The following is a 113772-nucleotide window of genomic DNA, read 5'->3' as shown; positions in this document are numbered from 1 at the left end:
GAACAACAACAAGAACGTCGCCCGCGGGGGCGGGGGCGGCTCGCACGTTCAGTCCCTGCTGCCGTCCCCGGAGTTCACCTCCCCGGCGCAGGTGCGGAACTACTGCAACACCCTGCGCGCGGCCGGTGTGACGCTGTCGATCGAGGTGGCCATGGCTGCCGAGATCCTCAAGGGCGTGCTGGCGGCCGTGCCGGACCCCGACGGCCGCGCGTTCGGCTCCCGCATCCGCGCCGCGAAGGTGGCCCGCAAGATGCAGGGCGCCGCCAACGACCTGCGGGACGCGGCGAAGAAGGCCGCTGCCTGCTACTCGACCTTCCAGCAGGAGTTCGAGGAAGAGATCAACCGCGTCCGTCACCGTGCCCGCAAGCCGCAGCAGCCGGTCATCGACTGGGCCCAGCAGTAGTAAGGAGGTACGACCATGGGGCACAAGTGGACCGACCAGGACGGCCGGACCTACCCCCTTCGGGTCGACGCAGTGCACGAGGCGCAATCCAGCGGAGGCACGGTGCGGGCGTACCTGCTGAACCGGGCCAAGCCACACCTGCCGCCGTGGCTCGGCGTCGGCGGGCTCGGCCTGGCCGGCGGGGGAGCCAGCCTCATGTGGGCGGGCTCGGCGGGGGCGGCCGTGGGGCTCACCCTGTCGTCCGTCGCCCTGACGGCCGCGACCTGGTGGGCGGGCCGGTCCACGAGCACACAGCGGCGCCTGCACTCCGCCATCACCGTGGCGGCCGGTACCGCCTGGTTCACCGCCGCATCACTCGCCGGACCGCTCGCCGGGCCGCTGCCCGACCTGTACCTGATGGGCGGCGCCACCATCGCCCTGTCGTGGAACGTCCGCATGATGCTCCGAACCTCGGACGCGTCCGGCGAGAACAGCGACAAGGGCCTGCTGGCCAAGGTCGGGCTGGCGCGGGCGCAGATCGGCGCGGCGAAGGTGGAGCCGAACCGGGTCACCGCGCCCATCGCGCTGGAGGCGGGGGAACAGACCAACGAGGACGTCACCAAGGCTCTGGCGCGGATCGCGTCCGCGCTGGACCTGCCGACGTCCGCCGTGCGCTACACCCCGGACGCGGGCTCCGCGCGGCGCGGTGAGCTGGTGATCGTGCCCGAGGACATGCTGTCCGAGGTGGTGGAGTGGGAGGGCCCCTCGAACCTGGGTGGTTCGATCGCCGACCCGCTCAACCTCGGCCGCTACGACGACGGAGCCGATCTGCTGATCTGGCTTCCGGGTGATCCGGACGCCGGCCGCAACTCCACGCACCTTCTGATCGCGGGCGGGACCGGCTCCGGCAAGGGCGACACGGCGCTGAACCTCCTGACGGAGATCCTCTCCCGCCGGGACGTCATCGTGATGTTCTCCGACCCCAAGGCGTTCCAGGACTTCGCGCCGCTGCGCCCCGGCCTGGACTGGGGTGTTGAGGGCGGCACGGACACCGAGGTCATGGTGGAGGCCGTCAGCGCCGCCATCCCCGCGCGCACGCGCTGGCTCGGCGCGCACGGCTACCGCCAGTGGACCCCGGCAGCAGCGCAGCAGCAGAACGACCCCGAGCACACGTGCCGGTCGGACGGCCGGTCGTGCGGCTGTGAGGGCATGCCATTCATGGTGGCCTGGTTCGAGGAAGCCGCCAACACCCTGCGCGCGCTGGGAGACGACGCGTTCACTGGGATCGCTCAGGAGGCTCGCTCCGCCGGGATCTCCCTGATCGTCTCGCTGCAGCGCCCCTCCTACGACCAGATGTCCACCAGCACCCGCGCCTCCCTCCCGTCCGTGATCGCGCTCGGCTGCGACCCGCGCGATGAGGGGTTCTGCCTGCCGGACGAGGTACTGGCTGCGGGCGCCCACCCGGGCGCGTGGGGCAACCGGCGCCCCGGCTACTGCTACGTCGTGTCACCCGGTATCCCCGAGGACCGCTACCCCTCCCCGGCCCGCACCCGCCGCTTCACCCAGCACGCGGTGAAGGTCATGGAAGCCCTCGCCGCGTGGGCACAGCGCAACGGCGCAGCAGCCGATCCCGTCACCGCCGGCGCGGTCTCGTCCATCGCCGGACGCGCCTACACCGGCCGGTCCGGCGCGGACGACCCGGCCGCGCCTCAGCTCACGCTCGTGAACGGGGAGGACGCCATGGACCACGACGGGCTGATGGTGGACCCGGAGGACGCACACATCGACCCCGAGGCCGAACTCCCGGAGCCCGAAGAGGGCGACGACGTCCCACTGTTCGGGCAGGAGAGCGGCCACAAGCCCTCCCCGGAAGAGGCGCGGCAGTTGTTCGCCCGCGCGCTGGAGGAGTTCGAGAGCGACGGTCAGATGATTGTCGGCCCGAAGGACTTCACCGACTGGTGCGACCGCCACCACCTCTCCCGCTCCTGGGTCTCCCTGCGGCTCAAGGACGCCGCCCTGGAGGGCCGCCTGGAGGCGACGAACACCACCGGCCGGTGGCGCATCGTCCCCGCCCTCGCAGCCGCGTAACACCCCTAACGGTGTTACGCCGCCTAACACCCAAACCCCTAGGCAGACGCGGTGTTACGCGCCCTAACACCCAACGCGTAACACCCCCCTCACACCTGCCTGACACTCAACCGCGCGGGCCCGCGTCACACCCTGGCACGGGCCCGCGCGGCACACCCGAGGGAGCCCTCATGGTCCACCCCGAGCGACCCACGGCCGTCGAAGTCCACCACCCCCAACCCGTCACCACGCACCCGCCCGCGCCGCTCGTACCCGTCCAGCCGGGCACCGTCCCGGCCGTGGCGAGCGTCGTCCTGCCGGACGGCCGCGTCATCACCGGCTACGCCATCGAGCCCGCCAAGCCCGAACCGGTCGCGGCCAAGCCGCCTGTCTCCCGCGCGGCCGTGAACGTCGCCCTCGGAGGCGTCGGGTTCCTCGCCGTGTGCGGCGGACTACTCCTGCTGACCACGTTCATCACCGCACTCACCGCGCTAATCACTCAGCTCATCACCCTCGCCGCCGTGATCTTCGGCGGATGGATCGCGGTGCAGGTGTTCAGCGCGAGCGGCCACAAGGGCGGAACCACCGTCAACATCCGCAAGGCCGTCATCAAACGAAACAAGTTCTACGGCTGACAGAGGGAGATCAACACTCGTGATCCGACTGCGCATCTAGGTCGCCCACTGGCCTCGCCGGGCCCTGGTCTTGACCGACACGCCCCGCCCCAACTGCCGTGACTGTGACGGCGAGGGCGGGTTCGAGCACGATTACGGCGACTACGACACCGGCGAGTACGCCGGTACCGACTGGGAACCCTGCGGCTGCTGGAACGAGACCCGCCGGTGGTTCCTGCTCCCCCTGCCGCGCCGACCCCGATTGCTGCGTCGCCGTGGCAGCGGCCGTGACCCGTGGGGCCCGGTCGGCTACAGCGACGAACCGCCCTTCTAGCTACGCCAAGGGCGGCCCCCGCATCTCGCCAAAGAACCGGGGCCGCCCTTGTCCACCTGCCATCTACAGACCTGTGGAGGCCTCCCAGCATGACGCAACCCACCGACATCCGGCGAGCAGCCCGCACGCTGCGCCGCGATCTGACACACGTCGTGATGTGGTCCGGCGGCATCACCTCATGGGCCACCGCCCGCCACGTCATCGCCCAGCACGGCGCGGCCAACACCATCCTGCTGTTCGCCGACACCCTGGTCGAGGACGAGGACCTGTACACGTTCAACGAGCAGGCCAGCGCTCAGCTTCGCGTGCCGATCACCCGCGTCGCCGACGGTCGTGACCCGTGGCAGGTCTTCGAAGACAAGCGGTGGCTCGGCAACACGCAGCTCGCGCACTGCGCCCTTGAGCTGAAGCTGAAGATGTGCCGTGACTGGCTCGCCGCCAACCCGGAGCTGACGTTCACCAACACGGTGCTGCACATCGGTCTGGACTGGTCCGAGCCCGACCGTATCCCCGGCAACCGGGCCAGTTGGGAGCCGTGGCGGGCGGAATACCCCCTGGCCGAGCCTCCATACCGCGACAAGGACCAGCTCCGCGCGGAAGCCCGCGCGGCCGGGCTGATCGACCCGCGCCTGTATCGGCTCGGCTTCGCGCACAACAACTGCGGCGGCATGTGCGTCAAGGGCGGTCAGGCGCAGTGGGTGCGGCTGCTGGAGGTCTTCCCGGAGCGGTACGCCCGAGCCGAGGCCGCGGAGGAGAAGATGCGCCGCCTGCTCGGCAAAAACGTGTCGATCCTGCGTGACCGGCGGGGTGGCACAACGAAGCCGCTCACGCTGGCCGCGCTCCGCCGCCGCATCGAAGAGCAGCCGGAACAGCTCGACCTGTTCGATGAAGGCGGCTGTGGCTGCTTCACCTCCAGTGAACCGCAGGAGGCCGCGGCATGAGCGGATCCCTGCACACGGCCCTCTGCCTCGCGGCCAGCGGCCTGCCCGTGCTGCCCCTGCGCCAGGGCAAAGGGCCCTTCGGGAACTGCCCGGCATGCGCACAGAATGCGTGCGGTGGCCGGCCGAACATGAAGACCCCCGGCCCCTGCACCTGCCCGGCGCCCTGCCACGGCTGGGCCGCCGCAACCACCGACCCCCACATCATCAACTCGCCGACGTGGGCACGGTCGTGGCGCAAGGCCGCAGCGGTCGCCTACCACCCCGGCGGCGCCGGCCTCACCGTCGTGGATCTCGACAACGCGGACGCCATCGCCTGGGCGAGGCGGGCCCTGCCCTCCACCCGGACCGTGGCCACCACGCGCGGAGAGCACCGGATCTACCAGGGCGCCATGGGCTCCGTGAACGCTGTCCGTGACGGCGTGGACATCAAGTCCACGATGGCCTACGCCCGCTGGGTCGGTCCCGGCATTGGCACCCTGACGGCCTTGCCGGAGACGGTGCGTGCGCTGGCCGTGAAGGAGCCCGCCGTCGTCCGTCCGGTGCCGCAGGGTCTGAGCGTGCCCGCGTTGGCCGGGGGCGGGGAATGCCGACACCGCACGCCCATCTACCTAGCTCGCGGCATCGCCATGGCAGAACAGCAGATCACGGAAGCGTCCAGCGCGGTGCACACCACCGTGTACAGGACGTTCCTCGCCGTGCTGTCCGTCCACGGCAGGTGCGGCTGCCTCACCGACGCCCATATCGCGCGGCTGTTCACCGCCGCGCAGGCCAAGGGCGAATCGCCCCGGCACTGCACCGAAGCGTGGAACAACGCCCGTACCAGGTTGGGACTGTAGTCATGTCCGAGGATGAGAAGACTCCGGCCCGCCAGATCATCACCGACTACGCGCAAGCGCACTTCCGGTATTTCCGGACCATCGACGGGACCGTGTACGCGCAGAGGAGCGGTCACCCCGTCGCCCGGCCCATCCGCTCCCAGGGCACGACGGGGAGCCACCGGCAGGAACTCATGGTCGGCCTGTTCAAGGACGGGGTCGGCGTGTTCAACGGCACGGCACTCAAGGAGGCGTTGGACTTGATCGAAGCACTCGCGCTGACCGAGAACGTACAGCCCACCCACATCCGCGTGGCGCCCGGGTTCGACGGTGCAACCTGGCTGGACCTGGGCCGTGACGACGGCAAGTCCGTCCGCATCCACTCCACCGGCTGGGCTATCCTCACCCCCGACCCGCGCGAGGTGTGCTGGCGGCGCACCCAGCTCACCGGCGAACTCCCCCTGCCCGCCAAGGACACCAACGGCAAGGGCATCGACCTCCTGCTCCGCCTGTGCAACTTCGCCAGCGCCGAGACCGAGTGCCTGGCCATCGCCTGGCTGATCGGCTGCCTGGAGCCGTCCGTGCCCGTTCCCGCGCCGTTCCTCACCGGCCCCCAAGGCGCGGGCAAGTCCACCGGCGGCCGGATGCTGGTGCGGATCATCGAGGGCATGAGCGGCGATCTGCGCCGGGCGCCGAAAGACGAGGAGAACATGATCACGGCCGTCGCCGCCGGATGGGTCACCGCCCTGGACAACCTCTCCCACCTGCCCCCGGACCTGTCCGACCTCATGTGCTGCATCGTGACCGGCGCCGAGAGCATCAAGCGCGCCCTCTTCACCGACGGCGACGTCGTCCGCTCCCGCTACCGGCGCCCCATGTTGCTGACCGGCATCGACGTCGGCGTCATCCGCCCCGATCTCGCCGAACGCCTCCTCCCGCTCCGTCTCGTACGTCCCCGGGTGCGGCGGACCGAGGCAGAGCTGTGGACGGAGTACGCGGAGATCCTGCCGGTTGTTCTCGGCTCTCTGCTGGACCTGACAGTGAAGGTGCGGGCTGCGGAGGCGGAGACCCCCACCGACCTGCGGATGGCCGACTTTGCCCACCTATGCGCGCAGCTCGACGCGGCTACCGGCTTCGGCTCGCTGGCCGCATACCGGGCCAGCCTCGATGACCTCAACGACGACGTCATCGAAGGAGACCTGCTGGCGCAGACGGTTCTGAAGCACGCTGCCGGACTCGACTGGGGTGAGGAAGTCCGTATGACGTCATCGGAGTGGCTGCACTGCCTCACCAACCTGTACAGCGGTGAGGAGTGCCGTCCCCTGCCCAAAGGCTGGCCCACCACCGGCAAGGTCCTCTCCGACCGGCTCAAGCGGCTACAGCCGACCCTCGCCGCACGCGGCGTCCTCATCGACTGGGGCCGCACCAGCTCCGCCCGCTACATCGAGATGACCCGACCCCCGCTTCCGCCACCGAATGAGCAGGAAGCGGCGTTCTGACCCTCGCCACCAGGGCGCGCCGCACCGAACCAGCAAGAGGAGCACCCCGCGCCCGACCGGTGCTCCTCTTGCTGTTCCGGCGGCTTGCCGCCGCCCCCAACCGTCGCGCCGCGAAGCGGCTCCTTCTTCACGTCCTGAGCCGCTGGGCACCACCACAGACGCAACCCCTTCTCTTTTTCCTAACAGAAGAGGCCCTGCGTCACCCGCGTCACCAGCCACCCGAAAGCGGTTCCTGACCAGCGGCTACAGCGGTGACGCAGACGACCAAACCCGCGTCACCCCGCGTCACCCGCGTCACGGATGACAGAACACCAGCCCGCCCTATGACACGCCCCGAACTGCCCGCGTCACCGCATAACGGCAGGTCAGAAGCACAAATGACGTGCGTGACGCGATGACGCAGAAATCTGCACCTTGGACAGGTCCGGCTTCTGAGGAGACCCCGAAGCGAACTCCAGAGGAGACACGAGAGTGAGTCAGAACACCACTGCCCTGCCTCAGCTTCACTCTGCCGCAGATGTGGCCCAAGCCCTCGGCTGCTCCGAGTGGTGGGTGAAGGAACAGGCTCGCAGGGGACGCATCCCCTTCACCAAGCCCGGAGGCAGCTACCGGTTCACGGCCGAGCACTTCGCAGAGATCACGCGCATTTTTGAGAGCCGTCCTACCGAAAGCAGCGGCGCTGCCGTGCCTATCTCGCGAGCGGTCTCACCAGCACCGCGTCGCCGGGCGGCCACAACGGCGGTGACCGTCACCTCGCTGAAGGCAAGGACCCCGCGCAGGGCGCGACAGGATCAACCAAAGCCCACCGCAGCATGATTCCGGTTGCCGCCCGGCCCTCCAGCCGGGCGGCAACCCATCTACAAAGGAGAGCAAGTTGGGATATGCCGAGAACCTCGGCAGCTACTGGCGAGGCCGGTACAAGCTCGCGCCCGGCAAGTACGCCACGGTCCGCGATGCTGATGGTGGCGCTGTCCGCTTCCGGACCAAGACGGCCGCAAAGAAGGCAGCGGACGCCGAAGAAGCGAAGCTGCTGGCCGGGATGAAGAAGGCGCCTCCTGAGCGGATCACGTTCGGCGCCTACGTGAACCGCTGGTACGCCGCACAGGACTTGGCAGCGTCCACCATGCAGAACTACCGGCGGCACATCGAAGAACACTTGCTCCCTGCATTCGAGGGCTTCGCCATTGCGGACATCTTGAGCACCGACATCGCCGCTTGGGAAAAGCGCGAACGCGCTGTCCCTTACGCGCCAACCAGCGTCAAGACCTGGCGGGCGACGCTCCACCTGATCCTCGCTGACGCCGTTGACGAGGGGCTGCGCGATTCCAACCCGGCGACCAGGCGCCGTGGACGAGGCAAGCGCGCGGGTCGCTCACGCAACCGTGGACCGGAAAAGGCGGTTACGACCGCACTCGGCATCCTGCTGCTCGCCGAACGGATGGCCTTGTTGTCCGGCCGCGACGACGAATTCGTTGGCGGCATCGTCAAGGGCTACTCCGGCATGCGCTGGGGCGAGATCGTTGGCCTTGAGACCGAGTTCGTCCGGCCGAAGAGTATTCGCGTTGAGTGGCAGCTCTACGAACTGGACACCGGCGAACTGCACCGTTGCCCACCCAAGGACGACTCCTATCGCGACATCGACACCCCGGACTTCCTCGCCTCGCTGCTTGCCGGCCACATCGCCCGGACGAGACCGAAGCCTTGCGAGTGCCACGGACTGACCTACGTCTTCCGCGGCCACGGAAGCGCTAACAGGTCTGGGAGTCGCCCGGGGGCGAAGCTGGTCGACGTAGCTCGCCGCTCTGGCGTCTCGACCGGCACTGTTTCCAACGTCCTCAACCGCCCGGGCGCTGTGGCGGAGTCGACTCGCCTGAAAGTGCTGGAGGCCATCACCGATCTCGGGTACGTCCGTAACGCGGGATCGGGGGAGCCGGCCGCACATTGGCGGCGCTCTGGCTTCGCCACATGGTTGTTTCGACCGGCCGCCACAGGGCGGTATCCCGGGCGCGGCGATCAGGAAGAGCATCCGGTGCCCGTAGTAGCTGAGCCGTGGCCTGGCATCCCGGCACGCGGGCGAGGCGCCTCCAAGCGGGCTGAAGTGTGCTGGGTGCCGATCGCTCCAGGACTGACCCCGCACGGGTTGCGCCACACTCACAAGACCCTGATGAGGGAAGTAGGGACCCCGCCGAAGCTCATGGACGAACGCCTGGGCCATGAGGACGGCTCCGTTCAGTCGCGCTATGACCACATCACGGCCGGCATGCGGCAGACGCTGATGATCGCTCTCACCGAGATGTGGGAAGAGGCGTTGGATGCCCGGCGGGCGATGAGTCCTGGCTCGCCCGTGGCTGCTCTGGATGCGTTGCTGAAGCCTCGTCGGTAGGGCGTTGGTCTGGAAACAATTCCAAGATCTTCTCCAGGATTTCTCCAGAGGAGCCCCGAGGAACAGCTCAGGCCCGGTGCTGATCTCTCAGCACCGGGCCTGACCTGGTGTTTCGGCTGTCGGGGTGGCGGGATTTGAACCCACGACCTCTTCGTCCCGAACGAAGCGCGCTGCCAAGCTGCGCTACACCCCGATGTCACTGCTTGTCGCGGCGACGACGTTTACTTTAGCCCACCGGTGGCTGGAGACGAAATCCGGTTTTCGCGCGGGGGCGGAGGCGGCGGCGGATGGGGTTGGGGCGGGTGTGGTCGAGGATCACCAGGGCTATGGCCAGGGCGTAGATGGCGAGGCCGATGAGGAGGGCGTTGGCGAGGACGCTCTTGTAGCCGTGCCGGGCGACGTCGAGGAAGGGGTAGAGGTAGCGGGCCGGTGTGCCGGGGACGAGTAGTTCGCCTCGGGTGAGGGTGAAGGCCAGGTAGGTGAGGGGGTAGGCGAGCCAGGTCGCCGCCTGGCGCAGGTGCAGGGTGCCGGGGGAGGTGAGGAGCAGCCAGTCCAGGAGGGCGGCGATCGGGGTCGCCGTATGCAGGATCTGGTTGGTGAGTGCGTGCCAGCCCGTGGGGGCGGTGGCCTGGCCCGTGAGGACGCCGGGGAGGGCGTACGGGCTCACCGGGTCGGCCAGGAGGATGTGGTAGGCGAGGCCTGTGGCCAGGGCGTAGAGGAGTGTCGCGCCGGTCAGGGACGACGGGAGCGGGCGGCGGGCGGTCCAGGCGCGGCGGGCCGAGGCGAGGAGGACCAGGGTCAGCAGGATGTTGCTCTGGATGGTGAAGTGGCTCAGGGTGCGCAGGGGGCTGCCGAGGGCCAGTTCGACGGCGATCGCCGCTGCTGCGGACGCGGCTACCAGCAGGCGGAACACTGCGGCCGCGCGGCGGCGGCGAGGGGGTACCACCGCCGTGGCCGGAACGTGCGAGGGCAGCAGCGCGGGGATGCCCGGTATCGCGGGGAGGTCCGGGATGTCCCTGGGTATCGGGGCGGTCATGCGCCCACGCTAAGCAGCGTGGGCGAAATGGGCGATATGAGGGGGCTGTGTGGGTTACGGCGACGAGGGCGCCCCTCCCGGCCCTACTCCCGTCCCACCAGCGTCAGCAGCGTCGCCTCCGGCGGGCACGCGAAGCGGAACGGGGTGTAGCGGTTCGTGCCGCAGCCCGCCGAGACGTGGAGGTAGGACGTACGGCCCTCCGCCGTGTGCGTGGACAGGCCCCTCGCCCGGTCCGTGTCCAGGTCGCAGTTGGTGACCAGGGCGCCGTGGAAGGGGATGCGCAGCTGGCCGCCGTGGGTGTGGCCGGCCAGGATCAGGGGGTAGGCGTCGGCCGTGTACGAGTCCAGGACGCGCAGGTACGGCGCGTGGACCACGCCCATCGAGAAGTCGGCCGCGGACGACGGGCCGCCGGACACCTGCTCGTAGCGGTCCCTCTTGATGTGCGGGTCGTCCAGGCCGGTGAGCTCCACCGAGACGCCCTCGACCTTCAGCGTCCCGCGGGTGTTCGTCAGGTTGAGCCAGCCCGCGGCGTCGAAGCCGTCGCGCAGGTCCTCCCAGGGGTTGTGGATCGCGCTCACGGCGGGCGCGTTGCCGTTCAGGCCGTGGCGGCCCTGGGCCTTCTCCAGGAGGTAGAGGGCGGGGTTGCGCAGTTTCGGGCCGTAGTAGTCGTTCGAGCCGAAGACGTACGCGCCGGGGAACTCCATCAGCGGGCCCAGCGCGTCCAGCACCTCCGGCACGCCCTCGGGGTCCGACAGGTTGTCGCCCGTGTTGATCACGAAGTCGGGGCGCAGGCCCGCCAGCGAGCGCAGCCAGCGCTGCTTCTTGCGCTGGCCGCCGACCATGTGGATGTCGGAGACCTGGAGGACGCGCAGCGGGCGCATACCGGCCGGCAGGGCCGGGACCGTCACCCGTCGCAGGCGGAAGGAACGGGCCTCGAAACCCGCCGAGTAGAGCAGTCCGGCGGCGCCAACCGCCGTGATTCCCAGGGGTACTCCGTATCGCGCGCGCATACGACCATCGTGTCAGATCTGAGCACCGCCCCTGACGGCTCCTCCCGGGCCCTCCTTGAAATCAAGGGGCGTATCCGTCCCCACACCTGCGACAATCAGCCCCATGACCACGCTCAAGTCGAAGCTGCAGGAAGACCTCAACGCCGCGATCAAGGAGCGCGACGAGCTCCGCTCCTCGACGCTCCGGCTGACGCTCGCCGCGATCACCAAGGAGGAGGTCGCGGGCAAGGAGAAGCGCGAGCTCTCCGACGACGAGGTCCAGAAGGTGATCACCCGCGAGGCGAAGAAGCGGCGCGAGGCCGCCGAGGCGTTCGCGCAGGGTGGTCGCGCCGAGCAGGCGGAGCGGGAGAAGGCGGAGGGGGTGGTGCTCGCCACCTATCTGCCGAAGCAGCTCAGTGATGACGAGTTGCACGCCATCGTCGCCCAGGCCGTCGAAGAGGCCAAGGCCGCCGGTGCCGAGGGGCCGCGGGCCATGGGCGCCGTCATGAAGATCGTGAACCCGAAGGTCGCGGGTCTTGCCGAGGGCGGCCGGGTGGCCGCGGTGGTGAAGAAGCTCCTCGCGGGCTGATCACACCCCAGCAGCCGACAGGGCGACGGCCCCCATCCCCTCGTACGAGGAGATGGGGGCCGTCGTTGTCCTACGGCGCCGGCGCCTCAGCGGCTTCAGTCACGCCCCCCGTTCCCATTCCCGTTCGACTGCCCCTGCCAGAAACCCTCAGGGATCGAGAACGACGGAGTCGGGAACGTACCGCCGTCCGCGCCACCGTCCGCGCCGCCGTTGTTACCGCCGTTGTCCCCGCCGCCGATCAGGCCGCCGATGAGGTTGTCGTCGCCGTTGTTGCCGTCGTCGTCATCGTCGTTGTCACCCCGGCCCTTGTCGCGGTCCTCGTCGTCCGGGATGTGGACCTTGTTGAACTCCTCGACGGGCTTGCCGTCGAGGGCGCCGAGCATCGCGTCGCGCCAGATCGGGCCCGGGACGCGGCCGCCGTAGACCAGGTCGTGGTACTCGCCGCCGATGTAGATCCGCTGCATCTTGACCTGCTGGGTGGCGCTGCCGACCCAGACGGCGCCGGAGAGGTTCGGGGTGTAGCCGACGAACCAGGCGTTGCGGCGCTCGTCCGTCGTACCCGTCTTACCGGCGCTCTGGCGGTCGGTGAGGCCGGCCTCCTTGCCGGTGCCGGAGTCGACCACGCCCTGCAGGAGGTTGTTGATGGTGTCCGCGGTCTGTTCGGACATCGCGCGCGAGCAGGTCGACTTCGGCACCTCAAGGGACTTCTGCTGGCCGCCGACCTTCTGCGAGATGGACTCGAAGGCGATCGGGGTGCAGTACATGCCGCGGGAGGCGAAGGCCGCGTACGCGCTCGCCATCGTCAGCGGCGAGAGGCCCACCGCGCCGAGGGTGATCGCGGGGCTCTCCGGGAGCTTGTCGCCGTTGCCCTGGCGGACCTGGAGCTTGTCGGTGACGTTGACCACCGGGCACAGGCCGATGTCGGCGACCATCTGCACGAAGTAGGTGTTGACCGACAGCTCCATCGCCTTCTTCAGGCGGTACGGGCCGTGCTCCGACTCGCTCTCGTTCTCCAGCTTCTCGCCGCGGAGGTTGGTCCACGGCTTGCTGTCGCACGTCTGGATCGGGCTCGGGTAGTCCATCTCGTACGGCGAGGGGTACTCCTGCGTCGGCGGGCGGCCCTCCTCCAGCGCGGCCGCCGCGACGAACGGCTTGAACGTCGAACCGGTCGGGAAGCCGAAGTTGGAGCCGCCGTACTTCGCGTCGACCGAGTAGTTGTACTCGGTCTCGTTCTTGCCGTAGCCGAACGGCTTCGACTGGCCCATGCCGAGGATCTTGCCGGTGCCGGGCTCGACGAGGGTGGCCGCCGCGGCGACCTTGTCGTCCTGGTTGACGTGGTCCTTGAGCGAGTCCTGGACCGACTCCTGGGCCTGCGGGTCCAGGGTCGTGGTGATGGTCAGGCCGCCCTGGTTCCAGATCTTGGCGCGGGCTTCCTGGGTCTTGCCGAAGACCGGGTCGCTCTTGAAGACCTTCTCGACGTACTTGCAGAAGAAACTGGCGCCCTTGACCGCGGTGATGCAGCCGTTCTTGGGCTTGCTGACCTTCAGCCCCAGCGGGCTCTCCTTGGCCTTGTCCGCCTCCGCCTGGGAGACGTCGCCCATGTCCGCCATGCGCTGCAGGACGATGTTGCGCCGCTTGGTGGCCTCGGCCTCGTCATTGACCGGGTCGTAGCGGCTCGGCGACTGGACGATGCCGGCGAGCAGCGCCGCTTCCTGGAGCTTGAGGTCCTTGGCGGACTTGGAGAAGTAGCGCTGGGCCGCGGCCTCGACGCCGTATGCCTGCTGGCCGAAGAACGTGATGTTCAGGTAGTTCTCGAGGATCTTCTTCTTGCCGAGCTCCTCCTCGACCTGGATCGCGTACTTCAGCTCCTTGATCTTGCGGCCGAGGGTCTGCTGGGTGGCCTGCGCGACCTTCGTCGGGTCGTCGCCGGCCTCCTCCACGAAGACGTTCTTCACATACTGCTGGGTCAGCGTGGACGCGCCCTCGCTGACGCCGCCGCTCTGGGCGTTGCGGTTGAGGGCGCGCAGGACGCCCTTCAGGTCGATCGCGCCGTGCTGGTAGAAGCGGGCGTCCTCGATCGCGACGATCGCCTTCTGCATGTACGGCGAGATGTCCTTGAGGTCGACCACCGTGCGGTCACGCGAGTAGACCGTGGCGATCGTGCCGCCCTTGGAGTCCAGGATCGTGGTGCGCTGGCTCAGCGGCGGCGTCTTGAGATTGACCGGGAGTTCGTCGAAGCTCTCCACGGATCCCTTGGCCGCGAGGCCCAGCGCACCTGCGGCGGGCAGCGCGATACCGGCCAGCACGGCTCCCGCGAGCACACTGACACCGAGGAACTTGGCGGCCTGCTGCGTCGGCGACAGACCACCGCCCGAGCGGTTCTTTGGCATGGAGGCAGCCTAAACCGTAGAGATGAGCGAACCGAGAGCCGCCCGCGCGCGAGCCCGGCACGGCGACGTGAGACATGCCATGCGCACGGAAGCGGCCCATTCGCCGGACAGGCGTACAGGCCTTGGCCTAAGCTGCTCTCAACTGTCACAGCAGTGCGGCCACGTATCAATACGTCCGGCGACCCCGAATCGTTCTGGCGATAGCCCACTTTTTTGGTGGGGGCGTGTCCGAATCCGCCTTGTGTGTCATCCGGCGTCCGTTGTGACTCAACAGAACTGTCCTGGTTTGCCGGGAAAGTCACGCATGTCGCCAGCTCACTCCCCCGGGTGATCTGCCGCTTACGCATAGTCCGTTCGGGCCATTCAAGATTGGGCCCGAAGGGGGTGTTGCGCTGTGCCCACCTTCCGTAACGTCCTCAACTGGCGGCGGTGAATATGCCGCTGCCGCCGTGGGGGAGCCTCGATTCGGGAGAGGACGGCGCCGGTATGGGCTGGGTAACCGACTGGAGTGCGCAGGCGGCCTGCCGCACTACCGATCCGGATGAACTGTTCGTTCAGGGAGCAGCGCAGAACAGGGCCAAGGCGGTGTGCACCGGATGCCCGGTGCGCACGGAGTGCCTGGCGGACGCGCTGGACAACCGCGTCGAGTTCGGCGTGTGGGGAGGAATGACGGAGCGGGAGCGCCGCGCGCTGCTGCGCAGGCGGCCGACGGTCACGTCGTGGCGCCGGCTGCTGGAGACGGCACGCACGGAGTACGAGCGCGGGGCGGGCATCCTGCCGCTCGACGACGACGAGGTGTACGAGAACTTCGCGGCGGTGGGCTGAGGGGGCTCACGCCGTCAGGCGCCCCGGGCAGCATCGTCAGGCCTTGGGCTCGGGCAGCTCGTGCCGATGCGCCGCGAGCCGGTCTCCGATGTCCCGCAGTCCCGTGAGGTCATGCACATCGCCGGGCAGCGCGGCCACTTCGGCCACCGCAACCTCGGGATGCAGCGCGGTGAAGCGATCACGCGTGCGCTGCTCGCGGGAGAGCAGCTGCATACGCTCGGCATGCAGCCTCAGCAGGCTTGCGGTGAGCTGGTCGACGGACCGCGATGTGACGGGCTGTGACTCGACCGCGGCGGGGGAGCCTGCGTCGGGAGCCGGTGCCGGTGCCTCAGGAACGTCCGGTTCTGAACTGTCGTACGGGTCGGGGGAGTTACGAAGTCCAGCTTTCCCGCCCTCCTGATCCACAATGCGGGGCTCTTCAAGATTTTCCGCGGCGGCGAGCGCCCGCTCGGCCGACAGCCGGTCGGCGCCGCTGCCGTGGACCCGGTTGAGCACCAGACCCGCCAGCGGCATGTCCTCGGCGGCCAGCCGCTCCACGAAGTACGCGGCCTCCCGCAGCGCGTCCCGCTCAGGCGCCGCCACCACCAGGAACGCCGTGCCGGGCGCCTGGAGCAGCTTGTACGTGGCGTCCGCGCGCGTGCGGAACCCGCCGAACATCGAGTCCATGGCCGCCACGAAGGTCTGTACGTCCTTCAGCAGCTGTCCGCCGAGGAGCTTGCCGAGCGCGCCCGTCATCATCGACATGCCGACGTTCAGAAACTTCATCCCCGCGCGCCCGCCGACCTTCGCCGGGGCCAGCAGGACACGGATCAGCTTGCCGTCGAGGAAGGACCCGAGGCGCTTGGGGGCGTCCAGGAAGTCCAGCGCGGAGCGGGACGGCGGGGTGTCCACGACGATGAGGTCCCACTCGTCCCTGGCCCGCAGCTGGCCCAGCTTCTCCATCGCCATGTACTCCTGCGTGCCCGCGAAGCCCGCCGAGAGCGACTGGTAGAAGGGGTTGCCCAGGATCGCGGCCGCCCGCTCCGGATCCGCGTGCGCCTCGACGATCTCGTCGAAGGTGCGCTTCATGTCGAGCATCATCGCGTGCAGCTCGCCGTCACCCTCGACGCCCTTCACCCGGCGCGGGGTGTTGTCCAGCGAGTCGATGCCCATCGACTGGGCGAGCCGACGGGCCGGGTCGATGGTCAGCACGACGACCTTGCGCCCGCGCTCGGCCGCCCGCAGCCCCAGCGCCGCCGCGGTGGTGGTCTTCCCCACGCCGCCCGAGCCGCAGCACACCACGATGCGGGTCGTCGGATCGTCAAGGAGCGGGTCGAGGTCGAGCACGCGCGCGGGGGAGAGGTGCTGGGGCTGGCGCGCCGTGTCCTGTGCCTGGGCCGGTTCCGGACGACTCATGACATCCCCTGCTTCCGACGTACCGCGTACGGCTCCCTACCTGTGAACGGACTCATGACAGTCCCTGTTCCCGCAGCTCGCGCGCGAGTTCGTACAGGCCTGCCAGGTCCATGCCCTCGGCGAGCAGCGGCAGTTCGTGCACCGGCAGCCCCAACTCGTCCAGGACCGCCCGCTGCTCGTGCTCCAGCGCATGCCGCTCGGCGTACTCGTCGGCCTGGACCAGCAGCGGGTCCACCAGCTTCTCGGCGTTCCCACCGCGCCGCGCTCCGCCGAGCCCGGCCGAGGACAGGGCCTTGGCCACGGCCGTGCGCGGGACGCTCCGTACGAGTTCCAGATCGGTCGCGTCCAACACCTCGGGCCGCACCATGTTCACGATGATCCGCCCGACCGGCAGCCGCGCCGCCCGCAGCTCGGCGATCCCGTCCGAGGTCTCCTGGACCGGCATCTCCTCCAGCAGCGTCACCAGATGGACGGCCGTCTCCGCCGACTTCAGCACCCGCATCACGGCCTGTGCCTGATTGTGTATCGGGCCGATCCTGGCGAGGCCCGCGACCTCGTCGTTCACGTTCAGGAAGCGGGTGATGCGCCCTGTGGGCGGTGCGTCCATGACGACACAGTCGTAGACGAACCGGCCGCTCTTGTCCTTCCGCCGCACGGCCTCACAGGCCTTGCCGGTGAGAAGTACGTCTCTGAGCCCCGGCGCGATGGTGGTGGCGAAGTCGATCGCGCCGAGCTTCTTCAGGGCCCGGCCCGCTCCGCCCATCTTGTAGAACATCTGGAGGTAGTCCAGAAGGGCCAGTTCGGGATCTATGGCGAGGGCATACACCTCCCCGCCCCCTGGAGCGACGGCGATCTTCCGCTCCTCGTAGGGCAGCGCCTCTGTCTCGAAGAGCTGCGCGATGCCCTGCCTGCCCTCGACCTCGACGAGAAGCGTCCGCTTCCCCTCGGTCGCGAGGGCGAGCGCGAGCGCGGCGGCGACCGTGGTCTTTCCGGTCCCGCCCTTGCCGCTGACGACCTGGAGCCTGCTCACGTCTTCGAGCCTAACCAGTCGGTGCGCCGACCACGCAGCAGCCTGTGGATAACTTGAGTGCGGTCGGCCGCGTGGCGGCTTGTGGCCAACGGATAAAGTCGGCCACATGACCAAGTGGGAATACGCAACCGTGCCTCTGCTCGTCCACGCAACGAAGCAGATTCTGGACACCTGGGGCGAGGACGGCTGGGAGCTCGTCCAGGTCGTGCCCGGGCCGAACAACCCCGAGCAGCTCGTGGCCTACCTGAAGCGGGAGAAGGCGTGAGCGCGGCCGAGGAGAAGCTCGCCGAGCTGGGCCTGAGGCTCCCGGAGGTCGTGCCGCCGCTGGCCGCGTACCAACCGGCGGTGCAGTCGGGCGTCTATGTCTACACCGCCGGCCAGCTCCCCATGGTGGAGGGCAAGCTTCCGGTCACCGGCAAGGTGGGAGCCGAGGTCACCGCCGAGGAGGCCAAGGACCTCGCGCGGATCTGCGCCCTGAACGCCCTCGCGGCCGTGAAGTCGGTCGCGGGTGACCTGGACCGGATCGCACGCGTGGTGAAGGTGGTGGGCTTCGTGGCGTCGGCGTCCGACTTCACGGGGCAGCCGGGCGTCATCAACGGCGCGAGCGAGCTCCTGGCGGAGGTCCTCGGCGACAAGGGCGTGCACGCGCGCAGTGCGGTCGGTGTGGCCGTGCTTCCGTTGGATGCGCCGGTCGAGGTCGAGGTTCAGGTGGAGCTGACGGAGGCGTAGGCCTTCGGCGGGGTCGTATGCCTGGTGTCGTGTGCTGGCAGCCTGTTCGGGAAGGTCCGGGCAGGCTGGCCATGGCTGTGCGGCGCCGGAAAATGAGCCGCTCCCGGGGCTTGCGGCAGGGCACAGTGACCCTATGGCCGAGACTGTTCCGCGCGGTGGGCTCGACGCTCAGGGGTACTTCGAGCGCGAAGGCTCCCTCGCGCGCGTGCCCCGCGCGTTCAAGCCCGTCGTCGCCGCCGCGCGGGACCGGGTGGCGGACCTGTTCGGGGCCCGGATGCACAGCGCGTATCTCTACGGGTCGATTCCGCGCGGCACCGCGCGCGTGGGGCGCAGCGACCTGGATCTGCTGGTCGTCCTGCGCGAGGAGCCGACCGAGGCCGACCGGGCGGACGCGCGAGCGCTCGACGAAGCGCTGGACGAGGAGTTCGCGCAGATCGACGGGGCGGGGACGTTGCTCGACAGCCGTGCGCGGCTGCTGAGCGAGCTGGAGAGGTACGACGGCGGATGGTTCGTCGCCTGTCTGTGCACGCCTCTGCTGGGCGAGGACCTCGCCGAGTATCTGCCGCGCTACCGGCCCGACACGCTGCTCGCGCGCGAGACCAACGGTGACCTGGGATTGCTGCTGCCCCGGTGGCGGGAGCGGATCGCCGGCGCCGACGACAGCGAGGCCGCGCGGCGGCCGCTCGTGCGGTTCATGTCGCGGCATCTGGTGCGGACCGGGTTCACCCTGGTGATGCCTCGGTGGGGTGGATGGACCAGCGATCTACGGGAGATGGCGGAGGCCTTCGGGACGTACTACCCCGCGCGGGTCGAGCAGATGCGGCGGGCGGCCGTGCTCGGGTACGAGCCGGTGGGTGACGCGGGTGTCCTGCGGTCGTACGTCGATGATCTCGGGCCGTGGCTCGCGGGGGAGTACGCGCGCGTGCACGGCGTCAAGGCGCCGCGGCCCGGGGGACCTGGATGAGGAGCGCGGGCTAGATGAGGCCGTGTTCCTCCAGGTAGTCCATCTGCGCCCGCACCGACAGCTCGGCCGCGGGCCACAGGGAGCGGTCCACGTCCGCGTACACATGGGCGACGACCTCGGACGGGGTGCGGTAGCCGTCCTCGACCGCCGTCTCGACCTGGGCGAGGCGGTGGGCGCGGTGGGCGAGGTAGAACTCGACGACGCCCTGGGCGTCCTCCAGGACGGGCCCGTGGCCCGGGAGGACCGTGTGCACGCCGTCGTCGACCGTGAGGGACCTCAGCCGCCGCAGCGAGTCCAGGTAGTCGCCGAGACGGCCGTCGGGGTGGGCCACGACCGTCGTGCCGCGGCCCAGGATCGTGTCGCCGGTCAGGACGGCGCGGTCGGCCGGGAGGTGGAAGGACAGGGAGTCGGCGGTGTGCCCGGGCGTCGGTACGACACGCAGCTCCAGGCCGCCGACGGTGACCACGTCGCCCGCGCCGAGCCCCTCGTCGCCGAGCCGTAGCGCCGGGTCGAGGGCACGCACGCGTGTGCCGGTCAGTTCGGCGAAGCGGGCGGCGCCCTCGGCGTGGTCCGGGTGGCCGTGGGTGAGCAGGGTGAGGGCGATGCGCTTGCCGGACTTCTCGGCCATGGCGACGACGTTGCGGAGGTGGCCGTCGTCGAGGGGGCCGGGGTCGATGACGACGGCCAGCTCGGAGTCGGGCTCGGAGACGATCCAGGTGTTGGTGCCGTCCAGGGTCATCGCGGAGGCGTTGGGGGCGAGGACGTTGACGGCTCGGGGGGTGGCGGGGCCGGTGAGGACCCCGCCTCGCGGCTGGCCGGGGAGGGCTGCTGCGTCCGTCATGCGTGGGGGCCTTCCGGGGCGGTGGGGGGTGCGGGGGCTTGGCCGGTCGGGATGTGCTTGGTGAACTCGTCGTGGCCGGGCCAGGCGAGCACGATCTCGCCGTCCTCCAGGCGGGCCTTGGCGAGGACGGGGGTGAGGTCGCGGTCGGGGGCGGCGGCGAGGGCCTCGGCGGCGGTGTCGTACGGCGTCAGTTGGCGCAGCGTCGCGATGGTCGGCGGCATCATCAGCAGCTCCCCCTTGTCGTACGCGGCGGCGGCGTCCGTGGGGTGGATCCACACCGTGCGGTCGGCCTCCGTGGAGGCGTTGCGCGTGCGCTGGCCGTGGGGGAGGGCGGCGACGAAGAACCAGGTGTCGTAGCGGCGGGGCTCGAACTCCGGGGTGATCCAGCGGGTCCAGGCGCCGAGGAGGTCGGAGCGGAGGGCGAGGCCTCGGCGGTCGAGGAACTCGGCGAAGGAGAGGTCGCGGGCGACGAGGGCGGCGCGGTCGGTCTCCCAGTCGTCGCCGGTGGTGTCGCCGACCACGGAGTCATCGGTGGGCCCGGCGAGCAGCACACCGGCCTCTTCGTACGTCTCCCGTACGGCGGCGCAGACGATCGCCTGGGCCGTGGCCTCCTCCACACCGAGCCGCGCCGCCCACCACGCACGCGTGGGGCCCGCCCAGCGGATCGGGTGCTCGTCGCGGGGGTCTACGCCGCCGCCGGGGTAGGCGTACGCGCCGCCGGCGAAGGCCATGGAGCTCCGGCGGCGCAGCATGTGCACGGCCGGGGCGGTGCCGGTGTCCTTGAGCAGCATGACGGTGGCCGCCCGTTTCGGGGTGACGGGGGTGAGGGTTCCGTCCGCGAGCGCTCGGATGCGGTCCGGCCACTCCGGTGGGTACCACTGCCCGTTTGCCATGGGCGGAGGCTATCTCTTGGTGCGTGGATGTTCGAGGGGTGGCCTTGGGGGGTGCCTGCGGCGGCCTGTTTGGCTGGTTGGGGGTGCGCGTAGCGCCCGTGCCTGTTTCGTGGGTCGGGGCCGTGCCGGGGGGTGTCCGTCCTCGGTCGGGCGGTTGCCGTACGGCAGGGAGGCTGGCGTTCGTTGACGCCCGCCGCTGCGGGCGGACACCCCCCGGCACGTCCCCTTGCCGCCGTGGGCGGGTGCGGGTGCGGGTGCGTGGGGGTGCGCCATCTCTGACCGCCGCCCGGTGGGGCGGCACACGCCGGTCGGCATCCTCCAGCCAGTCCGGCGTTTGAGGACAAGGCCCGTTCAGGGCCGGCAGCGGGGGTTCGGGGGCGGCAGCCCCGGGATGGGACGGGTAGGGGCGGCGGGGGCGAGGAAAACGTCGGCCGCGTACGCGACAGGGCCCCGCCTCACCGTGAGACGGGGCCCTGGGACGGCGTACGGGCTAGCGCGAGCGCTTCGCCAGGCGTTCCACGTCCAGCAGGATCACCGCGCGGGCCTCCAGCCGCAGCCAGCCACGCTGGGCGAAGTCGGCCAGCGCCTTGTTGACCGTCTCGCGCGACGCGCCGACCAGCTGGGCCAGCTCCTCCTGCGTGAGGTCGTGGACGACGTGGATGCCCTCCTCGGACTGCACGCCGAAGCGGCGGGAGAGGTCCAGGAGTGCGCGGGCGACCCGGCCGGGGACGTCCGAGAAGACCAGGTCGGACATCGCGTCGTTGGTGCGGCGCAGTCGGCGGGCGACGGCGCGCAGCAGGGCGGTGGCCACCTCGGGGCGGGCGTTCAGCCAGGGCTGGAGGTCGCCGTGGCCGAGGCCCAGCAGCTTGACCTCGGTCAGCGCGGTGGCGGTCGCCGTGCGCGGGCCCGGGTCGAAGAGGGACAGCTCACCGATGAGCTCTCCGGGGCCGACGACGGCGAGCATGTTCTCGCGGCCGTCGGGGGATGTGCGGTGAAGCTTGACCTTGCCCTCGGTGACGACATACAGCCGGTCGCCCGGGTCGCCCTCGTGGAACAGGGAGTCGCCACGCGCGAGGGTCACCTCACTCATGGAGGCGCGCAGCTCTGCGGACTGCTCGTCATCGAGCGCCGCGAAGAGCGGGTTGCGCCGCAGAACGTCGTCCACGAGTTCTCTCCTTGTCGACCTGCTCAGGGGATCTTGCTCCCCCACGTACCAGGGGACCGTGCTCCCCATTTTGCCGGACGGTCCAAACAGTGTGATCTGTCACAAGGATGCCGCACAGGTGTCCCGAGGTAAGCGGCAGGGGTCCAATTGGGGGCCGATCTTCAGGGTCCGGGGCGGATGTCAGTGCCGGGCTTTAGGCTGGCCGGGTGTCCAAATCGCCGGTGAGAGCACAGGCCAAGGGGGCTGGGCGGGTGGTTGTACGTCGCGATTCCGCTGTGGGCGAACAGGACCCCGGTGGCGGAAGGAAAACGGCAAAAGCGGCGAAAAAAGCGCCGGGTAGGGCGGTGGCTGATGGCGGGAAAACAGTGGTGAAGCAAACGGCTGCGAAGAAGGCCCCTGCTGCGAAGAAGGTCGCGAGTAAGGCCGTCGCCTCCAAGCCCCCCAAGACCGAATCCCGCACCGCCCTCGTCCGCCGTGCCCGCCGCATCAACCGCGAGCTCGCGGACGTCTACCCGTACGCCCACCCCGAGCTGGACTTCGACAACCCCTTCCAGCTCGTCGTCGCCACCGTCCTGTCCGCCCAGACCACCGACCTGCGCGTCAACCAGACGACCCCCGCGCTCTTCGCCAAGTACCCCACCCCGGAGGACCTGGCCGCGGCCAACCCGGAGGAGGTCGAGGAGATCCTGCGTCCCTGTGGGTTCTTCCGGGCCAAGACCAAGTCGGTCATGGGGCTCTCCAAGGCGCTGGTGGAGAACTACGGCGGTGAGGTCCCGGGGCGGCTGGAAGAGCTGGTCAAGTTGCCCGGCGTCGGTCGCAAGACGGCGTTCGTCGTGCTCGGGAACGCCTTCGGGCGGCCCGGGATCACCGTGGACACGCACTTCCAGCGGCTGGTGCGGCGCTGGCAGTGGACCGAGCAGACGGACCCGGACAAGATCGAGGCCGAGATCGCCGCCCTCTTCCCGAAGAGTGACTGGACGGATCTGTCGCACCATGTGATCTGGCACGGGCGCCGTATCTGCCACGCCCGCAAGCCCGCGTGCGGCGCCTGCCCCATCGCGCCGCTCTGCCCGGCGTACGGCGAGGGCGAGACCGACCCGGAGAAGGCGAAGAAGCTCCTCAAGTACGAGAAGGGCGGCTTCCCGGGGCAGCGCCTCCGGCCGCCGCAGGCCTATCTGGACGCGGGCGGGAAACCGGCCCCGCCGCTGGGGGCCGGATGACGGTGGTGGCGGGACGGGTTACGGCGGCGTCGGGTGGTCGTATGGCCGGGTCGGAACGATCTAGGGGCCCTCGGGCGTTGGACTCGGCAGGACGACGGGGGTGGCTATGACGAGGGCGAGCGATACGCAGGACGGGCCGGTGGTGATCAGCAAGGAAGGGCTGCCGGGCTGGCTGGACCCGGTGGTGCGGGTCGTGGAGACCGTGGAGCCGTTGCAGCTGAGCCGCTTCCTGCCGCCGGAGAGCGGCGCGGGACGCCAGTCCGCCGTACTGATCCTGTTCGGCGAGGGTGACGGCGAGCGCGGGCCCGAGCTGCTGCTCATGGAGCGGGCGAGTTCGCTGCGGTCCCATGCCGGACAGCCGTCCTTTCCCGGTGGCGCCCTCGACCCCGAGGACGGCGACCCGCAGACCGACGGACCGCTGCGGGCCGCTCTCCGCGAGGCCGAGGAGGAGACCGGGCTCGATCCTGGCGGTGTCCAGCTCTTCGGTGTCCTGCCCAAGCTGTACATCCCGGTCAGCGGCTTCGTCGTCACACCCGTGCTGGGCTGGTGGCGCGAGCCGAGCCCGGTGGATGTCGTCGATCCGAACGAGACCGCGCGCGTCTTCACCGTCCCCGTGGCGGATCTCACGAATCCGGACAACCGCGCCACCACTGTCCATCCCAGCGGCCACAGAGGCCCGGCATTTCTGGTCGAATCGGCACTGGTGTGGGGGTTCACCGCCGGGATCATCGACCGGCTGCTGCATTTCTCGGGCTGGGAGCTGCCCTGGGACAGGGGTAAGCAGGTCCCGCTCGACTGGCGGTCATGACAGGGTGTCTGCCGTGCTGTGTATTTCCGGGGGACTCCCTGTCCTGGTGCCGTTTCGCGGTGGGCCGTGCCCCCGGCCGGGCGGGTGGGACCGGAGAGTGACGAGGCGAGGCCTGAATCAGTGAACGTGCTGGACATCCTGTTGCTGGTCGCCGCCGTCTGGTTCGCGATCGTGGGCTATCGCCAGGGCTTCGTCGTCGGCATCCTGTCGGTGATCGGCTTCCTCGGCGGCGGCCTCGTCGCCGTCTACCTCCTGCCGGTCATCTGGGACGCGCTGACCGACAACGCCGAGGTGAACACGACGGCCGCCGTCGTCGCGGTCGTCGTCGTGATCGTCTGCGCCTCCGTCGGCCAGGCCCTGACCACCCACCTCGGCAACAAGCTGCGCCGGTACATCACATGGTCCCCGGCTCGCGCCCTGGACGCGACCGGCGGCGCCCTCGTCAACGTCGTGGCGATGCTGCTTGTCGCCTGGCTGATCGGTTCCGCCCTCGCCGGGACGACGCTGCCGACGCTCGGCAAGGAGGTCCGCAGCTCCAAGGTGCTGCTCGGCGTCGCGCGGGCGCTGCCCGACCAGGCCGACACCTGGTTCGCGGACTTCTCCTCCGTACTCGCGCAGAACGGCTTCCCGCAGGTCTTCAGCCCGTTCTCGAACGAGCCGATCAACGAGGTCCAGCCGCCCGACCCGGCGCTCGCCAACAGCCCGGTGGCCACCCGCGCGCAGCGCTCCATCGTCAAGGTCATGGGCACGGCGACGAGTTGCGGCAAGGTCCTGGAGGGCACCGGCTTCGTCTTCGCCGACCGCCGCGTCATGACCAACGCGCATGTCGTCGGCGGCGTCGACGAACCCACCGTCCAGATCGGCGGCGAGGGCAGGCGGTACGACGCCAAGGTCGTCCTCTACGACTGGGAGCGCGACATCGCCGTACTGGACGTACCGGACCTGGACGCGCCCGTACTGCGGTTCACGGCCACCGACGCCGAGAGCGACGACGGCGCGATCATCGCGGGCTTCCCGGAGAACGGCGCGTACGACGTGCGGGCCGCGCGCGTGCGCGGGCGGCTGCCGGCCAACGGGCCTGACATCTACCACCGCGGCACCGTGCGCCGTGATGTCTACTCGCTGTACGCGACCGTCCGGCAGGGCAACTCCGGCGGCCCGCTGCTCACTCCCGACGGCAAGGTGTACGGCGTGGTCTTCGCCAAGTCCCTGGACGACGCCGACACCGGCTACGCGCTCACCGCGGACGAGATCCAGGAGGACATCGTCAAGGGGCGTACCGCCAGCCAGCAGGTGGACAGCGACAGCTGTGCCCTGTAAAGGCCCGGTGGGAAGTGCGAGGTCAGCCGCGCGGATGGCGCAGGCGTACCGAGACCCAGCGCGCTCGGCGGCGCAGGATGCGCGGAATGCCCACCCGGAGGTCCGAGCCCGGCATCTGCGGGGCGCTGCCCCGCTGGTGGGAGCTCAGCCCATTGGCCGAGCGGCGATTGCGTGCTGCGTCACTGTAGTCGTGCGTCCAGCCCATACCCCGACGTCTGCCCCTGCCCCAAGGTCGATAACCGCCCCCAGGGCCCCCAATTGGCCTATGCGCCAGGCAATTGGCTGTTCGTCGGACAGGTGTTCAGTTCCGGATACCGGGCGCATCGAACCGGTCACCGATCGGGTTCGGGGTCTTTCAGCCAGTTGATGAGTTCGGTGGAGAAAGCGACCGGGTCCTCCTCGTGCGGGAAGTGCCCGAGGCCGTCGAACAGGCGCCAGCGGTACGGCGCTTCGACGTACTCGCCGGAGCCGGCCGCGCTGCGGGTGCGCATCACCGGGTCGAGTGAGCCGTGCAGGTGGAGGGTCGGTACGCGCACGGGCCGCTTCATCCGGCGGTTGAACTGGATGCCGTCGGGGCGGGCGAGCGAGCGCACCATCCAGCGGTACGGCTCGATGGAGCAGTGCGCCGTCGACGGGATGCGGATCGCGCGACGGTACGTCTCCACCGCGTCGTCGTCCGGCAGGCGCGGGCCGGACCAGTCCCGGATCAGCCGGCCGACGAGCGCCCCGTCGTCGGCCGTCAGCTGCCGTTCGGGGATCCAGGGCCGCTGAAACCCCCAGATGTAGGAACTCGCACTCGTCTGCTTGACGTCCGAGAGCATCGCCGAGCGCCAACGCCGGGGGTGCGGCATGGACGCCACCGCGAGCCGGCGTACCAGCTTGGGGCGCATCACGGCCGCCGTCCACGCCAGATACCCGCCCAGATCATGGCCGACCAGCGCGGCGTCGGGCTCGCCGAGGGAGCGGACCACGCCGGTGATGTCGAGGGCGAGGTTGGCCGGGTCGTAGCCGCGCGGGGTGCGGTCGCTGCCGCCGACGCCGCGCAGGTCCATCGCCACCGCCCGGAACCCCGCGTCGGCGAGCGCGACGAGCTGGTGCCGCCAGGTCCACCAGAACTGCGGGAAGCCGTGCAGCAGCAGCACCAGCGGGCCGTCGCCGACCTCGGCGATATGGAAGCGGGCGCCGTTCGCCGCGACGTCCCGGTGCGTCCAGGGGCCGTCCGGCCGTACGACCGACGAGGGGGTGGCGGGATCCGTCATGACGACGAGCGTGCCACAGCCTCGATGGCCGCCGGCGCCCGGTCCTCCAGCTCCGGCTTCGGGGCCGGACGCGGGTGCGGCTTGGCGTTCTGCAGGACGCCGGCCGTCTCCTTCACCGAGGCGGCGACCTTCTGCGGGCCCTTGCTCTTCTTGGCCTTCTTCGCGAAGGCGACGCCGATCAGCGCGAGCACGACGGCGATGAGGACGTTCGCCGCGAAGGACAGCAGGAAGCAGAGCGCGAGGTTCCAGTCGCTCCAGGTCCGAATGCCGTACGCGAGGGCGAAGTTCAGCATCGGCAGCGAGAACACCAGCACGGCGACCGCCGCAATGAACGCGCCGCCGCTCGTCGCGCCGCGCTTGACGTCCTGCTTGAGCTGCGCTTTCGCCAGTGCGATCTCGTCATGCACCAGCGCCGACATCTCGGTCGTCGCCGAGGCGAACAGCTGGCCGATGCTGCGTTCGGCGCCGACCGGGCTGCCGTCGGGTGCGCTCATCGCGGTCTCCCTCGTCATGTACGGATCCGTCTTCCGTATAAGTGCGTACGGTTCCGTCTTTTGTACCGTCCCGTCAGATCATGCCCGACGGTGCTCCTCCTCGCCTGCCCTGCCCGCCACTTCGGCAAGCGCGTGGCGTGCGGCGAGCTTCTCCTCGGCGAGACGGCGGTGTTCGGCGGCCTTGCGTTCGAAGATGGCGGCCATCCGGAGGTGGTACTCCGGCTCGTCCTGTTCGTAGATGTCCGGAATGCCGTCGGCGTCGTCGTCGCGCTCCTCGGCCTCGACCATCCCGCGGTACTTGGCGTTACGTATCTTCAGCAGCACCGTCGCCAGGATCGCCGCGGTGAGGGACCCGAGCAGTACGGCGGCCTTGACCTCGTCGGTCAGCGTGGCGTCGCCCGCGAAGGCGAGCTCGCCGATGAGCAGCGAGACGGTGAAGCCGATGCCGGCGAGGGTCGCGACGGCGAACACGTCCGCCCACTCCAGGTCGTCGCTGAGCGAGGCCCTGGTGAAACGTGCCGTCAGCCAGGTGCCGCCGAAGATGCCGACCGTCTTGCCGACCACAAGCCCGAGGACCACGCCGAGCGTCTCCGGCTGGCGCACCACATCGCCGAGCGCGCCGCCGGAGACCACCACACCGGCGCTGAACAGCGCGAACAGAGGGACGGCGAGCCCAGCGGACACCGGGCGCACGAGGTGCTCGATGTGCTCGCCGGGGGAGTGCTCCTCGTCCTCGTGCCTGGTGCAGCGCATCATCAGGCCCATCGCGACGCCCGCGATGGTGGCGTGGACGCCGCTGTTGTACATCAGCCCCCAGATCACCAGGGCGAGCGGGACGTACACGTACCACCCGCGTACGCCCTTCCTCAGCAGCAGCCAGAACACGCCGAGGCCCACGACGGCCCCGCCGAGCGCGGCGAAGTTGAGGTCCGCGGTGAAGAAGATCGCGATGATCAGGATGGCGAAGAGGTCGTCGACGACGGCGAGGGTGAGCAGGAACGCGCGCAGGGCGCTGGGCAGGGAGGTGCCGATGACGGCGAGCACGGCGAGCGCGAAGGCGATGTCCGTGGCGGTCGGGACCGCCCAGCCCACCGAGGAACCGTGTCCGGTGATGTTGGTCAGCGTGTAGACGAGCGCGGGCACCGCCATCCCGCACAGCGCGGCGACGACCGGCAGTACGGCCGCCTTGGGGTCCCTGAGATCGCCGGCCACCAGCTCACGCTTGAGTTCGATGCCGGCGACGAAGAAGAAGATCGCGAGCAGGCCGTCGGCGGCCCAGTGCTCGATGGACAGATTCAGACCGAGGGCCTCGGGGCCGAGGTGGAAGTGGCCGACACTCTCGTAGCTGTCGCGCAGCGCGGGGACGTTCGCCCAGATCAGCGCGGTGATCGCGGCGAGGAGCAGCAGGACACCGCCGACGGTCTCGGTGCGCAGCGCGTCCCCGACGAAGTTCCGCTCGGGGAGGGACAGCCGTCCGAAGACCTTGCGGACGGGAGCGGGGGTGCGGGGCGCGGTCACGGGGAGGACCTCCGGTCGGTGGGCAGGACGGAGCACATTGCCGACCAGACTTCCCGGCACACCTATGGGTCATATCGCTTTGTTTAGTTTACCTAAGGGTGCGGGGGAACGCATCCGCCGTCTTCCACAATCTTCTCCCACCGTATGTATGCGAAGGGCACCCGGCGTGGTCACCGGGTGCCCTTCGCATGTGTACGGTGCTCAGTCCTCGCTCGGCGCCGCCGGGAGCTTGGCCTGGATGAGGTCCATGACGGTCGAGTCGGTCAGCGTCGTCACATCACCGAGCTGACGGTTCTCGGCGACGTCCCGCAGCAGCCGGCGCATGATCTTGCCGGAGCGGGTCTTCGGCAGCTCGGCCACCGGCAGGATCCGCTTCGGCTTGGCGATCGGGCCGAGGGTGGCGCCGACATGGTTGCGCAGGTCCGCGATGAGGTTCTCGTCCTCGGCGTTCGCCGTGCCGCGCAGGATCACAAAGGCGACGATGGCCTGCCCGGTCGTCTCGTCGGCGGCACCGACGACGGCCGCCTCGGCGACGGACGGGTGGGAGACCAGGGCGGACTCGACCTCGGTGGTGGAGATGTTGTGGCCCGAGACGAGCATGACGTCGTCGACGCGCCCGAGGAGCCAGATGTCGCCGTCATCGTCCTTCTTCGCCCCGTCACCGGCGAAGTACTTGCCCTCGAACCGCGACCAGTACGTGTCGAGGAACCGCTGGTCGTCGCCCCAGATGGTGCGCAGCATCGACGGCCACGGCTCGGTGAGGACCAGGTAGCCGCCACCGCCGTCGGGCACCTCGTTGGCCTCGTCGTCGACGACGGTCGCGGAGATGCCGGGCAGCGGGGTCTGCGCGGAACCCGGCTTGGTCTCGGTGACGCCGGGCAGCGGCGAGATCATCATCGCGCCGGTCTCGGTCTGCCACCAGGTGTCCACGACGGGCGTCTTGTCGGCGCCGATGTGCTTGCGGTACCAGACCCAGGCCTCGGGGTTGATCGGCTCACCGACCGACCCGAGGACGCGCAGGGAGGAGAGGTCGAACTTCGCGGGGATGTCGTCGCCCCACTTCATGAAGGTCCGGATGGCGGTCGGGGCGGTGTAGAGGATCGTCACCCCGTACTTCTGCACGATCTCCCAGAAGCGGCCCTGGTGCGGCGTGTCCGGAGTGCCCTCGTACATCACCTGCGTCGCGCCGTTCGCCAGCGGCCCGTACACGATGTACGAGTGCCCGGTGACCCAGCCGACGTCGGCCGTGCACCAGTACACGTCCGTCTCCGGCTTGAGGTCGAAGACGGCGTGGTGGGTGTACGACGTCTGGGTGAGGTAGCCGCCGGAGGTGTGCAGGATGCCCTTGGGCTTACCCGTAGTACCGGACGTGTACAGGATGAACAGCGGGTGCTCCGCGCCGAAGGCCTCGGGGGTGTGCTCGGCGGACTGCCGCTCGACGATCTCGTGCCACCACACGTCACGGCTGTCGTCCCAGGCGACGTCCTGGCCGGTGCGGCGTACGACCAGCACATGCTCGACGTTGTCGACCTTGCCGATCGCCTCGTCCACGGCCGGCTTGAGGGCGGACGGCTTGCCGCGCCGGTACCCGCCGTCGGAGGTGATGACGACCTTGGCGTCCGCGTCCTGGATACGGGTCGCGAGCGCGTCCGCCGAGAAGCCGCCGAAGACGACCGAGTGGGCGGCGCCGATACGGGCGCAGGCCAGCATCGCGATCGCCGTCTCCGGGATCATCGGCATATAGACGGCGACCCGGTCGCCCTTCTGAACTCCCAGCTCCAGCAGGGCGTTGGCGGCCTTGGAGACCTCGTCCTTGAGCTCGGCGTAGGTGACAGCGCGGCTGTCGCCGGGCTCACCCTCGAAGTGGATGGCGACACGGTCGCCGTGTCCGGCCTCGACATGCCGGTCCACGCAGTTGTACGCGACATTGAGCTCGCCGTCCTTGAACCACTTCGCGAACGGCGGGTTCGACCAGTCCAGCGTCTCCGTCGGCTCCTTGGCCCAGGTCAGCCGACGGGCCTGCTCGGCCCAGAAGCCGAGCCTGTCAGCCTTGGCCTGCTCATACGCCTCCGCCGTGACGTTGGCATGCGCGGCCAGGTCGGCGGGGGGTGCGAACCTGCGCTCTTCCTTCAGCAGGTTGGCCAGGCTTTCGTTGCTCACGACATCTCCCTTTCCCAGGGTGTCCGTTGTGTCCCAGGCCACAGCTCATCAGACCCGGGGGTCCGATGACAAGGGTCGCCGGAAAATTGGTTTAGACCTGTCATGGGGTGCGGCCCGAGCTGCTGCCGGTGCCGGGGTCATCCGTTCCCACGGACGCCGGACCGAGGCGGTTCATCGCTGTAATCCCTTTCACATTTCGGCCTTGGGCAGGCGAAACGTGGGGAGCGCGGGGAGTGAGCCTCATGGGGACGTGGATCCCACGGAGTCCCGAAGGAGTGCGGCCCCGTCCGGTGTCCGGTGCGGGGCCGCCATCGGGTCTCACCCGTCGGGTCTCACGCGTCAGGCCGACAGGTCCGCCACTCCCACGTGATCGAACACCTCGTCCTCGCCGCCCTCGGCCAGCAGATACGCCTGTGCCTCGCCCACGTGGAAGTACATCCCGTGCAACTCCAGCGCCCCCGCCCGCAGGGCCCGGGCCACCGACTCATGGGCGCGCAGATGCTCCAACTGCTGGACCACGTTCGTCAGGCACAGCTGCTCGACCGCATCGGCCGGCGCCCGCCCTGCGAGCCTGGCCCAGGGGCGGCGCTCGTCGGACAGTCGCTCCAGACTGGGCTGGCCGTGCCGCAGCCATCGCCTGAGGGGGGTTTGCGGGGGCGGGTCTGCGGGTGGGGCAGGTTGGGGGGTGGGGTCTGTGGGTGGGGTGGGTTCGGAGGTGGAGTCTGCGGGTGGGATGGGCTCGGACGTGAGCAGCGCCTGCATGGCCCCGCACCCCGAGTGTCCGCATACGGTGATCGACCGCACCTGGAGCACATCCACCGCGTACTCGATCGCGGCCGCCACCGAGTCGTCCCCGCTCTCCTGGCCGGGCAGCGGCACGAGGTTGCCCACGTTGCGCACCACGAACAGGTCGCCGGGACCACTGGAAGTGATCATCGACGTGACCAGCCGTGAGTCCGCGCAGGTGAGAAACAGCTGGGAGGGCTGCTGTCCCTCACGCGCCAGCCGCGCCAGCTCGCCCCGTACCAGGGGCGCGGTGTTGCGCTGGAACGCGCTGATGCCGCGGGCCAGTTGCCGGGCACTGGGGCGACTGGCGTCGGTACTTGTTCCTGTCCTTGGTCGTGCCCCCACCCCCGCTCCTGCTTCTGGTCCTGCTCCCGCTCCTGTGCCGACGGTGCGGCCCCCGGGCCGGCCGGGCTCGGCGAGGGTGCCGACGTGGCGGGAGGTGTCGGGACCGTCGGCGGTGTCGAGTTCGCCGGTGCTGTGGGTGGCGTCGGCGCCACGCGTGCCGTGAGAGCTGTGCGCGCCACGGGAGCCGTCGGTGGTACCGGGGGCGCCGGTGTTGGAGGGCGTGCCGGATCTGTCTGTGTCGCCGGTGTCCCCGGCGTTGCCTGCGGCATCCGTGGCGGTCTCCCGCGTCTTCCTGAGCCGGCCGTCGCGGGAGAGGGCGGCATCCGGGATCTCGCACTGGTGGTTGCGCCAGGCTGTCCAGGGGTGGCAGCGGCAGTCGGCGGACTCGGCTGCGTCCCTCTCGGCGGCGGTATGGAGGCCGGCCGGGCCCATCGGCTCGCCGATCCGGACCCCGGCCCTACGACCGACCAGCTCGACGGAGCCGCCGTGCGCGGTGTGTGTGTTCTGCCAGTCCTGCAGTGACTCGTACGCCGCGTGGTCCATGAACGAGCCGTCCAACTCCACGACGGCGTCGGCACCTTGGGGCACGAGATGCAGGGTCCGGCTGAGCCGGGGCACCGCGAGGAACGTCAACTGTCCTCGTACATGTACGTGATGGACTCCTTCCTTTTCGTCATGGGTGATACGGGTGCGGGTGAGGCGGTGCAGGGCGACGCCGACGGCCATGGCGATTCCGAGTGCCACGCCCTCCAGGACGCCGATGAACACCACGCCGAGGGTGGTGACTGCGTACACCAGCACCTCTCGGTGGCGGGTCACCGTGCGAATGTGGTGCAGGGACACCATCTGGATGCCGACGGCCATGACCAGGGCGGCGAGCGAGGCTAGCGGGATGAGCTCCAGGATCGGGACCATCAGCAGCGCGGCGACTACTACGAGAACGCCGTGCAGCATCGTGGAGTTCCGGCTGACGGCACCGGCTTGCACATTCGCGGAACTGCGTACGGCGACCCCGGCGATGGGCAGCCCGCCGAGCGCGCCGGAGACGACGTTGGCGGCGCCCTGACCGAGCAGTTCGCGGTCCAGGTGGGAGCGGCCGACGCGGGCGGACAGCTCGGGTCGGCCCGCGATCAGCTTGTCCACGGCGACCGCGCCGAGCAGCGACTGCACGCTGCACACCAGCGTGATGGTGAGCACGGCGGCGGCGAGGCCGAGCACCGGGCCCTCGGGCAGCGCGGCCAGCGCATGGCTGCTCCAGGACGGCAGGTCGACCTTGGGCAGGCGCAGTCCGGCGAGCGAGGCGGTCGTGGTGGCGACGGCGACGGCGACGAGCGGGGTCGGCACCATGCGCAGCCACCCGCCGATCCGGCCGGGCAGCCGGGGCCAGAGCACCAGCAGGGCGAGGGTCAGCGCGCTCACCGACAGGGCGGCGGAGTGCACACGGGCCAACTGGCCGGGCAGCTCACGCAGGTTGTCCAGGACCGAGCTGTGCGGGATGCCGCCGAGGACGATGTGCAGCTGGGCCACGGCGATGGTGACGCCGATGCCGGCGAGCATGCCGTGCACGATGGCGGGGCTGACGGCGAGCGCGCCTCGCGCCACGCGCAGGAGGCCGAGGCCGAGTTGGGCGAGTCCGGCGAGAACGGTGATGGCACAGGTCGTACGCCATCCGTATCGCTGGATGAGCTCGGCGGTGACGACGGTGAGGCCGGCGGCGGGGCCGCTGACTTGGAGCGGGGCACCTCCGAGCCGTCCGGCGACGAGTCCTCCGACGGCGGCGGCGACGAGGCCGGCCTGGAGGGGAGCGCCGGTGGCGAGGGCGATGCCGAGGGACAGGGGGAGTGCGATCAGGAAGACCGCGATGGAGGCCGATAGATCGGCGCCCGCGATGCGAGGGCGGCCGGGCCGGGTCGGGGGCGGGCTGTGGGCTTCGTGGATGTGCTCCTCTCGACGTGGTTCGTCGGCGCGGGTGGGAACGCAGGCTGACATGTTTCCCGTCTCCTCCGGGGCAGCGCGGTCGCGGATCTGGTGGTCCCCCGCTCGGGGCGAGGGGTCGGGTCGCGGCCGTGTGGGCACGGCGTGCAGCGGCGGGATGCAACAGTCGGTAAACGGATCGTAATGCAGAGTAAAGGGCGGGAATAGATTTTCCGAGCAAATGGACTAATAAATCCCCCTGAAGAGTGAAGTGGCCAATTAGTCGGCTTGTCGTACTAATTCCTTCTCGGTTCCATGCGATCTTGGCGGCGCTGTCGCCATCCGAGAGAAGGAAGTAGGTGGACCGAACATGGCCGCCAACCGCAGGTTCGCCGACCCCCGAAAAGCCGCCGCGACACACAGAATTGCCGCGGGTACCGCTGCCGCCGCGGTCTGTGCCGCGTCGCTCGCCGGTTGTGGGAGCGGCCATGAGGGGCCCGGGAATGCCGCGCCCGGTCCGGAGAAGGCGAAGCCGGCGGCGCCCGCGCCCGGCAGCGTGATCCATCTGATCGGCGACGGGTCGACCGCGTACACCGGCACGCAGCCGCATCTGCCCAGACCCGAGCGGATGAAGCCGGGCCAGAAACCCCCGCAGTTCGTGGTGTTCTCCTGGGACGGCGCGGGCGAGGACAGCCAGAAGCTGTTCTCCCACTTCCGCAAGGTCGCCAAGGCGAACAACGCGACGATGACGTACTTCCTCAGCGGCGTGTACATGCTGCCGGACCATGAACGCGACCTCTACCGGCCGCCGCAGCACTCCCCGGGCCGCTCCGACATCGGCTTCAACGACGAGGAGGGCATCGCCGACACAGTGAGGCAGCTGCGTCACGCGTGGCTGGAGGGCAATGAGATCGGGACGCACTTCAATGGCCACTTCTGCGGCAGCGATGGCGGAGTCGGTGAGTGGTCGGTGGAGGAGTGGAAGGACGAGATCACTCAGGCGAAACGATTCGTCAAGTCCTGGAAGACCACCACCGGGATGAAGAAGGCGTCTCCTCTGCCCTTCGACTACGACAAGGAGCTCATCGGCGCTCGCACGCCCTGCCTCGAGGGCCGCAAGAACTTCGTCAAGGCCGCCAGAGAGATGGGCTTCCGCTACGACTCCAGCGGCGTCAACAACCAGCTCTGGCCCACGAAGCGAGAGGGGCTGTGGGATCTGTCGATGCAGCTCGTGCCGTTCCCCGGGCACTCCTACGAGCAGCTCACCATGGACTACAACTTCATGGTCAACCAGTCGGGCACCACGAGCCAGGGCGACCCCGACAAGCACCAGTTCTGGGGCGACCAGATGCGTGACGGCCTGCTCATGGGCTTCCGCCGCGCCTACGACGGCAACCGTGCGCCCCTGATCATCGGCAACCACTTCGAGTCATGGAACGGCGGCACCTATATGCGCGCCGTCGAGGAGGTCGTCGAGGCCGTCTGCAACAAGCCCGATGTCCGCTGCGTCTCCTTCCGGCAACTCGCCGACTGGCTGGACGCCCAGGACCCGGCGATCCTGAAGAAGCTGCGCACGCTGGGCGTCGGTGAGGCCCCGAAGCAGGGCTGGGCGGCCTTCTTGGCGAGGCACCCGGCCCCGGCGCCGAAGGGGGTGCCTGGGGCGCCGGCGGTCAAGCAGGAGAAGTCGAGCGGTTCGAAGTCGAGCGATTAGAGGTCGAGCGGTTCGAGGTCAAGCGCTGGAAGCCAGGCGGGAGTTGTCCTCGGGAAGGCCGGCAGCGCTCTCGCCGAGCACGAACCCGGGGTCGATCTGTGCCGCCAGGTCGACCCCGGTGCGCTCGTTCCCCCAGGTCCGGGCGTTCTTGAGGTGGAAGTGTGCCATCTGGCGGGTGTAGCGCTCCCAGTTCCGAAGCTCGTACGTCGCGTCCACGGCGGTGCGCAGTCGGCGCAGGGCGAGGTGGTTGGCGTCCTCCAGGAGCTCGAACCGGGAGGGGCGGCCCTTCTCCATGGAGCGCACCCAGTCCGAGTGCCCGACGGTCACCAGCAGGTCGTCCCCGACCTCGGCGCGGAGGAAGTCGAGGTCGTCCTGACCCTGCACCTTGTTGCCGACGACCTTGAGGACGACGCCGAAGTCGCGGGCGTATTCCTGGTACTGGCGATAGACGGAGACCCCCTTCCGGGTCGGCTCGGCGACGAGGAACGTGATGTCGAAGCGGGTGAACATGCCGGAGGCGAAGGAGTCCGAACCCGCCGTCATGTCGACCACGACGTATTCGTCGGGGCCGTCCACCAGGTGGTTCAGGAACAGCTCCACCGCTCCCGTCTTGGAGTGGTAGCAGGCGACCCCCAGATCGGATTCCGTGAAGGAGCCGGTGACCATCAAACGGACGGTGTCGCCGTCGAGTTCCACCGGCCGGGCACAGGCGTCGTACACCGGGTTGTTCTCGCGCACCCGCAGCAGTCGCGAGCCCTCGCCGGGCGGTGTCGTCTTGATCATCGTCCGGGCGGAGGCGATCCGCGGATTCGTGCCGCGCAGACAGTCCTTGATCATCGGCAGTCGCTCGCCCATCGCGGGCAGGGCGGCGGCTTCCGCCTCGTCGAGACCGAGCGCGGCTCCCAGATGCTGGTTGATATCGGCGTCGACGGCCACGACGGGTGCGCTTGTGGCCGCGAGATGGCGAATGAAGAGGGAGGACAGGGTCGTCTTGCCGCTGCCGCCCTTCCCGACGAAAGCAATTTTCATGTTCACGAACGGTAGTCGTGCGATAGCTGTATGTGGCAGGTGTGCGTGAAGAAGGCCACTCGATCGAGCGGTGAGGGCATGGGGACGTAATGTCGTACTCATGAGTACGACAGGTGCGTCCGCCGATCCGCTCGCGGCCCTCGGGGCACTGCCCGGGGTGCCCGAGTCCGTGGAGTCCGTGCGCAAGGCGGTGGACCGGGTCTACGGGCACCGGATCATGCGGCGGCGCAGCAACGAGATCACAGCCGAGGCCGCCCTGCGCGGCGCCCGGGGCACCGGTGCGTTGTCCGGCGCGGACTGGGCACTCGAAGAGGTGCGCCGGCGTACCGACTTCAGCGGCGACGGCGAGGCGCGCGTCATGGGCGCGGCCCTGCGGCTGACCGCCGAGGCGGGCCAACTGCTGTCCATCTGGCGGCAGTCACCGCTACGGGTGCTGGCCCGGCTGCATCTGGTGGCGGCGGCCGGCAAGGAGGATCAGGTCGGGCGTCCGCGTCAGGAGGGCGAGCCGGTCGACGAGCCACTGGTGGAGCTGCCGCTGCCCCCCGCGGCGGAGGTGCATGGCCGCCTGGAGGGGCTGGCCGAGCTGATCATCGCCGGAGGGTCGGCGCCCGCCCTGGTGACGGCCGCCGTCGTGCACGGCGAGCTTCTCGCGCTGCGCCCCTTCACCTCCCACAACGGCCTGGTCGCGCGTACCGCCGAGCGCATCGTCCTGGTCGGCAGCGGCCTCGACCCGAAGTCGGTCTGCCCGGCCGAGGTCGGCCATGCCGAACTGGGCCGGGCGGCCTATCTGGCGGCGCTCGAAGGCTATGTCTCCGGCACTCCCGAGGGCGTGGCCGCGTGGATCGCCCACTGTGGCAAGGCGGTCGGGCTCGGGGCGCGCGAGTCGACGGCGGTGTGCGAGGCGTTGCAGCGCGGTGCGGCGTGAGAGGGCGTGACGCACGCGTGCGTGGCCGTGCCTGACGCACGTGCGCGTACCCATGCTTGACGTGAGGGCGGCTTGAAAGTCGTAAGCCACGAAAAAGCCCGCGCGCGGGCCCACAAGAGTTGCGGCGGTACGAGGATTCGTACCGCCGCTGGCATGTTCACCGGGTTACCAAGCGTCCTCGATATGTTGCCCATCAGGCCGGGAACTTTGCCCGTCACCTGGTGCGGCTGGCCCGTAATCGACGGGTCGACGTCGCGTGGGTGCCCAATGTTCATGCTCGGTCCGTGGGGCCAAATGCGTATTAAAGGTGATCCTCTCGGATGTCCTTGGTCTCGCGGGCCGTTGACTCCTTTGTACTCCAGGCCACAACCAAGCGGAAGGCCTGGCCGCAGTTCTTTACTTTTACTCGCAAATCGCTTCAAACGGGCATCGGTTTGTCGAGCGCGGTGTGGATAAAGCGGGCATGCAGGTCAGGCGGGTGCCGAACGACGCCGGTTCGCGTACCAGACGAGCCCCGCGGTGGCCGCCGCGGCTCCTATGGCGGCGGCCGCGACGAGGGCGGGACGCGGCGGTACGGACAGGGAGGGGATCCGCTGCTTGAGCCGGACCGGGCGATGGAAGTCGAGAATCGGCCACCCGCGCGCGAGTGCCTCGCGGCGCAGCGCGCGATCCGGGTTCACCGCGTGCGGATGCCCGACCGTCTCCAGCATCGGCAGATCGGTCGCGGAGTCGCTGTAGGCGTAACAGCGGGAGAGGTCGTAGCCCTCGGACTCGGCCAGCTCCCTGATCGCCTCGGCCTTCGTCGGGCCGTACGCGTAGTACTCCACCTCGCCGGTGAAGCAGCCGTCGTCGCCGACGACCATGCGTGTGGCCACCACGCGGTCGGCGCCGAGCAACTCGCCGATCGGCTCGACGACCTCGGCGCCCGATGTGGAGACGATCACCACATCGCGGCCGGCCGTGTGGTGCTCCTCGATGAGGGAGGCGGCCTCGTCGAAGATGATCGGGTCGATCAGGTCGTGGAGCGTCTCGGCGACGATCTCCTTGACCTGCTGGACGTTCCAGCCGCGGACGAGCGCGGAGAGGTACTCGCGCGTGCGCTCCATCTGGTCATGGTCCATACCGCCCAAGCGGAAGACGAACTGGGCATATGCGGTCCGCAAGGCGGCCCTGCGGTTGATCAGACCGCCTTGGTAGAACGACTTGCTGAACGTGAGCGTGCTCGACTTCGCAATGACCGTCTTGTCCAGGTCAAAGAAGGCCGCTGTGCGGGGCAAGGAGTGGTTTTCCACGACCCCGAGCATAGGCGCAGCCCATTCGGCGTAAGGTGGGCGCGTGGGTTTGCCTGAGAGGGCTCTCGGGTACACCATGGAAGTCACGGATCGTTCGCGACCGTGCTAACCCGGTCCGACTCCTCCCCCCCCCGAGTCGGCCGTGGAGACGACCCCCGCTCTCCCCCCCGGCGGGGGTCGTCGCATGTCCGGGTGGGTTTTCCTCTTTCATGCACGGCCTCGGGGCCGACGCGAGGCGGCTGCGGCCGCCTATTCGGCATGTTCATGATTCGTGACCGTGTGTAGTTGTCGCGCTGCTCTGCGGGAGTCGCACAGGGGTTGGTCGGAGGCCGGTACGAGCGTCACCGGTTTGGGTGACGGCGATATTCACAAGCGCCGAGTTGTCCACAGTTATCGACCAAGATCCACACGATTTCCGGGATCGCTGCACCGTGATTCCAACGCGTCCCGCTCGGGCCGACTTCATGGCCGGATCCGGTTAGTCGGGCGTGTTTGGCCGGTTCGTATCGGCCGTTCATATGGAGGCCGGTTGCCGGTTCTTCACACGTTTGGGAATCGCGGGGCCGCAGGGCTGCGCGAGTGATGCAGCGAAGGGGGACGAAAACCGTGACCGCAGCCGTCACACACGATCCGCAGCCCGCCGCCTCCGGGCAGCCGGGCAAGCCATTGATCGTCACGGAGGACGCAGGACTGCTCGACGACCTGCTGCGCCTGTGCGCCGCGGCCGGCGCCACACCCGAGGTCCACCACACAGTGCCCGAACCCAGGGGCCGATGGGAGTCCGCGCCGCTCGTCCTGGTCGGCGACGACGCCGCACACCGGGTGCGCGGGACCGCGCGCAGACGCGGAGTGGTGCTCGTCGGACGCGACCAGGACGACGCCGGGGTGTGGCGCCGGGCCGTCGAGATCGGCGCCGACCATGTCCTGATGCTGCCCGATGGCGAACAGTGGCTGGTCGACCGCATCGCTGACGTCGTCGAAGGCGTCGAACGACCCGCCCTCACCGTCGGCGTCATCGGCGGCCGCGGCGGAGCCGGCGCCTCCACGCTCGCCTGCGCCCTCGCCGTCACCGCCGCGCGTGAGGAACTGCGCACGCTGCTCGTGGACGCCGACCCCCTCGGTGGCGGACTCGATGTCCTCCTCGGCGGCGAGACGGCCGAGGGGCTTCGCTGGCCCTCGTTCGCCGGCTCGCGCGGGCGGCTCGGCAGCGGCGCGCTGGAGGAATCGCTGCCGAAACTGCACTCCCTGCGGGTGCTGAGCTGGGATCGCGGTGAATGCGTCGCCGTCCCGCCGCAGGCCATACGAGCGGTGCTCGCCGCGGCCCGACGCCGGGGCGGCGCTGTCGTCGTCGACCTGCCCCGCCGCATCGACGACGGAGTCGCGGAGGCCCTCGCCCAACTCGACGTCGGAATCCTCGTGGTCCCCGCCGAACTGCGCGCCGTCGCCGCTGCCCGGCAGGTGGCCTCCGCGGTTCGCCTGGTCCTCAGGGACCTGCGGGTCGCCGTACGCGGCCCGTATGGCCCCGGCCTCGACGACCGCGAGGTGGCCCGGCTCCTGGACCTGCCGCTGGTGGGTGAGGTGCCCGTCGAAGCCGGGCTCCTGGGGCCGCACGAGAGCAAGGAACCGCCGGGGGCGGTGGGACGCGGACCGCTGGCGCGGTTCTGCCGGGAGTTCTGGGAGCGGGCGTTGCTGGAAGCGAGGGTGGCATGAGTACGGGGTCCGGGCTCGACTGGGCAGCCGGCGCCGAGGCCGGTTCGGTACGGGCGGCGCCCGAGCGGTGGCGATCGGGCGGGGCGGGGGCGACGGGGCGGAGGCGGGCTCGTGTGCCGCGGTGGGCGGTGGGTGGCTCGTCCGGCGAGGCGGTGGTGAGTGGGGTCGGTGTGCGCGGTGAGCCTGCTGAGCTGGTTGGGGAGTTGGGGGTTCGGGAGGGGTCTGCTCCGCCGCGTGTTGGGGCGAGTGCTCACAGGGCTCCCGCTGGGCGGGCAGGTGCGTCGGGTGTTCGGGCGGAGTCTGCCGAGTGGGGCGGTGTGCTGGGTGATCGGAGGGAGTCGGTCGGTCGCGCCGGTTCGCCGGGGGCGCGGTGGGACCCCGGGGGAGCGGCGGCCGGGGCGGGCATGTCGTCGGAGTTGCTCGACGGGGTGCGGCAGTGGCTGGCCGAGAGTGGGGGTGAGCCGACGCCCGCGCGGGTGGCGCAGGCGCTGCGGGAGCAGGGCCGGGTGCTGGGGGACGCCGAAGTCCTCGGGGCGGCCGAGCAGTTGCGGTCCGAACTGGTGGGGAGCGGTCCACTGGAGCCGCTGCTGGCCGATCCATCGGTCACGGATGTGCTGGTGTCGGCGCCGGACCGGGTCTGGGTGGACCGCGGCGGCGGCCTGGAGCTGACGTCTGTGTCCTTCCCGGACGCGGCGGCGGTACGACGCCTGGCACAGCGCCTCGCCGCGGTGGCCGGACGGCGCCTGGACGACGCACGGCCCTGGGTGGACGCCCGTCTGCCCGACGGGACCCGGCTGCACGCGGTGCTGCCACCGGTCGCCGTCGGCAGTGCCTGCCTGTCCTTGCGGGTCGTACGGCCGAGGGCGTTCACGCTCGACGAACTGGTCGCGGCGGGCACGGTGCCGCCGGGCGGGGACCGGGTGCTGCGCGCGCTGATGGACGCACGGCTGTCCTTCCTCATCAGCGGCGGCACGGGCAGTGGCAAGACCACGCTGCTCAGTGGCCTGCTCGGACTGATCGGGCCGGGCGAGCGGATCGTGCTCGCCGAGGACTCCGCGGAGCTCAGGCCGGACCATCCGCATGTCGTACGGCTGGAGAGCAGACCCGCCAACCAGGAGGGTGCCGGGCTCGTCACCCTGGAGGACCTGGTGCGCCAGGCGCTGCGGATGCGGCCGGACCGGCTGGTCGTGGGTGAGGTGCGCGGGGCCGAAGTCGTCCATCTGCTGGCCGCGTTGAACACAGGTCATGAAGGCGGCTGCGGCACCGTTCACGCCAACGCGGCGGCGGATGTACCGGCTCGTCTGGAGGCACTCGGTACGGCGGCCGGGCTCGACCGGGCCGCGCTGCACAGCCAGTTGGCGGCTGCGCTGTCGGTCGTACTCCATCTCGTGCGCGATCGGACCGGGCGTCGGCGGATCGCCGAGGTGCATGTGCTGGAACGGGACCCGTCGGGGTTGGTGCGGACGGTGCCGGCGTTGCGGTGGGGCGCGGAGGCGTTCGTGCGCGAGCGGGGATGGGAGCGGCTGCGGGGGTTGCTTCGGGGCGCGGGCGATGAGGGGGACGTGCGCGATGCGAACTGCGGGGGCGTGAAGGGTGCGGGTGGACTCGATGGGTGAGATGGCGGTCGGGGCGGCCGTGCTGTGCCTCGGTGCGGCGGTCTGGCTGCTGAGTGGGCCGAGTTCAGGGGCGCGGCGGGCGCAGTTGTTGCTGGCGGGTGGTGGGGCGATGGGTGCCGGACCGGCTGACTGGCGGCGGTCGGCCGGGGAACTGCGGCGGTTATGGGCACGGATGCGTGCCGAATGGTGGGCGCTGGTCGTCGGGCTGGTCCTGGCCGTCCTGGGGGCGTCGGTGCTGCCGGTGGTCGCGGGGGCGGTCGGGGTGCCGTTGCTGCGGCGGATGCGGCTGGCCCGGGAGTCGCGGCGGGCGCGGGAACGCCGTGGGCGCGCGGTGATCGCGTTGTGCGCGTCGCTCGCCGGGGAGGTGCGGGCCGGGCGGCAGCCGGGTGAGGCGTTGCTGCGGGCGGCACGGGACTCCAGCGGCCTCGGTGAGGCGCAGTCCGCGGTGCTGGCGGCGGCGCGGTTCGGCGGGGACGTGCCCGGTGCGCTCGCCTCCGCGGCACGAGAACGGGGTGCGGAGGGCCTGCTGGGCCTCGCGGCGTGCTGGCGAGTCGCCGTGGATCAGGGTGCGGGGCTCGCGGCCGGACTCGACCGGCTGGAGGGGGCGTTGCGGGCCGAGCGAGATCAACGTGCCGACCTGCGCGCCCAGTTGGCCGGCGCGAGATCGACGGTGGTGATGCTCGCCGGGTTGCCGGTTCTGGGGCTGCTGCTCGGGGCGGCCATGGGGGCTGACCCGCTGTATGTGCTGCTGCACACGGGCGCGGGGTTCGGGTGCCTGGTCGTCGGTGGAGTGCTGGAGGGGCTGGGGATGTGGTGGGCGGCGCGGATTGTGCGGGGAGCGGAGGCGGGGTGAGGAGTTGAGTCGATCGAGGGTGAGGGCTGGATCGCGGGTGGGGCGGTGATGGGGGCTGGGAGGCCGATTGGGATCGGGGGTCGGTTGGGGTCGGAGCGATGACAGGGACCGGGCCGGTGATCGGGTTGCGAGGCACCAAAGGGTCGGGAAGCCAGCTGGTGCCGGGCGGCGGACCGGGGCGTGAGAGGAAGTGGCGATGTGAGCGCTGAGGTTGTCCACAGGCTGGGGACGGCGGTGGGGGCGGTGCTGGTGGTCGGGTGGCTGTTGCGATGGGCGGCGGAGATCCGGCGCGAGCGGCGAGTCCGGCGGCGGATGGCCGGGCTGATGGCCGGGGTGATGGCGGCGGGCGATGTGACGCCGGTGCGTAGACGGTACGACGTCCGGCAGGGCGTACGGCGATGGCTGCCCTTGGTGGCAGTCGTGAGCGGTGGTTGGGCCCTGGTCGGCGGGGTTGCCGGGCTGGTGGTGGGGCTGGTCGTCGCGGGCGGGCTGTGGCTGTGGCGGCGTCGGCAGGGAACCGATCGGGGTGGCCGGGAGGAACTCGACGCCGGTGAGGTGGCACGTCGGCTGCCGCTCGCAGCTGATCTCCTCGCGGCATGTATCGCGGCGGGGGCCGGCCCGGTGATCGCCGCGCAGGCCGTGGGCGAGGCGCTGGGCGGTCCCGTCGGGAACGGGCTGGCGCGAGGCGCGGCGGAGGTGCGGCTCGGTGGTGAACCGGGCGAGGCGTGGCAGCGGCTGGCGTCGATGCCCGGGGCGGGGGCGCTTGCGCGGTTGCTGGAGCGGGCCGATGTGACGGGGCTTCCGGCGGCGGGACCGGTCGCGCGGCTTGCGGCGGAGGCCCGCGCCGACTGGACACGGTCCGCGACGGAACGGGCCAGACGGGCGGCCGTCATGGTCAGCGCGCCGGTGGGGCTGTGCTTCCTGCCCGCCTTCATCGCGGTGGGCGTGGCGCCGGTCGTGATCGGACTTGCGGGCGGGGTGTTGGGAGGGGGTCGCAGCGGATGACGGGGTGAGGGCGGTGTGACGGCCGCGCGGCGCTGCCGGCTGCGCGCCTCAGCGGGCGCTCAGGCAGGCATTCAACGGCGGACGTCAGCAGCAGGGATTCAGCAGCAGAGATTCAACGGCCAAGAGCCAACGGCAGGCATTCACCTGCTGACTTCAACGGGACTGAACCTTACGGGGGTTGAGATGTACAAGGCGGTACGGGCGCGGATGCGCTTGCTCGTGTGCAGGGTGCGGGCGGTACGGAGTGACGCGGGGATGGTCACCTCCGAGTACGCGATGGGGATCGTCGCGGCGGTGGCGTTCGCGGTGGTGCTGTACAAGGTCGTGACGAGCGGGCAGGTCAGCGCGGAGTTGCAGGACATCGTGAAGCAGGCGCTCGATGCGCGGATGTGAGCGGGGTAGGAGGCCGGGCCTGGGCTCGGACCGGGGGTTCGTCACGGCGGAGTCGGCTGTCGTGCTGCCGGTGCTGGTCATGTTCTCGATGGCGCTGGTGTGGGGGCTGCTCGTGATGGCGGCGCAGATCCAGTGCGTCGACGCGGCCCGGACGGGCGCCCGCGCGGCGGCCCGGCAGGACCCGCCCGACGCGGTCATCGAGGTGACCCGCGACGCGGCGCCGCCCGATTCGACGATCACGGTCGGCCGGGAGGGGAACGAGGTCCGCGTGGTCGTCGTTGCCAAACCGCCGTTGCTCGGCGCGCTCCCCTTCGAGGTACAGGAGGAAGCCGTGGCGTCGGCGGAGGAGATGGTGGGGGCGGGAACATGAGCGGGGGTTCCTCGACGGGCCGTAGGTGCGTTGCGTGGCTAACTCGGCCGCCGCGGCACCGAGTTCACCGTGCCGCCGCGTCCGACGCACGCGGCGGCGAGGGTGCCGCAGCCGACGGACGCCACACAGGGCAGCCTGGGCAGCTTGCCGTCGACCTGCGTTCCGATCGCGGCTCCGCCACCGTGTGGAGCCTTGGCGTCATCGCCGTGCTCTGCGTCGTCTTCGGCGTCGTACTTGCCCTGGGCCAAGCCGTCGCGACTCGGCACCGTGCGGCCGGCGGCGCCGATCTCGCGGCGCTGGCCGCTGCCGACCACTGGGCGGATGGGTCTACGGCGGCCTGTGCCCGGGCGGAACGGGTTGCTCGGGCACAGGGTGTGCGGCTCGTGCGGTGCATTCTGGTGGGCGAGATCTCGGATGTGACGGCGGCGTCGGGCGGGGGGCCGTTCGAAGCGGAGGTGAGGGCACGGGCGGGGCCTGCGGGGCCGACGGGATCTGTGGGGCCTGCGGAGTCTGCGACAGAACCTCTGTCGGCGAGGCCTTAGCCACCCGACTCTGCGGGGTCTCGGGTCTGGAGTCTGGGTTCCGAGGAAGGCCCCCGCCCTCGAGCTCTCAACCCCCCGACCCCGCAGGGCTGACGGGCCCCTGCGAGGCCGCCCCCGCCGACGAAGCCTCCGAGCCCTCCTGCCCTCCCGGAACATGCTCTCCCGGAACATTCCCCCGCCGAACCGGCCCTTCCCCGACCGACGTCGGCACCGCACCTTCCCCCGGTTCAAGCCCGGGCTCCCCCTCCGGCGCCCCCTTCAACAGCACCCCGAGCAACCGCACAGCCCCCCTCTTGTGCAACGGATCGTTGCCGTTACCGCACTTGGGGGACTGGATGCAGGACGGGCAGCCGGCGTCGCACTCGCAGGAGGCGATGGCCTCGCGGGTGGCCGTGAGCCAGGTGCGGGCCGTGTGGAAGGCGCGTTCCGCGAAGCCCGCGCCGCCGGGGTGGCCGTCGTAGACGAAGACCGTGGGGAGGAGCGTGTCGGGGTGGAGCGGGATCGAGACGCCGCCGATGTCCCAGCGGTCGCAGGTGGCGAAGAGGGGGAGCAGGCCGATCGAGGCGTGTTCGGCGGCGTGCAGGGCGCCGCCGAGGATCTCCGGGTTGATCCGGGCCTCGTCCAGTTGGTCCTCGGTGACGGTCCACCACACCGCGCGGGTGCGCAGCGTACGAGGAGGGAGGTCGAGTTTTGTCTCGCCCAGTACTTCGCCGGTGATCAGCCGGCGGCGCAGGAAGGAGACCACTTGGTTGGTGACCTCGACGGAGCCGTAGCAGAGGCGTCCGTCGCCCCATGGGATCTCGATGTCCGTATCGAGGACGGAGATCGCCGTCGTGTCCCGGGCGACCGTCGAATACGGCGGGGCGGCCTCCTCGACCAGGGCCACCGAGTCCTCCAGGTCGAGGGAGCGCACCAGATACGTACGGCCCTGGTGCAGATGGACCGCGCCCTCGTGCACCGTGCCGTGCGCGGCGCCCGCGTCGACCGTGCCGAGCAGCCGGCCCGTCCCGGACTCGACGACCTGGACCGGGCGGCCGCCCTCGCCGCGGATGTCGGTGAGGTCGGCGGCGCGTTCCCGGCGTGTCCAGTGCCAGGCCTTCGTGCGGCGGCGCAGCAGCTTCGCGGCCTCCAACTGCGGCAGCAGCGCCTCGGTCTCGGGGCCGAACAGCTCAAGGTCGTCGTCCGTCAGAGGGATCTCCGCGGCGGCGGCGCACAGGTGGGGCGCGAGGACGTACGGGTTGTCGGGGTCGAGGACCGTCGACTCCACCGGACGGTCGAAGAGGGCCTCAGGGTGATGGACGAGATAGGTGTCCAGCGGGTCGTCGCGGGCGACCAGGACCGCCAGCGCCCCCTGCCCGGAGCGGCCCGCCCGGCCCGCCTGCTGCCACAGGGAGGCGCGGGTGCCCGGGTAGCCGGCGATCAGTACGGCGTCGAGTCCTGAGACGTCGATGCCGAGTTCCAGGGCTGTGGTGGCGGAGAGGCCGAGGAGTTCGCCGGAGTGGAGGGCCTGTTCCAGGGCGCGGCGTTCCTCGGGGAGGTAGCCGCCGCGGTACGCCGCGACACGCCGGGCGAGGGAGCGATCCACTTCGGCGAGGCGTTCCTGGGCGATGACCGAGATCAGCTCGGCGCCGCGCCGGGAGCGTACGAACGCGACCGAGCGCACGCCCTGCACGGCGAGGTCGGTCAGGAGGTCCGCCGTCTCCGCGGTGGCGGTACGCCGGACGGGGGCGCCCTTCTCGCCCTGCAACTCGGTGAGCGGGGGCTCCCAGAGGGCGAAGACCAGTTCGCCGCGCGGAGAGGCGTCGTCGGCGACCTCCACGACGGGCAGGCCGGTGAGGCGGCCGGCGGCCACCGCGGGCTCGGCAGCGGTCGCGGAGGCCAGCAGGAAGACGGGAGAGGCGCCGTAGCGGGCGCACAGGCGGCGAAGGCGGCGGAGCACCTGGGCGACGTGGGAGCCGAAGACGCCGCGATAGGTGTGGCACTCGTCGATGACGACGTACTTCAGCGCCTTCAGGAAGGAGGACCAGCGGGGGTGGGACGGGAGTATGCCGCGATGCAGCATGTCGGGGTTGGTGAGGACGTAGTTGGCGTACTGGCGGATCCACTCGCGTTCCTCGAACGGAGTATCGCCGTCGTACACGGCAGGTCGGACGGAATTGCCCAGCGGATGTGAAAGTTCCTTCACAGAACGGCACTGGTCCGCCGCAAGGGCCTTGGTCGGGGCGAGATAGAGGGCGGTGGCGCCACGGCCGTTCGGGGCCTCGGAGCCGTCCAGAAGCGTCGAGAGGACCGGTACGAGGTAGGCCAGGGACTTGCCGGACGCGGTGCCCGTGGCGACGACCACGGAGTCGCCGTCCAGGGCGTGCTCGGCGGCTAGTGCCTGGTGGGCCCAGGGATGTTCGATTCCGGCCGACTGTACGGCGGCGATGACCTCCGCGCGGATCCGATCGGGCCAGACGGCATGGCGGCCCTCCCGCGGGGGCACATGCTCCGTATGAGTGATGCGCGAAGCCCGGCTCGGCCCCGAGGCGAGTCGGCCCAGCACCGCGCCCGGGTCCACCCGGGAGACGGGGCCCGTCGGGGATCGATCGGATCGGTGATTCTTGGCCATCGGCACCGAGTGTGTCACTGGCGTGACGGACAATGGGACCAAGGCGTCGTGCACGCCTGCCGGTAAGTGATTGAATGCCATCGCGGCTGGCGAACCGTCCTTGGGGTTGCAAGCCGAGGTGTCCCGAGGGACGACCGCTCGATAGCAAGGTGCTGGAGGATCCGTGGACCTGTCCCTGTCGACCCGTACCGTCGGCGATCGTACGGTCGTCGAGGTCGGTGGCGAAATCGACGTATATACCGCGCCCAAGTTGCGCGAACAGTTGGTCGAGCTGGTGAACGACGGGAGTTTCCACCTCGTCGTCGACATGGAGGGCGTGGACTTCCTCGACTCCACCGGGCTCGGCGTACTGGTCGGCGGCTTGAAGCGGGTGCGTGCCCATGAGGGCTCTCTGCGCCTGGTGTGCAACCAGGAGCGCATTCTCAAGATCTTCCGCATCACCGGCCTCACCAAGGTGTTCCCGATCCACACCTCGGTCGAGGAAGCGGTAGCGGCGACCGACTGATCACCGGACCCGGGTCCGCCGTTGGGCGGGCCCGGGGCGGCGGAAGTTGAAAGAGAGGCGGGGGACCGGGCTTTCGGCGGCCCGGCGCCCCGGCATGGCACGCCCGTAGTTCCGAGGGGGATGCATGGCCACCGTTGAACTCCGCTTCAGCGCGCTGCCCGAACACGTCAGGACCGCCCGACTGGTGGCGGCAGCGGTGGCACGCAGGGCCGGAGTGGACGAGGCCGTCCTGGACGAGGTCAGGCTCGCTGTCGGCGAGGCCTGCACCCGGGCCGTCGGACTGCATCAGAGCGTCGGCATCACGGCGCCGGTGAAGGTGTCGCTGATCGAGGAGGAGAAGCAGTTCTCCATCGAGGTCGGCGACGAGGCGCCACGTGCCGCTCCCGGCGAGCGCGCACCCGGCGCCCCGGGTGACGACGGCGAGGTGGATGCCGAGGAGGACGAGATGGGCCTCGCGGTCATCAGCGGCCTCGTCGACGACGTGGAGGTCTCCGCAGGGGAGCATGGTGGGCTGATCCGTATGACTTGGCCGACCACACCGCCGGCCGCGGTGCTTCCCTGAACGACCCGCCACGACACAGCTCATCGCGAAAGGGCCCTGCTCAGCAGGGCCCTTTCGCATTTCCGCCGTCACCCCCGAGAATTCGTGAAGGAATTCACGATCATTCTCCCGATAATTTGATCAAGGGTCTATGCTCGCGTCAATGGTTTTGGGGCATTAGCACTTTCGGGTTGGATGGCGGGATGTCGATCATTTGCTGAACGGCATGTGAAGGCCAATTCCGCTTACCGCCATCTGTTTTGATCAGGTTCCGGTACCTAGAATCCGTCCACATCTTGAGCTCAGCCCAAGCGTCAAGGAGGACGAATGGCGGGGCTTTCTACCCCTCATCAGCTCGACCACCCCACAACCCTCGCAGCCGCAGTGCTGACGGACGACAACCGGATCATCATCACGATCATCGGAGTCGTCGCACTGGCAGCGCTCGTGGTCGCCGGCGTACTCGTACGCCAGGTGCTCGCGGCGGGCGAGGGCACCGACAGCATGAAGAAGATCGCGGCAGCGGTCCAGGAAGGCGCCAATGCCTATCTGGCCCGTCAACTGCGCACGCTCGGCGTATTCGCCGTCGTCGTGTTCTTCCTGCTCATGCTGCTGCCCGCGGACGACTGGAATCAGCGCATCGGCCGATCGGTCTTCTTCTTGATCGGTGCCGGGTTCTCGGCGGCCACCGGTTATATCGGCATGTGGCTCGCCGTGCGCAGCAATGTGCGCGTCGCCGCAGCCGCGCGGGAAGCGACCCCTGCGGAAGGTGAGCCGGAAAAGGATCTCACCGCCGTCTCGCACAAAGCCATGAAGATCGCTTTCCGTACGGGCGGCGTCGTCGGCATGTTCACGGTGGGGCTCGGTCTGCTCGGCGCCTCCTGTGTAGTGCTGGTGTACGCGGCCGACGCGCCGAAGGTGCTCGAAGGATTCGGTCTCGGTGCCGCACTGATCGCGATGTTCATGCGTGTCGGCGGCGGCATCTTCACCAAGGCCGCCGACGTCGGCGCCGACCTGGTCGGCAAGGTCGAACAGGGCATTCCGGAGGACGATCCGCGCAATGCCGCGACCATCGCCGACAACGTGGGCGACAACGTCGGCGACTGCGCGGGCATGGCGGCCGACCTCTTCGAGTCGTACGCCGTGACCCTGGTCGCCGCGCTGATCCTCGGGTCGGCGGCGTTCGGTGACTCCGGGCTCGCCTTCCCGCTGATCGTGCCCGCGATCGGTGTGATCACCGCGATGATCGGCATCTTCGCCGTGGCCCCGCGCCGTAGCGACCGCAGTGGCATGTCGGCGATCAACCGCGGGTTCTTCATCTCCGCGGTGATCTCGATCGTGCTGGTCGCCATCGCCGTGTTCGTCTACCTGCCGTCGTCATACGCCGATCTCGACGGCATCACCGACGCGGCGATCGCGGCCAAGGACGGCGATCCGCGGATCCTCGCGCTCGTCGCCGTGGGCATCGGCATTCTGCTCGCGGCCGTCATCCAGCAGTTGACCGGCTACTTCACCGAGACCAACCGGCGTCCCGTCATGGACATCGGCAAGACCTCGCTGACCGGTCCCGCGACCGTCGTCCTCGCCGGTATCTCCATCGGCCTGGAGTCGGCCGTCTACACCGCGCTGCTGATCGGCCTCGGTGTCTACGGGGCGTTCCTGCTCGGCGGCACGTCGATCATGCTGGCGCTGTTCGCGGTGGCGCTGGCCGGCACCGGCCTGCTCACCACGGTCGGTGTGATCGTCGCCATGGACACCTTCGGCCCGGTCTCCGACAACGCGCAGGGCATCGCCGAGATGTCCGGCGACGTCGAGGGTGCCGGCGCCCAGGTGCTCACCAACCTGGACGCGGTCGGCAACACCACCAAGGCCATCACCAAGGGCATCGCCATCGCCACCGCCGTCCTGGCGGCGGCGGCGCTCTTCGGGTCGTACCGCGACGCCATCACCAGCGGCGCGCGGGACGTCGGCGAGAAACTCAGCGGCGAAGGAGCGCCGATGAGCCTGATGATGGACATCTCGCAGCCCAACAACCTCGTCGGCCTGGTCGCGGGCGCGGCGGTCGTCTTCCTCTTCTCGGGGCTCGCCATCAACGCCGTGTCGCGGTCGGCGGGTGCCGTGGTCTACGAGGTGCGGCGGCAGTTCCGTGAGCGTCCCGGGATCATGGACTACACGGAGAAGCCGGAGTACGGCAAGGTCGTCGACATCTGCACCCGGGATGCCCTGCGCGAGCTCACCACGCCCGGTCTGCTCGCCGTGATGGCGCCCATCTTCATCGGGTTCACGCTCGGCGTGGGCGCCCTGGGCGCCTTCCTGGCGGGCGCGATCGGCACGGGCACCCTCATGGCGGTGTTCCTGGCCAACTCCGGTGGTGCCTGGGACAACGCCAAGAAGCTCGTCGAGGACGGCCACCACGGCGGCAAGGGCAGCGAGGCCCACGCCGCGACGGTGATCGGCGACACGGTCGGTGACCCCTTCAAGGACACCGCAGGACCGGCGATCAACCCGCTGCTGAAGGTGATGAACCTGGTCGCGCTGCTCATCGCGCCCGCGGTCATCCAGTTCAGCTACGGCGAGGACAAGAACGTCGGCGTACGGGTCCTGATCGCCGTCACCTCGCTCGTCGTGATCGTCGGCGCGGTCTACGTCTCCAAGCGGCGAGGCATCGCCATGGGTGACGAAGGCAACGCCGAGCGGGTGGCCAAGCCCGCCGATCCCGCGGTGGTTTCATAGGCGGTCTTACGACAGCCCAGTTCAAGAGGCGGGCGGGCGGCGCGCATTGATGCGCCGCCCGCCCGCCTCGTGCTGGTTCACGCCCTTGCCGTGACGCTTCTCTCGCATGACGCAAAGAGCGATAAACACGTACACATGTCGCATTCACCGCACTGTCGTGCGGCGTATGACGTGTAGGGTCCCGTGGCCGAGAGCCACGGAAGGGACCAAACCGGTGAACAAGAAGCTCGCGGTTGCACTGTCCGGCGGTGCGGTACTGGCACTGGCGCTGACGGGATGCACCAGCGACGAGGGCAACAAGGAGCTCGACGCCTGGGCCAAGAAGGTCTGCGACGCGGTGCCCGCGCAGAACGCGAAGATCTCGGCGGCCTACGTCGAGATCACCAAGGCGGCCAAGGACACCACGAGCACGCCCAAGGAGCTCCAGGAGGCCGACTCCAAGGCCTTCCAGGACCTCGCCGACGGCTACAAGGCCCGCGCGGCGCTCATCAGCACCGCCGGGGCGCCTCCGGGCATCGAGAACGGCGCGACGGTCCAGAAGGACGTCGTCAAGAAGCTCACCGCCCTCTCCGCGGCCTACGCCGACCTGAAGACGCGGGTCGACAAGCTGGACACGAAGGACCAGGCGAAGTTCGCCTCCGGTCTGAAGGACGTGTCGGCCGAGATGAAGCAGGTCGAGACCCAGCGCCAGAGCGCGGTCAAGGCGCTGAAGCAGCTGGAGTCGGGCGACACCAAGAAGGCCCTGACCTCGCAGGAGGGCTGCAAGCAGGCCGCGGCGGCGTCCGGGGCCGCCGGGACGACCGGCGGCTGAGCCGAACGCGGGCGGGCGGTACGCGGGTCACAATGAGGGCGTGAGTGACTCCACGCTGCCTGCCCTGCCCACCTCCGACCGCCCCGATGTCGCCGTCGGGCTGCGGGAGGCCCTGCTGAGGGCCTCCTTCACCGCCGACGGGCTGCTCGAACTGCTCGGCGCGCCCGCGTACGCGGCGCTCGCCCGGAGCGAGACCGTGCCCGCGCTCAGGGCGACCCGGGGAGACGCGCCGCTCGAAGCCCTCGTACGCCTGTTTCTGCTGCAGCAACCCGTGCCGTACGCGCGCGTGGCGGACGTTCTGCCCGTCGACGCGTGCCTGGAGAGCGGGTGGCTGGTCCGGGTCGGCGGCGCGTCCGGCGACGACGTGTCCGCGACCGTGGATGTACGGCCGTACGGCGGGCCCGGGGGCGAGGACTGGTTCATCGTGTCCGACCTGGGCTGCGCCGTCGGCGGAGCTGGCGGTATCGGCAGCAAGGACGAGGGCGTGGTCCTCGGTGTCGGCGGCGCCTCCACGACCCTCGCCGGCATCACCGTCCGTACGCCCGTCGCCTCCGCCCTCGACCTCGGCACCGGATCCGGCATCCAGGCGCTGCACGCCTCGCAGCACGCCACGCGCGTGACGGCGACCGACCTCAACCCGCGCGCGCTGCACATCACCGCCCTCACCCTCGCCCTGTCCGGCGCGGCGACGGCGGACCTGCGGGAAGGGTCGCTGTTCGAGCCGCTCAAGAACGGCGAGACGTACGACCTCATCGTCTCCAACCCGCCCTTCGTCATCTCGCCGGGCGCCCGGCTGACGTACCGCGACGGCGGGATGGGCGGGGACGATCTGTGCCGGTCGATCGTTCAAGGGGCGGGGGAGCGGCTGAACGAGGGCGGGTTCGCGCAGTTCCTCGCCAACTGGCAGCACGTGGAGGGGGAGGACTGGCAGGACAGACTCAGGTCATGGGTGCCGCGCGGGTGCGACGCGTGGATCGTGCAGCGCGAGGTCCAGGACATCACGCAGTACGCCGAGCTGTGGCTCAGGGACGCCGGCGACCACCGGGGTGACGCCGCCGAGTACCAGGCGCGGTACGACGCGTGGCTGGACGAGTTCGAGGCGCGCAAGGTGAAGGCCGTGGGCTTCGGTTGGATCACCCTGCGGAAGGCGTCGGCCGCCGTGCCCTCGATCACGGTGGAGGAGTGGCCGCACCCGGTCGAGCAGCCGCTCGGCGACACGGTCCGCGCGCACTTCGCCCGGCTCGACTACCTGCGTGCCCGGGACGACGCGGCCCTGCTGGAGGACCACTTCAGGCTCGTCGCCGAGGTCGTGCAGGAACAGGTCGGCCTGCCCGGCGCCGAGGACCCGGAGCACGTGGTGCTGCGCCAGCACCGCGGCATGCGCCGGGCCACTCAGGTGGACACGGTCGGCGCGGGCTTCGCCGGCGTCTGCGACGGCACGCTCAGCGCGGGCCGCATTCTGGACGCCATCGCCCAACTGATGGGCGAGGACCCGGTGTTGCTGCGCGACCGTACGCCCGCCCAGATCCGGCTGCTGGTGGAACAGGGGTTCCTCGAACCGGCGCGGTGATCGTGCCGGGGCCGCCTCCTCGCGGTCGTACGGAGTTCGGTGCCGAATCCCGGGCCGACCAGGTCATAGGCGTTGTTCGGACGCCCGGCGAATTGGCGTGCAAGGACGTACGAGAAGGAGATGTGCAACAAGGAGACGTGCAACAAGGGATCCGGCAACTCCACCAAGATCTACGAGAACGAATTCGGCCGGAAAGACACTTCCCCCGGCGCGGCCTGAGGCAGGCGAGTCGGACGAGGGTGGGGGATCCCGTGGAGCCGGCGTGGCGGACGTGACGGATGGGGTCGGAGAGCCGGCGGGAGTACACAGTCGCGTCGGCCCCGCGTTCACCTGAGGTTCGTCTGTGCGCCGTCCGCGCGTGTCAGCCTCGCCGGGCTGGGCACTCGCGGATCGGAGAAAAGGGGCAAGCGGAACCATGGAAAGGGGACCGGCGATCTTCGGTGGGGTGGTGTTCGCCCTGTTCGGAGGTGGGCTGCTGGTGTGGACCGCGGTCCGGGTGCGACAGCGCCGGCCCGTCGCCCACGGTGTGAACCGCGTCGCATCGGCGACCCTCGCGGGCCTTGCCTCGGTGATCGCGTTGGTCCTCGGCGTCTGGTGCATCTCCCGCCTCTGAGAACGGCCCACGAGCTGGGCCGCAGGTAATTGACAGGGCCTCTTCCGGAAAGGCTCGAAAAGACCTGTGGGCACTCCGGGCGGCAGGAATGGCGGAAGTCGGGTTACCGTTCGAGTGGCCGTTGCGGGCTTTTCCCGTTTGACAACGGGGCGGGATGTACCGTCACACTCCGCAGCGTCACCACCACCCGACCCCGGGACTACGGCCTGGGGAGGCCCCAGCGTCGACCGGAGAGAAGAGCGAAGTTGTCCCCGACCAGCGAGACCGCACAGGGCGGCCGCCGACTCGTCATCGTCGAGTCGCCTGCCAAGGCGAAGACGATCAAGGGCTACCTGGGCCCCGGCTACGTAGTCGAAGCGAGCGTCGGGCACATCCGCGACCTCCCGAACGGCGCCGCGGAGGTGCCCGAGAAGTACACCGGCGAGGTACGCCGCCTCGGCGTGGACGTCGAACACGACTTCGAGCCGATCTATGTGGTCAACGCCGACAAGCGGGCCCAGGTCAAGAAGCTCAAGGACCTGCTGAAGGATTCCGACGAGCTCTACCTCGCCACCGATGAGGACCGCGAGGGCGAGGCCATCGCCTGGCACCTCCAGGAGGTGCTCAAGCCCAAGGTCCCGGTCAAGCGGATGGTCTTCCACGAGATCACCAAGACCGCGATCCAGGCCGCCGTCGCCAACCCGCGCCAGCTCAACCAGAAGCTCGTCGACGCCCAGGAGACCCGCCGCATCCTCGACCGCCTCTACGGCTACGAGGTCTCGCCGGTCCTGTGGAAGAAGGTCATGCCGCGCCTGTCGGCCGGCCGTGTCCAGTCCGTCGCCACCCGACTCGTGGTCGAGCGGGAACGCGAGCGCATCGCGTTTCGTTCTGCTGAGTACTGGGACCTGACGGGCATCTTCGCGACCGGCCGCGCGGGGGACTCGTCGGACCCGTCGTCGCTGGTCGCCCGCCTTCAGACCGTCGACGGCAGGCGGGTCGCGCAGGGTCGCGACTTCGACTCCCTCGGACAACTCAAGAGCGCGAACACCCTCCACCTCGACGAGGCGAACGCCCGCGCCCTCGCCGCCGCCCTGGAGCAGACGCAGTTCGCCGTCCGGTCCGTCGAGTCCAAGCCCTACCGCCGCTCGCCGTACGCCCCGTTCCGTACGACGACGATGCAGCAGGAGGCCAGCCGCAAGCTCGGCTTCGGCGCGAAGGCCACCATGCAGGTCGCGCAGAAGCTGTACGAGAACGGCTACATCACCTACATGCGTACGGACTCCACGACGCTGAGCGACACCGCCGTCGCCGCGGCCCGAGCCCAGGTCACGCAGCTGTACGGCGCCGACTACCTGCCGTCCGCCCCGCGCACCTACGCCGGCAAGGTCAAGAACGCCCAGGAGGCGCACGAGGCGATCCGCCCCTCCGGCGACCGCTTCCGCACGCCTGCCGAGACCGGGCTGACCGGCGACCAGTTCAGGCTCTACGAGCTGATCTGGAAGCGGACCGTCGCCTCCCAGATGAAGGACGCGACGGGCAACAGCGTGACGGTGAAGATCGGTGGCACTGCCGCCGACGGCCGCGACGTCGAGTTCAGCGCCTCCGGCAAGACGATCACCTTCCACGGCTTCCTCAAGGCCTACGTCGAGGGCGCCGACGACCCGAACGCCGAGCTCGACGACCGCGAGCGCAGGCTGCCGCAGGTCGGCGAGGGCGACCGGCTCAGCGCCGAGGAGATCACGGTCGACGGGCACGCCACCAAGCCCCCGGCCCGCTACACCGAGGCCAGCCTCGTCAAGGAGCTCGAAGAGCGCGAGATCGGCCGACCGTCGACGTACGCGTCGATCATCGGCACGATCCTGGACCGCGGCTACGTCTTCAAGAAGGGCACGGCACTCGTCCCGTCCTTCCTGTCCTTCGCCGTGGTCAACCTCCTGGAGAAGCACTTCGGGCGGCTCGTCGACTACGACTTCACCGCCAAGATGGAGGACGACCTCGACCGCATCGCCCGCGGCGAGGCCCAGTCCGTGCCGTGGCTGAAGCGGTTCTACTTCGGCGAAGGCACTCACAACGGCAGCGCGGCGGACGCCGGCAACGGCGACGGGGACCACCTCGGCGGCCTCAAGGAACTCGTCACCGACCTGGGCGCGATCGACGCCCGCGAGGTGTCGTCGTTCCCGGTGGGCAACGACATCGTGCTGCGCGTCGGCCGCTACGGCCCCTACATCGAGCGCGGCGAGAAGGACACCGAGCAGCACCAGCGCGCCGACATCCCCGACGACCTCGCGCCCGACGAGCTGTCCGTCGAGATGGCCGAGGAACTGCTGGCCAAGCCCAGCGGCGACTTCGAGCTGGGTACCGACCCCAAGTCCGGCCACGAGATCGTCGCCAAGGACGGCCGCTACGGCCCGTACGTCACCGAGGTGCTCCCCGAGGGCACCCCGAAGACCGGCAAGAACGCCGTCAAGCCGCGCACGGCCTCCCTCTTCAAGTCCATGTCGCTCGACACGGTCACCCTTGAGGACGCGCTCAAGCTGATGTCCCTGCCGCGTGTCGTCGGGACCGACGCGGACGGCGTGGAGATCACCGCACAGAACGGCCGCTACGGCCCGTATCTGAAGAAGGGCACGGACTCGCGCTCGCTTCAGGCCGAGGAGCAGCTGTTCACGATCACGCTGGAGGAGGCGCAGGCGATCTACGCCCAGCCCAAGCAGCGTGGCCGGGCGGCCGCCAAGCCGCCGCTGAAGGAGCTGGGCACCGACCCGGTGAGCGAGAAGCCGGTCGTCGTCAAGGACGGTCGCTTCGGGCCGTATGTCACCGACGGGGAGACCAACGCGACCCTGCGCTCCGGCGACAGCGTCGAGACGATCACCCCGGAGCGCGGCTACGAGCTGCTCGCCGAGAAGCGTGCCAAGGGACCCGCCAAGAAGACGGCGAAGAAGGCCCCGGCGAAGAAGACGGCCGCGAAGAAGGCCGCCCCGGCCAAGAAGACGGCCGCCAAGAAGACCGCGGCGAAGAAGACGACCACGGCGGCGAAGAAGACGGCCGCGAAGAAGGCCACGGCCTCGAAGTCGTCCGGCGAGGACTGAGCGCGAGGGATCCGGGTCGCAACCGGGCCCGTTCCGGGGCCCGTTGAGGGCCGGGTCCTTCACTTCCGGTTCGCAAAACGAACGCCTCGGCATCAGTTTGGTGTCGAGGCGCGCGTACGTTCGGGCGTGCGCGTCTGGCTGTCAGTGCGTCCCGATAGGCTGAAAGCATGACGCGAGCCGAGCAGCCAACGGCCCCCCACACGGCCTCCGACGACGCACTCGCAGTGGACTCACGCGAGCGCGCTGTCCGCGCGCTGCTGCGCCGACCGCAGCTCAAGCGGCTGTGGAGCGCACAGTTGGTGGGGGGTGTCGGCGACATGCTCGCCCTCCTGGTGCTGGTCCTGCTGGCGCTGCAGGCGGCGATCACCGAGGGCTCGTTCGGGGGTGGCTACCGGGGCGTGGCGTTCGCAGTGGCGACCGTCTTCGGCGTACGCATCCTGGCCACGCTCCTCTTCGGGGCCATACTCCTCGGTCCGCTGACCTCGCTGACCTCCCAGGAAGGCGTGCTCGACCGGCGCTGGACCATGATCGGCGCCGACGGACTGCGGGTCGCCCTGCTGATCGTCGCGCCCCTGTGGATCGACTGGACCCCGGACAACGCGCTGGCACTTCTGCTCGTCACCGTCTTCGTGACCGGCGTCGCCGAGCGCTTCTGGACGGTGTGCCGGGAGAGCGCGGCGCCCGCGCTGCTGCCGCCCCCGCCACCGGAGGGCGCGACGGTACGACCGCTGCCCGACCACCTGGACGCCCTGCGCCGCCTGTCGCTGCGCACCAGCTTCGTGGCGGTCCCGCTGGCCGCGGCCGCGCTCGTCGGCGCCGGCCTGCTGAACAACCTGCTCGGCGCCGGGCTCGACTGGTTCGAGCAGCACCAGGCGGCCCTCGGGTCGTATGTCGCGGCCGGACTGTTCGCCGCGTCCCTGTCCGTGCTGACCTTCCTGGAGCTGCCCGACACACGCACCCCGCGGGCACGGTCCCCGCTCGAGGGCCTGCGCCGGCCGAAGACCGGCTCCGGCATCGACAAGGGCCGTACCGGCGCGATCGCGCTCCTGGTGACGGCCTGCGCGGCGGTCGCCGGAGCGGTGGCGGCGGCGGTCGCCGTGGCCGTGCTGCACGCCAAGGACCTGGGTGGCGGGCCGGTGCTGTACGGCCTGCTGGTGCTCGCGCTGACCGGCGCCGTGGTCGTCGGCATCCGTACGGCCCCCTCCGTGCTGCCCGCCCTGTCGCGGCGCCGCCTGCTCGCGCTGGCGATCGCCTTCACCGGCATCGCGCTGCTGGCCGCGGGACTCGTCCCCGATGTCACCACCGTCCTGCTGATCCTCGCGCTGGCCGGGATCGGCGCGGGCGTGGCCGCCAACACCGGGCACACCCTGCTCGACCAGGAGGCCGAGGAATTCCGCAAGGCACGCACGACGGAGCATCTGCACGCGGTCGTACGGGTCTGTGTGGCGCTCGGCGCGGTGATCGCACCCCTGGTGGCCGCGCTCATCGGGCCGCACCGGCTGGAGAGCGGCAAGTTCGTCTTCGCGCACGGCGGTGCGGCCTTCACGCTGATGCTGGTCGGCGCGCTGCTGCTGCCGGTGGCCGCACTGGTGCTGGCCAAGGTCGACGACCGTTCCGGCGTGCCGCTGCGCCAGGACCTGCGGGACGCGGTGCTCGGCGGGGACGACCCGGAGCAGGTGCCCGCGACGACCGGCTTCTTCATCGCCCTGGAGGGCGGCGACGGCGCCGGGAAGTCCACCCAGGCCGAGGCGCTCGCCGAGTGGATCCGGGGCAAGGGCCACGAGGTCGTCGTCACGCGCGAGCCGGGCGCGACACCCGTCGGCAAGCGGCTGCGGTCGATCCTGCTGGACGTGTCCAGCGCCGGACTTTCGCACCGCGCGGAGGCGCTGCTGTACGCGGCGGACCGCGCGGAGCACGTGGATACCGTGGTCCGCCCGGCCCTGGAGCGCGGCGCGGTCGTCATCTCGGACCGGTACGTCGACTCCTCGGTGGCCTACCAGGGGGCGGGCCGCGATCTGTCGCCCACGGAGATCGCCCGCATCAACCGCTGGGCCACCAACGGCCTGGCACCCCATCTGACCGTGCTGCTCGACGTCTCGCCGGAGATCGCCCGTGAGCGGTTCACCGAGGCGCCGGACCGGCTGGAGTCGGAGCCGGCGGAGTTCCACGCGCGCGTGCGCTCCGGCTTCCTGACGCTGGCCGCCGCCGACCCCGGCCGCTATCTGGTGGTCGACGCGGGCCAGGAGCCCGAGGCGGTCACGACGGTCGTCCGGCACCGGCTCGACCAGATGCTGCCGCTGTCCGAGGCCGAGGTCCAGGCGCAGGAGGAAGCGCGCCGCAAGGCCGAGGAGGAGGCCCGCCGCAAGGCCGAGGAAGAGGCCGCCCGCAAGGCCGAGGAGGAGCGCCTGGAGCGTGAGCGCCAGGAGCAGCTCGCCCGGCTGCGCGCCGAGGAGGAGGAGCGCAAGCGCCGCGAGCTGGAGGAGGCGCAGCGGCGCGAGGCCGAACGGCAGGCGGAGGAGGCCCGGCAGCGGGCCGAGGAAGCGCGTCGGCGTGCCGAGGAGGAGCGTCAGCGGCTCCTCGCGGAGGAGAAGGTGCGCGCCGAGGAGGAAGCGCGCCGCAAGGCTGACGAGGAGCGCCGCCGCAAGCAGGCCGAGGAAGAGGCCCGCATCCACGCCGAGGCCGAGGAGCGGCGCCTGGAGAAGCAGCGCAAGGCGGAGGAGGCCCTGCTGCGGGCCGAGGAGGCACGGCGCCTCGCCGAGCAGGCGGCTGCCGCTGCGGAGGCGGGTCCGAAGGCGGAGGGGCCGGGGGCCGGGACCGGCTTCAAGGACGCGGCGACGGTGCCCACGCCCGTCGTGACGCCGGAGCAGGCGCGAGGCGGGGCCTCTGCCTCCGACGAGACGACCGTGCTGCGCCCGGTGCGCGACGAGGAGCCGCCGGAGACGGAAGGCGAGCAGTCTGCTTCCCCCCGTCCCGCCAAGGAGTCCGAGTCGGAGGTGACGGCGAAGCTGCCGCAGCCGCCGGTGCCTGGCGGGGCGGCGGACGAGACGGCGGTGCTGCCGCCGGTTCCTTCGGGGGCCGCGGATGAGACGGCGGTGCTGCCGCCGGTTGTGCCAGGTGCCGCGGACGAGACGGCCGTACTGCCTCCCGTACCGGCCGACGAGCCCGGGGGCCGGGTTCCGCCCGGGTACTTCCGCGACGAGGAACGTACGCGTGAGATGCCCCAGGTCGACGAGGAGGGCGCCCCGCGGCGCAGGGCCCGGTCCGACTGGGCCGAGGAGACTCCGCTGGACGATCTGCCGACGCTGGCGGACGAGCTCCTCGGGCCGCATGAGGACGAGTACGACGAGGACGGGGGCCGAGGGAGGGGCCGGCGGCGCTGAGGTCGGCGGTCCGAGAGGAACGGCCGACGTGACTGCGCGCACCCGTTGTCAGTGCCGCCCCGCACAATGGATCTCACAAGGCGAGGTGTGACGAAAGGCGGGCGTGGCCCATGACCGTATGGGACGACCTGGTCGGCCAGGAGCGGATCAGTGAGCAGCTGACCGCTGCCGCTCGGGATGCCGACGCCCTCGTCACCGCCGCCGCCACCGACACTCCGCCCCCCGAGGCGTCCAAGATGACGCACGCCTGGCTGTTCACCGGGCCGCCCGGAGCGGGCCGGAACCAGGCGGCGCGGGCCTTCGCCGCCGCGCTGCAGTGCGTCAGCCCCGACCGGGCGCTCGGCGGCGCCCCCGGCTGCGGGTTCTGCGACGGATGCCATACGGCCCTGGTGGGGACGCATGCCGACGTCACCACCGTCGCCGCCGTCGGCAGCCAGATCCTCGCCGACGACATGCGGGACACCGTCCGCAAGTCGTTCACGTCCCCGGCGAACGGCCGCTGGCAGATCATCCTGGTCGAGGACGCCGAGCGGCTGAACGAGAAATCGGCCAACGCCGTGCTGAAGGCCGTGGAGGAGCCCGCCCCCCGCACCGTCTGGCTGCTCTGCGCGCCGTCCCTGGAAGACGTCCTGCCCACGATCCGCTCCCGCTGCCGCCACCTGAACCTGAGCACCCCCTCGGTCGACGCCATCGCCGACATGCTCGTACGCCGGGAGGGCATCGAACCCGCGGTCGCCGCCGCGGCGGCCCGCGCCACCCAGGGCCATGTCGACCGGGCCCGCCGCCTGGCCACCGACCCGGCCGCCCGCGAGCGCCGGGCCTCCGTCCTCAAGCTGCCGCTGCGCCTCGGCGAGGTCGGCGCCTGTCTCAAGGCCGCGCAGGAGCTGGTGGACGCCGCCGCCGAGGACGCCAAGCAGCTCGCGGAGGAGATCGACGCCAAGGAGACCGAGGAGCTGAAGGCGGCGCTGGGCGCGGCCCAGGGCGGCAGGATGCCGCGCGGCACGGCGGGCGTGATGAAGGAGCTGGAGGACAAGCAGAAGCGGCGCCGTACGCGCACGCAGCGCGACAGCCTCGACCTCGCGCTGACCGACCTCACCGCCTTCTACCGCGATGTCCTCGCCCTCCAGCTCGGGTCCCGTATCGCCCTCGCCAACACCGACGCCGAGGACGCGCTGGAGCGTCTGGCCCGCGACAGCTCTCCGGAGGCGACGCTCCGCCGTATCGAGGCGATCGCAGCCTGCCGCGACGCCCTCGACGGCAATGTGGCGCCGCTGCTGGCGGTGGAGGCGATGACGATGGCCCTCAGAGCGGGCTGAACCGACGACGGCCCCGGGCGTCGTTCCCCATTGATCAACAGGAGGTTGACCGTGTAACCCGTACGAGCCGTGCCGTGCACGCACGGCATCCAAGTCGCTGCACAGAGTTACGCTCGCCTGATGTACACCGTGCGCAGCTCTCCAGCCAGCCCAGCCCCGAGCCCGAGAGGGCCCGGCGCACGCGACCGCCGCTCCCACCGCGGGCGAGCGGGCACGCTCGGCGTCTTCCTCGCCGCCACCGCGCTGCTCGCCTCCGCCTGCACCTCCGGCGGGTCGACGCGCGCGGGGAGCCCGGCGGCCGAGGCCGCGCTGGCCGCGCTGCCGCAGTCGACACCGGCCGCGCTCACCACGTACTACGAGCAGAAGCTGACCTGGCGCAGCTGTGGGATGCCCGGCTTCCAGTGCGCCAGCATGCGGGCACCGCTCGACTACGCGAAGCCGGAGGCCGGGGACACCAGGCTCGCCGTCGCCCGCAAGAAGGCGACGGGCCCGGGCGAGCGGCTCGGGTCGCTGCTGGTGAACCCGGGCGGGCCGGGCGGTTCGGCGATCGGCTACCTCCAGCAGTACGCGGGGATCGGCTACCCGGCAGGTGTGCGCGCCCGGTACGACATGGTCGCGGTCGACCCGCGCGGTGTCGCCGGTAGTGAACCCGTCGAATGCCTCAGCGGCCGGGAGATGGATGCGTACACGCAAACGGACTTCACGCCCGACGACGGCGAGGAGACCGGTGAACTCGTCCAGGCGCACCAGAAGTTCGCGGAGGGCTGCGGTGCGGACGCGCCCGGTCTGCTCCGCCATGTCTCCACCGCCGAGGCCGCCCGGGACATGGACATCCTGCGGGCGGCGCTGGGCGACAAGAAGCTGACGTACGTGGGGGCGTCGTACGGCACCTTCCTCGGGGCGACGTACGCCGGGCTCTTCCCGGACCGGGTGGGCCGGCTCGTCCTGGACGGCGCGATGGATCCGTCCCTGCCCGCCCGCCGTCTCAACCTCGACCAGACGGCGGGATTCGAGACGGCGTTCCAGGCGTTCGCGCGCGACTGCGTACGCCAACGGGACTGCCCGCTCGGCAGCAAGGCGGCCGACGTGGGCCGCAACCTCAAGGCCTTCTTCGGGAAGCTCGACGCACGGCCCATCCCGACCGGTGACGCGGACGGCCGCAAGCTCGGCGAATCCCTCGCCACCACCGGAGTGATCGCGGCCATGTACGACGAGGGGGCCTGGCCGCAGCTGCGCGACGCGCTGAACTCGGCGATGCGGGAGAACGACGGAGCGGGCCTCCTCGCCCTCTCCGACAGCTACTACGAGCGCGACGCGGACGGCCGCTACACCAACCTGATGTTCGCCAACGCGGCAGTCAACTGCGTCGACCTCCCGCCGGCGTTCTCGACACCCGACGACGTCCGCAAATCCATCCCCGCCTTCGAAAAGGCGTCCCCCGTCTTCGGCGAGGGCCTCGCCTGGGCGACCCTGAACTGCGCCTACTGGCCCGTCGCCCCCACCGGCGAACCCCACCGCATCGAGGCCAAGGGCGCGTCCCCCATCGTCGTGGTCGGCACCACCCGCGACCCCGCCACCCCCTACCGCTGGGCCCGCGCCCTCTCCGGCCAGCTCTCCTCCTCCCGCCTCCTCACCTACGACGGCGACGGCCACACCGCGTACGGCCGAGGCAGCACCTGCATCGACAACACGATCAACGCATACCTCCTCCGAGGCACTCCTCCGACCGAGGGAAAGCGCTGCTCATAGCCTTGATCACGGGCCCAGAGGGTGCTGGTACGGAGCACCCTCTGAAACTGTGTAGACTTACCGGCGTTGCCGATCGCACCATAGTGCGGACGGCGTGCCGCCTTAGCTCAGATGGCCAGAGCAACGCACTCGTAATGCGTAGGTCTCGGGTTCGAATCCCGAAGGCGGCTCCATCAAACCCCAGGTCAGCGTGACTCTGACCTGGGGTTTTCTGTTGCTCGGGGCAAGGCGCGTCACACGGCCGGAGTGCCGTGGGATGGCTTGCGGAGCGATGCGTGAGCGGAGCGCCGCAGGACCTATTTCTCGGGCTTCCCGCGCTTGGCCTTCCTCTTGGCCTTGGCCTGGGCGTTCGCCTTGTCCTTCGGCTTGTCGTTGCCCTTGCCGTTCTTCTTGGCCCTGGCCTCCTTCGCGGCCTTGCGGGCCGCCTGTCGGGGGTTGTGCGGACTCCTGCAGATCGTGCGGTGGCCGCGGGCCATGGCGTAGACCCTGCCCGCTGGCGGGCGATGTTCGACCAGGTGATGGCCCACCCCGCGGGTCGGTTCGGGCGGGTCGAACTCCGGGCGACCGCCCGCGCCTATGTGCTGGGACTGCTGTCCGGCACCGAGCGGAAGAACTGCCGGCGGCTGGCCGAACGGGCCGGTCATGTCCGGCCGGGGCCGATGCAGCGCCTGCTGTGCTCCGCCCGCTGCACAGGTCCAACTGGCGCAGATACCACCAGGCCACAGCCCGACGCTGCCACTACCAACGACGATCCGCCGACGAACTCGCCAGATAGATCATGAAACCGCACTGGAGTACCGGGGGCCTGGCCATCTGCGGTGGAGCCAACACCACCTGACGCAACAGTCGGCCCACCGGCGGCCCTTCCTGCTCCCGCCTGGCCCATACGGTCCACCGAATGAACCGACGACCGTCATGGGGAGTCAGGGGCAGGCTCTGGTGGCGTCCGAAGCCCGCGACGGTGATCCGGATCAAGGACAAGGACTTACGCGTTCGCGTCGCGGAGCGTGCGCAGGATGCGCTCGAGGTGGCGGCGGTCCTCGGCTGAGAGTGGTCCGGCGAGGTGGTTGCGCAGGTGGGAGACGTGGGCGGTCAGTGCATGGTCGAGCGCCTGACCGCCCTTGTCGGTCAGTACGGCGAGTGCGGCTCGTCGGTCGGCAGGATCGGGGTCGCGGCGGATGAGTCCTTCCTTTTCCATGCGGTCGGCGAGCCGGGTGAAGCCGCCCGAGCTGAAGGACACGGCCTCTGCCAGGTCCGTCATGCGGAGCTGGTGGCCGGGGGTGCGGCCCAGTCGCAGCAGCACTTCGAACCAGGTGTGCGGTACTTCGAGATCGCGGTTCACCAGGGGCTTGATACGGCTGTAGGCCTCCACGAAGAGACCGAAGAGTGTCACGTCGTCGTCGTTCAGCAGTTGCTCGTTCACTCCTCAAGGATGACAGAAGGACATGATCGGCAGAAGCTGCCGTTGCAATATCTGCTTCTGCAGATATATTGTCTGCGTCGGCAGATACTTAGCCGTGTCCACCCCACAGATGTGGAGTCCGCCCCATGGGAAAGCGCATCCTGGCCGCCTTCGGCGTCGTAGCTCCCATGGAGGCCCAGTTGCGGGCGCCATACCGGCAGGCCGTGGCCGAAGACGGCCGGCTCGTCGTCTTCACCGGTGGTGACAGGTCTGGGCACGACGGCGACTACCTCAAGAACGCGTTCGAGAAGACGTTCCCCAAGACGAAGGTCGACATCGCCGGCGACCTCAGCAAGAACCATGACGCCCGCGTCGACCGTCAGGCCGCCGAGCACCACGTGGTCACCGACGTCGTCCACCTGCAGACCCTCGACGACTTCCCGCGCTGGAAGAAGGAAGGGTCACTGGCGAACTACAAGCTGGTCGGCTGGAACAAGGTCCACCCGCAGATCAAGGAGCAGGCCGACACTTACCGCTTCGACCACCTGAAGGAGCCGCTCGCCCAGCACCCGAGGTTCGTGGGCGGTGCATCCGGGACTCCGCCGACCTGGTGGGTACCGGCGACCACGTGGCGGACTTCGGCAGCGGCGGCAGCGGCGGCAGCGGCGGCAGCGCCAGCGGTCTCTCGACGGTCACCCCGCCCCGCAAGTCCCCCTGGGTGGCCTGGCCGCAGACCGGCGCCCCTCCTCAAGAACGCTCCGCACCAGGCCGCCGTCAAGCTGTACCTGGGCCGGCTGCTGTCCAAGGACGCGCAGGAGCACGCAATCGGCACCTGGAGCGCCCGCACGGACGTCGCCCCGCCCGCCGGCCGCAAGGGCATCTTCGACCACGCCACCATGAACCCGCTCGGCCTCGGCCAGTTCATGAGCGACCGCGCTGCCCTCGACCGTTACGAGGCCCGCCTCAGCCTCTACATCGGCGATGTACACGGCGCCAACTCGTCCGACCTCACGTCCTCAGCCTCCACCCGATCGGCCAGCAGGGCACCCAAGGCTGAACCCCTGCTCGACACGGGCTGCCCACCTCGACCCGGTTCACGCCGTACACCTCGCCGCGAGGCGATTTCCCCGACCATCACCCTTCACCCGAGGAAGCACGCATGAGCACTCTCTCCTTCAAAGTCCTCGATCTCGACTTCCCGGCCGGCAGCAAGAACAAGACGGCCACCCTCGTCACCGGTGAGAACGAAGCACTGCTGGTGGACGCCGCCTTCACCCGTGCCGACGGCCACCGCCTGGCCGCCGAGATCCTCGACTCCGGCAAGACGCTGACCACCGTCTTCGTCTCCCACGGCGACCCCGACTTCTACTTCGGCGCCGAGGTGATCGCCGACGCCTTCCCCGAGGCGAGGTTCGTCGCCACCCCGATCGTCATCGAGCACATCAAGCACTCCTACGAGGGCAAGCTGAAGGCCTGGGCGGCGCTCGGCCCGAACCTCCCCACCCGCCTGGTCGACCTGGAGCCGCTGACCGGCGACCTCACCCTGGAGGGCCACCGCTTCGAGCTCAGGGGCGGCCCGGTCGGCCTGCCCGACCGCCACTACCTGTGGCAGGCCGAGTCCCGCGCCCTGCTCGGCGGCGTCCTCCTCTTCCAGCAGGAGCACGTCTGGGTCGCCGACACCCCCACCCCCGGCGACCGCGCCGCCTGGATCGACCTGCTCGACGAGATGGCCGCCCTCGACCCGGAACTGGTCGTCCCCGGCCACCGCCTCCCCGGCACCGCGGCCGACGGCTCCGCGATCACCGCCACCCGTGACTACCTGATCGCCTTCGAGGAGGAGCTGGGCAGGGCCGCCGACGGTGCCGCGCTGAACGGCGCCCTCGTCAAGCGCTTCCCGGACAACGGCATGCTGATCGCCGCGCAGATCGGTTCGAAGGTCGCCAAGGGCGAGATGAAGTGGGGCTGACCATGAGCGGGTCCACCGCATTCACCACCTCTCCCGCGCCCGCCGACGTCGTACGCCGCCAGTACCTGGCCTCCGCGGCCGGTGACCTGGACGCCCTGCGGGCCACCCTCGCCCCGGACGTGGAGTGGACCGAGATGGCCGGCTTCCCCCTCGCCGGCACCTACCGCACCCCCGACGGCGTCACCTCCAACGTCATGGAACAGCTCGGCAAGGACTGGGACGGCTGGACCGCCCACGACGACACCTACGTCGTCGACGGCGAGAACGTCGTCGTCCTCGCCCGCTACACCGCCGTCAACAAGGCCACCGGCAAACCCATCGACGTCCGCGTCGCCCACCACTTCACCGTCCGCGGCGGCCTCATCGTCCGCTTCGAACAGTTCGTCGACACCGCCCTCGTCCGCGACGCCATGACCGGCTGAACACCCCGACCGAATCACCGCACGACAGGAGGGATCCGCATGTCCGCAGCCGACAACAAGGCACTTGTCGTCGCGTTCTACGAGCAGGCCTTCAACGACTACCAGCCCGAGCAGGCCGCCGCCGCGCACCTCGGCGAGACCTACACCCAGCACAACCCCGAGGCACAGGACGGCCCGCAGGCCTTCGTCGGCTACGTCCACTGGCTGCGCGGGCAGTTCCCCGACCTGCGCCTGGACATCAAGCGCACGATCGCCGAAGGGGACCTCGTGGTCACCCACAGCAACCTGCACCTCAAGCCCGGTGACCGCGGCATGGCCGTCGCCGACTTCTGGCGCGTCGCCGACGGCAAGATCGTCGAGCACTGGGACGTCATCCAGGAAGTACCCGAGAAAAGCGCCAACGACAACACCACGTTCTGAGTTCCGCGTCCGCATGCGTGCCGGGACGGGTCGTCGTCACGATCCGTGCGACCCACCGTCCGCTCCCTTGATGTGTCCGCCGAGGAACCCGCGCGTTGACGTCGGCCCTCCAGGCGGAGCGGACGGCTCGGGGCGCGCAACATGTGCGCCTCCTCTCCACTGATCATCCCCTCAGTCTCCGATGACCAGGTCGCGGCCGTCCTGAGCCGCGCTTCGCGTTGTCGGTACGGCGTCCCATCCGGGCGCCGCCACACCAGTTCCGTTTCCCGTCAGAAGGGCTATTCACCATGACCAGCCTTCCCAGCCGACGCCGTCTGCTCGTCACCGGCGCGGGCGCCGCGCTCGGTTTAAGCGCAGCCGCCGCAGTCTCTCCCGCAACGGCCTCTCCCGCCGCAGCGTCCGCCGACACCCGGAAGCCGGTGGGTGGCGAGGAGACCCGCACGCTCGACGAGCTGTACCAAGCCGCCCTCGCGGAGGGCGGAAAGCTCGTGATCTACGCGGGTGGTGACGTCTCGACGCAGGCGGACGGCCTGCGCACCGGCTTCAAGAACCGCTTTCCCGAAATCGATCTGACGGTTGTCGTCGACTACAGCAAGTACCACGACGTCCGGGTGGACAACCAGTTCGCCACCGACACCCTCGTGCCCGATGTCGTACAGCTGCAGACCGTCCAGGACTTCGTGCGCTGGAAGGCGCAAGGGCGTCTGCTCGCTTACAAGCCGGCCGGATTCTCGCAGGTGTACGCCCCCTTCAAGGACCCGCATGGTGCCTGGGTCGCCGTGCAGGTGAGTGCCTTCAGCTTCATGTACGGTCCGGCGGCGGTCGGTTCGGACGTGCCCACGAGCCCGCTCGACCTGGTCGACGCCAAGTGGAAGGGGCGGATCGCCTCCTCCTATCCGCACGACGACGACGCGGTCCTCTACCTCTACGCGCTCTATGTGCAGAAGTACGGATGGGACTGGCTGGCACGACTGGCCGCCCAGGACCTGCAGTTCGCCCGCGGCAGCTTCAGCCCCAGGGAGGCCGTCACCAATGGACAGAAGGCCATAGGCATCGGTGGCTCCGGCGCGCCCCTGGCCTCCGGGCCCGTCAAGTGGGTGCTCCCTGAAGGGGCGACGCCGTTCATGTCCTGGGGGCAGCGGGCCGCGATCCTGAAGCAGGCCAAGAACTCCACTGCTGCCAAGCTCTACCTCAACTGGCGGTTGTCCACCGGAGAACAGCAGGCCGCCACCAACGGCTGGTCGGTCCGCACGGACGTCACTCCGCCCACGGGCCTGAAGCCCGTCTGGCAGTACCCGAACAGGAACCTCGACGGGTTCCCCCGCTTCATGGCCGACCGCGCCGCGGTCGAGCGCTGGAAGCAGACGTTCGCTCTCTACTTCGGAGAGGTCAAGGGAGACCCGACGCCGGGCTCGCTCGGACTGCATCCGGGCGCCTGACCGCCGACCGATGCCGCCCGGCCCCGCACTCCCACGCGGGCCTTCGGCTCGGCCTGACCGACCCTGTCAGGGTGGCACCCTCGCGGCTGGTCGTCGAGGTGGAGACGTTCTCATTTACGGTGCAACTCGCCTCCGAGCAGGACAGGTTGCCGGTCGGGTCGAAGGAGAAGTCGACTCCGAGATCGACCGCGTCGCCCAGCGTCCTGGTCTGGTCGATCAGGGCGTCGTACGTCTGCGCGGTCTCGGCGGCCGAGGGCTGCTCGAAGTCGGTCTCGCCGAGCCCCTCCGGACCGCCCTCATCTCTCGCCGCGGCTGGGTGTACGTCCCGGCGGAACGCGGCTGCCGCGTAGGAGACCTTCGAGGCTGTAGCCGCCTTCGAGGGCGACGGCCCAGACGCAGCACCCGGTACGGGGCGGTCGCCGTCACGTACAGCGTGCCGTTCGGCGTGGTGGCCTTCAGGGCCGGCGTGTTCGGCCTGGTCTTCGGCGGTGCCAGGCTCACCTTTCACCTCCTCGACCTGCTGGAAACTCCCCTCGACATCCGGTCCGCGGTCAACCCTCGGCGCCTGCTGGCCGTGAACCGCCGTGCGGTCACCACCCAACTGCTGGTGGGGGCACCCGTATTCGGGGTGGTGGTCGGGGTCGGGGGCGAGATAGTGGTCGCCCTCCTGGAAGGGCCGCTGGGGCCGATCGTCTGGCTCCGCGCGGCCGGGCTCGTCAGCGGCATCGCCTGCGCGCTCGCCTACGCCCTCGCTGTGACCGCCTGGGGCCAGTGGCTCGTGTTCGCCCGGATCTGGCTGCCGTTGACCGGGCGCCTCCCCTGGGACGTGATGACATTCCTGGACGACGCCTACCGGCGCGGTGCTGCGCCAGGCCGGAGCGGTCTACCAGTTCCGCCACGCCCGCCTACGACACCACCTCGCCCAGGCCCACCTGAGCCGCTCCGAGGATCGGGGGCAGCGCCCCGAACGGCTTGGGCATCCTCCAGCAGGTGCTGGGAGTTGACCGAGCAGTCGTCGCAGAACTCATCGCTCTCCAACTGGTGTGAAGCCCAGGGGCATTGACCCGCCCCACACACCTCAGCACAATGAGCCCGCATCCTTGAGAGCGCTCTCAGAACCTGCCGAGGGAGACCCATGACCGGCATGATCGACAGGACCGACATGACCGACGGACAGGGCCCGCTGCTCAGCCGTCGCACACTCATCGGCGTCGGGATCGGTGCCGCCGTGTTCACGGCGGGTGGGGTGGGATCGGCCCACGCCGGTGAGGGATCCGAACCCCGGCGCCGGGCCCAGGCCTTCATCGCCGCTGCCATGGCCGCCTACCCCGACCACGGGCCCATCCGCCTCGCCCAGAGCTATACCGACCAGGCCGGGCTGTTCAGTACGGCGTTCACGTACGACAACGCCCTCGCGATCCTCGCCCTCCTCGCAGTACGCACCCCCGACGCACGGTCCCGGGCCGTCTCGCTCGGCGACGCGCTGCTGTACGCCCAGCAGCACGACCCCGCCCACGACGACGGTCGGCTTCGGCAGGGGTACAACGTCGGGCCCTACACCTTCTACGACGGGTCGCTGCAGCCGGACGGGTTCGTGCGGGCGGACGGGAGTGCCAACGTCGGGGCACAGTTCGGATTCACGGGTACGGCCGTGGGGGACATGGCCTGGGCCGGGATCGCGCTGGCCGCGCTCGCCGGGCGGACCGGGAAGCGGCGGTTCCTGGACGGTGCCGTGCGGATCGGGGAGTGGATCGAGCGGAACGGGCGTACCGATGAGCCGCTCGGGGGGTACAAGTTCGGCGTCGACGGGGGGAATCGGCCGCTGCCCTTCACCTCCACCGAGCACAACACCGACCTTGTGTGTCTGTTCGGGCGGCTCGCTCGGCTGACGGGGGACCGGGTGTGGCTTGAACGGCGGGCCTGTGCCCGGGAGTTCGTGGAGCGGATGTGGGAGGTGGACGGTGGGTTCTTCTACACCGGCACCAATGACGGGGTGACCGTCAATACGTCGCCGGTTCCCGAGGACACGCAGACCTGGACCCATCTCGCCCTCGGCTCCCGTGCCCACGCCTCCTCGCTGGACTGGGCCGCGCGGGAGCTGGCCGTCGTCGATCACGCCGGGCGGCGCAACAGCACGGTGCCGGCGGGGCAGTCGTATGAAGGGGTCACCTTCAGTTCGGCCAGTCTGCTCGCGGACGAGGACGTGCCGATCGCCGACTCCCAGCCCAAGCCGGACCGCAACGGCGTGTGGTTCGAGGGGACCGCTCATCTCGCGCTCGCTCTGCGGGAGCGGGGCGCGCGGGGCGACGAGGCGCGGGCGCGGCGGCTGATCGACTCCCTGGAGCGGGCCCAGGAGTTGCTCGGGGGCGGGCAGACCGTGGGCGGACGGGCGCTGCCCGAGCGTGCGGGGGTCGTATCTGCGAGCAGCCCGCTCGACACCGGGTTCGGGTTCGGCTACTACCCGTACCGTCACCTCGGGGCGACGGCCTGGTACGTGATGGCGGCCGTACGCTCCAACCCACTGCGGGCCTGAGCCGACGCGCAACATGCGCCTTCTCAGAGAGCGGTAGGGCCTGTCCCTGGCGGAGCTGGCCCGGCAGGCCGGGCTGGCCGGGCAGACGCTGTCCAAGCTGGAGGAGGGGACCGGCAATCCGGTACGAGTCGCGGTCCCTGGACCATGTGTACGGCTCCGGCGCGGCGCTCGACCGCCGGGTGCTGTTGCTGGCCTCCGGCGGCCTCTCCCATGACCCGCCGGTTCCAGTCCTGGACGGGGCGCCGCCCAGGGTCGCCGACGCCCTGATCGAGGGCTGCCCTCCGACTCCCGAACAACGGGCCAGGGGCACCTGGAGCGTGGAGTCGATGGCCCGCGAGGCCGGCCGCTCCGCCCGTGAGGTCCGCACCCCGATCGCGGGGTTCGCCGTGGCCGCCGCGCGGGAGCTGAGCACCCCGGGATGGTCACGGTGAGTCGCCGGAGGTGACGGGGAGGTTTCACGTGGAACATTCCCGGGAGGCCCCTCGACCCCGTCGAGCGGTCAGCCATGTGAGCGACATCACCGCAGTGCGCAGACCAGCGCCTGCCTGGCCCGGCACCGTCCCCGCCCGCCCCTCGATACGGCGAACTTGAGAAGTCCTTACCGTGAACCACTAGCATCGCGGCGGTAATCGCAGCCGGATCGAGGGTGAGGGCGGGTATGGCGGAACCGAGGATCGCGGTCGCCGTGGTGACGATGGGCAACCGTCCCGCCGAGGTCGACGCGCTGCTCGAGTCCGTGGCCAAGCAGGACGTCGCCCCCGACCGGATCGTCGTCGTCGGCAACGGCTGCCCGCTGCCCGAGTTCGCCGAACGGCTGGCGCTGCCCGGCGAGTTCACGCCGATCGAGCTCGACGAGAACCTGGGCTGCCCCGGCGGGCGCAACGTGGCCATCGAGCGGCTGCGCGAGTTCGGGGACGTCGACGTGGTGGTGGAGCTGGACGATGACGGGCTCCTCATCGACGCCGACGTACTGCGGGGCGTACGGGACCTGTTCGCCGCCGACGACCACCTCGGCATCGTCGGCTTCCGCATCGCCGACGAGCACGGGGAGACGCAGCAGCGCCATGTGCCCAGGATCGGCAAGTCCGATCCGCTCAGGGGCGGTTATGTCACCGGCTTCCTCGGCGGCGGGCACGCGCTGCGCATGGCGATGCTGGCCGAGACCGGGGACTGGCCCGCCGCGTTCTTCTTCGCCCATGAGGAGACCGATCTGGCGTGGCGGGCGGCCGACGCGGGCTGGCGCATCCTCTACGCCCCGGAGCTTCTCCTCCAGCATCCGAAGACCTCGCCCGCCCGGCACGCCATCTACTACCGCGTGACCGCCCGCAACCGTGTCTGGCTGACCCGGCGTCGGCTGCCGCTCCCGCTGATCCCGGTCCATCTGGGGCTGTGGATCCTGCTCACGCTCGCCCGCACCCGGTCGGCCGGCGGTCTGCGCGCCTGGTTCGGCGGCTTCCTGGAGGGGCTGCGGGAATCGGCCGGTGAGCGGCGGCCCATGCGCTGGCGCACGGTGTGGCGGCTGTGCCGACTGGGACGGCCACCGGTCATCTGACCGAGGGCGGGACGCGGGCCCCGGCCGGTCACCTCCACCGCCCGGGACCCACCTGCGTCCCCGGATCCGGCCGCGGCGGCGACGCTCCCCCGAGCTGCGTGTCGTACGCACGCGCCGTCGGGCCGAATCCGATGTAGTGATCAGATTAAGCCATGCCGACGGATGGCTGACATCTCACCAATTGTGTTCCGTGACACGCGTCGACCCGCGTTGACCCGCATCGACCCGCGTTCCGTGACGCGGTCCGTCACCGCGCGTGACGCGAATCGGTCACCGCGCGTCCGCATAGCACTCCACCACCGCCGTGGTGAACGGGAACCGCACCGGCGTCTCCCCGAACGTCAGCCGCCCGGCCAGCTCCGCCGCCTCCCGGATCGCCGTCACCACCGTCGCGGCCTCCTCCTCGGGACAGTGCACGATGACCTCGTCGTGCTGGAAGAACACCAGCTCGGCAGCCATGTCCGCACAGGCCTGCCGCAGCGCGGCGAGCAGCAGCAGGGTCCAGTCGGCGGCGCTGCCCTGCACCACGAAGTTGCGGGCGAAGCGGCCCCGCGCGCGGGCGTTGGTGGACGCGTAGCCCGGCACCCACTCCTGCGCGGCGGAGCCCTCGGCGGCGTCGTCCGGCGCGTCCGGGACCGGGATCCCCGCCTCGTCGCCCGCGCCGTCCGTCGCCCCGGCCGCCGGTGGGCAGGTCCGCCCGAGCCAGGTCCGCACGAGCCGACCCTCCTCACCCGCCCGCGCCGCGTCGTCGACGTAGGCCACCGCTCTGGGGAAACGGCGTCTGAGCGCGGCGAGGTTCTTCAGCCCGTCGCCGGAGGTCTGCCCGTAGACCGCGCCGAGCACGGCGAGCTTGGCCTGGGCCCGGTCACCGGAGAAGGCGCGGTCGGAGACGGACTGGTAGAGGTCGCTCTCCCTCCCCGCGACCTCCATCAGCCCCGGGTCCCGGGAGATCGCGGCGAGCACGCGCGGCTCCATCTGGTCGGCGTCGGCCACGACCAGCCGCCAGCCAGGGTCGGCCACCACCGCCCGCCGGATGACCTTCGGGATCTGCAGCCCGCCCCCGCCATTGGTCACCCATCTCCCGGTGACCGTCCCGCCCGCGAGGAACTCCGGTCTGAACCGCCCCTCGCGCACCCAGTCCTGGAGCCAGGACCAGCCGTGCGCCACCCAGATCCGATACAGCTTCTTGTACTCGACCAGCGGTTTCACGGCGGGATGGTCCAGGGACTCGATCTCCCAGCGACGGGTCGACTTGACCTTGATCCCGGCCTGCGCGAACGCCTTGATCACATCGGCCGGCAGATCCGGCCGCACCCGGCGCCCGAACGCCGCCGACACCTCGTCCGCCAGCTCGGCCAGCCGCCGCGGCTCCCCGCCGCCCGCGTACCGCTCGCCCAGCAGCTCGTGCAGCACCCGGCGATGCACCTCGGCGCTCCACGGCAGCCCCGCCCGGTTCATCTCGGCGGCGACGAGCATCCCCGCCGACTCGGCCGCCGTCAGCAGCCGCATGCGCTCCGGGGACGCGGTCCTGTCGTGCCGCCGCTGCTGCTCGGCGTACACCTCGACGAGGTCGGCGAGCGGCACATGGACCGCCTGCGGCTCGAAGAGCGAGGACTGCGAGCCCGGCTCGGCCGAGCGCTGGGGCGGATCGGCCGGTACGGGGCCGCCGTGCAGCCGGGCGAGGGCGGCGGCGGCCGATCTCGGCTCGCCGTAGCGCCCCTCGTGGCCCAGCAGGAGGAGCTCCGCGTCCTCGATGTCGTAGCACCGCTCGACCCGCACCCCCGTGGCGAGCAGCCGCGGATAGACCTCGGCGGTGGACCGCCACACCCACCGCGCGACCTCGGGCCGCCCCCGCACGGCCTCGGCCAGGTCCCCCTCCCTGCGCACCGGCCCGGCGAGCAGCCCGTCCGGACCGAGGGGGGCGACCTCCACGCCACCGTCCTCGGCCGGAGCGAGCGCCCAGCGGTCGGTCATGCTGCGAGTGTGGCACCCGGGTCTGACAACGGCCTCAGCCCTGGCCGTCGCCCTCCCCTCCGGCCTCCTTGACCGTCTGCACCCCGCTGTTGAGGAACTGGGAGAGCATCTCGACGATGTACCCCTCCACGCCCTCCTTGGTGAGGCCGAGTCCGTACAGCACACCGGTGCCGTTCTCGAACTCCAGCAGGGCCAGCAGGATGTGCTCGGTGCCGATGTAGTTGTGGCCGAGGCGCAGGGCCTCGCGGAAGGTGAGCTCCAGGACCTTCTTGGCGTCGGAGCCGTAAGGGATGAGCTCGGGGACCTCGTCGGCGGCCGGCGGCAGCGCTGCGGCGGCGGCCTGGCGCACCGAGTCCAGCAGGACGCCCTTGGCCGTGATCGCCTTCGCCGCGATGCCGTCCGGCTCGGCCAGCAGGCCGAGGACCAGGTGCTCGGGGCGGCCCTCGGGGTTGCGGGCGGCGACGGCCTCGTTGTGGGCGGCCAACACCACGTTGCGGGCACGCGGCGTGTAGCGGCCGAAGCCCTGCTGGGGGTCGAGGTCGGTGCCCTCCTTGGGCACGAACCGCTTCTGCGCGGCCTGCCGGGTGACGCCCATGCTCTTGCCGATGTCGGTCCAGGAAGCGCCCGACCGGCGGGCCTGGTCCACGAAGTGGCCGATCAGATGGTCGGCCACCTCACCGAGGTGATCGGCGGCGATCACCGCGTCCTGGAGCTGGTCGAGGGGCTCGTCGTGGACCTTCTTGATGGCCGAGATGAGTTCGTCGAGGCGTACGGATGACGTGGTGCTCGGGTTCGTCGACATGTGTCAACCTTAGGTTGACACCCTAGGGGTGTCAACCTTGAGTTGACAGTCTGGCCGATAAGGCCTACTTCGGCGACGCAGCCAACCGCACCGCCAACCCCGTGAACACCGTCCCGGACACGATGTTCATCCACCGGTTGATACGCGCACTGCGCCTCAGCGAGTTCGCCAGCCGCCCCGCGAGCAGCCCCACCCCGCCGTCCCACAGGAACCCCATGACCACGAGCGTGACGCCTAGCAGGAGGAGCTGGCCCGGGACATGGCCGAGGGTCGGATCCACGAACTGCGGCAGGAACGCCACGTTGAAGAGGATCACCTTGGGGTTGAGCAGATTGGTGACGGCCCCCTGCCAGAAGGCCCGCCGCATCCCCGCCCCACCGCCGACGGCGTCCGCCTCACCCGGCACCGACCGGTCCCGGAACGCCTTCACCGCCAGATAGAGCAGATACGCCGCCCCCACCCAGCGCAGCACGTGATACAGCGTCGGCAGCGTCGTGAACAGGGCCGAAAGCCCGAGCGCCGCGGCGACCGTGTGCACGAGCATGGCGCAGGCCACGCCGAAAGCGGCCATCACCCCGGCGGCCGGCCCGCCCCGGCCGCCCATCGCCACGATGAACATCATGTCGGGGCCGGGAGTGACACAGAGCGCGAATGCGGCGAGCAGGAACGCCGCGTACAAAGACATGTCCACCATGCGCGCCATGCTTCGAGCCCCGGCGTGCGCGAACCACCCAATTTCGGGGAGTGAGACGATCGCCGGGTGAGCAGCACGAACAGCGACGGCACCACCAGCGACAGCTCCGTCGACCGAGCCTTCGAGGCCGCCCTCTACGGCACCGGCCACACCGCCCTCGACACCGGCGCCTCCCTCCTCGCCGCCGACCCCGCGGTGGACGCCGAACTCGCCCGGCGCGGCCAGGAGTTCGTGGCGGCGGCCTGGCGGCGCGGCTGGCAGCCGGCGGATGTCGTACGGCTGGTGCGGCGCGACCTGGACGACGTACACATACGACTCCTCGCGGCACTGATCCGCGCCCAGGCACCGTACGACGGCCCGCGCGGCCCCCGCTGGCAGGCGCAGATCCACGACCTGCCGCCCGAAACCCCGCCCCGCGCGGACCGCTTCTCGCACGCGACCGCCGTCCTGGAGTTGTACCGCCTGTTGCTGCGCCTGCCCGCATTGGAGCCCCTGGAAGGGCCCACCGCGAAGCAGACAAGACCCGAGTCCCGCATGCTCACCCGCATCCGCGCGCTGCTGGCGAAGGCGGAGGCGACCGGGTTCCCCGAGGAGGCGGAGGCGCTCAGTGCCAAGGCGCAGGAGCTGATGGCCCGGCACAGCATCGACGAGGCCCTGCTCGCGTCCCGCACATCCGCGGCCAAGGACACACCCGGCGCCTGCCGGATCGGTGTCGAGCCGCCGTACGAGCAGGCGAAGGCCGTGCTGCTGGACGCGGTGGCGAGCGCCAACCACTGCCGTGCCGTGTGGAACGAGCCCTTCGACTTCTCCACGGTCGTCGGCTTCGAGGCCGATCTGGAGGTGGTCGAGCTGCTGTACACCTCGCTCCTGGTGCAGGCCCAGGCCGCGATGACGAAGGCGGAGGCGGCGCAGCGTGCGGGCGGCCGCAAGCGGACCAAGACCTTCCGGCAGTCGTTCCTCGCGGCCTACGCCCACCGCATCGGCACCCGGCTGACCGAGGCGGCGAAAGCCCCGGTCACCGAGGACCTGCTGCCGGTCCTCGCCTCCCGCGAGGTCGCGGTCACCGCCCGCCTGGACCGGATGTTCCCGGAGACCACCACGACCCGGCTGCGCGGTGTCAGCGACGAGGCGGGCTGGGTGGAGGGTGCGCAGGCGGCCGACCGGGCACAGGTGGCACCCCGCCGGCCGCTGCGCTGAGCGCCCGCGTCAGTCGCCGGCCTGCTGGAACCCGCTGAGCGAGGCGTCCGGGGTCTTCCCGTCGCTCTTCAGCGCGACCTCGCCGTACGACCACTTGAAGCTCTGCGCCTTGTCGGCCCCGGGCAGCCGCACCTTGGCCGTTTCCACGGCGAGGCCCTTGTCGCCCCGGACGTAGGTGAGCGTGAAGGAGGTGGTGGCGCCCTTGGTGAGCGTCGTCTTCTGCTTCGCGGCGGCGGCCCCGGCGGCCTCGTCGGCCGGGACGGCGGTCGCGGCGCCGCCCGCCTCGAACTCGACCCCGGGCAGCCCGGTCAGGGTGCAGTCGGCGTCGCCGCGGTTGGTGACGGTGACGGGCACATTGCCGGTGTCACCGGCGGCGGGCGCGGCGTTGCCGGGCCCGAACTCCACGGCCAGCTCGGCGACACAGCCGCCGGCGGCCTTGGCGTCCTTGCTCTTGCCGGTGTCTCCGTCGTCCCCGCCGCTGTCGCAGGCGGTCAGGAGGAGGGCCGCGGCGAGGGCGGCGACGGTGAGGGAAGTGGCGCGCATGGGGTCCTTCAGGGGAGAGGTGTCACACCGACGGTCACCGAATCAAACCTCACTGACCCAGACCGGCCGTGGGCAGCCCCGTCGGAAGCTTGCCGCCCTCCGCCTTGGTGAAGGTCTCCGCGCCGAGGCTGCCCTCCCAGGTCACCTTCAGCCGCTCCTTGCCGGCGGAGTCGACCATCCCGGCCGCCCGGTCCTTGTTGCCGTCGGTGCACTTGAGCCGGATCATGCGCATCCCGCTCTCCTCGGCGGCGGTGCCGTTGCACACGTTCCCGCCGGTCTCGAAGAGCGCGGCCTGCTTGCCGGTGACGACGAGGATGACCGCCTTGCCGCCGGTGGTGGCGAGCCAGCTGCCCTCCAGGGCACCGGACGCGGACCCCGACCCGCCACCCGTCGCGCCGCCTGTGTCGGCGCTGGCGGTCGCGGAGGGGCTCGGAGTGGCCGAGGGGGAGTCGTCGTCGGAACCGCCGTCGCCGCTGCAGGCGGTCAGCGCGAGCGCGCCCGCCAGGGACACGGCCACCGCCGCGGCCCGCGTCCGCCGGGCCGACATGGTGCGCGTACGGGAGAAAGTCGCCGAGGTCACTGGAAGCTCCCAAGCTGTAGCGGTCGGCATACGGCCGAATCGGCCCGCCTGGCCGAAACGACCGCAGCAAGTTACCAGGGAGTCCTCTTCCAGGACCCGTGGCCCGCCCGACCTACCAGGACGCCTTGCGCACCCCCGGCAGATATCCGGCATGTGCCTGCTCCCGCAGGCCGACCCGGGACAGCCCGAAGGCACGGAAGTAGCCGCGCGGCCGCCCGTCCACCTGGTCGCGATTGCGCACGCGCGTGGCGCTCGCGTCCCGCGGCTGCCTGCTCAACTCCCGCCGCGCGGCGAGCCGTTCGGCATCGCTGGACGACGGCCGCCGGATGATCTCCTTCAGCTCGGCCCGCCGGGCGGCGTACCGGGCGACGACATCCTGTCGCTGCTGATTCTTCGCAATCTTGCTCTTCTTGGCCATCAGACCTTCACTCCTCGCGCACGGATCCGGGCGACGGCCGCCTCGACACCGATGGCGTCGACCGTCTTGATCCCCTTGGCGCTCAGCCGCAGCCGTACGTAACGGCCCTCGCCGGGCAGCCAGTAGCGCTTGGTCTGGATGTTGGGGTCGAAGCGCCGGGAGCTGCGCCGATGCGAGTGGGAAATGGTGTTGCCGAACCCGGGCCGGGCACCGGTCAGCATGCAGTGGGCGGACATGGGTGATGCACCTCTCCTTCGACGTGACTGTTAATGGAATTCATTTTCAGTAAGATAGCAGCATGGCACGCAACGAACTCCGCCCGGTCATCAAGCTCCGGTCCACCGCCGGCACCGGCTTCACCTATGTGACCCGCAAGAACCGCCGCAACGACCCCGACCGCCTGACGCTGCGCAAGTACGACCCGGTCGTGGGCCGTCACGTCGACTTCCGAGAGGAGCGCTGATCAGCCATGCGTCAGGGAATCCACCCCGCCTACGGCCCCGTCGTCTTCCGTGACCGGGCCGCGAACCACGCCTTTCTGACCCGCTCGACGATGACCAGCGAGAAGACGATCGAGTGGGAGGACGGCAACACCTACCCGGTCGTCGACGTCGAGATCTCGAACGTCAGCCACCCCTTCTACACCGGCACGGCCCGCGTCCTGGACACCGCGGGGCGCGTGGAGCGCTTCGAGCGCCGGTACGGAAAGCAGGGCTGATGCTCTCCGTCGTCATCGTCGGCGGCCTGCACGCCGACGCACGCAGGGCGGCCGTCCAGCGGCTGCTCGCCGACGTCCCCGGCAGCGTCGTACTCCACCACGACCTGGCGACGGCGGCGGCCGGCACCGTCGTACGCACCATCCGCGACGCCACCGGCCTGGTCAGCGCCGGCGAGGCACCGCTGGTCAACGACTGCGCCTGCTGCGCCTTGCGCGAGGACCTGGTGCCGGAACTGCTGCAGATCCGGGACGCGGGCAGCACGCGCATGGCGGTCGTCGAACTCTGGGACTCGGTGGAACCGAAGGCGATGGCCGAGGTGGTCACGGCCGGCGGGCTCACCGTCACCGGCGTGATCACCGCGGTCGACCCGGCCCTGGTCCTGCCCTACCTGGGCAACGGCGACGACCTCGCCGAGCGGGGCCTCGCGGCGGCGACGACCGACCAGCGCACGGTCGCCGACACCTTCGCCCGCCAGCTGGAGTACGCCCCCGTCCTGGCCGTCGCCCCCTCCGCCGAGGCCGACGACGAGGACCGCGAGCTGCTCGCCCAGCTCCACCCGACGGCCCGCCAGGTCCCGATCGGCCAGAGCGATCTGACGGTCCCGGCGCCACGGAACAGCCCTCTGGCCCAGGCCGCCCTGGCCGGCTTCGACGTCGAGTCGGCCGCGGCGGCCCAGCACCCGGCGTGCGCCCTGCTCCCCGCCGAGGCCGACGCGCACGGTGTGGCCACCCTGGTCTGGCACCGGTGCCGCCCCTTCCATCCGGAGCGGCTGTACGAGGCCCTTGAGGACATCACCTGCGCGGCGGCCCGCAGCAGGGGCCGCTTCTGGCTCGCCGACAAGCCCGACGTACTGCTGCACTGGGACGCCGCGGGAGGCGCCCTCTGTGTGGAGAGCGCCGGCCCCTGGCTGGCCTCGCTGCCCGACGCGGCCTGGGACATGGTGCCGCCCGTGCGCCGGGCGGCCGCGGCCCTGGACTGGCACCCCGAGCACGGCGACTGCTGCCAGCACCTGGTCTTCACCTCGCCCGGCCTGGACCGCGACGGACTGGAGCGGCTCCTGGAGTCGTGCCTGCTCACCGACGCCGAATACGCCGCGGGCCGGGACGCCTGGAAGCAGCTCCCGCCCGCCTTCGACACCCTCCTGGAGGTCTGACCCATGCCCCGCAAGCCCGAGCGCAAGCCCGTGAAGAAGCCGAACCCCCTGGACCAGGCCGGCATCACCTACATCGACTACAAGGACACCGATCTCCTGCGGCGCTTCATCTCCGACCGGGGCAAGATCCGCAGCCGGCGCATCACCCGGGTGACGGCCCAGCAGCAACGCCAGTTGGCGAAGGCTGTGAAGAACGCCCGTGAGATGGCCCTTCTGCCGTACACAACCCGCTGAACCGGAAGGTTACTTGGCGTTTGGAACAAGATGGCCGCGGAACGCGTCTTTTCCTAAGACGCGAGGGATCGGCATGTGACGCAACCCGTGGGGCATGCGCTGGAACGCAAGCAGGGCCGCGTACGTCACAGGAGTAACCACAGGAACACCCCGCGTGCACGTGCATCTGCTCATGCAGTTGCACGTGAACAGAGCTATGATCCGGAAGCAGTTGACTGCCGCATCACTGCACCACCTCATGCCTCAATGGCCTCGAGCCACCGCACCACCGGGGAGCGACCTGTGGACCACGACGTGTACAACGGCATGGCAGCCACGGAGCTGAACGGGGTGGCCTGGCAGAAGAGCAGGCACAGCAATTCGCAGGGCTCGTGCGTGGAGTTTGCGCGCCTGCCCGGAGGGGACGTCGCGGTGCGCAACTCCCGCTTCCCGGACGGCCCGGCGCTCGTCTACACCCGCGCCGAGATCGAGGCGATGCTCCTGGGTGTCAAGGACGGCGAGTTCGACCACCTGGTCGTCAGCTGAGCCACCCCGACAACTCGGGGCGATCGACGCGTATCGCTCCGTAACGCGCGTAGAACCGCGGCGCTGTCATGCGCCGCGGTTCAGCAGTCCACCGGGCCGGACGCGACGCCCGCTCCCGGTTGCAGCCGGAACAGCGCCCAGACGACCTTCCCGCTGAGCGTGCCCGCCAGCGGATGCCACCCCCAGCCATCGCTGAAGGAGTCGACGAGGAACAGGCCGCGCCCGGACTCGGCCGAGAAGTCGTCGGTGTCGCGCGCGACCGGGCTGTCATGGCTGGGATCGCGCACCGCGCACACCAGCCGCTCGGTCCACCGCATCAGATGAAGCCGCACCGGCGGCGTCTGCTCGGGCAGCCGGGAGGCGCCGGCCGGCAGGGCGTGCCGCAGCGCGTTGGTCACCAGTTCCGACACCACGAGGCAGACGTCGTCGAAGCGATACTCCAGGTCCCACTGGTCGAGAGTGCGCCGGGTGAACTTCCGGGCCTCGCGCACCGCTTCGTAGCGGGCGGGCAGAGCGCAGGACGCGGCGTTGGAGACGGCTGCGGGATCCAGTGGCGGAAGGCCCTGCCGTAACGGCTCGAGCATGGTCGATCCATTCGTCCCCATGCGAGGCACTCCCGAGAGTTCGCGGTCGTTGCGATGCAGCGGTTGCGCGGGACCATGGTTTCTGATGCGAAGAGCAGATGCAAGGGCAGATGCACGTGCACGTGACCGAATTGGATGCTCCCGTACCGCTTGTTGGCCATTTTTTCCGCCAACTTCCGTCCCTCCGCTTGTCTTCGGATGTCTCCTTCCTAGGTGAAATCCTTGTCTTCTTTCCGTCTCTGTAATCGGGCGAGTACTGCTCGGAGTGATTTAGTGGCAGACTGCGGGCCCTGAAGACGGTTGGGGAGGCTGGCGAACGTGAGCGCGGGAGAGCCCGGATCGGTGGTGCGGCGCATGCTGCTCGGCTCGCAACTGAGGCGACTGCGGGAAGCGCGAGGGATCACGCGCGAGGCGGCGGGGTACTCCATTCGCGCCTCCGAGTCGAAGATCAGCCGTATGGAGCTGGGCCGGGTGAGCTTCAAGACGCGTGACGTCGAAGACCTGTTGACGCTGTACGGCATCACGGACGAGCACGAGCGCGCCTCGCTGCTCTCCCTCGCCCGCGAGGCCAACGTCGCGGGATGGTGGCACAGCTACTCGGACGTCCTGCCGAGCTGGTTCCCCACCTATGTCGGCCTGGAGGGCGCGGCCAGCCTCATCCGCGCCTACGAGGTGCAGTTCGTGCACGGCCTGCTGCAGACCGAGGCGTACGCCCGCGCGGTCGTCAGGCGCGGCATGAAGGGCGCGAGCGCCGCCGACATCGACAAGCGCGTGGCGCTGCGCCTGGAGCGGCAGAAATACCTTCTCTCCGACAGCGCCCCCGAGTTCCACATCGTCCTCGACGAGGCCGCGCTGCGCCGCCCCTACGGCGACCGCGAGGTGATGCGCGGTCAGCTCCAGCATCTGATCGAGATCTCCCAGCGGCCCAACGTACGGCTACAGATCATGCCGTTCGGCTTCGGCGGCCACTCCGGCGAGTCCGGTGCCTTCACCATCCTCAGCTTCCCCGAGTCCGACCTGTCGGACGTCGTCTATCTGGAGCAGCTCACCTCCGCGCTCTACCTCGACAAGCACGAGGACGTCACCCAGTACGAGAAGGCGCTCAAGGAGCTCCAGCAGGACAGCCCCGGTCCGGACGAGAGCCGGGATCTTCTGCGGGGACTCCTTCAACTGTCTTGAGACACAAGTACGATGACGTGTGATCAGACCGTGAAGACGAGCGCGATCGCGACCTTGCCGATCGCGGGTCTGCTAGGGATTGAGGGATCACATGTCGTCCTACTTCACCGACCTGGCTCAGCAGTACATCGACGGTGAGTGGCGCCCGGGCACCGGCTCCTGGGACATCATCGACTTCAACCCGTACGACGGTGAGAAGCTGGCGTCGATCACCATAGCCACGGTCGACGAGGTGGATGACGCCTACCAGGCCGCCGCCCGCGCCCAGAAGCAGTGGGCCACGACCAACCCCTATGCCCGCCGCGGTGTGTTCGAGAAGGCGCTGCGCCTGATCGAGGACCGTGAGCAGGAGATCGCCGAGGTGATCATCGCCGAGCTCGGCGGCACCCGGCTGAAGGCGGCCTTCGAGCTCCACCTCGCCAAGGAGTTCCTGCGCGAGGCGGTCCATCTGGCGCTGCGCCCCGAGGGCAGGATCATCCCCTCCCCGGTGGACGGCAAGGAGAACCGCGTCTACCGCGTGCCGGTCGGCGTCGTGGGTGTGATCAGCCCCTTCAACTTCCCCTTCCTGCTCTCCCTGAAGTCGGTCGCCCCGGCCCTCGCGCTCGGCAACGCCGTGGTGCTGAAGCCGCACCAGAACACCCCGATCTGCGGTGGCTCCCTGGTCGCGAAGATCTTCGAGGACGCGGGCCTGCCGGCCGGTCTGCTCAATGTCGTGATCACGGACATCGCCGAGATAGGCGACGCCTTCATCGAGCACCCGATCCCCAAGGTCATCTCCTTCACCGGCTCCGACAAGGTCGGCCGCCATGTCGCCACCGTCTGCGCCTCGCACTTCAAGCGCTCGGTCCTCGAACTGGGCGGCAACAGCGCGCTGGTGGTCCTCGACGACGCCGACATCGACTACGCGGTCGACGCGGCGGTCTTCAGCCGGTACGTCCACCAGGGCCAGGTCTGCATGGCCGCGAACCGTGTCCTGGTGGACCGTTCGATCGCGGACGAGTTCACCGAGAAGTTCGTCACCAAGGTGAAGTCCCTCAAGACCGGCGACCCGCGCGACCCCGAGACGGTCATCGGCCCGGTCATCAACTCCTCCCAGGCGGACGCCATCTCGGGCGTCGTCGAGCAGGCCATCGCCGAGGGTGCCACGGCCCTGGTGCACGGCACGACGAGGGACAACCTGGTCGAGCCTTCCGTGCTGACCGGCCTCCCGGCCGACTCGCCCCTGCTGCGCCAGGAGGTCTTCGGCCCGGTCGCCTTCCTGCTGACCTTCGACGGCGAGGAGGAGGCCGTACGCCTGGTCAACGACACCCCGTACGGCCTGAGCGGCGCCGTCCACACGGGTGACATCGAGCGCGGCGTCGCCTTCGCCAAGCAGATCGACACCGGCATGTTCCATGTGAACGACGGCACCGTCCATGACGAGCCGATCGTCCCCTTCGGCGGCGAGAAGCACTCCGGGCTCGGCCGGCTGAACGGCGAGACGATGCTGGACTCGTTCACGACCACCAAGTGGATCTCGGTGCAGCACGGCCGTAGCGGGTTCCCGTTCTGAGTGGTCGCACCTGCGGTACGTAATCTGGACCGCATGTCAGCGATCCGTCTCCTCGTGCTCGGCGCGGTCCGTATGCACGGCCGCGCCCACGGCTACCAGGTGCGCAACGACCTGGAGTACTGGGGCGCGCACGAGTGGTCCAACGCCAAGCCCGGCTCGATCTACCACGCGCTCAAGCAGATGGCCCGGCAGGGCCTGCTGCACGCGCACGAGATCGCGCCGTCCACGGCGGGCGGGCCACCGCGCGTGGAGTACGAGCTCACGGACGCCGGCATCGAGGAGTACTTCACGCTGCTGCGCGACGCGCTGGTCACCTACGACCAGCGCGGCGACGTGAAGACGGCGGCCCTCGGCTTCATGGTCGACCTGCCGAGGGCCGAGGCCGTGACGCTGCTGAAGGAGCGGACCCGGCGCATCGAGGAGTGGCGGGCGTCCGTCGTGGCCGAATACGTGCCCGAGGACGGGCCCGAGCAGCTCGGCCATATCGGCGAGATCATGAACATGTGGGTCCACACGGCGGACTCCGAACGGGACTGGACCACCGGGCTGATCGAGCGGCTCGAAGGGGGCTCCTACACGTTCGCCGACGAGGGCGACCCGTTCATCGGCGTACTGGCCGAGGACGAGGAGAACCCGTACGCGACGGGGGAGTCCCACCCCGGGGACGTCCGCTAATCAAGTTTGACTAACCCTGAGCGCTGGTTTACTTTCGAGCGTGTAGTCAAGTTTGACTAGCGAGGGAGAAGCAGTGGCCGACGCGGCGATCACCGTCGAAGGGGCACGCAAGAGGTACGGCGGCAAAGCCGGCAAGGACGCACTGGACGGGCTCGACCTCACGGTCGCGCGCGGCACCGTGCACGGAATGCTCGGCCCGAACGGCGCGGGCAAGACGACCCTGGTCCGGGTCCTGTCCACCCTGCTGCGGCCGGACGGCGGCCGGGTCAGGGTGGCGGGGTACGACGTGGTGCGCGAGGCGTACGAGGTGCGGCTGCGCATCGGTCTCCTCGGCCAGCACGCCGCCCTGGACGAGGAGTTGGGCGGCCATCAGAACCTGGAGATGTTCGGCCGCCTCTACCACCTGGGCGCACGCCGCGCGCGCGTGCGCGCCGGAGAGCTCCTGGAGCGCTTCGGTCTGGCCGACGCCGGCCGCAAGCCGGTCAAGCAGTACAGCGGCGGAATGCGCCGGCGGCTGGACCTGGCCGCCTCACTGATCACCGACCCGGAGGTGCTCTTCCTGGACGAACCCACCACCGGCCTCGACCCGCGCGGCCGCGCCGAGGTCTGGTCCGCGGTCCGCTCCCTGGTCGGCGGCGGCACCACGGTCCTGCTCACCACGCAGTACCTGGAGGAGGCCGACCAGCTCGCCCACCGCATCTCGGTCGTGGACGCCGGACGGGTCATCGCCGACGGCACGGCGGATGAGCTGAAGGCGCTGACCGGCGGCGCCCGCATCGACATCGTGCTGCGCGACGCCGGTCAACTGGGGGCGGCCGTCGCCCTGCTGCCCGTACCGAAGGAGTCCGTGTCCGTCGACCCCGACCGCAGGCTGCTCAGCGCCCCGGTCACCGACCGGATGGCGGCGCTCTCCGGCGTCGTACGGGCCCTGGAGGCGTCCGGGATCGAGGCGGAGGACGTCGCTCTGCGGCGGCCGACGCTGGACGAGGTGTTCCTGCACCTCACCGGGGACGAGAACCGAGTGAAGGAGCCCGCGTGAGCATGAACACCTACGCACTGACCGACTCCTGGACCATGACCCGCCGCGAACTCGCCCACTGGGCGCGGCAGCCCGTCCAGGTCGTCGTCGGCCTGATCTTCCCCGTCATGTTGCTGTTGATGTTCGGCTACCTCGTCGGCGGCGGCCGGGGCGTCGAGGGCTCCTACATCGACTATCTCCTCCCCGGGATGCTCGCGCTCACCATGGCCTTCGGGCTGGAGGCGACGATGATCGCGGTCACCCAGGACCTCAACAAGGGCGTGGTCGACCGCTTCCGCTCCATGCCGATGACCAACGGGGCGGTCCTGGTGGGCCGTTCCGTGGCCGACATGCTCCAGTCGGCGATCGTCCTGATCGTCCTCATGGGCGTCGGACTCGCCCTCGGCTGGCGCGCGGAGGGCGGCCCCGGGGCGGTGCTCGGCGCCCTGGGACTGCTCCTGCTCTTCCGCTTCGCCATGCTGTGGATCGGCATCCATCTGGCCCTGGTGGCCGGCAAGCCGGAGCTGGTGCAGGCGGTGCAGATCCTGATCTGGCCGGTCGGCTTCCTGTCCAACGCCCTCGCCCTGTCCGAGTCCATGCCCGGCTGGCTCGGCACGATCGTCGACTGGAACCCCATGTCCCATACGGCGACGGCGGTGCGGGACCTGTTCGCGGGCGGGGGCACCGAGCACTTGGCCGCGGCGGTCATCTGGCCGTTGGTGCTGCTGGGGGTGTTCTTCCCGTTGGCGGTACGGCGGTTCGCCCGCCTGAGCCGCTAGCGGCCCTCTAATGATGGAAGCCGGTGGCCGCCTCCTTGTCGCGGGTGAAGGGGTGCGGCTGCCGGCGCAGCTCCGGCAGGCAACGGCTCAGGTCCTCCACGAACAGCTCGGCCAGATCGGCCGAGAAGCCGTTGCGGCAGACCACCCGCAGTACGGAGAGGTCCTCGCGGTTCGGCGGGAAGGTGTACGCCGGGACCAGCCAGCCGTTCTCCCGCATGCGCCGGGAGACGTCGAAGACGTCGTACGCCTTGACGTCCGGAGCCGTGGTGAAGGCGAACACGGGCAGCTGGTCGCCCCGGGTCAGCAGCCGGAACTCGCCGAGCTTCTCCACGGCCTGGGCGAGCCTGCCCGCCACGTCCCGCGCGGTCTGCTGCACCGCCCGGTAACCCGCACGCCCCAGCCGCAGGAACGAGTAGTACTGCGCCACGACCTGGGCGCCCGGCCGGGAGAAGTTCAGCGCGAACGTCGGCATGTCGCCGCCCAGGTAGTTCACCCGGAACACCAGTTCCTCGGGCAGCGCCTCGGCGTCCCGCCACAGCGCCCAGCCGACGCCGGGGTAGACCAGCCCGTACTTGTGCCCCGAGGTGTTGATCGAGGCGACCCTCGGCAGCCGGAAGTCCCACTGAAGGTCCTCGTCGAGGAAGGGCGCGACCATGGCGCCGGACGCGCCGTCCACATGCACCGGGACATCGATCCCGGTCCGCTCCTGGAGGGCGTCGAGGGCCGCGCACAGGTCCGCGATCGGCTCGTAGGAACCGTCGAAGGTGGAGCCGAGGATCCCTACGACCCCGATGGTGTTCTCGTCGCACAGCTCGGCCGCGGCCTGCGGATCGAGATGGAACCGCTCGCCCTCCATCGGGACCAGCCGGGGCTCGACCTCCCAGAAGTTGCAGAACTTGTCCCAGCAGACCTGGACATTGACCCCCATCACCAGATTCGGCCGCGCGCCCGGATACCGGTCGGCGTTGCGCTTCGCCCAGCGCCGCTTCAGCGCCATGCCCGCGAGCATGCACGCCTCGCTGGAGCCGGTCGTCGAACAGCCCACGGCCGCCGACGGATCCGGCGCGTTCCACAGATCGGCGAGCATCGCCACACAGCGCCGCTCCAGCTCGGCGGTGCGCGGGTACTCGTCCTTGTCGATCATGTTCTTGTCGCGGCACTCCGCCATCAGCACATCGGCCTGCGGCTCCATCCAGGTGGTGACGAAGGTGGCCAGGTTGAGCCGGGAGTTGCCGTCCAGCATCAGCTCGTCGTGCACCAGCTGATACGCCGTCGACGGCGACAGCGGCGCGTCGGGCAGCCGGTGCGTGGGCGGGGCGTCGGTCATGCCGCCGACCGGATTCGCCTCGCCGTAGAAGGGGTTCACGGACAGATGACGCTCGCCGGGGTCCTGGGGACCTTTGTGCAACGACATGGGCCTGCCTCCTGATTTCATGAACGGGTGTCAGCGGACCGGAGTTCCGTCCGCGCGCAACTGCATCTGGGGCCGCCCCGTCACCAGCAGCCAGGCCGGCAGCGAGGCGATGCACAACAGGGCGATGATCGAGGGCGACGCGACCAGGACGGCGGCGGTGAACAGGCTCACCCAGCCCTGCCGGGTGATGGCGAGGAGCACACCGAGCACGCCGGCGGACACGCCCACCGCCGGATGCACGTCCGAGACCAGGGCATGCGCGGTCAGCCCGAGCGCGGCGCCCACGAAGACGGCCGGGAAGATCCGCCCGCCCCGGAACCCGCAGGACGCGGCCACCACCAGCGCCGCCAGCTTCACCACGGTCATCGTGGCGAACTCACCGGCGCTCCAGCCGTCCGGATCGGCCGCCAGCTCCCCGACCTCCTCCAGCCCCTTGAAGAGCGTCAGATGGCCGCCCAGTGCCCCCAGGAGCCCCAGGACGACCCCGCCGACGGGCAGCGCCACCATCGGGTGCCGCAGTCGCCGGAAGACGTTGTGGACGTGCGGGAAGACGTACACCGCGGCCATCCCGAGCAGCGCCGCCACCGAGGCGATCACCAGGGCCGCCAGCAGATCGGCCCAGCCGGGATGCCCGAACGCGGGCAGATCCAGGTCGAACGTCGGCTCCGCCACCAGGTCGATGGTCATCGCCCCGGCCCCGGCCGACACCAGCGGCGCGAACACGTTGTCCCACAGCGCGCCCCGTGTCTCCCGCGTCGCCAGCGCCTCCGACAGCAGCAGCGCCGCCGCGACCGGCGTCCCGAACAGCGCGCCGATCGTCGCCGCCTCCGCCAGCATCGGCCACAGCCGGCCCGGCGCCCGCGGCACCAGACGGTGACCCAGCCAGTACGCCAGGCCCACGTTCACCGCGATGATCGGGTTCTCCGGGCCCAGGCTGGGCCCGCCCGCCAGCATCAGCGCGGTCGCCAGCACCAGCCCCGGCAGCACCGAGAGCGGCAGCACGGGCGCGTCCAGGCCGATCGTCGCCGGATCGGGCCCGGCGTGCCCCGGCACCTTCCACACCACCAGGCCCACCGCGACCCCGGTGGCGGTGAGCATCACCAGCATCCACAGCACCGAGTACCGGCCCACTCCCAGGGCGTCCGGCAGATCGCCCCACAGCACGTCCTGGAGCGCCTCGGCCGCCTCGCTCACCCCCAGGAGCAGCAGGCTCGCCATCACGCCGACGACGAGGGCGGGCAGGATCGACGGCAGCAGTGTGCGCGCCGGGGTCGCCGGAGCGTGGGGCGGCTGCTGCGCGGTTTCCTGGGCCACGGGCTCACGATAAGCGGGCAAAACGGACGCTTCACCTGGAGTGGGCCGAGTGCGGCGGAACAACCGGCTTGCACCTCACGCCACGTGAGGGCCCACCGTGGAGTGCGTACCGAGAAGGGAGCGGAAGTGAGCTACTCCGTGGGACAGGTCGCGGGGGTCGCCGGAGTGACGGTGCGCACCCTGCACCACTACGACGACATCGGCCTGCTCGTGCCCAGCGAGCGCAGCCACGCGGGCCACCGGCGCTACAGCGACGCCGACCTCGACCGGCTGCAGCAGATCCTGTTCTACCGCGAGCTCGGCTTCCCGCTCGAAGAGGTCGCCGCCCTGCTCGACGATCCGGACACGGACCCGCGCGTACATCTGCGCCGGCAGCACGAGCTGCTGACCGCCCGGATCGAGAAGCTGCAGAAGATGGCGGAGGCCGTGGAACACGCCATGGAGGCACGCAAGATGGGCATCAACCTCACGCCCGAGGAGAAGTTCGAGGTCTTCGGCGACAAGGACCCCGAGCAGTACGCCGAGGAGGCGGAACAGCGCTGGGGCGGCACCGACGCGTACACCGAGTCACAGCGCCGCGCCGCGAGCTACACCAAGGAGGACTGGAAGCGCATCCAGGCCGAGGTCGACGACTGGCAGGAGCGGTACGCCGCCCTGGTGGCCGCCGGCGAGCAGCCGTCCGGCGAGGCGGCCATGGATCTGGCCGAGGAACACCGGCGGCACGTCAGCAGGTGGTACTTCGAGGTGTCGTACGAGATGCACAAGTGCTTCGCGGAGATGTACGTCTCCGACGAGCGCTTCAAGGCGTACTACGACTCCATGCGGCCCGGCCTCGCCGAGCACCTGAAGGACGCGATCTTCGCCAACGCCGTCCGGCACTCCTCGTGACCCCTGGCCCGGGAGCCCGTACGGGTCACTCCCGGGCCAGGACCACCGCGGTCCCGTAGGCACACACCTCGGTGCCCACGTCGGCCGCCTCGGTCACGTCGAAGCGGAACGCCAGCACACCGTTGGCACCACGCGCGCGTGCCTGCTCGACGAGCCGGTCCATGGCCTGGTTCCGGGTCTCCACCAGCGTCTTGGTGAGCCCCTTGAGCTCACCGCCGACCAGCGACTTCAGACCGGCGCCGATCTGACTGCCGACATGCCGTGAGCGCACGGTCAGTCCGAAGACCTCGCCGATGACCTCCGTGACCCGGTGGCCGGGGACGTCATTCGTGGTCACTACCAGAACGTCCGGCCGGGGCCCCTGCCCGCCGCCGTACTCATCGATGCCCATACCTCACAGCTTTGTCCCAGCCGGGGCACAGTGCATCCTGAACTGGTCCATGGAACCTGGGCGGCCAGTGCGGCGTTGCTACTTTTGACGCGCCCGTCACAGCCCGCCCGCCCCTTCCCCGCAGGAGCCACAATCCCGTGACCACGCTTGCGCTCGGCCCCGAGTGGCTCAGCCCGGACTATCTGATCGAGACGTTCAGCCTCCCCGGCATCCTGCTGATCGTCTTCGCCGAGTCCGGACTCTTCGCGTTCCTGCCCGGGGACTCCCTGCTGTTCACGGCGGGTCTGTTCGTGGCGGAGGGGAACTACATCAGCCAGCCCCTGTGGCTGGTCTGCACCCTCATCGTGCTGGCCGCCGTCATCGGCGACCAGGTCGGCTACATGATCGGCAAGTTCTTCGGCCCGAAGCTCTTCAGCCGCCCCAACTCCAAGCTCTTCAAACAGGAGAACCTGGAGAAGGCGCACGAGTTCATGGAGAAGTACGGCCCGAAGGCGATCGTCCTCGCCCGCTTCGTGCCGATCGTGCGCACCTTCGCCCCCATCGTGGCGGGCGCGGGCCGTATGAAGTACGCCACGTTCCTCACGTACAACGTCATCGGCGGCATCGCCTGGGGCACCGGCGTCACCCTCGCGGGTTACTGGCTCGGCCAGATCGAGTTCATCAAGACGAACGTCGAGTCGATCCTCATCCTGATCGTCCTCATCTCGGTGATTCCGATCATCATCGAGTTCCTGCGCGAGCGCGCCAAGAAGAAGCGCGCGGCCGCCGAGGCCCCGGCCGCCGTACAGCACCAGCAGGTCCCGCAGATGGACGACGCGACGACCCAGCTCCGCCGCATCCCGTCCGACGACCAGCCGCAGCAGCAGTACGGGGACCAGTACGGAAACCAGTACGGCGACCAGGGCGGTCAGCAGCAGTACGGCTACGACCAGCAGTACTACGGCCACCAGCAGCCCCCGCAGCAGCCGTACGCCCAGCAGTACCCGCAGGGCTACGGACAGCAGAACCAGCAGCAGTACCCGCCGAACCAGGGCTACTGACACACCCCCGGGAAACGGACCGGGCCGCCAGGCGGTCAGAAACCTCGAGTGCGCTTGGCGGACCGCCGCTTCTCCGGCGACCCGATCCGCAGGAACAGCCGCGAGATCTCGGATCCCAGATTCACCCCGATGGCGATGGCCATGGCGAGCGAGGCGGCCGTGGCCAACGACACCAGACCCTTGTCGACGTTGTTCTGCGCGATCGACAACAGCCCGAAGTACGTGGCGGAACCCGGCAGCAGCGGCCCGATCGCCGCGGTGGTGTACGGCAGGGCCGACGCGAACCGGTACCGCGCCATCAACTGGCCGAACAGCCCCACAAGTCCCGCGGCGACAGCCGTGGAGGCGACCGGCGAGAACTCACCGGCGTAGTGCATGGCGCCGTACACGACCCAGGCGACGCCGCCGTTGAGGGTCACGGCGAGCACGGTGGATCGTTCCTGCTGGAGCAGTACCGCGAAGGTCAGCGACAGCAGCATCGACGCGGCGATCTGCCAGTACGGCCGCGGGGAGATGTTCAGCGCCGCGTCCGGGTCCAGCTTCGCGCCCAGGTTCACGCCGAAGTACAGGACCACCAGGACGCCGACCACGATGCCGACGAAGAAGTACATGACCTCAAGGAGGCGTGCGGACGCGGTGATGTAGAAGCCGGTCAGACCGTCCTGCACGCCCGCCACCAGCGCTCGTCCGGGCAGCAGCGCGAACAGACCACCGGTGATGACCGCGGACGCCTTAACGTCGACGTGCGTCAGCGTCAGCGCGACCCCTATCGCGGCCGGCGGCATCGCCGCCACCGTGAACTGGTAGAACTCCGGCAGCCCGCGCCCCGCGCAGAGCCACGCCAGCCGGTCGCCGAGCATCGCGCCGAACATGGCCGCGAAGAACACCACCACATCACCGCCGACCAGCACCGAGGCCGCGCCCGCGAGCAGCCCGCTCGCCGAGGTCAGCACCCAGGTCGGATACGGGTGCCGGTTGCGGCGGATCTCCGCGAGCCGCCCGTAGGCCTCCTCCAGGGAGATATGCGACTCGGGGTCGCTGAGGTCGTCCACCAGCCGGAACACGGCCGCCAGACGCGTGTAGTCGGTACCGCGCCGCCGGACCGTGCGCGACGCGGTCACCGGATCGTCCACCAGCGACGGCTGGTACGAGATCGCCAGCAGCGTGAAGGTGACGTTCGGCTCGCAGCGGTCCAGGCCGTAGGAACGGCAGACCGCGAACATCGCCGCCTCAACGTCCTCCGCGCCCTCACCGCCCGCCAGCAGCAGCTCACCGATACGCAGGGTCAGGTCCAGCACGCGCGGGACGGCCGGCCCTTCCTCCTCCGCCTTCGGCATCCGCTCCGGCGCGGGCCGCTCGGCCACCGGCATCCGCAGCATGGTGCGCATCCGGTCCTGCCAGGGGAGGTCCTTGGTGAGGCTTATCCGCGGTATGCCGGTCGCGGGCGTGAACGCGGTCGGGGCGTCCTCGACGGTGTAGCCGCTCGGTGTGCTGAACGCCGAGCCCTCGGGTTCCACGACCGGCGGCTGGAGTACGTCCAGGCCCTTGGGCAGGGCGAACTCGGACGTCGTCTCCGACTCGCTGTCCCCCACCTCGATACCGGCCGGCGGCGCGAAGCCCATCCTCGCCTCGTCCGACTGCGGCTTGCGGTCCTCCGCGTCCGTCACCTGCGTAGCACTCTCTGTACGACACCTCCTGCCGCACTCAGTATGCGCACACGCAATGGGCACAGACGCACGAACGGGCTGCACGCACACGCGTACAGCCCGTTCGGATGGCTAAAAGCCAGGGGTGCCTCAGTGGCCGCCCTGGTCCTTGAAGCGCTTGTAGGAACGCTCGATCTCGGCCTCGGCCTCGGTGCGGCCGACCCAGTCGGCGCCCTCGACGGACTTGCCGGGCTCCAGGTCCTTGTAGACCTCGAAGAAGTGCTGGATCTCCAGGCGGTCGAACTCCGACACGTGGTGGATGTCGCGCAGGTGCTCCTGGCGCGGGTCCGTCGCCGGGACGCACAGCAGCTTGTCGTCGCCCCCGGCCTCGTCCGTCATCCGGAACATGCCGATCGCGCGGCACTTGATGAGGCAGCCCGGGAAGGTCGGCTCGTCCAGGATGACCAGCGCGTCCAGCGGGTCGCCGTCCTCGCCGAGGGTGTTCTCGACGAAGCCGTAGTCGGTCGGGTAGGCGGTCGAGGTGAAGAGTCGACGGTCCAGGCGGATCCGACCGGTCTCGTGGTCCACCTCGTACTTGTTCCGCGAACCCTTCGGAATCTCGATCGTGACGTCGAACTCCACCGGTGGCTCCTCCATGATCAACACATAGTTCTGGTGGTTAAGTGTCCCTCACGCAGGTGTGTGATCGCGAAAGGGGCTGGTGGTCGTGCCGGAGATGAGGCCTTGGCGAGCCGCGAGACCGCATGTGACGCGGGTCGCGGGCGCCGTACGACCCCGTCTGGCGCGAGCCGCGAACGCCGTACGACCACAGCTCGCACGCGCCGCGACGGCCGCGAAACCGCAGGTCGCACGGTTCGCACGAGCCGCGTCCCCGCGGATCGTGAAGCCGGGCACCTGGCAGTACACCGCGGGCGCCGCCACCGTAGGACTGGCGCTGGCCGCCGCAGTGGTGACCGCCGCCGGCCCGTGGGACTCCAGCGGTCAGCGTACGGCCGAGCGGGACCGGGCGGTCGCCCAGGAGCGCACGGGTGGCGCAGATCACGGCCGTAATACGGATACGTCCGATTCCTCCGACTCCGCCGCAGAAGGCCCCCGCCCCGCCCCCAGTGCCGCCTCTGTCCTGACCGGCCTCGGCGGCGGCGTCGGCACCGTGGGGACCGCCCCGGACGGCAAGGCCCTGGCCGCCCTCGTCGGCCCGCTCCTGGACGACCCGGTGCTCGACCGCAGGTCCGTGGCGGTGGTGGACGTCGCCAGCGGCAAGCGCCTCTACGGCGACGGAGCCGGCAAGGCCCTCACCCCCGCCTCCACGACGAAGATCGCCACCGCCGCGGCCGCCCTCGCCGCGCTCGGCCCCGACCACCGCCTCACCACCCGCACCGCCCTGGAACCCGACACGAAGGAACTGGTCCTGGTCGGCGGCGGCGACCCCACCCTCACCGCCCGCGAGGACGCCGAGGGCTGGGCGAGCCTGCGCGAGCTGGCCGACAGGACCGCCGAGGCCCTGAAGAAGCGGGACATTCGCCAGGTCACCCTCTCGTACGACAAGACGCTCTACGCCGGCCCCGAACTGCACCCCATCGGCGACAACGGCAACCTCGCCCCGGTCAGCGCCCTCATGGTCGACGAGGCCCGCACGAACGACTCCACCAGCGGCCCGGTCAAGCGGGTCGAGGACCCGGCGAAGGACGCGGCGGCCCAGTTCGCGGAGCTCCTCGCGGACCGCGGCGTCAAGACCACCGCACCCGGCCTGTCCAAGGCGACGAACCGGGCCGAACCCCTCGCCCGGGTCTCCTCGCCGCCGGTCTCCGCCCTCGTCGAACGCATGCTCACCAACAGCGACAACGACATCGCCGAGCATCTCGCCCGCCAGACCGCCCTGGCGAGCGGCGCACGCGCCGACTTCGAGGGCGCGGGCGACGCGATCGGGGCGCGCCTGAAGAAGCTCGGGCTCTCCGTGGCGGGCGCCGACTTCAAGGACGGCAGCGGCCTCAACCGCGAGGACAAACTGACGGCGGATCTGCTCACGGCCCTGCTGGCCAAGGCCGCCGACCCGGCCCACCCCGAACTCCGCCCGGTGCTGACCGGCCTCCCCGTGGCCGGCTTCACCGGCACGCTGACCAGCCGCTACACCGACGGCGCGGCCGGTGTCGTACGGGCCAAGACGGGCACCCTGACCGGCGTCAACGCCCTCGCCGGCACCGTCGTCGACCAAGACGGCCGCCTCCTCGCCTTCGCCTTCCTGACCACGGGCCCGCCCGATTCCGGGCCCGCCCAGTCGGCGCTGGACAGAACGGCGACCGCACTGGCGTCGTGCGGCTGCGGCTGACGCCGTCCCACGACCCTCATGGCCTGCCCCAAGTGGTAACGCTCACGTACGGTTGACACATGACGAGCATCGGTGGTGCCGAGATGGTCGACTGGAATCTCGCGGTGGCGACCGCGACCCGGCTCGTACGGCCGGGCCCCGAGGTGAGCCGCGACGAGGCCCGGGCCGTCGTCGCGGAGCTGCGCCGACATGCCAAGGCCTCGGAGGAACACGTCCGGGGCTTCACCCGTATGGGCACGGACGACATCCATGACACCCCGGTCCTGGTCGTCGACCGCCCCGGCTGGGTCCGGGCGAACGTCGCCGGTTTCCGGGAGATCCTCAAGCCCCTCCTCGACAAGATGCAGGAGCGGCGCACCACCAGCCCCGGCGGTGCCGTCCTCGGCGCGGTCGGCGGCAAGGTCACCGGCGTCGAACTCGGCATGCTGCTGTCCTTCCTCGCCTCCCGCGTCCTCGGCCAGTACGAGACCTTCGCCCCCGCCACCCGCGACCTCCCGGCGGGTGAGAACGGCGGCGGCCGGCTCCTCCTCGTCGCCCCGAACATCGTGCACGTGGAGCGCGAACTCGACGTACAGCCCCACGACTTCCGCCTGTGGGTGTGCCTGCACGAGGAGACCCACCGCACGCAGTTCAGCGCGGTGCCCTGGCTGCGGGACCACCTGGAGGGCGAAATCCAGTCGTTCTTGGGGGAGACCGACGTCGACCCCATGACCGTCCTGGAGCGCATCCGCGAGGCCGCCCAGTCCCTCTCGGGCGGTCGGCCCGAGGCCGAGGAGGACGACGGCGGACGTTCGTTCGTCGAACTGGTGCAGACTCCGGCCCAGCGGGAGATCCTCGGCCGCCTCACCGCCGTGATGTCCCTCCTGGAGGGTCACGCCGACTTCGTGATGGACGGCGTCGGCCCGGCCGTCGTGCCGTCCGTGGCCGAGATCCGTGAGAAGTTCCAGCAGCGCCGCGCGAAGGGCGCCTCACGACTGGACACGGCCCTGCGCAAACTGCTCGGCCTCGACGCGAAACTGCGGCAGTACCGCGACGGCGAACGCTTCGTACGAGCCGTCCACGAACAGGTCGGCATGGACGGCTTCAACCGTGTGTGGACGTCCCCCAACACCCTCCCCACCAAGGCGGAGATCGCCAAACCGGCGGACTGGATCGCGCGGGTGCACCGCAAGGCGGAGTCGTGAATCGCGCGCCGTGTTGTGCATCTCATACGAAGGTCGTGAACCGAATCCGGCCGACGGCAGGCGAACGCCCCTGCAATCACCCGTCCGAGGGACCGTGAGCCATGGGTAGGCGTGCAATGCTCGGGGAACGGCCCGGTTCTGTCACCATCTACACACTCTGAGTGACCGAGCTCGGGTTCACCCCCCCCGACAACTTCATGAAGGGAACCGGACATGGGTCCCCATCCTGCGGTCGCGGCGATACGCCTGGCGGTCCGCCGCGTCCTCCACGACATCCTCACCGATCACCACCGCACCACCGACGTACCCGCACCGAGCAGTCCGCCCGTTGTGACGTCCGGCGCCCCCCGCGCCGCCCACGACACGGCGCTCGGAACGGCGTACGAGCTCCCCGGCCCGACCCGCCAGGAGCCCCTGCGCGCTGCCCCGCACGAGCGGCCCCCCTCCCCGCTCGTGCTCGTGGCGTGCTCCGGCGGCGCCGACTCCATGGCCCTCGCCTCCGCCCTCGCGTTCGAAGCCCCCAAACTCGGCATCCGCGCCGGCGGCATCACCGTCGACCACGGCCTCCAGCCCGGCTCCGACCTGCGCGCCGAGGAGGTCGTCCTGCGCCTGCGCGAACTCGGCCTCGACCCCGCCGAGTCCCTCACCGTGACCGTCGGCCGCACCGGCGGCCCCGAGGCGGCCGCCCGCGACGCCCGCTACGGCGCCCTCGACGACGCGGCCCTCCGGCACGGCGCCGCCGCCGTCCTCCTCGGCCACACCCGTGACGACCAGGCGGAGACCGTCCTGCTCGGCCTCGCCCGCGGCTCCGGCATCCGCTCCCTGTCCGGCATGGCCGCGGTCTCGGGGGCCGGCGGCCGTTACCGGCGGCCCTTCCTCGGGCTCGACCGGCAGACCGCCCGCAAGGCCTGCATGGTCCAGTCCCTGCCGGTCTGGGACGACCCCCACAACTCCGATCCCGCGTACACGCGCTCGCGCCTGCGCCAGGAGGGCCTGCCCGCCCTGGAGAAGGCCCTAGGCAAGGGCGTCGTCGAGGCCCTCGCCCGCACCGCGCAGCTCTCCCGAGACGACGCCGACGCCCTCGACGCCTGGGCCAGCCAGGCCGAGGCCGCCGTACGCGACGCCACCGGCCTCCTGGAGTGCGCCAAGCTGTACGCGCTCCCGCCCGCCGTCCGCCGCCGGATCCTGCGCCGGGCCGCCATCGAGGCCGGGGCGCCCGCCGGTTCGCTGTTCGCCCGTCACATCGAGGAAGTCGACCGTCTGATCACGGGCTGGCGCGGCCAGGGCGCGATCAATCTCCCCGGCAAAGTCGTCGCCCAGCGGCAGGGTGGCAGACTGGTGATTCGGCAAGGCTGAATTCCGACCCCTCCCAGACCCTTGCGGAGGGGCCGGCCAGCCGGTGGGACGACCGACCGAAAGTGATGCGGGTGGACGCGAAAGACATGGGTGCCGACCTCCAGCAGGTGCTCATCACCAAGGAAGAGATCGACGCCAAGCTCAGCGAGCTGGCCGCGAAGATCGACGCGGAGTACGAGGGCAAGGACCTGCTCATCGTCGGCGTCCTCAAGGGCGCGGTGATGGTGATGGCCGACCTCGCCCGGGCGTTGTCCACCCCCGTCACCATGGACTGGATGGCCGTCTCGTCGTACGGCGCGGGCACCCAGTCCTCCGGTGTCGTGCGGATCCTCAAGGACCTCGACACCGACATCAAGGGGCGGCACGTCCTGATCGTCGAGGACATCATCGACTCCGGCCTGACCCTGTCCTGGCTGCTGTCCAACCTCGGCTCCCGCGAGCCCGAGTCGCTGAAGGTGTGCACCCTGCTGCGCAAGCCGGACGCCGCGAAGGTGGCCATCGACGTCGAGTGGGTCGGCTTCGACATCCCCAACGAGTTCGTCGTGGGCTACGGCCTCGACTACGCCGAGAAGTACCGCAACCTGCCGTTCGTCGGTACGCTCGCGCCCCACGTCTACGGCGGCTGAAGCGGCGGCTGAGCCGACAGGGCCGTCTTTGTAGGACGATCGGGAACCCCAGCGGGTTTCGCGCCGTTGGAGCATGCAGACGGGGCTTGCAGACCGTCCCGTGCGGCTGCGGGCGACAAAGCTGGGGTACCGTCAGAAGAACTGTCTTATCAAACTCACTATGGCAGGAGGGACGGGGCGACACCGCTCCGTATGGATGGACGTGAAGCGATACTTCCGTGGGCCGGTCATGTGGATCGTGCTGGCCGTCCTTGCCGTGGTCGTGTTGATGCAGGTCGTCGGCTCGTCCGGCGGCTACAAGACGGTGGACACCGGCCAGGTCGTCCAGGCGATCAACGACAACAAGGTCGAGTCGGCCAAGCTGACCACTGGTGACGAGAACATCATCAAGGTGCAGCTCAAGGACGGCCAAAAGGTCGAGGACGCCACCAAGATCCAGGCGAGCTACATCGGCGATCAGGGCGTGACGATCGCCAACACCCTGCAGACCAAGTACCAGGACAAGCAGATCCCGGACGGCTACACCGTTTCGCCGTCCAAGCAGAACCCGTTCGTCGGGATCCTGCTCTCCCTGCTTCCCTTCGTCCTCATCGTCGTCGTGTTCCTGTTCCTGATGAATCAGATGCAGGGCGGCGGCTCCCGGGTCATGAACTTCGGCAAGTCCAAGGCGAAGCTCATCACCAAGGACACCCCGAAGACGACGTTCTCGGACGTCGCCGGCTCGGACGAGGCCGTCGAGGAACTCCAGGAGATCAAGGAGTTCCTCCAGGAGCCGGCGAAGTTCCAGGCCGTCGGCGCCAAGATCCCCAAGGGCGTACTGCTCTACGGCCCTCCCGGTACCGGCAAGACGCTCCTCGCGCGTGCCGTCGCCGGCGAGGCGGGCGTCCCCTTCTACTCGATCTCCGGTTCCGACTTCGTCGAGATGTTCGTCGGTGTCGGTGCCTCCCGAGTGCGTGACCTGTTCGAGCAGGCCAAGGCGAACGCCCCGGCGATCGTCTTCGTCGACGAGATCGACGCGGTCGGCCGCCATCGCGGCGCCGGCCTCGGCGGTGGTCACGACGAGCGCGAGCAGACCCTGAACCAGCTGCTCGTCGAGATGGACGGCTTCGACGTCAAGGGCGGCGTGATCCTCATCGCCGCGACGAACCGGCCCGACATCCTCGACCCGGCCCTTCTGCGCCCCGGCCGCTTCGACCGCCAGATCGCGGTCGACCGCCCGGACATGCAGGGCCGTCTGGAGATCCTCAAGGTTCACCAGAAGGGCAAGCCGGTCGCCCCGGACGTCGACCTGTCGGCGGTCTCCCGCCGCACGCCGGGCTTCACCGGCGCGGACCTGAGCAACGTCCTCAACGAGGCCGCGCTGCTCACCGCCCGCTCGGACAAGAAGCTCATCGACAACCAGATGCTGGACGAGGCCATCGACCGCGTCGTGGCGGGCCCGCAGAAGCGGACCAGGATCATGTCGGACAAGGAAAAGAAGATCACCGCGTACCACGAGGGCGGACACGCCCTGGTCGCGGCGGCCTCCCCGAACTCCGACCCGGTCCACAAGATCACGATCCTGTCGAGAGGCCGCGCGCTCGGCTACACGATGGTCCTGCCGGACGAGGACAAGTACTCCACCACGCGCAACGAGATGCTGGACCAGCTGGCCTACATGCTGGGCGGCCGCGCGGCCGAGGAGCTTGTCTTCCACGACCCGACCACCGGTGCCGCGAACGACATCGAGAAGGCCACGACCACCGCTCGCGCGATGGTCACGCAGTACGGCATGACCGAGCGTCTCGGCGCGATCAAGTTCGGCGGGGACAACACCGAGCCCTTCCTCGGACGTGAGATGGCTCACCAGCGCGACTACTCGGAAGAGGTCGCCGCCCTGGTGGACGAGGAAGTCAAGAAGCTCATCGAGACCGCGCACAACGAGGCCTGGGAGATCCTGGTCGAGAACCGCGACGTCCTCGACAACCTGGTCCTCGCACTGCTGGAGCGGGAGACGCTGGGCAAGGAGGAGATCGCCGAGATCTTCGCTCCCATCGTCAAGCGCCCGCCCCGGCCCGCCTGGACCGGTTCCTCCCGCCGTACGCCGTCCACCCGTCCGCCGGTGCTCTCCCCGAAGGAGCTCGCACTGACGAACGGCGCCAATGGCGTGACCCCGGCGATCAGCACCGCCAAGTCGACGGTGACGGAACCCGCCCCGGCGGCCGAGCCGGCCCCCGAGGAGCGTCCCGAGAGCTGACGCCCCGGCCGGGTCCCGCACCTGGCCCGGAATGGATGCCGCGCCCCCCAGGTTTTAGCCTGGGGGGCGCGGCATTCGTATGCCCGCAGTTCAGACGCGTGACCCACACGCGCCACCCGCGATGGAACGAGGCACCACATGACCGACCCCGTGACGCTGGACGGCGAGGGCCGTATCGGCGAGTTCGACGAGAAGCGTGCCGAGAACGCTGTGCGCGAACTGCTGATCGCGGTCGGTGAGGATCCGGACCGAGAGGGGCTCCGGGAGACGCCGGGCCGGGTGGCGCGGGCCTACAAGGAGATCTTCGCGGGGCTGTGGCAGACGCCCGAGGACGTGCTGACGACGACGTTCGACATCGGGCACGACGAGATGGTGCTCGTGAAGGACATCGAGGTGTACTCGACCTGTGAGCATCATCTGGTGCCGTTCAGGGGCGTCGCTCACGTCGGCTACATTCCGGCCACGTCCGGTAAGATCACCGGGCTGTCGAAGCTGGCCCGGCTGGTCGATGTCTACGCCCGCCGGCCCCAGGTGCAGGAGCGTCTCACCACGCAGATCGCGGACTCCCTGATGGAGATCCTGGAGCCCCGCGGCGTCATCGTGGTCGTGGAGTGCGAGCACATGTGCATGTCGATGCGCGGCATCCGCAAGCCGGGCGCGAAGACCATAACGTCGGCGGTGCGGGGCCAGCTGCGGGACGCGGCGACGCGCAACGAGGCGATGAGCCTCATCATGGCCCGCTGACTACGCCGTCGGAGCGGCCCCCGCCCCGTCGTGCTCGTCGTCCTCCGGGAGCTTGCAGACGCGCTCCAGGAAGATGGCCGCCGCTATGACGCCGAGTCCGGCCAGGACCGAGAAGCCGGCGTAGATGGCCTGGTCGCGGCGGGCGGGGATGTCGAGGGACTCCAGGAGGAAGACGCCCGTGCCGCCGTACATGCCGGCGACCAGGGCGGCCACCAGGGCGCTGGACTGGCCGAAGACGACCGCGCGGGCCGCCATCAGGGGGTCGACGCCCTTGGCCTCGGGCCGGCGTTCGCGCTGGGCCTTGAGGCGGGCGCGGATCGAGAGCGCCGTGGCCAGCAGGATCACGGCGATGACCGCCAGGACGATGGGGGCGGCCAGCGGGACGCTGGGCAGGGTCCCGATGGAGTTCCAGAGGCGGGCGCCCGCCCAGGACAGGACGCCGGCGACGATGAACACGCCGGCCAGCGTCCTGATGCGCAGCTCTCTCACGGTGTTCCTTCAGCTCCCCCGGGTGCCCGCGGATTTGTGGTCGTGTTGACCTTAACGACTATTCGGGCAGCTGGAGTTCCAGGTCCTCGCGCGGCGTGACGCCGTCCCGGGTGAGCGTGCCGAGCAGTTCGGCGACCGTGCCCCGGCCCGGCAACTGGGCCTCGGGCTCCAGGTCGTGCCAGGGGGCGAGGACGAAGGCCCGCTCGTGGGCGCGCGGGTGGGGGAGGGTCAGCTGCGGGTCGTCGGAGACGAGATCGGCGTAGGCGACGATGTCGACGTCGAGGGTGCGTGCGCCCCAGCGCTCGTCGCGGACCCGGTGGAAGGCCTCCTCGACCGCGTGCGCCCGCTCCAGGAGGGACGACGGGGGGAGCGTGGTCTTGAGGACCACGATCGCGTTGAAGTAGGAGGGCTGGCTGCCGGGCTCGACGCCCCACGGCTCCGTCTCGTAAACGGGGGAGACGCCCTTGATGCGTACGCCGGGCGTGTCCTCCAGCGCGTCGATGGCGCCCTGGAGGGTCTCCAGGCGGTTGCCCAGGTTGGAGCCCAGCGAGATCACGGCCCGCTTCGGGTTGCTGAGGGTGGTGTCGGCGGCGTCGACCTGATCGACGACGGAGGCGGGTACCGGCTGTACGGTCGGGTCGCTGGGACCCTTGAGGAAGGGTGCAGTCATACTCGGCTCCGGGTGATGGTGACGGTCACGTCGTCGAAGGGGACCGTGATCGGCGCGTCCGGTTTGTGGACGGTGACCTCGACCTCCTGGACCCCTTCGTGCTTCAGACAGGCCTGGGCGATGCGGTCGGCGAGCGTCTCGATGAGGTTGACCGGTTCGCCCTCGACGACGGCCACTACCTCCTCCGCCACGATGCCGTAGTGCACGGTCTTCGCCAGGTCGTCGTCGGCGGCGGCAGGCCGGGTGTCCAGGCCCAGGACGAGGTCCACGACGAAGGTCTGACCCTCCCTGCGTTCCTCCGGGAACACACCGTGGTACCCGCGGGCCTTCAGGCCGCGCAGCGCGACACGATCCACGCGAATCACTCCTGCAATCGTCGGTGACGGCCGGTCGATGCCGTGTGCGGGCGGCACACCGGCCTCGAACGAATCTACCTGCGGGCACTGACAGGACCGGGTCAGGGGGGCATGGGCCCGGTCCGGGGCCGGCAGGATTCATCGTGTGTTTCCCCTGGGGAATCCGGCGGCTCACGGGTTGGTAGCCGCCCCTACCCGCACACACGTGATTCCAACCACTTCTTGGTCCCGTCGGGGCGCCTACCCATTTATGAAGGGGGCTCTTCGCCTTCTTCCTCGTCGGTTTCCGCGAGTACCGGTGAGGCGTGGTGCGACCACAACTTCCAGCCGTCGGGTGTGCGCCGGAACACGTTCGTGGCGACCACGAGCTGGCCCACGAGCGGCCCCAGCTCCTCCCCGGCGTCGGGCGCCGGGCCGCCGCTGAGGATGTTCTCGGTGCAGGTCACCAGGGCGGTGTCGCCGGTGACGGAGACATGCACATCGGTGAGGAAGAACTGGATGTAGTCGGTGTTCGCCATGATCAGGGCGTACGACCTGAGGACCTCGCCGCGTCCGGTGAGCACCGGCCAGCCGGGGTGCACACAGGAGATCACGCCGGCGTCGGCCGGGTCGTGGTAGGTCTCGTCGACGCCGAGGTCGGACGGGGTGAGCCAGAGCGCGGACACCTCTTCGAAGTCGCCGCGCTCCATCGCCTCGTAGAAGGCGGTGTTGGCGGCTTCCACTTGTTCGACGTCGGTGTGGGGGGCGCTCACCGGGCTCCTTCGGCGGGGTCCGCGCCGGGCGCGCTCACGGTCGTACGCGCTCCTTCGATGGCGCGTACGACCCGTACCGCGTCCGCCGTCGCGTGCACCTCGTGCACCCGCACCGCCCACGCCCCGGCCTGCGCGGCCAGCGCGGAGACGGCGGCCGTGGCGGCGTCGCGCTCACGGGCGGGCGGCGGCGCCCCCTGCGGCCCGGCGAGGACCCGGCCGAGGAACCGCTTGCGGGAGGCGGCGACGAGGAGGGGGTGGCCGAGGGCCAGCAGCCGGTCGAGGTGGGCGAGGAGGACGAGGTCGTGCTCGGCGTCCTTGGAGAAGCCGAGGCCGGGGTCGACGACGATGCGGTCGGGGGCGATGCCGCCGGCCAGAACGGCCTCCACGCGTGCGTGCAGTTCGTCCACGACCTCGGCGACGACATCGTCGTAGACGCCCTTGGCGTTGCCGCCTTCGAGGAAGCCGCGCCAGTGCATGACGACGAAGGGGGCGCCGGCGTCGGCGACGGCCGGGATCATCGCGGGGTCGGCGAGGCCGCCGCTGACGTCGTTGACGAGGGCGGCGCCGGCGGCGAGGGCCTGCTCGGCGACGGAGGCGCGCATGGTGTCGACGGAGACGGTGACGCCCTCGGAGGCGAGGCCGCGGACGACGGGGATGACGCGGCGCAGCTCCTCGGCCTCGTCGACCCGGGTGGCGCCGGGGCGGGTGGACTCGCCGCCGACGTCGACCAGGTCGGCGCCCTCCTCGACCAGGGCGAGACCGTGCTTGACGGCGGACGTGGTGTCGAACCAGCGGCCGCCGTCGGAGAAGGAGTCGGGGGTCACATTGACCACTCCCATGACCGCGCAGCGGTCCCATTGCGGAAGGCCCGCGACGCGCCCGCGTCCGCTCTGCTTGCTCATATGTTCAGCGTAGGCCCAGCAAGGGGGCTGCCGTGCCGTGGCCCGAGCGGGAGCCTCAGGGGGGCGTGGGGGTGGGCTGCCCGCTCGGGCCGGTCATGGGTGGCCGCCGTCTCACACGGCCTGTGCGTCCCGCTCCGCCACCCGGTGCGCGCACGGGCGCGCGACGGGCCGGCGGCGGCGCAGGAAGCGCGGCAGGGGCAGCGCCAGGTTCACGAAGCCCTCCGCCTGCATGGCGGCGAAGCCGAGGCGGGGCAGGTCGGCCGAGGCACGGTAGACCACGAAGCGGGGCTCCCAGCGCGGCCGGAACTTGGCGTTGAACTTGTACAGGGACTCGATCTGGAACCAGCGGGAGAGGAAGACCAGAAGGCCCCGCCAGGCGCGCAGCACCGGGCCCGCGCCGATCTTCTCGCCGCGTGCCAGCGCCGAGCGGAACATGGCGAAGTTGAGGGACACGCGCGCGATGTCGAACTTCGGGGCGGCCTGGAGGGCGGCCACGATCAGCAGTTCGTTCATGCCGGGGTCGGCCGCGCGGTCGCGGCGCATCAGGTCGAGCGAGACCCCGTCCGTGCCCCAGGGCACGAAGTGCAGGATCGCCTTGAGGTCGCCGTACGGTCCCGGTTCCTCGTCGGCCTTGTGGGCGGTGGCGATGAGGCAGTCGCCGTCGGAGGCGTCGCCGATGCGGCCCAGGGCCATCGAGAAGCCGCGCTCGGTGTCGGTGCCGCGCCAGTCCTCGGCGGCCTGCCGGATCCGCTCCAGCTCGGTCTCGCCGAGGTCACGGACACGACGTACCCGGGTCTCGTAACCGGCGCGCTCGATGCGCTTGACCATCTGACGCACGTTGCGCATCGCTCGGCCGGTGAGGGAGAAATCCGGGACGTCCACCACCGCCTCGTCGCCCAGTTCGAGGGCGTCGAGGCCGGTCTCGCGGGTCCACACCTCGGCACCGGTCTCGGAGCAGCCCATGACGGCGGGCGTCCAGGAGTGCGCCTTGGCCTCGTCCATGAAGCGTTCGATGGCGCCGGGCCAGGCCTCGACGTCGCCGATGGGGTCGCCGCTGGCGAGCATCACACCGGAGACGACGCGGTACGTCACCGCCGCCTTGCCGCTGGGCGAGAAGACGACGGCCTTGTCGCGGCGCAGCGCGAAGTGGCCGAGGGAGTCACGGCCGCCGTGCTTCTCGAGGAGGGCGCGCAGCCTGCTCTCGTCGTCCTCGGTGAGGTGTGCGGCGGGGTGTTCGGGGCGGAAGGCCAGGTAGATGGTGGTGACCGCGGTGATCCAGCCGAGGGCGCCCAGGGAGAAGGCGACCGTCCAGGAGGTGTTGCCCTGGTAGTCGACCGGGCCCTCGAAGCCGAACAGGCCGTACAGGACGTGGGTGATGCGGTCCGCCAGGCTCGGGTCGCCGACCAGGGTGTTCGGGTGGGCGCTGACGATGAGCAGGCCGAGCGCGAGCGAACCGGCGCCCATGAGGACGAAGTTGGCCAGCGCGCGCCAGCGGCTGCGCAGGTCGGGCAGGGCCGCGAACTGGTCGCGGTGGCGCAGCAGGGGCACGAGCAGCGCCACGGAGATCAGTACGCCGATGAGGGAGTGGCGGTACGTGAACTGCGCGACGGCGCCGGCCGGCAGCAGGACGACGGCCGCACGCCAGGCGCGCCGCTTGCCGCGCTTGAGACCGTGCGCGAGCAGCAGCAACAGCACACCGGCACTGAGCGAGAGCGCGGCCGCGAACGGGCCCGTCGAGCCCGGCAGCACCTCGGCGATGGCGTGCATACGGCTGTGCCGGAAGCGCGGGAAGACGCCCGCGGCGACGTCCAGCAGGCCGACCAGGGCGCACGCCCTGCCGAGGAGGACGGGGACGGCCTCGGGGCGCGGGCCGCGCAGCACGCTCCGCGCACGGGTCGCCAGCTGCCCCATCTGGTTCACCTGGGGTGATCGTTGAGGAACCTTGCCCGACATTTCCACATCTGTCCTGACAGACATCGCATCCCATTAGTTCTGCGAGAGACCTTGGATCCGGTGCCGATTCGGGCATCCGGCGACATTGCGCCCTCTAGGACGGTGTCTCGGGGGGAGAGGTTCACTCTGCTCCTCAAAACCGTTTCAAAGGCCAAGGAAAGTCCGGGGCAAGCTCTTGCGAAGGCGCGGGGGAGGCGGCGTGGTGAGCGCGTCGCCGTGGTCGGCGTGGCCCGCGTGGCCCGGGGGAAAGTACAGGTAGGTAAACAGGCATGGGTCTCACGAGCGACAAGGTGCTCGCGTTGACGGTCGCGGCCGCCCTAGGGCTGTTCGTCGGCACGGTGTGGCTGTGGCCACGGTTGGCGCGGCGAGGGCCGCGGGCGGTCGCCGGGCGGGTCGGGCTGCTGCTCGCCACGCAGTTGACGCTGTTCGCGGCGGTGGGGCTGGTGGCCAACCAGGCCTTCGGGTTCTACGCCAGCTGGGCCGATCTGTTCGGACAGGAGGACGACCAGGGGGTCGTCGTGGACCACACCCCGGGCAAAGGGCCGTTGGAGGTCGTGGACACCCGGCGGGTGCCGGGGGCGGCGAGCGCGCGGCCGGCGCTGGGCGGGCAGATCCAGAAGATCCGTGTCGTGGGGCGTACGTCGCACATCGCCACGCCCGCATATGTGTATCTGCCGCCCGAGTATTTTCAGCCGCAATATCGCGGGCGTACGTTCCCCGCGGCCGTCGTTCTCACCGGGTATCCCGGTACGGCCGAGGCGCTGGTCGACAAGCTCGACTATCCCCGTACGGCCGCCAGGCTGGTCGCGGACGGGCGTATGGAGCCGATGGTGCTGGTCATGATGCGGCCCACGGTGGCGCCGCCGCGGGACACGGAGTGCGTGGACATTCCTGGCGGGCCGCAGACCGAGACGTTCTTCGCGGCGGATCTGCCGGAGGCGGTGAGCGGTCACTATCGGGTGCGTGACGGGGCGAGTGACCGGCGCTCCGGGAGCGGGGGCGGCTGGGGGATCATCGGGGACTCCACCGGGGGGTACTGCGCGTTGAAGCTCGCCATGCACCATCCCGGGGTGTATGGCGCGGGGGCCGGGCTTTCCGCGTACTACAAGGCGCCGATCGACGCGACGACAGGGGATCTCTTCCATGGCGACGCGGAACTGCGCAATCGCGCGAACCTGTGGTGGTACCTCAAGCACATGCCTGCTCCGGACACTTCACTGCTCGTCAGCAGCAGCAAAGTTGGAGAATCCAACTACAACGACACGCTGAAGTTCATTGAACGCGTGAAGGCCAACGGGCGGACGGCGATCTCCTCGATCATCCTTGAAAGCGGGGGGCACAACTTCAACACCTGGCGGCGGGAGATTCCGGGGACGTTGGAGTGGATGAGCGGGCGGCTGGGCGGGCCGTCGGACGGCGGTTCGCGCGGTTCGAGAGTCTTTTGATCTTGGGTCTTGGGCAATTCGGTGGCTGTTCTGATTGCCGATGCCGGGTGAACGACTCGGGATGGCCGTGTTTTTACGGGGCGGGGCACCAAGATTCGCCTACGCGCGGTAAGTTTCTGGCCATGCCACGTGGACGTCACCGCCATTCACCGCCCTTGCACAGGCTGCTGCCCCCGTCGGCGATCGCGGGCGTATCCGTCGTCTGTGCGCTCGCCCCTTGGGTGTTCACCGAGGCCATGGTGCTGCGCGGCCTTGCCGGGGCCGCCGCGGCGACGGCGGTCGTCGGTGCGGTCGTCATGCGCCGTTGGGACTCACAGGCGGGCAAGCAGGTCGCGGACCTCACGCGCGCGCGTGCGAGCGACGAGTGGCGGCATGAGGAGCGGGTCGCGGAGCTTGAGGCCGACCTCGACGAGTCGCGCGAGCTTCGGGTGAAGCTGGAGCAGCGGCTGCGGGGGAAGCGGGCGGAGCTTGCGGGGCTGCGCAATGAGCATGCGGCGCTGTTGCGGCGGTACGCCACTTCGGAGACCGAGCGGGCGAGTGTGCTGGAGGAGCGCCGGGTTCTGGAGATAGAGGCGGCTGCTCCTGCGAAGGCGTTGCCGCCGGCGCCGGTCGAGGGGGCGGGGGCTGTGGCTGCCTCTGCTTCGGAGGAGGCCGAGGTCGAGGCTGACGTCGAGGTCGCGGTCGATGAGGGTGCTCCGGGGGTTTTCTCGCCGGAGGGGTCTCGGTTGTTTCTTCGGGCGAAGGCGGCGTTGGCGCGGTTCGATGAGGACGGTGAGCCTGCGGACGACTCCGTCGAGGGCGGGTCCGAGAAGGACGAGCCGGTCAAGGACGAGCCGGTCAAGGGTGAGTCGGTCAAGGGTGAGTCGGCCAAGGGCGGGACCGCGAAGGACTCTTCGAAGGACGAGCCGCCGAACAATGAGCCCCCCAAGGGTGATGGTCCTTCCGGCGGTGAGTCGGTGGAGGACGGTTCGGACGCCGTAGAGGCGGAGGGGGTCGGCGCGTCGGAGACGGAGACCGCGCTGGAGGACGACCCACAGGGGAAGTCCGGGGCGGTCGACGGGCATGAGCACGCGGCCGCCACGACCCGGCCCGCCCTCCCTGCGGGGCATTTCATCGCGCCGACCGCCGTGGCCGTTGTGCCTGCCGCGCCTGTGCGGCGTCGGGTGGTCGAGGGTGGGTTCGACTTCTTCGGTACGAAGACGGACGGGGCGTCTTCTGCCTTGGAGTCCGTCCAGAACGAGGACCTCGCTGACGTCGTCGGCCAGGAGGCCCTCGCTCTGCACAAGGCCGAGTCCGAGGCGGAGTTCAAGCCGGCGGACGAGGAGTCGCGGGGGATCGGCCAGGTCATCGATCTGACGGCTCACGACGAGACTGAGCAGATTGATGTGCAGGGGTTGCGGAGCGCGGTTTCCTGACGGGGTGACGTCGCGTATGCCTGCGGCGGCCCGCTTGGCTGGTTGGGGGCTCGCGTAGCGCCCGTGCTCGGTTCGTGGGTCGGGGCCGTGCTGGGGGGTACGCCGGCCAATCTTTCAGCCCGTCCGGCGTTTGAGGACAAGGCCCGTTCAGGGCCGGTGGCGGGGCCTGGGGGCGCAGCCCCGGAGATTGTGGCTAGGACATCCAGCGGTCCGGGGCCGCGACCCGGCGGCCCGTTCGGGATCTCTCGGACTGGCTGTGGAGGAGGTTCGCCGCGTCCTGTGTGGGTCGCAGGCGGGCTGTCACGGTCTTGTTGGCCCCGGTGTCCACGTGGACGTCGGCGAGGCCCCAGAGGCGCTCCCAGGGGCCTTGCGTGAGGCGTACGCTCTGGACCTTGGCGTGCGGGACGAGGGCGAGGCTTCGGCGGAAGACGCCGGTTCGGGCGGCGAAGACCGCGTCCGTGATCGTCAGGCCGTAGCCGCGCCACCACAGGGGCATGCACCACGCGGCCCGTCGCGGAGGGCGGGACAGCGCCGCACGGTCGGGGACCGTCACCCCGGGCAGCACGCGCGCGACGACCGCCTCGGCGACCTCGCGCGGAGCGACGGGGAGCAGGAGGGAGTTGGAGGAGCCGGCCACGTTCAGCTCCACCCGTACCCAGCCCCGTCGCCGCCACAGCAGCGGTTCGATGATCCGTACCGTCTGGACGCGGCCGGGCGGCACCGTCTCGTGGGCCCGGTCGAGCAGGCCGTGGTCGATGCGCAGCCCGTCCTGCGACTGGCCCACCGTCCAGTCGTACTCGGTGACGAAGCGCCCCACGCTGCTCGCCCCCGCCGCGCCGATCAGGGGGATCGCCGTCGCGAGGACCGTCCAGGGGCTCTCGGTGGTCAGCCAGAGGACGGTGGGTACGACCACCGCCGCGGCCAGCGTTCCCCAGGTCGCGCCGGTGAGGAGTAGCGAGACGGCGAGGACGCGCGGGGGCACGCGCAGGAGTTGCTGGGAGGGTGCCTCGCCTATCTCGTGGGCCGTCTCGGGGGCGAAACCGGCGGCGCGGGCGAGGAGTTCCGCGCGCAGGGTACGGGCCTCCTCCGCGCCCAGAAAGGCAAGTTCGTCTTTTTTGTCCGCGCCTATGACGTCGAGTTTGAGCTTCGCCACGCCTGCCACGCGCGCGAGCAGCGGCTGGGTGACGTCGATCGCCTGGATGCGTTCCAGCCGGATGTGCGCGGTGCGCCGGAACACCAGTCCGGTACGGATGCGCAGTTCGCTGTCGGTCACCGCGAAGTGCGTGAACCACCAGGTGAGGAAGCCGTAGAGGGCGGCCGCGGGGAGCAGTATCGCCAGGGCGAGGAGGAGGGTGGTCGTGGTCAGTCTGGTCAGCTGGCGTTGCGCCTGGTCGGGGTCGTGCACCGCCCAGCCGATCAGCACGGCCACCGGTGCCCACGCGCGCCTGAGGGGGGTGATGGGGTGCAGGCGGCGGTCGGTCCCGGGGTGCTGTTCGCGTACGGCGTCGTCGACGCCGGGCGTCGTCACAGGCCCGCCGATCGGGCCTCGCCCAGCTCGGTGAGCCGGTCGCGCAGCCGTTCCGCCTCCGCCGGGTCCAGGCCGGGGATCGTGGCGTCGGTCGCGGCGGCGGCCGTGTGCAGTTGCACGCTGGCCAGGCCGAAGTGGCGCTCGACGGGGCCCGAGGTGACCTCGACCAGCTGCATACGGCCGTACGGCACGACCGTCTCCTCACGCCACAGCACGCCCCGGCTGATCAGCAGGTCGTCGGCGCGCTCGGCGTAGCGCCACGAACGCCAGTTGCGGCCGAGCATCACCCAGCCCCACGCCATCAGCGCGAGGGGCAGCAGGGCGAACGCCGTCCAGGACGGTCCCGCGAGCAGGCCGAGCAGCACGGCCAGGCCGATCGCCAGCAGGCCCAGCCACACGACCAGAAGCAGCCGGCGCATCCGGAGCAGGCCGGGTGGCAGCCCGGTCCATTCCGGTTCGGCCCCTGCCCGCTCGTCCCGCGCCGTACCCGTGTTCTCCGGGCTCCCCGTCTCCATGAGCCCAGCGTACGTAGGAGAGACTGTGTCCATGACTCCTACGACGGAGACCACGGTCGGCATCGGCGGCGCCGCGGAGAGCACCGACATGGTGCTCAACATCGGGCCCCAGCACCCGTCGACGCACGGCGTGCTGCGCCTCAAGCTCGTCCT

The 113772-nt window shown here is 70.3% G+C and carries 109 protein-coding genes and 2 tRNA genes (2 of these 111 running past the window's edge); 69 read left to right on the top strand and 42 right to left on the bottom strand.

The window, feature by feature from the left end; all coding sequences use genetic code 11:
- The 9 genes from traA to IE325_RS39385 form a co-directional block, all read left to right on the top strand.
- On the top strand, positions 1 to 403 hold the 3' portion of the coding sequence (gene traA, locus IE325_RS39425; protein ID WP_190074989.1) for a plasmid transfer protein TraA. The gene continues 194 nt to the left of window position 1, outside the view; 403 of the gene's 597 nt are visible here — the last part of the coding sequence; its start codon lies beyond the left edge, outside the window; its stop codon occupies positions 401 to 403.
- A 15-nt stretch (positions 404 to 418) separates the two neighbouring features.
- Entirely contained in the window at positions 419 to 2470 is a 2052-nt protein-coding gene (traB, locus tag IE325_RS39420; protein WP_190074988.1) for a plasmid transfer protein TraB, read from the top strand.
- A gap of 170 nt (positions 2471 to 2640) precedes the next feature.
- Entirely contained in the window at positions 2641 to 3084 is a 444-nt protein-coding gene (locus IE325_RS39415) for a hypothetical protein (RefSeq protein WP_190074987.1), read from the top strand.
- 70 nt (positions 3085 to 3154) lie between these two features.
- Positions 3155 to 3397 carry a hypothetical protein gene (locus tag IE325_RS39410; RefSeq protein ID WP_373315311.1) on the top strand — a complete coding sequence of 81 codons (243 nt, stop codon included), beginning with the start codon at positions 3155 to 3157 and terminating at the stop codon, positions 3395 to 3397.
- Between the two features lie 89 nt (positions 3398 to 3486).
- Positions 3487 to 4338, top strand: a complete 852-nt coding sequence (locus IE325_RS39405) for a hypothetical protein (protein WP_190074986.1) — start codon at positions 3487 to 3489, stop codon at positions 4336 to 4338.
- Positions 4335 to 5174: a bifunctional DNA primase/polymerase gene (locus IE325_RS39400; protein WP_190074985.1), complete on the top strand. Its 840-nt coding sequence runs from the start codon at positions 4335 to 4337 to the stop codon at positions 5172 to 5174. The genes IE325_RS39405 and IE325_RS39400 overlap by 4 nt, the downstream gene beginning before the upstream one ends.
- Before the next feature lie 2 nt (positions 5175 to 5176).
- Positions 5177 to 6652, top strand: coding sequence for an AICE element replication initiation protein (locus IE325_RS39395; protein ID WP_190074984.1), 1476 nt, complete (start codon positions 5177 to 5179; stop codon positions 6650 to 6652).
- Positions 6653 to 7123: 471 nt separating this feature from the next.
- The gene (locus IE325_RS39390; RefSeq protein ID WP_190074983.1) at positions 7124 to 7468 is read left to right on the top strand and encodes a helix-turn-helix domain-containing protein; all 345 of its coding nucleotides are present in this window, start codon (positions 7124 to 7126) and stop codon (positions 7466 to 7468) included.
- A 58-nt stretch (positions 7469 to 7526) separates the two neighbouring features.
- The gene (locus IE325_RS39385) at positions 7527 to 9035 is read left to right on the top strand and encodes a tyrosine-type recombinase/integrase (protein WP_190074982.1); all 1509 of its coding nucleotides are present in this window, start codon (positions 7527 to 7529) and stop codon (positions 9033 to 9035) included.
- Positions 9036 to 9154: 119 nt separating this feature from the next.
- Here the strand turns inward: IE325_RS39385 and IE325_RS39380 are convergent.
- The 3 genes from IE325_RS39380 to IE325_RS39370 form a co-directional block, all read right to left on the bottom strand.
- Positions 9155 to 9228: transfer RNA gene (locus tag IE325_RS39380), tRNA-Pro, on the bottom strand.
- A gap of 33 nt (positions 9229 to 9261) precedes the next feature.
- A complete protein-coding gene (locus tag IE325_RS39375; protein ID WP_190074981.1) occupies positions 9262 to 10071 on the bottom strand; it encodes a Pr6Pr family membrane protein in 810 nt (269 codons plus the stop codon).
- An 83-nt stretch (positions 10072 to 10154) separates the two neighbouring features.
- The gene (locus tag IE325_RS39370; RefSeq protein WP_190074980.1) at positions 10155 to 11081 is read right to left on the bottom strand and encodes a metallophosphoesterase; all 927 of its coding nucleotides are present in this window, start codon (positions 11079 to 11081) and stop codon (positions 10155 to 10157) included.
- Positions 11082 to 11184: 103 nt separating this feature from the next.
- On the opposite strand from IE325_RS39370, the gene IE325_RS39365 reads away from it, so the two are divergent.
- On the top strand, positions 11185 to 11649 hold the full coding sequence (locus IE325_RS39365) for a GatB/YqeY domain-containing protein (protein ID WP_190074979.1): 465 nt from the start codon (positions 11185 to 11187) through the stop codon (positions 11647 to 11649).
- A 95-nt stretch (positions 11650 to 11744) separates the two neighbouring features.
- On the opposite strand, the gene IE325_RS39360 is transcribed toward IE325_RS39365, so the two are convergent.
- Positions 11745 to 14039: a transglycosylase domain-containing protein gene (locus IE325_RS39360; protein ID WP_190074978.1), complete on the bottom strand. Its 2295-nt coding sequence runs from the start codon at positions 14037 to 14039 to the stop codon at positions 11745 to 11747.
- A 486-nt stretch (positions 14040 to 14525) separates the two neighbouring features.
- Between IE325_RS39360 and wblA the strand changes: the two genes are divergently transcribed.
- On the top strand, positions 14526 to 14864 hold the full coding sequence (wblA, locus tag IE325_RS39355) for a transcriptional regulator WblA (protein ID WP_190074977.1): 339 nt from the start codon (positions 14526 to 14528) through the stop codon (positions 14862 to 14864).
- 36 nt (positions 14865 to 14900) lie between these two features.
- Here the strand turns inward: wblA and bagB are convergent, their stop codons facing one another.
- Entirely contained in the window at positions 14901 to 16259 is a 1359-nt protein-coding gene (bagB, locus tag IE325_RS39350) for an ATPase BagB (RefSeq protein WP_190074976.1), read from the bottom strand.
- A 52-nt stretch (positions 16260 to 16311) separates the two neighbouring features.
- A complete protein-coding gene (gene bagA / locus IE325_RS39345) occupies positions 16312 to 17289 on the bottom strand; it encodes an ATPase BagA (RefSeq protein WP_190074975.1) in 978 nt (325 codons plus the stop codon).
- A 106-nt stretch (positions 17290 to 17395) separates the two neighbouring features.
- Here bagA and sp36 point away from each other — a divergent pair, with 106 nt between their 5' ends.
- The 3 genes from sp36 (at position 17396) to IE325_RS39330 (ending at position 18982) form a co-directional block, all read left to right on the top strand.
- The gene (sp36, locus tag IE325_RS39340; protein ID WP_003967454.1) at positions 17396 to 17554 is read left to right on the top strand and encodes a Sp36 family protein; all 159 of its coding nucleotides are present in this window, start codon (positions 17396 to 17398) and stop codon (positions 17552 to 17554) included.
- The gene (locus IE325_RS39335) at positions 17551 to 18018 is read left to right on the top strand and encodes a RidA family protein (RefSeq protein ID WP_190074974.1); all 468 of its coding nucleotides are present in this window, start codon (positions 17551 to 17553) and stop codon (positions 18016 to 18018) included. The genes sp36 and IE325_RS39335 overlap by 4 nt, the downstream gene beginning before the upstream one ends.
- Positions 18019 to 18151: 133 nt before the next feature.
- Complete coding sequence (locus tag IE325_RS39330) at positions 18152 to 18982, top strand: nucleotidyltransferase domain-containing protein (protein ID WP_190074973.1); 831 nt, start codon at positions 18152 to 18154, stop codon at positions 18980 to 18982.
- Between the two features lie 10 nt (positions 18983 to 18992).
- On the opposite strand, the gene IE325_RS39325 is transcribed toward IE325_RS39330, so the two are convergent.
- The 3 genes from IE325_RS39325 to IE325_RS39315 all read right to left on the bottom strand — a co-directional run bounded on the left by IE325_RS39325 (position 18993) and on the right by IE325_RS39315 (position 21881).
- Positions 18993 to 19823 carry an MBL fold metallo-hydrolase gene (locus tag IE325_RS39325; protein WP_190074972.1) on the bottom strand — a complete coding sequence of 277 codons (831 nt, stop codon included), beginning with the start codon at positions 19821 to 19823 and terminating at the stop codon, positions 18993 to 18995.
- Entirely contained in the window at positions 19820 to 20716 is an 897-nt protein-coding gene (locus IE325_RS39320; protein WP_190074971.1) for an NUDIX hydrolase, read from the bottom strand. The genes IE325_RS39325 and IE325_RS39320 overlap by 4 nt, the downstream gene beginning before the upstream one ends.
- Before the next feature lie 490 nt (positions 20717 to 21206).
- Positions 21207 to 21881 (bottom strand): Crp/Fnr family transcriptional regulator, encoded by a 675-nt coding sequence (locus tag IE325_RS39315; protein WP_015658871.1) that lies wholly within the window; start codon positions 21879 to 21881, stop codon positions 21207 to 21209.
- Positions 21882 to 22132: 251 nt separating this feature from the next.
- Here IE325_RS39315 and nth point away from each other — a divergent pair, with 251 nt between their 5' ends.
- From nth to IE325_RS39300, 3 genes are all read left to right on the top strand, one after another.
- Positions 22133 to 23101, top strand: a complete 969-nt coding sequence (gene nth, locus IE325_RS39310) for an endonuclease III (protein ID WP_373315310.1) — start codon at positions 22133 to 22135, stop codon at positions 23099 to 23101.
- Between the two features lie 106 nt (positions 23102 to 23207).
- Positions 23208 to 23909, top strand: a complete 702-nt coding sequence (locus IE325_RS39305; RefSeq protein WP_190075008.1) for an NUDIX hydrolase — start codon at positions 23208 to 23210, stop codon at positions 23907 to 23909.
- Between the two features lie 120 nt (positions 23910 to 24029).
- The gene (locus IE325_RS39300; protein ID WP_190074969.1) at positions 24030 to 25229 is read left to right on the top strand and encodes a MarP family serine protease; all 1200 of its coding nucleotides are present in this window, start codon (positions 24030 to 24032) and stop codon (positions 25227 to 25229) included.
- A 22-nt stretch (positions 25230 to 25251) separates the two neighbouring features.
- Here the strand turns inward: IE325_RS39300 and IE325_RS46400 are convergent, their stop codons facing one another.
- From IE325_RS46400 to IE325_RS39275, 6 genes are all read right to left on the bottom strand, one after another.
- Positions 25252 to 25434, bottom strand: coding sequence for a hypothetical protein (locus IE325_RS46400; protein ID WP_229912355.1), 183 nt, complete (start codon positions 25432 to 25434; stop codon positions 25252 to 25254).
- 127 nt (positions 25435 to 25561) lie between these two features.
- Positions 25562 to 26488 (bottom strand): alpha/beta fold hydrolase, encoded by a 927-nt coding sequence (locus IE325_RS39295; RefSeq protein ID WP_190074968.1) that lies wholly within the window; start codon positions 26486 to 26488, stop codon positions 25562 to 25564.
- Positions 26485 to 26982 (bottom strand): phage holin family protein, encoded by a 498-nt coding sequence (locus tag IE325_RS39290; protein WP_190074967.1) that lies wholly within the window; start codon positions 26980 to 26982, stop codon positions 26485 to 26487. The genes IE325_RS39295 and IE325_RS39290 overlap by 4 nt, the downstream gene beginning before the upstream one ends.
- 78 nt (positions 26983 to 27060) lie before the next feature.
- A complete protein-coding gene (nhaA, locus tag IE325_RS39285; protein ID WP_190074966.1) occupies positions 27061 to 28500 on the bottom strand; it encodes a Na+/H+ antiporter NhaA in 1440 nt (479 codons plus the stop codon).
- A 201-nt stretch (positions 28501 to 28701) separates the two neighbouring features.
- On the bottom strand, positions 28702 to 30660 hold the full coding sequence (gene acs / locus IE325_RS39280) for an acetate--CoA ligase (protein ID WP_190074965.1): 1959 nt from the start codon (positions 30658 to 30660) through the stop codon (positions 28702 to 28704).
- 339 nt (positions 30661 to 30999) lie between these two features.
- Positions 31000 to 33780 (bottom strand): bifunctional SulP family inorganic anion transporter/carbonic anhydrase, encoded by a 2781-nt coding sequence (locus tag IE325_RS39275; RefSeq protein WP_190074964.1) that lies wholly within the window; start codon positions 33778 to 33780, stop codon positions 31000 to 31002.
- A gap of 295 nt (positions 33781 to 34075) precedes the next feature.
- Here IE325_RS39275 and IE325_RS39270 point away from each other — a divergent pair, with 295 nt between their 5' ends.
- Positions 34076 to 35416 carry a polysaccharide deacetylase family protein gene (locus tag IE325_RS39270; protein WP_190074963.1) on the top strand — a complete coding sequence of 447 codons (1341 nt, stop codon included), beginning with the start codon at positions 34076 to 34078 and terminating at the stop codon, positions 35414 to 35416.
- A gap of 18 nt (positions 35417 to 35434) precedes the next feature.
- On the opposite strand, the gene IE325_RS39265 is transcribed toward IE325_RS39270, so the two are convergent.
- Complete coding sequence (locus tag IE325_RS39265; protein ID WP_190074962.1) at positions 35435 to 36445, bottom strand: ATP-binding protein; 1011 nt, start codon at positions 36443 to 36445, stop codon at positions 35435 to 35437.
- A gap of 100 nt (positions 36446 to 36545) precedes the next feature.
- On the opposite strand from IE325_RS39265, the gene IE325_RS39260 reads away from it, so the two are divergent.
- Complete coding sequence (locus IE325_RS39260) at positions 36546 to 37370, top strand: Fic family protein (protein WP_190074961.1); 825 nt, start codon at positions 36546 to 36548, stop codon at positions 37368 to 37370.
- 470 nt (positions 37371 to 37840) lie between these two features.
- On the opposite strand, the gene IE325_RS39255 is transcribed toward IE325_RS39260, so the two are convergent.
- Complete coding sequence (locus IE325_RS39255; protein WP_190074960.1) at positions 37841 to 38674, bottom strand: HAD family hydrolase; 834 nt, start codon at positions 38672 to 38674, stop codon at positions 37841 to 37843.
- Positions 38675 to 39244: 570 nt separating this feature from the next.
- Between IE325_RS39255 and ssd the strand changes: the two genes are divergently transcribed.
- The 6 genes from ssd to IE325_RS39225 all read left to right on the top strand — a co-directional run bounded on the left by ssd (position 39245) and on the right by IE325_RS39225 (position 44609).
- A complete protein-coding gene (gene ssd / locus IE325_RS39250) occupies positions 39245 to 40372 on the top strand; it encodes a septum site-determining protein Ssd (RefSeq protein ID WP_190075007.1) in 1128 nt (375 codons plus the stop codon).
- A gap of 404 nt (positions 40373 to 40776) precedes the next feature.
- A complete protein-coding gene (locus IE325_RS39245; protein WP_190074959.1) occupies positions 40777 to 41988 on the top strand; it encodes a TadA family conjugal transfer-associated ATPase in 1212 nt (403 codons plus the stop codon).
- Positions 41981 to 42841: a type II secretion system F family protein gene (locus IE325_RS39240; protein WP_190074958.1), complete on the top strand. Its 861-nt coding sequence runs from the start codon at positions 41981 to 41983 to the stop codon at positions 42839 to 42841. The genes IE325_RS39245 and IE325_RS39240 overlap by 8 nt, the downstream gene beginning before the upstream one ends.
- Positions 42842 to 43039: 198 nt before the next feature.
- Complete coding sequence (locus IE325_RS39235; protein WP_190074957.1) at positions 43040 to 43846, top strand: type II secretion system F family protein; 807 nt, start codon at positions 43040 to 43042, stop codon at positions 43844 to 43846.
- A 183-nt stretch (positions 43847 to 44029) separates the two neighbouring features.
- Positions 44030 to 44239, top strand: a complete 210-nt coding sequence (locus IE325_RS39230) for a DUF4244 domain-containing protein (RefSeq protein ID WP_190074956.1) — start codon at positions 44030 to 44032, stop codon at positions 44237 to 44239.
- Positions 44226 to 44609, top strand: coding sequence for a TadE family type IV pilus minor pilin (locus IE325_RS39225; protein WP_190074955.1), 384 nt, complete (start codon positions 44226 to 44228; stop codon positions 44607 to 44609). The genes IE325_RS39230 and IE325_RS39225 overlap by 14 nt, the downstream gene beginning before the upstream one ends.
- A 38-nt stretch (positions 44610 to 44647) precedes the next feature.
- On the opposite strand, the gene IE325_RS46395 is transcribed toward IE325_RS39225, so the two are convergent.
- Entirely contained in the window at positions 44648 to 44923 is a 276-nt protein-coding gene (locus IE325_RS46395) for a hypothetical protein (protein WP_229912369.1), read from the bottom strand.
- On the opposite strand from IE325_RS46395, the gene IE325_RS46390 reads away from it, so the two are divergent.
- Complete coding sequence (locus IE325_RS46390; RefSeq protein ID WP_229912363.1) at positions 44810 to 45151, top strand: Rv3654c family TadE-like protein; 342 nt, start codon at positions 44810 to 44812, stop codon at positions 45149 to 45151. The two genes, IE325_RS46395 and IE325_RS46390, sit on opposite strands and share 114 nt — an antisense overlap.
- Positions 45152 to 45218: 67 nt before the next feature.
- Here the strand turns inward: IE325_RS46390 and sftH are convergent, their stop codons facing one another.
- Positions 45219 to 47843, bottom strand: a complete 2625-nt coding sequence (gene sftH, locus IE325_RS39215) for a DEAD/DEAH box helicase (RefSeq protein ID WP_229912354.1) — start codon at positions 47841 to 47843, stop codon at positions 45219 to 45221.
- A gap of 82 nt (positions 47844 to 47925) precedes the next feature.
- On the opposite strand from sftH, the gene bldG reads away from it, so the two are divergent.
- The 11 genes from bldG (at position 47926) to IE325_RS39160 (ending at position 64221) form a co-directional block, all read left to right on the top strand.
- Positions 47926 to 48267: an anti-sigma factor antagonist BldG gene (gene bldG, locus IE325_RS39210; RefSeq protein ID WP_003975386.1), complete on the top strand. Its 342-nt coding sequence runs from the start codon at positions 47926 to 47928 to the stop codon at positions 48265 to 48267.
- Between the two features lie 124 nt (positions 48268 to 48391).
- On the top strand, positions 48392 to 48829 hold the full coding sequence (locus IE325_RS39205; protein WP_190074953.1) for an ATP-binding protein: 438 nt from the start codon (positions 48392 to 48394) through the stop codon (positions 48827 to 48829).
- A gap of 306 nt (positions 48830 to 49135) precedes the next feature.
- Positions 49136 to 51541 (top strand): sodium-translocating pyrophosphatase, encoded by a 2406-nt coding sequence (locus IE325_RS39200; protein WP_190074952.1) that lies wholly within the window; start codon positions 49136 to 49138, stop codon positions 51539 to 51541.
- Positions 51542 to 51755: 214 nt separating this feature from the next.
- Positions 51756 to 52352, top strand: coding sequence for a small secreted protein (locus IE325_RS39195; protein ID WP_229912352.1), 597 nt, complete (start codon positions 51756 to 51758; stop codon positions 52350 to 52352).
- 40 nt (positions 52353 to 52392) lie between these two features.
- Positions 52393 to 53922, top strand: coding sequence for a DUF7059 domain-containing protein (locus IE325_RS39190; protein ID WP_190074950.1), 1530 nt, complete (start codon positions 52393 to 52395; stop codon positions 53920 to 53922).
- 415 nt (positions 53923 to 54337) lie between these two features.
- Positions 54338 to 54535 carry a hypothetical protein gene (locus IE325_RS39185; protein WP_190074949.1) on the top strand — a complete coding sequence of 66 codons (198 nt, stop codon included), beginning with the start codon at positions 54338 to 54340 and terminating at the stop codon, positions 54533 to 54535.
- Between the two features lie 245 nt (positions 54536 to 54780).
- On the top strand, positions 54781 to 57603 hold the full coding sequence (topA, locus tag IE325_RS39180) for a type I DNA topoisomerase (RefSeq protein WP_190074948.1): 2823 nt from the start codon (positions 54781 to 54783) through the stop codon (positions 57601 to 57603).
- Between the two features lie 167 nt (positions 57604 to 57770).
- Entirely contained in the window at positions 57771 to 60983 is a 3213-nt protein-coding gene (gene tmk / locus IE325_RS39175; RefSeq protein WP_190074947.1) for a dTMP kinase, read from the top strand.
- 110 nt (positions 60984 to 61093) lie between these two features.
- Entirely contained in the window at positions 61094 to 62299 is a 1206-nt protein-coding gene (locus IE325_RS39170) for a DNA polymerase III subunit delta' (protein ID WP_190074946.1), read from the top strand.
- Between the two features lie 120 nt (positions 62300 to 62419).
- Positions 62420 to 64048: an alpha/beta hydrolase gene (locus tag IE325_RS39165; RefSeq protein WP_190074945.1), complete on the top strand. Its 1629-nt coding sequence runs from the start codon at positions 62420 to 62422 to the stop codon at positions 64046 to 64048.
- A 96-nt stretch (positions 64049 to 64144) separates the two neighbouring features.
- Positions 64145 to 64221: transfer RNA gene (locus IE325_RS39160), tRNA-Thr, on the top strand.
- Positions 64222 to 64344: 123 nt separating this feature from the next.
- On the opposite strand, the gene IE325_RS39155 is transcribed toward IE325_RS39160, so the two are convergent.
- Both IE325_RS39155 and IE325_RS39150 read right to left on the bottom strand, forming a co-directional pair.
- Complete coding sequence (locus IE325_RS39155; protein WP_190074944.1) at positions 64345 to 64692, bottom strand: hypothetical protein; 348 nt, start codon at positions 64690 to 64692, stop codon at positions 64345 to 64347.
- Positions 64693 to 65033: 341 nt separating this feature from the next.
- Entirely contained in the window at positions 65034 to 65471 is a 438-nt protein-coding gene (locus IE325_RS39150; protein WP_190074943.1) for a MarR family winged helix-turn-helix transcriptional regulator, read from the bottom strand.
- A 125-nt stretch (positions 65472 to 65596) separates the two neighbouring features.
- Between IE325_RS39150 and IE325_RS39145 the strand changes: the two genes are divergently transcribed.
- The 10 genes from IE325_RS39145 (at position 65597) to IE325_RS39100 (ending at position 73782) form a co-directional block, all read left to right on the top strand.
- Positions 65597 to 66613 carry a hypothetical protein gene (locus tag IE325_RS39145; protein WP_190074942.1) on the top strand — a complete coding sequence of 339 codons (1017 nt, stop codon included), beginning with the start codon at positions 65597 to 65599 and terminating at the stop codon, positions 66611 to 66613.
- Complete coding sequence (locus IE325_RS39140) at positions 66610 to 67416, top strand: MBL fold metallo-hydrolase (RefSeq protein ID WP_190074941.1); 807 nt, start codon at positions 66610 to 66612, stop codon at positions 67414 to 67416. Before IE325_RS39145 ends, IE325_RS39140 begins: the two co-directional genes overlap by 4 nt.
- 2 nt (positions 67417 to 67418) lie before the next feature.
- Positions 67419 to 67838, top strand: coding sequence for a nuclear transport factor 2 family protein (locus IE325_RS39135; RefSeq protein WP_190074940.1), 420 nt, complete (start codon positions 67419 to 67421; stop codon positions 67836 to 67838).
- Between the two features lie 39 nt (positions 67839 to 67877).
- Complete coding sequence (locus IE325_RS39130; RefSeq protein WP_190074939.1) at positions 67878 to 68258, top strand: nuclear transport factor 2 family protein; 381 nt, start codon at positions 67878 to 67880, stop codon at positions 68256 to 68258.
- 287 nt (positions 68259 to 68545) lie between these two features.
- Positions 68546 to 69697 carry an ABC transporter substrate-binding protein gene (locus tag IE325_RS39125; RefSeq protein WP_190074938.1) on the top strand — a complete coding sequence of 384 codons (1152 nt, stop codon included), beginning with the start codon at positions 68546 to 68548 and terminating at the stop codon, positions 69695 to 69697.
- 71 nt (positions 69698 to 69768) lie between these two features.
- Positions 69769 to 70047 carry a hypothetical protein gene (locus IE325_RS39120; RefSeq protein ID WP_190074937.1) on the top strand — a complete coding sequence of 93 codons (279 nt, stop codon included), beginning with the start codon at positions 69769 to 69771 and terminating at the stop codon, positions 70045 to 70047.
- 95 nt (positions 70048 to 70142) lie between these two features.
- Positions 70143 to 70760, top strand: coding sequence for a hypothetical protein (locus tag IE325_RS39115; protein ID WP_190074936.1), 618 nt, complete (start codon positions 70143 to 70145; stop codon positions 70758 to 70760).
- Between the two features lie 72 nt (positions 70761 to 70832).
- Complete coding sequence (locus IE325_RS39110; protein WP_190074935.1) at positions 70833 to 72230, top strand: Tat pathway signal sequence domain protein; 1398 nt, start codon at positions 70833 to 70835, stop codon at positions 72228 to 72230.
- 146 nt (positions 72231 to 72376) lie between these two features.
- Positions 72377 to 72661 carry a class III extradiol ring-cleavage dioxygenase family protein gene (locus IE325_RS39105; RefSeq protein WP_229912348.1) on the top strand — a complete coding sequence of 95 codons (285 nt, stop codon included), beginning with the start codon at positions 72377 to 72379 and terminating at the stop codon, positions 72659 to 72661.
- Positions 72662 to 72888: 227 nt separating this feature from the next.
- Positions 72889 to 73782 carry a glycosyltransferase family 2 protein gene (locus IE325_RS39100; RefSeq protein ID WP_190074934.1) on the top strand — a complete coding sequence of 298 codons (894 nt, stop codon included), beginning with the start codon at positions 72889 to 72891 and terminating at the stop codon, positions 73780 to 73782.
- A 270-nt stretch (positions 73783 to 74052) separates the two neighbouring features.
- Here IE325_RS39100 and IE325_RS39095 read toward each other — a convergent pair whose 3' ends face one another.
- From IE325_RS39095 to IE325_RS39085, 3 genes are all read right to left on the bottom strand, one after another.
- Entirely contained in the window at positions 74053 to 75756 is a 1704-nt protein-coding gene (locus IE325_RS39095) for a bifunctional 3'-5' exonuclease/DNA polymerase (protein WP_190074933.1), read from the bottom strand.
- 34 nt (positions 75757 to 75790) lie between these two features.
- Positions 75791 to 76558, bottom strand: coding sequence for a Clp protease N-terminal domain-containing protein (locus IE325_RS39090; RefSeq protein WP_190074932.1), 768 nt, complete (start codon positions 76556 to 76558; stop codon positions 75791 to 75793).
- 64 nt (positions 76559 to 76622) lie between these two features.
- Entirely contained in the window at positions 76623 to 77252 is a 630-nt protein-coding gene (locus tag IE325_RS39085) for a LysE family translocator (RefSeq protein ID WP_190074931.1), read from the bottom strand.
- 66 nt (positions 77253 to 77318) lie between these two features.
- On the opposite strand from IE325_RS39085, the gene IE325_RS39080 reads away from it, so the two are divergent.
- Positions 77319 to 78449, top strand: coding sequence for a DUF2786 domain-containing protein (locus IE325_RS39080; RefSeq protein ID WP_190074930.1), 1131 nt, complete (start codon positions 77319 to 77321; stop codon positions 78447 to 78449).
- Positions 78450 to 78458: 9 nt separating this feature from the next.
- On the opposite strand, the gene IE325_RS39075 is transcribed toward IE325_RS39080, so the two are convergent.
- The 4 genes from IE325_RS39075 to rpmB all read right to left on the bottom strand — a co-directional run bounded on the left by IE325_RS39075 (position 78459) and on the right by rpmB (position 80226).
- Entirely contained in the window at positions 78459 to 78992 is a 534-nt protein-coding gene (locus tag IE325_RS39075; protein ID WP_190074929.1) for a DUF4232 domain-containing protein, read from the bottom strand.
- A 49-nt stretch (positions 78993 to 79041) separates the two neighbouring features.
- A complete protein-coding gene (locus IE325_RS39070) occupies positions 79042 to 79572 on the bottom strand; it encodes a hypothetical protein (protein ID WP_373315308.1) in 531 nt (176 codons plus the stop codon).
- A 112-nt stretch (positions 79573 to 79684) separates the two neighbouring features.
- A complete protein-coding gene (gene rpsN, locus IE325_RS39065; RefSeq protein WP_190074928.1) occupies positions 79685 to 79990 on the bottom strand; it encodes a 30S ribosomal protein S14 in 306 nt (101 codons plus the stop codon).
- On the bottom strand, positions 79990 to 80226 hold the full coding sequence (rpmB, locus tag IE325_RS39060; RefSeq protein ID WP_190074927.1) for a 50S ribosomal protein L28: 237 nt from the start codon (positions 80224 to 80226) through the stop codon (positions 79990 to 79992). The genes rpsN and rpmB overlap by 1 nt, the downstream gene beginning before the upstream one ends.
- Before the next feature lie 62 nt (positions 80227 to 80288).
- Between rpmB and rpmG the strand changes: the two genes are divergently transcribed.
- The 5 genes from rpmG (at position 80289) to IE325_RS39035 (ending at position 82621) form a co-directional block, all read left to right on the top strand.
- The gene (gene rpmG, locus IE325_RS39055; protein ID WP_033321692.1) at positions 80289 to 80453 is read left to right on the top strand and encodes a 50S ribosomal protein L33; all 165 of its coding nucleotides are present in this window, start codon (positions 80289 to 80291) and stop codon (positions 80451 to 80453) included.
- A gap of 6 nt (positions 80454 to 80459) precedes the next feature.
- Positions 80460 to 80708 (top strand): type B 50S ribosomal protein L31, encoded by a 249-nt coding sequence (locus IE325_RS39050; protein WP_190074926.1) that lies wholly within the window; start codon positions 80460 to 80462, stop codon positions 80706 to 80708.
- Complete coding sequence (locus IE325_RS39045; protein WP_190074925.1) at positions 80708 to 81862, top strand: CobW family GTP-binding protein; 1155 nt, start codon at positions 80708 to 80710, stop codon at positions 81860 to 81862. Before IE325_RS39050 ends, IE325_RS39045 begins: the two co-directional genes overlap by 1 nt.
- Before the next feature lie 3 nt (positions 81863 to 81865).
- Entirely contained in the window at positions 81866 to 82096 is a 231-nt protein-coding gene (gene rpsR / locus IE325_RS39040) for a 30S ribosomal protein S18 (RefSeq protein ID WP_190074924.1), read from the top strand.
- A 306-nt stretch (positions 82097 to 82402) separates the two neighbouring features.
- Positions 82403 to 82621 carry a DUF397 domain-containing protein gene (locus tag IE325_RS39035; protein WP_229912361.1) on the top strand — a complete coding sequence of 73 codons (219 nt, stop codon included), beginning with the start codon at positions 82403 to 82405 and terminating at the stop codon, positions 82619 to 82621.
- An 80-nt stretch (positions 82622 to 82701) separates the two neighbouring features.
- On the opposite strand, the gene IE325_RS39030 is transcribed toward IE325_RS39035, so the two are convergent.
- On the bottom strand, positions 82702 to 83205 hold the full coding sequence (locus IE325_RS39030) for an ATP-binding protein (RefSeq protein ID WP_229912346.1): 504 nt from the start codon (positions 83203 to 83205) through the stop codon (positions 82702 to 82704).
- A gap of 342 nt (positions 83206 to 83547) precedes the next feature.
- Between IE325_RS39030 and IE325_RS39025 the strand changes: the two genes are divergently transcribed.
- From IE325_RS39025 to IE325_RS39005, 5 genes are all read left to right on the top strand, one after another.
- The gene (locus tag IE325_RS39025) at positions 83548 to 84384 is read left to right on the top strand and encodes a Sco1979 family transcriptional regulator (RefSeq protein WP_491590980.1); all 837 of its coding nucleotides are present in this window, start codon (positions 83548 to 83550) and stop codon (positions 84382 to 84384) included.
- 91 nt (positions 84385 to 84475) lie between these two features.
- Positions 84476 to 85936, top strand: a complete 1461-nt coding sequence (locus tag IE325_RS39020; protein WP_190074921.1) for an aldehyde dehydrogenase family protein — start codon at positions 84476 to 84478, stop codon at positions 85934 to 85936.
- 33 nt (positions 85937 to 85969) lie between these two features.
- Positions 85970 to 86611 carry a PadR family transcriptional regulator gene (locus IE325_RS39015; RefSeq protein ID WP_190074920.1) on the top strand — a complete coding sequence of 214 codons (642 nt, stop codon included), beginning with the start codon at positions 85970 to 85972 and terminating at the stop codon, positions 86609 to 86611.
- A gap of 73 nt (positions 86612 to 86684) precedes the next feature.
- Positions 86685 to 87650 carry an ATP-binding cassette domain-containing protein gene (locus IE325_RS39010; RefSeq protein ID WP_190074919.1) on the top strand — a complete coding sequence of 322 codons (966 nt, stop codon included), beginning with the start codon at positions 86685 to 86687 and terminating at the stop codon, positions 87648 to 87650.
- Positions 87651 to 87652: 2 nt separating this feature from the next.
- On the top strand, positions 87653 to 88408 hold the full coding sequence (locus tag IE325_RS39005) for an ABC transporter permease (RefSeq protein WP_190075004.1): 756 nt from the start codon (positions 87653 to 87655) through the stop codon (positions 88406 to 88408).
- Positions 88409 to 88415: 7 nt separating this feature from the next.
- On the opposite strand, the gene gad is transcribed toward IE325_RS39005, so the two are convergent.
- Both gad and IE325_RS38995 read right to left on the bottom strand, forming a co-directional pair.
- A complete protein-coding gene (gene gad / locus IE325_RS39000; RefSeq protein WP_190074918.1) occupies positions 88416 to 89822 on the bottom strand; it encodes a glutamate decarboxylase in 1407 nt (468 codons plus the stop codon).
- A gap of 30 nt (positions 89823 to 89852) precedes the next feature.
- The gene (locus IE325_RS38995; RefSeq protein ID WP_190074917.1) at positions 89853 to 91136 is read right to left on the bottom strand and encodes an ion channel protein; all 1284 of its coding nucleotides are present in this window, start codon (positions 91134 to 91136) and stop codon (positions 89853 to 89855) included.
- Between the two features lie 126 nt (positions 91137 to 91262).
- Here IE325_RS38995 and IE325_RS38990 point away from each other — a divergent pair, with 126 nt between their 5' ends.
- On the top strand, positions 91263 to 92024 hold the full coding sequence (locus IE325_RS38990) for a MerR family transcriptional regulator (RefSeq protein WP_190074916.1): 762 nt from the start codon (positions 91263 to 91265) through the stop codon (positions 92022 to 92024).
- Positions 92025 to 92049: 25 nt separating this feature from the next.
- Here IE325_RS38990 and IE325_RS38985 read toward each other — a convergent pair whose 3' ends face one another.
- Entirely contained in the window at positions 92050 to 92415 is a 366-nt protein-coding gene (locus IE325_RS38985; protein ID WP_190074915.1) for a YbjQ family protein, read from the bottom strand.
- 137 nt (positions 92416 to 92552) lie between these two features.
- On the opposite strand from IE325_RS38985, the gene IE325_RS38980 reads away from it, so the two are divergent.
- Positions 92553 to 93455 (top strand): DedA family protein, encoded by a 903-nt coding sequence (locus IE325_RS38980; protein WP_190074914.1) that lies wholly within the window; start codon positions 92553 to 92555, stop codon positions 93453 to 93455.
- A gap of 35 nt (positions 93456 to 93490) precedes the next feature.
- Here the strand turns inward: IE325_RS38980 and IE325_RS38975 are convergent, their stop codons facing one another.
- Positions 93491 to 95122, bottom strand: a complete 1632-nt coding sequence (locus IE325_RS38975) for a threonine/serine exporter family protein (protein WP_190074913.1) — start codon at positions 95120 to 95122, stop codon at positions 93491 to 93493.
- A gap of 129 nt (positions 95123 to 95251) precedes the next feature.
- Entirely contained in the window at positions 95252 to 95743 is a 492-nt protein-coding gene (locus IE325_RS38970; RefSeq protein WP_015658794.1) for an inorganic diphosphatase, read from the bottom strand.
- Between the two features lie 94 nt (positions 95744 to 95837).
- Here IE325_RS38970 and dacB point away from each other — a divergent pair, with 94 nt between their 5' ends.
- The 6 genes from dacB (at position 95838) to folE (ending at position 103594) form a co-directional block, all read left to right on the top strand.
- A complete protein-coding gene (gene dacB / locus IE325_RS38965; protein WP_190075003.1) occupies positions 95838 to 97448 on the top strand; it encodes a D-alanyl-D-alanine carboxypeptidase/D-alanyl-D-alanine endopeptidase in 1611 nt (536 codons plus the stop codon).
- A 59-nt stretch (positions 97449 to 97507) separates the two neighbouring features.
- Entirely contained in the window at positions 97508 to 98632 is a 1125-nt protein-coding gene (locus IE325_RS38960) for an Rv3626c family coenzyme F420 biosynthesis-associated protein (protein ID WP_190074912.1), read from the top strand.
- A 213-nt stretch (positions 98633 to 98845) separates the two neighbouring features.
- Positions 98846 to 99988, top strand: a complete 1143-nt coding sequence (tilS, locus tag IE325_RS38955; RefSeq protein WP_190074911.1) for a tRNA lysidine(34) synthetase TilS — start codon at positions 98846 to 98848, stop codon at positions 99986 to 99988.
- Between the two features lie 65 nt (positions 99989 to 100053).
- Entirely contained in the window at positions 100054 to 100614 is a 561-nt protein-coding gene (gene hpt, locus IE325_RS38950; protein ID WP_190075002.1) for a hypoxanthine phosphoribosyltransferase, read from the top strand.
- Between the two features lie 196 nt (positions 100615 to 100810).
- Positions 100811 to 102850, top strand: coding sequence for an ATP-dependent zinc metalloprotease FtsH (ftsH, locus tag IE325_RS38945; protein WP_190074910.1), 2040 nt, complete (start codon positions 100811 to 100813; stop codon positions 102848 to 102850).
- A 138-nt stretch (positions 102851 to 102988) separates the two neighbouring features.
- Positions 102989 to 103594 carry a GTP cyclohydrolase I FolE gene (gene folE / locus IE325_RS38940; RefSeq protein WP_190074909.1) on the top strand — a complete coding sequence of 202 codons (606 nt, stop codon included), beginning with the start codon at positions 102989 to 102991 and terminating at the stop codon, positions 103592 to 103594.
- Here the strand turns inward: folE and IE325_RS38935 are convergent, their stop codons facing one another.
- The 6 genes from IE325_RS38935 to IE325_RS38910 all read right to left on the bottom strand — a co-directional run bounded on the left by IE325_RS38935 (position 103595) and on the right by IE325_RS38910 (position 108716).
- Positions 103595 to 104083, bottom strand: a complete 489-nt coding sequence (locus IE325_RS38935) for a DUF3180 domain-containing protein (RefSeq protein WP_190074908.1) — start codon at positions 104081 to 104083, stop codon at positions 103595 to 103597. It abuts the gene before it with no gap.
- 58 nt (positions 104084 to 104141) lie between these two features.
- Entirely contained in the window at positions 104142 to 104753 is a 612-nt protein-coding gene (gene folK / locus IE325_RS38930) for a 2-amino-4-hydroxy-6-hydroxymethyldihydropteridine diphosphokinase (protein ID WP_190074907.1), read from the bottom strand.
- On the bottom strand, positions 104750 to 105109 hold the full coding sequence (gene folB / locus IE325_RS38925) for a dihydroneopterin aldolase (RefSeq protein ID WP_190074906.1): 360 nt from the start codon (positions 105107 to 105109) through the stop codon (positions 104750 to 104752). The genes folK and folB overlap by 4 nt, the downstream gene beginning before the upstream one ends.
- A 248-nt stretch (positions 105110 to 105357) precedes the next feature.
- Positions 105358 to 105861, bottom strand: a complete 504-nt coding sequence (locus IE325_RS38920) for a nuclear transport factor 2 family protein (RefSeq protein WP_190074905.1) — start codon at positions 105859 to 105861, stop codon at positions 105358 to 105360.
- Positions 105858 to 106763: a dihydropteroate synthase gene (gene folP / locus IE325_RS38915; RefSeq protein ID WP_190074904.1), complete on the bottom strand. Its 906-nt coding sequence runs from the start codon at positions 106761 to 106763 to the stop codon at positions 105858 to 105860. Before folP ends, IE325_RS38920 begins: the two co-directional genes overlap by 4 nt.
- Before the next feature lie 111 nt (positions 106764 to 106874).
- Positions 106875 to 108716, bottom strand: a complete 1842-nt coding sequence (locus IE325_RS38910) for a phosphatidylglycerol lysyltransferase domain-containing protein (protein ID WP_373315306.1) — start codon at positions 108714 to 108716, stop codon at positions 106875 to 106877.
- 269 nt (positions 108717 to 108985) lie between these two features.
- Between IE325_RS38910 and IE325_RS38905 the strand changes: the two genes are divergently transcribed.
- Both IE325_RS38905 and IE325_RS38900 read left to right on the top strand, forming a co-directional pair.
- The gene (locus IE325_RS38905) at positions 108986 to 110161 is read left to right on the top strand and encodes an alpha/beta hydrolase (protein WP_190074902.1); all 1176 of its coding nucleotides are present in this window, start codon (positions 108986 to 108988) and stop codon (positions 110159 to 110161) included.
- A gap of 122 nt (positions 110162 to 110283) precedes the next feature.
- Positions 110284 to 111576 (top strand): ICP22 family protein, encoded by a 1293-nt coding sequence (locus IE325_RS38900; RefSeq protein WP_190074901.1) that lies wholly within the window; start codon positions 110284 to 110286, stop codon positions 111574 to 111576.
- 193 nt (positions 111577 to 111769) lie between these two features.
- Here the strand turns inward: IE325_RS38900 and IE325_RS38895 are convergent, their stop codons facing one another.
- Positions 111770 to 113104, bottom strand: a complete 1335-nt coding sequence (locus tag IE325_RS38895) for a PH domain-containing protein (RefSeq protein ID WP_190074900.1) — start codon at positions 113102 to 113104, stop codon at positions 111770 to 111772.
- Positions 113101 to 113619 carry a PH domain-containing protein gene (locus tag IE325_RS38890; protein WP_190074899.1) on the bottom strand — a complete coding sequence of 173 codons (519 nt, stop codon included), beginning with the start codon at positions 113617 to 113619 and terminating at the stop codon, positions 113101 to 113103. The genes IE325_RS38895 and IE325_RS38890 overlap by 4 nt, the downstream gene beginning before the upstream one ends.
- A 31-nt stretch (positions 113620 to 113650) precedes the next feature.
- Here IE325_RS38890 and IE325_RS38885 point away from each other — a divergent pair, with 31 nt between their 5' ends.
- A protein-coding gene (locus IE325_RS38885) for an NADH-quinone oxidoreductase subunit D (RefSeq protein WP_190074898.1) crosses the window boundary here: on the top strand, positions 113651 to 113772 show its beginning. The gene runs 1030 nt beyond the window's last position; 122 of the gene's 1152 nt are visible here — the first part of the coding sequence; the start codon lies at positions 113651 to 113653; its stop codon lies beyond the right edge, outside the window.

The sequence above is a fragment of the Streptomyces lanatus genome (genome assembly GCF_014655715.1).
Taxonomy (GTDB): Bacteria; Actinomycetota; Actinomycetes; order Streptomycetales; family Streptomycetaceae; genus Streptomyces; species Streptomyces lanatus.
The sequence above is the reverse complement of the archived record's forward strand: the minus strand, read 5'-3'. Positions and strand labels throughout refer to the sequence as shown.

Coding starts and splice junctions, on each gene's coding strand:
- IE325_RS38960 (WP_190074912.1), top strand. CDS start 97,508: ATGACGAGCATCGGTGGTGCCGAGATGGTCGACTGGAATCTCGCGGTG.
- IE325_RS39140 (WP_190074941.1), top strand. CDS start 66,610: ATGAGCACTCTCTCCTTCAAAGTCCTCGATCTCGACTTCCCGGCCGGC.
- IE325_RS39165 (WP_190074945.1), top strand. CDS start 62,420: ATGTACACCGTGCGCAGCTCTCCAGCCAGCCCAGCCCCGAGCCCGAGA.
- rpmG (WP_033321692.1), top strand. CDS start 80,289: ATGGCACGCAACGAACTCCGCCCGGTCATCAAGCTCCGGTCCACCGCC.
- IE325_RS39095 (WP_190074933.1), bottom strand. CDS start 75,756: ATGACCGACCGCTGGGCGCTCGCTCCGGCCGAGGACGGTGGCGTGGAG.
- bagB (WP_190074976.1), bottom strand. CDS start 16,259: ATGAGTCGTCCGGAACCGGCCCAGGCACAGGACACGGCGCGCCAGCCC.
- IE325_RS39045 (WP_190074925.1), top strand. CDS start 80,708: ATGCTCTCCGTCGTCATCGTCGGCGGCCTGCACGCCGACGCACGCAGG.
- IE325_RS39100 (WP_190074934.1), top strand. CDS start 72,889: ATGGCGGAACCGAGGATCGCGGTCGCCGTGGTGACGATGGGCAACCGT.
- IE325_RS39395 (WP_190074984.1), top strand. CDS start 5,177: ATGTCCGAGGATGAGAAGACTCCGGCCCGCCAGATCATCACCGACTAC.
- IE325_RS39255 (WP_190074960.1), bottom strand. CDS start 38,674: ATGCTCGGGGTCGTGGAAAACCACTCCTTGCCCCGCACAGCGGCCTTC.
- IE325_RS39200 (WP_190074952.1), top strand. CDS start 49,136: ATGGCGGGGCTTTCTACCCCTCATCAGCTCGACCACCCCACAACCCTC.
- dacB (WP_190075003.1), top strand. CDS start 95,838: ATGAGGCCTTGGCGAGCCGCGAGACCGCATGTGACGCGGGTCGCGGGC.
- IE325_RS39005 (WP_190075004.1), top strand. CDS start 87,653: ATGAACACCTACGCACTGACCGACTCCTGGACCATGACCCGCCGCGAA.
- hpt (WP_190075002.1), top strand. CDS start 100,054: ATGCGGGTGGACGCGAAAGACATGGGTGCCGACCTCCAGCAGGTGCTC.
- rpsR (WP_190074924.1), top strand. CDS start 81,866: ATGCCCCGCAAGCCCGAGCGCAAGCCCGTGAAGAAGCCGAACCCCCTG.
- IE325_RS39415 (WP_190074987.1), top strand. CDS start 2,641: ATGGTCCACCCCGAGCGACCCACGGCCGTCGAAGTCCACCACCCCCAA.
- IE325_RS38985 (WP_190074915.1), bottom strand. CDS start 92,415: ATGGGCATCGATGAGTACGGCGGCGGGCAGGGGCCCCGGCCGGACGTT.
- IE325_RS39295 (WP_190074968.1), bottom strand. CDS start 26,488: ATGACGGATCCCGCCACCCCCTCGTCGGTCGTACGGCCGGACGGCCCC.
- IE325_RS39240 (WP_190074958.1), top strand. CDS start 41,981: ATGGGTGAGATGGCGGTCGGGGCGGCCGTGCTGTGCCTCGGTGCGGCG.
- IE325_RS38905 (WP_190074902.1), top strand. CDS start 108,986: ATGGGTCTCACGAGCGACAAGGTGCTCGCGTTGACGGTCGCGGCCGCC.
- IE325_RS39135 (WP_190074940.1), top strand. CDS start 67,419: ATGAGCGGGTCCACCGCATTCACCACCTCTCCCGCGCCCGCCGACGTC.
- IE325_RS39365 (WP_190074979.1), top strand. CDS start 11,185: ATGACCACGCTCAAGTCGAAGCTGCAGGAAGACCTCAACGCCGCGATC.
- IE325_RS38910 (WP_373315306.1), bottom strand. CDS start 108,716: ATGTCGGGCAAGGTTCCTCAACGATCACCCCAGGTGAACCAGATGGGG.
- IE325_RS38890 (WP_190074899.1), bottom strand. CDS start 113,619: ATGGAGACGGGGAGCCCGGAGAACACGGGTACGGCGCGGGACGAGCGG.
- IE325_RS39270 (WP_190074963.1), top strand. CDS start 34,076: ATGGCCGCCAACCGCAGGTTCGCCGACCCCCGAAAAGCCGCCGCGACA.
- IE325_RS39085 (WP_190074931.1), bottom strand. CDS start 77,252: ATGGTGGACATGTCTTTGTACGCGGCGTTCCTGCTCGCCGCATTCGCG.
- IE325_RS39015 (WP_190074920.1), top strand. CDS start 85,970: ATGTCAGCGATCCGTCTCCTCGTGCTCGGCGCGGTCCGTATGCACGGC.
- IE325_RS39155 (WP_190074944.1), bottom strand. CDS start 64,692: ATGACCGGCCCGTTCGGCCAGCCGCCGGCAGTTCTTCCGCTCGGTGCC.
- IE325_RS39305 (WP_190075008.1), top strand. CDS start 23,208: ATGACGAGGGCGAGCGATACGCAGGACGGGCCGGTGGTGATCAGCAAG.
- IE325_RS39330 (WP_190074973.1), top strand. CDS start 18,152: ATGGCCGAGACTGTTCCGCGCGGTGGGCTCGACGCTCAGGGGTACTTC.
- IE325_RS39035 (WP_229912361.1), top strand. CDS start 82,403: ATGGCAGCCACGGAGCTGAACGGGGTGGCCTGGCAGAAGAGCAGGCAC.
- traB (WP_190074988.1), top strand. CDS start 419: ATGGGGCACAAGTGGACCGACCAGGACGGCCGGACCTACCCCCTTCGG.
- IE325_RS39110 (WP_190074935.1), top strand. CDS start 70,833: ATGACCGGCATGATCGACAGGACCGACATGACCGACGGACAGGGCCCG.
- IE325_RS39205 (WP_190074953.1), top strand. CDS start 48,392: ATGGCCACCGTTGAACTCCGCTTCAGCGCGCTGCCCGAACACGTCAGG.
- IE325_RS39145 (WP_190074942.1), top strand. CDS start 65,597: ATGGGAAAGCGCATCCTGGCCGCCTTCGGCGTCGTAGCTCCCATGGAG.
- IE325_RS39130 (WP_190074939.1), top strand. CDS start 67,878: ATGTCCGCAGCCGACAACAAGGCACTTGTCGTCGCGTTCTACGAGCAG.
- IE325_RS46400 (WP_229912355.1), bottom strand. CDS start 25,434: ATGGGCTGGACGCACGACTACAGTGACGCAGCACGCAATCGCCGCTCG.
- IE325_RS39325 (WP_190074972.1), bottom strand. CDS start 19,823: ATGACGGACGCAGCAGCCCTCCCCGGCCAGCCGCGAGGCGGGGTCCTC.
- IE325_RS39030 (WP_229912346.1), bottom strand. CDS start 83,205: ATGCTCGAGCCGTTACGGCAGGGCCTTCCGCCACTGGATCCCGCAGCC.
- IE325_RS39225 (WP_190074955.1), top strand. CDS start 44,226: ATGCGCGGATGTGAGCGGGGTAGGAGGCCGGGCCTGGGCTCGGACCGG.
- folE (WP_190074909.1), top strand. CDS start 102,989: ATGACCGACCCCGTGACGCTGGACGGCGAGGGCCGTATCGGCGAGTTC.
- IE325_RS39075 (WP_190074929.1), bottom strand. CDS start 78,992: ATGCGCGCCACTTCCCTCACCGTCGCCGCCCTCGCCGCGGCCCTCCTC.
- folK (WP_190074907.1), bottom strand. CDS start 104,753: ATGACTGCACCCTTCCTCAAGGGTCCCAGCGACCCGACCGTACAGCCG.
- IE325_RS39020 (WP_190074921.1), top strand. CDS start 84,476: ATGTCGTCCTACTTCACCGACCTGGCTCAGCAGTACATCGACGGTGAG.
- ftsH (WP_190074910.1), top strand. CDS start 100,811: ATGGACGTGAAGCGATACTTCCGTGGGCCGGTCATGTGGATCGTGCTG.
- IE325_RS39050 (WP_190074926.1), top strand. CDS start 80,460: ATGCGTCAGGGAATCCACCCCGCCTACGGCCCCGTCGTCTTCCGTGAC.
- wblA (WP_190074977.1), top strand. CDS start 14,526: ATGGGCTGGGTAACCGACTGGAGTGCGCAGGCGGCCTGCCGCACTACC.
- IE325_RS39290 (WP_190074967.1), bottom strand. CDS start 26,982: ATGAGCGCACCCGACGGCAGCCCGGTCGGCGCCGAACGCAGCATCGGC.
- sftH (WP_229912354.1), bottom strand. CDS start 47,843: ATGGCATTCAATCACTTACCGGCAGGCGTGCACGACGCCTTGGTCCCA.
- IE325_RS39185 (WP_190074949.1), top strand. CDS start 54,338: ATGGAAAGGGGACCGGCGATCTTCGGTGGGGTGGTGTTCGCCCTGTTC.
- IE325_RS39360 (WP_190074978.1), bottom strand. CDS start 14,039: ATGCCAAAGAACCGCTCGGGCGGTGGTCTGTCGCCGACGCAGCAGGCC.
- IE325_RS39125 (WP_190074938.1), top strand. CDS start 68,546: ATGACCAGCCTTCCCAGCCGACGCCGTCTGCTCGTCACCGGCGCGGGC.
- gad (WP_190074918.1), bottom strand. CDS start 89,822: ATGTCGTTGCACAAAGGTCCCCAGGACCCCGGCGAGCGTCATCTGTCC.
- IE325_RS39400 (WP_190074985.1), top strand. CDS start 4,335: ATGAGCGGATCCCTGCACACGGCCCTCTGCCTCGCGGCCAGCGGCCTG.
- IE325_RS39375 (WP_190074981.1), bottom strand. CDS start 10,071: ATGACCGCCCCGATACCCAGGGACATCCCGGACCTCCCCGCGATACCG.
- IE325_RS39275 (WP_190074964.1), bottom strand. CDS start 33,780: ATGTCAGCCTGCGTTCCCACCCGCGCCGACGAACCACGTCGAGAGGAG.
- sp36 (WP_003967454.1), top strand. CDS start 17,396: ATGACCAAGTGGGAATACGCAACCGTGCCTCTGCTCGTCCACGCAACG.
- IE325_RS39230 (WP_190074956.1), top strand. CDS start 44,030: ATGTACAAGGCGGTACGGGCGCGGATGCGCTTGCTCGTGTGCAGGGTG.
- rpmB (WP_190074927.1), bottom strand. CDS start 80,226: ATGTCCGCCCACTGCATGCTGACCGGTGCCCGGCCCGGGTTCGGCAAC.
- IE325_RS38900 (WP_190074901.1), top strand. CDS start 110,284: ATGCCACGTGGACGTCACCGCCATTCACCGCCCTTGCACAGGCTGCTG.
- IE325_RS39170 (WP_190074946.1), top strand. CDS start 61,094: ATGACCGTATGGGACGACCTGGTCGGCCAGGAGCGGATCAGTGAGCAG.
- IE325_RS39320 (WP_190074971.1), bottom strand. CDS start 20,716: ATGGCAAACGGGCAGTGGTACCCACCGGAGTGGCCGGACCGCATCCGA.
- IE325_RS39090 (WP_190074932.1), bottom strand. CDS start 76,558: ATGTCGACGAACCCGAGCACCACGTCATCCGTACGCCTCGACGAACTC.
- IE325_RS39265 (WP_190074962.1), bottom strand. CDS start 36,445: ATGAAAATTGCTTTCGTCGGGAAGGGCGGCAGCGGCAAGACGACCCTG.
- IE325_RS39260 (WP_190074961.1), top strand. CDS start 36,546: ATGAGTACGACAGGTGCGTCCGCCGATCCGCTCGCGGCCCTCGGGGCA.
- IE325_RS39245 (WP_190074959.1), top strand. CDS start 40,777: ATGTCGTCGGAGTTGCTCGACGGGGTGCGGCAGTGGCTGGCCGAGAGT.
- folP (WP_190074904.1), bottom strand. CDS start 106,763: ATGAGCAAGCAGAGCGGACGCGGGCGCGTCGCGGGCCTTCCGCAATGG.
- IE325_RS39370 (WP_190074980.1), bottom strand. CDS start 11,081: ATGCGCGCGCGATACGGAGTACCCCTGGGAATCACGGCGGTTGGCGCC.
- tmk (WP_190074947.1), top strand. CDS start 57,771: ATGACGCGAGCCGAGCAGCCAACGGCCCCCCACACGGCCTCCGACGAC.
- rpsN (WP_190074928.1), bottom strand. CDS start 79,990: ATGGCCAAGAAGAGCAAGATTGCGAAGAATCAGCAGCGACAGGATGTC.
- tilS (WP_190074911.1), top strand. CDS start 98,846: ATGGGTCCCCATCCTGCGGTCGCGGCGATACGCCTGGCGGTCCGCCGC.
- ssd (WP_190075007.1), top strand. CDS start 39,245: ATGCAGCGAAGGGGGACGAAAACCGTGACCGCAGCCGTCACACACGAT.
- IE325_RS39405 (WP_190074986.1), top strand. CDS start 3,487: ATGACGCAACCCACCGACATCCGGCGAGCAGCCCGCACGCTGCGCCGC.